Origin of the sequence: Saccharopolyspora griseoalba (genome assembly GCF_042665275.1) — a bacterium.
In the GTDB taxonomy this organism is placed as follows: Bacteria; Actinomycetota; Actinomycetes; order Mycobacteriales; family Pseudonocardiaceae; genus Saccharopolyspora; species Saccharopolyspora griseoalba.
Genome location: NZ_JBHTCJ010000004.1, coordinates 1 through 110,584, shown reverse-complemented (window position 1 = coordinate 110,584; position 110,584 = coordinate 1). Strand labels below are relative to the sequence as shown.

The window sequence follows — 110,584 nt, the reverse complement described above, 5'->3', positions numbered from 1 at the left end:
GGAGTGGTAGGCCTCGCTGACCGCCGGGTGCAGGTTGGCCACCGCGGTGCCGGAGGTGCACATCACCGGAACCGGCCTGCGGGTGCGCGCCGCGATGCCCAGCGCCAGGAATCCGGCGCTGCGTTCGTCGATGCGCACGTGCAGCCGCAGGAGCTCTCGGTGCGCGGCCCGATGCAGTGCGTAAGCGAGAGGCGCATTGCGCGACCCCGGGGCCAGCACCACGTGTTGCACGCCGTTGCGGACGAGCTCGTCGACGATGACCTCAGCCTGGGCCGTGGACGGGTTCAACCGATCACCTCTGAAATCGCCTGTCGGACCGGGGCGGAGGAGCCGCGTACTCCCTCTCCCCGATCCGGACGAGCGCCGGACGACCCGGGGGGAGGCCCCCGCGCCGAACGCTCGCTGCGCCTATTGTCCCAGGTGTGCAGAATCCCCGTGTCTCTGAGCTGTTCGAGCCGTCGTTGTGGGAGCCGGTAGCCGGCTTCGACTTCACCGACATCACCTATCACCGCTGCGTCGAGGACGGCCCCGGGAAGGGCACCGTGCGCATCGCGTTCGACCGCCCGGAGGTCCGCAACGCCTTCCGGCCGCACACCGTGGACGAGCTCTTCCGAGCGCTCGACCACGCCCGGATGACCAGCGACGTCGGCTGCGTGCTGATCACCGGCAACGGCCCGTCCGAGAAGGACGGCGGCTGGTCCTTCTGCTCCGGTGGCGACCAGCGCATCCGCGGCCGCTCCGGGTACCAGTACGCCTCCGGCGAGACCGCCGAGTCCGTCGACCCGGCGCGGGCCGGCCGGTTGCACGTCCTGGAGGTGCAGCGGCTCATCCGGTTCATGCCGAAGGTCGTCGTGGCCGTAGTCCCGGGCTGGGCCGCCGGTGGCGGGCACAGCCTGCACGTGGTGTGCGATCTCACCCTGGCCAGCGCCGAGCACGCCCGGTTCAAGCAGACCGACGCCGATGTCGGCAGCTTCGACGGCGGTTTCGGTTCGGCCTACCTCGCCAGGCAGGTCGGCCAGAAGTTCGCCAGGGAGATCTTCTTCCTCGGCCGCCCCTACTCCGCCGAGCAGGCCCACCAGATGGGCATGGTCAACGAGGTCGTCCCGCACGCCGAGCTGGAAGCCACCGCCCTGCAGTGGGCCAGGGAGATCAACGGCAAGTCCCCGACTGCGCAGCGCATGCTCAAGTACGCGTTCAACGCCATCGACGACGGGCTCGTCGGCCAGCAGCTGTTCGCCGGGGAGACCACGCGTCTCGCCTACATGACCGACGAGGCCGTCGAGGGGCGGGACTCCTTCCTGGAGAAGCGGGCACCCGACTGGTCCGCCTTCCCCTGGTACTACTGAGTCGAACCCCTCGGGGTCGAACTCCTCGGGACCGAGGTCCTCGGGCTCGAGATCGGGCAGCACGCCGGACAGGAACACCCCGGGACTGCGCGGCTCGTCCGCCGGGCCGGTTCCGGCGCCTTCCCCGGCGCCGGGCCGGCCCGCTTCCGGTCGCGACGGCCGCGGCGGCTGCCCGACGAAGATCGGGACCACCAGCACGATCACGCTCAGCATCACCTTCTCCTCTCCTCGCACCAAGAACATCGACCAACCGGTTCGAACACTTGATCGCTCGAACGCGTGATCGATGACGTGCTGCGCCCCGCCGTCCGGCGGTGGCCGACAATGGGAGCCATGCCGAACGCCCGCGAGCTGCAGCCCCTCGAAGTGCCTCCGGGGACGGGCGCGCTCGACGTCCTGCCCGAGCTGCGCCGCGCGCTCGACGGCGACGGCCCCGCGCTGCTCCCGGTGCCCGCGGGCGAGCCGACGGCCGCGGCGGGGCTGGCCGGGCCGCTGGCCCCGCCCGAGGACGACCCGGCCGACCCGACCGCGCTGGTCATCGCCACCTCGGGCTCCACCGGCGCGGCCAAGGGCGTGCTGCTGCCCGCGAGCGCGCTGCGCGCCTCGGCGGCCGCGACCCACCGCAGGCTCGGCGGACCGGGCACCTGGCTGCTGGCCATGCCCGCGCACCACGTCGCGGGCGTCCAGGTGCTGGTCCGCGCCCTGCTGGCGGGCACCGAGCCGCACGCGGTGGACATCACCGGCGGGTTCCGCCCGGAGGGGTTCACCGCGGCTGCCGGAGCGGCCCTGGCCGCCCCGGGCAGGCACTACACGGCGCTGGTGCCCACCCAGCTGTCCCGGCTGCTGGAGGCGGGCGGACCCGCCCTGACCGCGCTGGCCGGCTTCGACGCGGTGCTGCTCGGCGGCGCGGCCACCCCGCCTGCGCTGCTGCAGCGCGCGCGGGCCGCAGGGGTCCGGGTGACCACCACCTACGGGATGAGCGAGACCTCGGGCGGCTGCGTCTACGACGGCGTGCCGCTGGACATCGCCGAGGTGCGCATCGACGCCGAGGACGACACCGGCCCGATCCTGCTGGCCGGCCCGATGCGCGCCCGCGGCTACCGGCACCGGCCGGACGCCGCGGAGTTCGACGGCCGCTGGTTCCGCACCGGCGATCTCGGCAGGATGCGCGATGATCGCCTGGAGGTCCTCGGGCGGGCCGACGACGTGATCATCAGCGGTGGGGTGAACATCGCCCCGCTGCCGGTCGAGCGGGTGCTGACCGAGCAGCCCGGCGTGCGGGAGAGCTGCGTGCTGGGCGTCGAGGACCCGGAGTGGGGCCAGGTCGTGGTCGCGGCCGTCGTCCCGGACCCGGCCGAGCCCCCGCGCCCCGAGGACCTGCGCGCCGCCGTCCGCGAGCGCCTCGGCCCGGCCGCGACGCCCAAGCGCGTCGAGTTCCTCGCCGAGCTCCCGCTGCGCGGACCGGGCAAACCCGACCGCCGAGGCCTGGCGGAGCGGTTCGGCGGCCGCTCGACCTGAGCGGGCCCCGGACCCCAACCACCGGACCTCCCGCTCGGAGCGCCGCGGCGTGCGCGAAGATGTCCCCCATGGCGACTGTCGCGCAGTGGATCGAGGGCGCTCGGATCCGCACCTTCCCGAATGCGATCGCACCCGTGCTCGCCGGCAGCGGCGCGGCCGCGGGCATCGACTCGTTCGACCCGGTGATCGCCCTGCTGGCGCTCCTGGTGTCGTTGCTGCTGATCATCGGCGTCAACTTCGCCAACGACTACTCCGACGGCATCCGCGGCACCGATGACGACCGCGTCGGCCCGTTCCGGCTGGTCGGCTCGGGATCGGTCGAACCGCGGGCGGTCCGGGCCGCGGCCTTCGGGTGCTTCGGCGCCGCCGCGCTGGCCGGCATCGGGGTGGTCGTGCTCAGCGAGCACTGGTGGATGCTGGCCATCGGCGCGCTGTGCATCGCGGGCGCGTGGTTCTACACCGGCGGCAGCAAGCCCTACGGCTACGCGGGCCTTGGCGAGGTCGCGGTGTTCGTCTTCTTCGGCCTGATCGCGGTGCTGGGCACCATGTACGCCCAGGCGGACACGATCTCCGGCTTCGGCATCGGCGCGGCGGTCGGCGTCGGCGCGCTGTCCACCGGCGTGCTGGTGGCCAACAACCTCCGGGACATCCCCTCCGACCGGGTGACCGGCAAGAACACGCTCGCGGTGATGCTCGGCGACCGGGACACCCGCACGCTCTACATCGCGCTGGCGCTGGTGCCGTTCCTGATCACGATCATGATCGGGCTGCGCAACTCCTGGGCGCTGCTCGGGTTCCTGGCGCTCCCGCTGCTGCTGGTGCCGCTGCGCGCGGTGACCGGCGGGGCGACCGGCAAGCACCTGATCCCCGCGGTCCGCGACACCGGCTTCGCGATGCTGGCCTGGGGCGCGCTGACCGGCGGCGCGCTCGCCTTCGGCTGAGGCTCAGGCCTCGGTCCCGGCTTCCTTCTTCCGCCGCGCGCCGAAGCCGAAGATCGCCACCAGCAGGAAGGGCAGCACCGCGATGGCGACCACGGCGATCTGCACCAGCCGGTCCTTGGTCGCCAGCTCGTAGCTGGTGACCTCGCCCCCGGTGCGGATCTTGACGGCCTGGTTGCAGGTCATCTGGGCCTTGCCGGAGAACCACGGCTCGATCGCGTTGACCCCGGTCGCCGTCTCGGCCTTGTAGTTGGTGATGTCCCTGGGCGCGCCCTGCTCGGGAACCACCCGGCACACCGCGGTCTGGCCGGGGGTGGTCGGGCTGATCAGCATCTGCTCGCCGGTCCACTCGTACTTCGGCCCGGTGGAGGCGGCGGCCACGTCCGAGGACTTGGCGAGCTCGGTACCGCTGTTGGAGGCCATCGCGTAGAAGCCCGCGGCCAGCGCCGCGATCAGGACCGCCCACGCGATCGTGATGCCCAGCAGTGTCTTGCGCCCCATGTCGATCACACCCCGGTTTCGTCGCCGATCACCGTGCTCGCGCTCCGGTCAGCGTATTCCGAAGTGGACGAACCGACCCGGTCGAGCGGCTCCCCGGACCGGATTTCGCTCCGATCAGGTGACCAGGCCGGACAGCACGTACTCGGCGATGCCCGAGGCGTTCTGGCAGGTCTCCTCGTCGGCCTCGCCGGTGGTCACCGACACCTGCAGGGTGGCCCCGCGCACCGGGGCGTAGACGGTGCAGTCGCCCGCGCGCAGCTCCTGGGTGCCCCGGACCCGGCCGAGCTCGACCTCGGTGGTGCCCAGCCCGTCGAAGCCCGCGGGCTGCGCGCCGAGGACGATCGAGCGCCTGCCGGAGCGACCGGGGAACTCGCATCCCTGCACCGGCGGCTCGCCCGCCTGGCGAGGGCGTCCGGGCTCGACCTCGAAGGCCAGCTTCTCCAGGTCGGCGGGCGCGATCAGCGCGCAGATCCGGTCCGCGGGCATCCCGGCGAGCTGCTGGCGCTGCTCGGGCGGGACCTCGCGGGTCAGCGACGGAGTCGCGCTGGCGGTGGTGGTGCCGTCCTCCGCGGTCGTCGTGCCCGACGGCGCCGTTCCGGTGCCGGACTCCTGGGCGGTGCAGCCGCTCACCGCGAGCCCGGCGAGCAGCAGGGCCACACCCACACGACGCAAGGTTCCTCCTCCGCGCGACACGCGGCCTAGTCTGCCCGGAAGCTTCCGGTGGCGTGGAACCGGTCCAGCACTTCGCCCGGACCGGCGAGCTCCATGCCCTGCTCGGCCACCCACGCGTCGTCGTAGTAGGTGTTGGTGTAGCGCTCGCCGCCGTCGCAGAGCAGCGTGACGATGCTGCCGCGCTGACCCTGCTCGAGCATCTCCGAGATCAGCGCGCACACGCCCCACAGGTTCGTCCCGGTGGAACCGCCGACGCGCCGGCCGAGCACCTGCTCGACGTAGCGGATGGTGGCGATCGAGGCCGCGTCCGGGACCTTGATCATCCGGTCGATGGCCTGCCCGATGAACGAGGGCTCCACGCGGGGGCGCCCGATGCCCTCGATCCGCGAGCCCGCGTCGCCCACCAGGCTCGGGTCGGAGTTGCGCCACGCGTCGAAGAACACCGAGCGCTCCGGGTCGACCACGGCCAGCCGGGTGTTGTGCCTGCGGTAGCGCAGGTAGCGGCCGATGGTCGCGCTGGTGCCGCCGGTGCCCGCGCCGACCACGACCCAGGCCGGTTCCGGGTGCGGTTCCATGCGCAGCTGCTCGAAGATCGACTCGGCGATGTTGTTGTTGCCCCGCCAGTCGGTGGCGCGCTCGGCGTGGGTGAACTGGTCCATGAAGTGGCCGCCGAGCTCGGTGGCCAGCCGCCGGGACTCGGCGTAGATCGCGCCGGGCTCGTCCACGAAGTGGCACTTGCCGCCCTGCCACTCGATCAGCGAGACCTTCTCCTGGCTCGTCGAGCGGGGCATCACCGCGATGAACGGCAGCCCGAGCAGCCGGGCGAAGTAGGCCTCGGAGACGGCCGTGGAGCCCGAGGAGGCCTCGATCACGGGCGTGTTCTCGGTCACCCAACCGTTGCAGATGGCGTACAGGAACAGCGATCGGGCCAAGCGGTGCTTGAGCGAACCGGTCGGATGAGTTGACTCGTCCTTGAGGTAAAGATCGATGCCCCACGCGTCCGGCAGCGGGTAGCGCAGGAGGTGAGTATCCGCGCTCCGGTTCGCGTCCGCCTCGATGACCCGGACGGCCTCGCTGGTCCAGCCGCGGGTGCGGGCGCACGCCCGGTCGATGTCGGTGCTCGCGACGTCCCGGGTCATCCGGCGTCCGGGGCTCGCTCGCCGCGCAGCTGGGCCCGCAGCTGCTCACGCCGGGCGCTGCGCTCCGCGTTGCGCTCGGCCAGGCCGGCGGCCACCCGGTGCCGCAGCTTGCGGAAGACCAGCAGCGACAGCGGCATCATCACCACCACGGACACGGCCAGCGCGACCAGCGCGGGCACCTTGGCCAGCATCAGCAGGGCGGTGACGATGGCCACCATCCCGAACCTGGCGAGCGTGTAAAGGGTCAGGTCCCAGGCCAGACTCGACGCGGCACCGCCGGATGTGTCCGCCTTGGGGGCTTCTGTCTCCTGCTGTTCGCGCACGTCATCCAGGGTAGAGCAAGCCCTCCGCCGGCCCCGCCGGGCTCCGCCCGAAGCGCCGCATTTGCCCCTTACCTTCCCTTTACCTGGAGCCAAACGTTCGAGTACCTGGACCTCCTAGTGCCAGGATGCGACCGGATTGCCCGAATGCCCGTCCGCACAAGTGGAGGTCACCTGTGACCGCGTCGACGTCGACTCAGCAGCCCCGCCAGAACGGCCAGGAGCAGCTCCTCACCCCCGGTGAGGTCGCGGCGCTCTTCCGGGTCGACCCCAAGACCGTGACCCGCTGGGCCACCGCGGGTCGGATCGGTTCGATCCGCACGCCCGGTGGGCACCGCCGGTTCCGCGAGTCCGAGGTCCGCACCCTGCTGGCCGAGCTGACCAACGACATCCCGGCCAGCTGAAGCGAGCCCGACAACGATGACGTCCGGCTGCGAGCCGGACCTCCGTCACCGGGCTCACCGCGCAGCGGCGCGGACGTTCGCGCAGCGACTCGCCCCCGATGAGGCGCTGCGGCCGGGGTTCCCGGCAGCCACGAGGCGTCCGCCGGCTCAGGGTGGGAGCTCGCCCGCGCGGCGAGGTGTCACCTGGGTCCGCCGCTCGCGGTGGAAATCGGACACTTCCGGCTTGGGAACCGCGCCCAGAATTTGGCTAGGCTCGGTGGGGAACCTTGGAGGTGGCCCGATGATCTACGTTCTCGCCGCGGTGGGTGCGATTACCGTTGCCGTCCTGCTGTGGAAGGCCTTCGGCGCCGAGGCGATCTCGGCCGCCCGCGGCTCGCAGCAGCGCTCCGCACCACCCGTCGCCCCGGATGACGACCCGGAATTCCTCCGCCGCCTCGACGAGCAGCGCAAGGCCGAGGAGGAGTAGAACCCTCCCGTTCCACGCCGAAGCGGCACGCCCTCGGGCGTGCCGCTTCGCGTTCGCTGCGGGATCAGGCGGGGTTGCGGCCCGGCGCCTGCGGGAAGTCGTCGGCGACCACCGCCGCCAGCTCCAGCAGCGCCATCCGGGTCGGGGCGGCCAGCTGCTCCAGCTCGACCTCGGCGCCCTCCTCCAGGTGCGGGTCGAACGGGATCCGGGAGACCGCGCGGCAGCGCGCGGCGAAGTGCGCGGCCAGCTTGTCCACGTCGACCTTGCCCGAGGCGGGGCGCACCGAGTTGATCACCGCCACCGAGCGGGCCACCAGCTGGCCGTAGCCGTGCGCGTCGAGCCAGTCCAGCGTGGCCGAGGCGCTGCGCGCCCCGTCGATCGAGCTGGACGAGACGATCACCAGCGAGTCGGCGACGTCGAGCACGCCCTTCATGGCCGAGTGCATCAGGCCGGTGCCGCAGTCGGTGAGCACCACGTTGTAGAAGTGCTCCAGCAGCGTCACGGTGCGCCGGTAGTCGTCCTCGCTGAAGGCCTCGGAGACCGCCGGGTCCTGCTCGCTGGCGAGGATCTCCAGCCTGCTCGGGCCCTGCGAGGTGTAGGAGCGCACGTCGCTGTAGCGGCTGATCCGGTGCGCGTCGCGCAGCAGGTGCCGGACGGTGGCCGTGGTCTCCAGCGGGATCTTCTGGCTGAGCGTGCCGCGGTCCGGGTTGGCGTCCACCGCGATCACGCGGTCCCCGCGCAGCGAGGCGAAGGTGGCGCCCAGCGTGGCGGTCGCGGTGGTCTTGCCGACGCCGCCCTTGAGGCTGAGCATCGCGATCTTGTAGCAGCCCTGCAGCGGCTGGTTCACCCGCGCGATCAGCTCGCGCCGCTTGCGATCGGCCGGCCCCTCGCCGGGGTTCACGGTCTTGCCGCTGGCCAGGTAGACGGCCTTGCGCCAGCCGGACTGCGGGGCGCGCTTGGCCTGCCGCAGCAGCTGCGCCGAGGAGAGGTCCTGGCCGAAGTGCTGCGGCTGGTCGGCGGGTGCGCCCTGCGCCTGCGGCGGGAACGGCGGCTGCGGCTGGGGCTGCTGCGGGTGCGGTTGCGAGGGCTGGGCCTGCGGCTGCGGGGGCTGCGGGTACGGCTGGACCGGGTTCGGCCCGGACTGGGCGCCGGTGGCCGGAACGCCCTGCCAGCCCTGCGCCTCCGGGGCCGGCGGATATCCGCCCGGCCAGGGGTGCGGGCCGGACTGCGCCGGTCCCGGCTGCGGGTAGTACGGCGGCTGGGGCTCGCCGACCGGGTAGGGGCCGGAGGTCTCCGGCTGCGAGGGATCCACGTACTGCGGCTCCGGGTGCACCGCGACCGGGTTCGGCCTGCCCGGAGTGGTCTCCGGCTCCTGGTAGCCCCCGCTGGAACCGGCCGAGTCGGTCTTGCCCGTGGTATCGGCGAGCGCACCGTCGGCCTGCGCCGCGCGGCCGTCCCGCTGCTCCGGCTCTTCGTACTGTCCGGTCACCGTTGCCGTCCCTCCCAGAATCGAGTCGAACCCGCGCGGGGCACGCTAGTGCCAGGTATACCGGCAAGTCACGCGGGCTGGCGGGTAGCCGCCGTCACGATCGCTGGAACGCGCGAGCCGCTCTCGCGCGAGGAGCCCCGGCCGCGGCGCGGGCGGGGCTCCTCGACCGGGGACCGGCGTCAGCTGCCCGGCAGGCCCGCGTAGGAGTGCAGGCCGGCGATCACGATGTTGATGAAGAACAGGTTGAAGATCATCACCGCCAGGCCCAGGATGTTCAGCCAGGCCGCGCGCACGCCGCGGAAACCGGCGGTCGCCCGGGCGTGCAGGTAGGCCGCGTAGACCACCCAGGCCACGAACGAGCAGGTCTCCTTGGGGTCCCAGCCCCAGAACCGGCCCCAGGCGGCCTCGGCCCAGATCGCCCCCGCGACGATCGCGAAGGTCCACACCGGGAAGATGATCACGGTCGCGCGGTAGGCCATCCGGTCCAGCGCCTGGCTGGTGGGCAGCCGGGAACCGACCTTGGTCATCTTCAGCGGGTTGTTCTCGTAGCGGCAGCGGACCAGGTAGAGCAGGCTGGCCACACCGCCGAACAGCAGCACGCCGCTGGAGATGATCGCGGCGCTGACGTGGATCACGATCCAGTACGACTGCAGGGCGGGCTGCAGCGGACCGGCCTTGGCGTAGAGCAGCGTTCCGGACAGGAACAGCAGCACGACCACCGGCAGGAACAGGAACCCGCCGAGCCCGCGCAGCTGCGCCGGGCTGGAGTCGCGGCGGGTGGCGCGGGTCTGCCGGAACAGCACGACCAGCCAGGCGACCACCGCGGCGAGGGTGATCGAGGAGCCGAACTCGTACATGTTGCCCCACGGCACGCGGCCGGTGGACAGGCCGCGGAACAGCAGCGAGGAGCCGTGCACCAGCGCGCCGAGCACGGTCAGCGCCACGGCCATGCCGCCGAGGCGCTCGGACAGCGGGCGCGCGGGCGCCTTCGGCACGTGCCCGACCACCGGCGCGGCGGGCTCGGCGTCCTTCGACGCGCCCGCGCCGACGAGCTCGGCCTCGCGCTCCGGGGTCGCCGCGGCGACCCGACCGAAGGCGAACTCGCCGAAGTACAGCAGCATCGCCGCGATGTAGATGACCACCGAGGTCGCGTAGGCCATGTCGCTGAAGTTCGCCAGCGTCGTGTTGACCATCGTCAGCTCTTCCTTTCACGCGCGGTGCCAGCCGCCGCGCGGGATGTGGGCTCGGCGTGCGAGCCGAGCAGGTCCGCGGCGAGCCTGGTGAACTCCTCGCCGTAGCCGGCCTGGTCGGTGCGGGCGAGACCGCCGATCTCGACAACGGTACGAGCGGAACCGGCTTCGCCCGACCGCGGGTCCGGCGTGGCGCGCACCCAGATGCGGCGCCGCTTGATGATCAGCGAGCAGCTGATCCCGAAGATCACGGCGAGCGCGAAGCCCAGCACCATCTTCTGGAAGGGGTCGTGCGAGACCTGCAGGTTCGCCCAGCGCTCGACGCCGTCGAACCGGATCTGCGTGCCGTCGTCGAGCGTGACGCTCTGCCCCATGCGCAGGTTCTCGCGGGCCACCCGGTTGAGCCTGCCCTGCTCCACCATGGACTGGTCGACGCCGAAGATCGACTGCCCGCGCCCGGAGTCCAGGCCGAGGTCGCCCTTGAGCACGTCCACGGCGACCGTCGGGTCCAGCAGGTCCGGGAACCCGGAGCTGAGGACCTTGCCGTCGAAGGCCGCGGTCGGGGCGAACAGGCCCGTGACGGCCAGCTGGTTCTTCCGGCGCAGCGCCTCGTCGGTGATGCCCGGCGGGTCGAACTTGGTGGCGCCCTGGGAGAGCATCGTCTGCGGCGACATCGGCTGCCACTGCACCAGGCCGGTGCGCTTCTCGCCGTCCGGCCAGGTCACGGTGAACTTCGGCGCGTAGCCGTTGCCGGTCAGGTAGATGCGGTCGCCCGCGATCCGCAGCGGGTCGTTGACCTGCAGCGTGTAGGGCTTCCAGGTGTTGTTCTCCAGGCTCTCGTCGGCCTGGTAGTGCATGCCCACCTTGTAGTGGTCGACCTGGCCGTTGTCCTGGTACTTGACGTCGAAGTCGTCCACCCGCACGCAGAACGGGCTCAGGTTCGTCCCGTCGACCGACAGACCGGCGCGGAAGGTGTCGTAGTTGTAGGTGCCGGAGTTGCAGAACGCCGAGCCGTTGGCCATCACGATGACCTGGCCCTCGTAGCCGTAGAGCTTGCCGCCCGCGATGCCCACCAGGAGCCCGACCAGCGCGAAGTGGAACACCAGGTTGCCGACCTCGCGCAGGAAGCCGCGCTCGGCGCTGATCGACTTCCCGCCGTCGGCGTCCTCGCGCTCGACCATCCGCCAGCTCTTGAGCCGCTTGCGGGTGGCGGCCATCGCGTCGTCCACCGAGCCGTCCAAGGTGGCCTCGGCGTGGTGCGGCAGCCGCGCGAGGTTGCGCGGGGTGCGGACCGGCTTCTGCCGGAACTGCTTGTAGTAGTCCCAGGTCCGCGGCAGCAGGCAGCCGATCAGCGAGATGAACAGCAGCACGTAGATCGAGGCGAACCAGACCGAGCCGAACACGTCGAAGGCCTGGACCTTGTCCAGCAGCGGCGCCAGCTCCGGGTACTCCTGGAAGTACCTGTCGACCTCCGGCTGGTTGGTCGAGCGCTGCGGGATCAGAGCACCCGGCAGCGCCGCCATGGCCAGCATGAACAGCAGCACCAGCGCGGTGCGCATCGACGTCAGCCCGCGCCACATGTTGCGCAGGAACGCCCAGGCGGGAAGCAGGTGGGCGCGCATCAGATCGGCGTCTCGAAACCGGCGATCGGGCCGCGCAGCATGGTGATCATCTCTCCCCACAAACCGGTGACGAGCAGCAGGCCCACCACCACGAGCAGGACTCCACCCGCGATCTGGATCGCGCGGCCGCGGGAACGCAGCCAGCCCGCGCTGCGCACCGCCCAGCGCGCTCCGAGCGCGAGCAGCACGAACGGCACTCCCAGGCCCACGCAGTAGGCCAGCACCAGCAGGATTCCGCGGGTGGCCGCACCGGTGCCCACGTCGGTGCCCGCGGCCACCGAGATCACGCCGACCAGCGTCGGGCCGAGGCACGGCGTCCAACCGAGACCGAAGACCGCGCCGAGCAGCGGCGCGCCCCACACCCCGGCGCGGGGCACCCGGTGCACGCGCACGTCGCGCTGCAGCGCGGGGATCATGCCGAGGAAGACCAGTCCCATCGCCACGGTGACCACGCCGCCGATGCGCTGCAGCAGCAGTTCGTTGGCCAGCAGCGCGTCGGAGAGCCCGAGCAGCAGCACGGCACCCGCGGCGAAGACCGCGCTGAACCCGCCGACGAACAGGAGCGCCGCGCCGGCGACGCGCCAGCGCCCGCGCCGGGGCTCATCGGCCTCGGCCGCGTCCACCGCGGGGGCCTCGGCGCCGACGACGCCGGCCAGGTAGGCGAGGTAGCCGGGGACCAGGGGCACCACGCACGGCGACGCGAAGCTGACCACCCCGGCGAGCACCGCGATCGCCGCTGCGAGGAACAGCGGTCCGGATGCGGCGAGCTCGGTGGGATTCACGCTTCGAGGGTAGGAAAGTCAAGACCGCGACCGGTCACCGGGCTCGGTGAACGGCGCCACGTACTCCCAGGTGAACGCGACTTCGACGCAGGAACCGGGCCGCTGCGGGACCTTGGTCCCGCGGATTTCGGGACCGACAGCACACCCCGAGGAGACAAGGGTCACAACAGCGCGTCGCGGTCGGGCCCGGAATCGGCCGGCGGAGCGGATTCCGGGCCGTCCCGGATCAGCGCTTCTCGTCGAGGACCTTCTGGACCTGCGGCATGAGCTCGTCCTGGAGCATCTCGGTCAGGAAGATCGCGGCGACCCGGTGCTGGCGGTCCAGGACGATCGTGGCCGGGACCGTGGCGCGCGGGAAGTTCTTCAGCTGCAGCAGCGTGCGGCCGGACGGGTCGAAGATCGACGGGTAGGTCAGCCCGCGGTCGCGGTGGAAGTCCTGCGCCGCGCTCCGGCTGTCCCGCACGTCGATGCCCAGCACCTGCGCGCCCTGCGGGCCGAGCTTGTCCTGCACGGCCTGCAGGTCGTCGGCCTCCGCGCGGCACGGGCCGCACCAGGAACCCCAGATGTTGAGCACCACGACCTTGCCCTTGAAGTCGTCCAGGCCGATCTGCTCGCCCTCCTTGAGCAGGTCCGGGCCGGACAGGCCGCGCACCGTGCCGCGCTCGTCCTGCGGGTAGAAGATCCGCGTCTGCCCGCCGGGCGAGACGAACGTGAAGTCGCCGCCGACGTCGTTCTCCTCGCCGCTCTTGCCCGCGCACCCGCCGACGAGCGCGAGGACGGCCGCGATCAGGCCGAGGCGTACCAGCAGTTTCCTCAAGTCAGGCTCCAGTCACCGTCGGATCGGTGCCCCCGGCGGGCTCCACGTAGGCCACTCGGACGAGTTCTTCGCCGCGGAACACCAGCGAGGTCAGCGAGGCCAGCGAGCACTGCCGCCTGCGCGGGTCGTGCCACATCGGCTTGCCGGTGGCGTAGCGCCGCAGCGTCCAGATCGGCAGCTGGTGCGACACGCACACCGCCTCGCGGCCGGCGGCCGCGGCGCGCGCCCGGTGCGCGGCGCCGAACATCCGGTGCGCGATCTCCAGGTACGGCTCGCCCCAGGAGGGGCGGAACGGGTTCCACAGCTTCGGCCAGTGCTCCGGCGAGCGCAGCGCGCCGTCGCCGACCGAGACCTTCAGCCCCTCGAAGCGGTTGTCCGCCTCGATCAACCGGTCGTCGGTGCCCACGTCGAGCTGGAACATCGAGCTGATGGGCTGCGCGGTCTCCTGAGCGCGCTGCAGCGGCGAGGCCACCACGTGCGCGACGTCGCGGTCGGCGAGGAACTCGGCGACGACCTTGGCCTGCTGCTCGCCCTTGTCGGACAACCGGTAGCCGGGCAGCCTGCCGTAGAGGACGCCTTCCGGGTTGTGCACCTCGCCGTGCCGCAGGAAGTGCACGACGGTCCGCTCGCCGCTCGGCTCGCTCATGCCGGGGCCTCCGCCGCCGCGGCGGCCCTGGCCGCGTGCGGGAGGGCATCGGCGATCTGCTCGAACGCGGCGTCGTCCATCGCCGCGTTGACGAACCAGGTCTCGAAGGCGCTCGGCGGCGGGTAGACGCCGCGCGCGAGCAGCTCGTGGAAGAACGCCGGGAAGCGCCAGCCCTGCTGGCCCCGCGCCTGCTCGTAGTCGCGCACCGGCTGCTCGCTGAAGAACACGCTGAGCATGTTGCTCGCGTAGGAGACCTGGTGCGGCACGCCCTCGGCGGTCAGCGCCTCGCCGATCAGGTCGCCGAGCCGCTCGCTGTTGCGGTCCAGCGCGGCGTAGACGGTCTCGTCCGCGGCGCGCAGGTTGGCCAGGCCGGAGGCGACCGCGATCGGGTTCCCGGCCAGGGTGCCCGCCTGGTAGACGGGGCCGGAGGGGGCGAGGTAGTTCATCACGTCGGCGCGACCGCCGAATGCCGCCGCGGGCAGCCCGCCGGACATGACCTTGCCGTAGGTGTAGAGGTCACCGGCCACGCCGTCGACGCCGTACCAGCCCGAAGCCGAGGTCCGGAAGCCGGTCATCACCTCGTCCATCACGAGCAGCGCGCCGTTGCTGCTGGTCAGCTCCTTGAGGCCGGCGTTGAAGCCGGGCAGCGGGGCGATCGTGCCCATGTTGCCCGCGGCGGCCTCGGTGATCACGCAGGCGATCTCGTCGCCCTGCTCGGCGAAGACCTGCCGCACCGCGTCGAGGTCGTTGTAGGGCAGCACGAGGGTGTCCGCGGCCTGGGCGCCGGTGACGCCCGGCGACGTCGGCAGCCCGAGGGTCGCGACGCCGGAACCGGCGCTGGCCAGCAGCGCGTCGACGTGCCCGTGGTAGCAGCCCGCGAACTTGACGACCTTGCGCTTGCCGGTGAACGCGCGGGCCAGGCGCACCGCGGTCATCGTCGCCTCGGTGCCCGAGTTGACCAGCCGCACCTGCTCGACGGGCTCGACCCGATCGATGATCTCCTGCGCGAGGTCGATCTCGCCGACGCCGGGGGTGCCGAAGGACAGGCCGTCGAGGGCCACCTCGCGCACCGCGGCGACCACGTCGGGGTGCGCGTGCCCGTTGATCATCGGGCCCCAGGAGGAGACCAGGTCCACGTAGCGGTTCCCGTCGGCGTCCCACAGGTAGGCGCCCTCGCCGCGCACCATGAAGCGCGGGGTGCCGCCGACCGACTGGAAGGCCCGGACCGGGGAGTTGACACCGCCCGGGGTCACCGCCTGCGCGCGCTCGAACAGCTGCCGCGACCGCGGAGCCGGATCGTCGTGCGGATTCGATGCGGGGTTCGCAGAAGCTGTCACACCACCAGTTTGACACCCGGCGGGTTGTGACCCGTCATGCCCCGGTGGTCAGCCCTCGTCAGCGCGCCCGCGCGCCCGGAACGCCAGCACCAGCTGGCGGATGGCGTCGATCACCAGCAGTCCGCCCAGGGTGACCGCGCCCACCGCGCCGGTCAGCCAGCTGCCCACCGAGCGGGTCACGACCTCCCGCGAGCCGTCGGGCCCGGGCAGGTGAATGGTGACCACTCCGCGCTGCCACGCCCAGAGCGCGAACAGCACCAGGGCGATCGCGGCGATCAGCTCCAGGCCGGCGAGCGCGGCGCGCCACGGCTGGTTCAGCCGGGCGCCCGAGCGCGGTTCCGGCTCGTCGGGGTTCAGCTTCGGCCCATCCGCCGGCCACGGTTCCGCACCAGTCGTCACGCGCAAAGCGTCTCACAACCGCGGCTGCTCCCGTAGCCCTGGCAGTTCGGCCCGCGCCTACTCCTCCACCAGCCGGGAGAGCGCCGCGCGGAGCGGTTCGGGGTGCTTGGCCCAGGCGAGGACGACTTCGTCGTCGGTGAGCCGGATCGGCAGTTCGCCGGTGCCCTTGGGAGCCGTCCAGCTGCCGCCGAGGACCCGAGCGCCCACCGGCGCACCGACCTCGGCGACCGCCGAGATCCGGTCCACGTCGAGGTGCTCCCGGCCGAGCACCAGCTCGGACGGGGTCAGGCGCACCGAGACCAGGCGGCGCCGCCCGTGCACCCAGACCGCGGCGGCCGCGGCCAGGGCACCGCCGACCAGCGCCCACATCACCGGGTGCGCGGGTCCCGGCGAGACCAGCTCGACGAGCAGGCCCGCCGCGGCGAACGCCGGACCCCACAGCACCGGCCACCAGCTGCTGCCCGGCTCGGAGTACAGCACCGGATCGGTCATCGCTCTCCCGTCAGCCACTCGCCGCTGGTCCCGCGCCACATCAGCACCGCCGCCACGACCCCCAGCACCAGCAGCACCGCCTGCGGGCCGAGCACCGCACCGGTGCCCAGCAGCATCACCAGGTGCACCACGGCGAACCCGGTCAGCGCGATCCGCGCCCAGGCCCGGCGGCGCTGGACGAACGCGCCGAGCACCAGGTACCCGGCGGCCAGCACCAGGCCGAACGCGGTCTGGCTGACCAGCAGCCTGCTCGCGCGCCGCGCGGCGTCCGCGGCCGGGAGCCCCTCCGCGCGCATCAGCTGCTCGACCAGGCCGCCCCGGTCGAACCACATCGCGGCGATCTCCAGCAGCAGCAACAGCGCCACGACCCACCAGAGGACGACGGCGAAGCGGAGGGGTTTGGGCATCAGAACCTACGTCTCGCGCGGAAGAACTCGTTCGAGGAGGGACGGTAGACCAGAACGACGAACGCCACGGCGGCGACCAGGTAGGTGGCGTTCTGCCCGGCGGTCAGCGCGGCGAGGCCGCCCGCCGGGGCGGACTCCGGCGCCACCGACCGCGCGAGCGGCATCTCCACCAGGCTCATCAGGGCCAGCACCGCCCAGATCGAGGCGAAGGCGGTCAGCACGACCCGCGCCCAGTGCTTGCCCGCCCGCAGCTGGAACCCGAACGCGATCCACAACGCGGTCAGCGCCAGGTCGAACAGCGTCACCAGCACGACCAGGAACGCCGCGACGGCCCGCGCGGCCCGGTCCTCCGGCGGGGCCGCGCCGACGAGCATCTCCTGCACGTCCTGGCGCTCGGCGAACCACATGACCACGTCCAGCAGGGTCGCCAGCACCGGCAGCGCCAGCGCGATCCAGAAGGCCGCCAGCACCGGCCGGGGAGGCGGCGGCAGCCGCAGCTCGTGCTCCGGGATCGGCGGCGCGGCGAACGGATCGGGTAAGCCCGCCCGGCCGGCGGAGTTCGGATCGGTCACGTTCCGAGCCTAGGGAAACCGCAGTTCCGAGGTCCACTTCCGCCGGTCGCGGCCCGAGCCCGGTCAGTACCGGCGGGCGAAGGCCTGGAAGTAGTCGTTGGAGGGCCGGACGAAGACCAGCACCACGAACGCGACCGCGCCGGCCAGCCCGAGCCCGCTCTGCGCGTAGCTCAGCGCGTAGTAGGAGCCGGGCAGGTGGGCGTCCGGGCCGAGCGCGCCGGCCAGCCCGCCCGAGGCGAGACCGCTGAGGCTGGTCATCGCCCACAGGCCGGCGAACACCGTGAGCGTGACCCGCGCCCAGTTCCGGCCGGCCCGCAGCTTGAAGCCGAACGCGATCCACAGCCCGGTCAGGATCATGTAGAAGACGGTGACCACCGCGAAGACCGCGAGCATCACGCTGTTGACCGTCCGGGTCACCTGCTGCGCGATCTCGTCGTCGTAGCCGCCCGCGTTGCCGATCTCGGTGGTCATCCAGCCCTGCAGCAGCAGGTAGCTGACCGCCGCCAGAACCGTGACCAGCAGCGGCAGCACCACCGCGAGCCAGAACGCGGCTTCCACCGCGCCGGGCCGCCGCGGCGGGACGAACTGGTGGCCGGGGACCGGCGGTGCGCTGAACGGGTTGGGCGGTTGCTGGGCCGGATATCCGGCCACCGGCGACTGCGGGCCTTGCTGCCACGGGTGCTGCGGGTTGGTCACCGCACGACAGTATGAATTCCGGCGAACCCGTGTCCACTTTTCGGCAGTTCTGCCCAGTCCCGCGTTCCCGGGGGCGCGGGATTAGGCGTAACCGCCGCGCCGCCGGGCGGCGACGGCCTGGAAGTACTGGTTGGACGGGGTCAGGTAGGCGAAGGCGATGGTGGCGGCGATCGCCGCGAGCTGCAGCACGGCGAGCAGGTCGAGCACCACGACCGGCCCGAAGACCTGCGGGAGGGTGAACAGCAGCCAGATCGCGCCGACCACGGTGATCACCACCCGCGCCCAGTTCCGGCCACCGCGCATGAAGAGCAGGAACATGATCCACAGCCCGGCCAGCACCAGCAGGAACACCGCGGCCACGACCATGCCGATCCGGTAGACCGCCTCCATCTGCTCGGGCGTGAACGCCTGGCCGCCCGGCTGCCCGGCCATCTGCTCGCGCATCTGGGCCATGAACGCCTCGTCGCCCGACGGCCCGAACGCGCCGAACAGCTCCAGGGCCGCCGCGATCAGCCCGATCACCGGGCTGGCCACCCCCGCCCAGAAGGAGTTGTCCACGCTGCTCGGCCGCGCGACGGCGGCGGAGCCCTCCGGAGGCTGGGGCGCGCCAGGCGGCCCGGGCAGATCGGTCACGCTCCCGAGGCTAGGAAACCTCCGGCCCGCTGTCCAAATAAGCGGACGAACCGTTATCCACCGGGACGCATCCGGCGGTAGCGGACATCGCGGAAGAACCGGTTGGCCTCCGGCCGGAACATGAACGCGATCGCGGCGACCTCCACGGCGGCCACCAGCACTCCGAACAGCGCGTCGGTCCAGCTCACCGACACCGGCATGACCTGCTGCAGCGGCCCGGTCCCGACCGCGGCGACCAGCGCCAGGGTCAGCACCCCGGAGAGCACGCCCCACCCGCCGAACACGGTGAGCACCACCCGCGACCAGTTGGCGCCTTCGAGCATCCGCCGGGAGAGCATCACGTAGACCAGCAGCGTCAGCAGCTTGATGGTGAAGGTGAACGAGATCGTGCTGTTGGCCAGCTCGTCGAGCTGCATCTGGTCCAGGTCGGGCTGCACCGCGCGCAGCTGGTCGATCAAGCCGGCCCGGTCGAACAGCTCCACGAACGCCTGCACCGCGCCGACCAGCACCGAGCCGATCCACAGCCAGCGCGCGACGTGCAGCGCCCGCGGCGCCTCGGGCCGCTCGGGCTCGGCCTGAACGGGCCTGCCGAACGCGTCCACCTTCGGCTCCGTCATGCGCGGGCTTCCTGCAACCAGCGGGCGGCCTCGGCGGCGTAGTAGGTCAGCACGGTGTCCGCGCCGGCCCGCCGCATCGCGGTCAGCGCCTCCAGCACGGTGCGCTGCCGCTCCAGCCAGCCGTTGGCCACCGCGGCCTCGATCATCGAGTACTCGCCGGAGACCTGGTAGGTCGCCACCGGCACGTCGGCCACTCCCGCGATGTCGCGCAGCACGTCCAGGTAGGCCATGGCCGGCTTGACCATCACCATGTCGGCGCCCTCGGCGAGGTCGAGGTCGGCCTCGCGCAGCGCCTCCCGGCCGTTGCCCGGGTCCTGCTGGTAGGTCTTGCGGTCACCCTGCAGCTGGGAGTCCACCGCCTCGCGGAACGGGCCGTAGAACGCCGAGGCGTACTTGGCCGAGTAGGCCAGGATCGAGGTGTCGGCGTGACCGGTGGCGTCCAGCGAATCCCGGATGACGCCGACCTGGCCGTCCATCATGCCGCTGGGGCTGACCACGTGCGCCCCGGACTCGGCCTGCACGACCGCCATCTCGCCGTAGACCTGCAGCGTGCGGTCGTTGTCGACGTTGCCGTCCTCGTCCAGCACGCCGCAGTGGCCGTGGTCGGTGAACTCGTCGAGGCACAGGTCGGCCATCAGCACGGTGTCGTCGCCGAGCTCGGCCGACAGGTCGCGCAGCGCGACGTTGAGGATGCCCTCCGGGTCGGTGGCCCCGGACCCGCTGGCGTCGTGCTCCGCCGGCACGCCGAAGAGCATCAGGCCGCCCACGCCCGCTTCCACCGCGTCGACCGCGGCCTTCTTCAGCGACTCGCGGGTGTGCTGCACGACGCCCGGCATCGACGCGATCGGGGCCGGTTCGGACAGGCCCTCGCGGACGAACATCGGCAGCACCAGGTGCCGCGGCTCGACGGAGGTTTCGGAAACCAGCCGACGCAGCGCCGGGTTGCGGCGAAGACGGCGGGGACGGCTCGTCGGATACATACAGCGGCTCCCCATAACAGCCTCGACGGGGTGACTCCCCGAGCGTAGCCACCCAACCCGTGCGCACGGCGCGGGGTATGACCCGGGGTGACCGAATGCTCAGGCGAGCCGGGAATAGCGAGAGGGCGCCCCGGAAGCCCGGGGCGCCCTCTGGGTCAGCTGCGGCGCGTGCGCTTGGCCTTGCGCGGGGGCGGCAGCGCGCCCTCCGCCCGGAGGCGGGCGGCGTGCGAGGCCAGCGCGTCGACCAGCTCCTCGATCCGCGGGGCCTCGGGCTGGACGTCGACCCGCAGGCCGAACTCCTTGGCCGTCTCCGCGGTGTTCGGGCCGATGCAGGCGACCAGGGTCCGCGCGTGCGGCTTGCCCGCGATGCCGACCAGGTTCCGGACGGTCGACGAGGAGGTGAAGCACACCGCGTCGAAGCCGCCGGTCTTGATCATCTCGCGGGTCTCGGCCGGCGGCGGCGCAGCGCGCACCGTGCGGTAGGCCGTGACGTCGTCGACCTCCCAGCCGGTCTCCTGCAGCCCGGCCGACAGCGTCTCGGTGGCGATGTCGGCGCGCGGCAGCAGCACGCGGTTGACCGGGTCCAGGATGTCGTCGAACGGCGGGAAGTCCTGCAGCAGGCCCTCCGAGGACTGGTCGCCCGAGGGCAGCAGCTCGGGGATGATGCCGAAGGAGCGCACCTTCTCGGCGGTGGCCTCGCCCACGCAGGCGATCTTCACGCCGGAGAACGCGCGGGCGTCCAGGCCGAACTCGGCGAACTTCTCCCAGACCGCGCGCACCGCGTTGGCCGAGGTGAACACGACCCACTGGTAGCGGCCGTCGACCAGGCCCTTGACCGCGCGCTCCATCTGCGCCGGGCTGCGCGGAGGTTCCACCGAGATGGTCGGGACCTCGTGCGAGACCGCGCCGTGCGACCACAGCCGCTCGCTCATCACGCCGGCCTGCTCCTTGGTGCGCGGCACCAGGATCTTCCAGCCGTACAGCGCGCGGGACTCCCACCAGGACAGCTTGCTGCGATCGGAGACGACGTCCCCGATGGTCACCACCAGGTGACCCTGCAGCTCGCCCGCGTCCGCGGCCAGCGAGGCCAGGGTGGTGTCGATGGTGCGCTGCTGCACCGTGGTGCCGGAGGCGGTCACCGCGACCGGCGTGGTCGCCGGACGGCCGTGCTCGACCAGGCGGGACGCCGCCTCGGCGAGGTGGGTTCCCGCGGTGTGCAGCACCAGCGATCCGGGAACCTGCGCCAGGGACGCCCAGTCCGCGTCGCCGCGCACGTCGACCTCGGTGTGCACCGCGCCCAGCGCGATGCCGGCGTAGGCCGGGACCGCGCTGCCGCCGGACACACCGGGGATCACGTCGAAGGCGACTTCGGTCTTGGCGACCTCCTGCGACTCGCGGACCACCGCGTCGGCGGTCAGCGGGTCACCGGCGACCAGGCGCACCACGTTGCGACCGGTCTCGGCCTCGTTGGCCAGGTCCTTGGCGACATCGGCCGGCTCGCCGACGGCCGGGCGCACCTCCGCGCCATCGGCGGCCATCCCGACGATGTCGGAGGGTACGTCCGGGTCGGTCACCAGCAGCGAAGCGCGGGTGATCACATCCCGTCCCCGAACGGTGAGCAGTCCCGCGTCACCGGGACCGGAGCCCACGAAAGCAATCCGTCCGGGGGTCTTACGTGCTCGGGTCATCAGGGCACTCCCCATCAACTACTGCCCGGACCGCTGAGCAGGGCGGTCCTGGCTTCGAGCAGTTCGTCGGCCAGCTCTCGGCCGAGCTGCTCGGCGGCGGTCGTCTCACCAGTGGCGGAGGCGCGGACCATCTGGTCATCGTCGGTCGCGACAACTCCACGGAGGGAGAGGCGCAGCGCCACGCGCCCCTCCTCGTCGAGGTCCTCCACCACGTCGGCCAGCGCACCGACCGGTGCGTGGCATCCGGCTTCGAGCCGGGCCAGCACGGCGCGTTCGGCGGCCACCGCGGCGCGGCTGGCCTGATCGTCCAAAACGGACTGCAGCAAGTGCTCGGTGTCCACGTCATCGACGCGGCATTCCACTGCCAGCGCGCCCTGGGCGGGCGCGGGCAGCATCTGCAGTGGATCGAGCGTTTCCGTGATCACCTCGAGCCGGCCCACCCGGGCCAGCCCGGCGCGGGCGAGCACGACGGCGTCCAGCTCGCCGTCGGTCACCTTGCGCGTGCGGGTGTCCACATTGCCGCGGATGTCGCGCACTTCCAGACCCAGGCCCAGGGCCCGGAGCTGGCTGGCGCGGCGCGGCGAACCGGTGCCCACGACGGACCCCGGAGGTAGTTCACCGAGCGTCAGACCGTCCCGCGCCACCAGCACGTCCCTGGGGTCCTCCCGGACCGGGACGGCGGCCAGCGACAACCGGGGGTCCGGTTCGGTCGGCAGGTCCTTGTAGGAGTGCACGGCGACGTCGACCTCGTCGGCCGCCAGCGCCTCCCGCAAGGCGGAGGTGAAGACGCCCACGCCGATCTCGGCGATCGGCGCCATCGACTGGTCGCCGGGGGTCTTCACCGCGACCAGCTCGGTCGGATGACCGGCCTGCTCCAGCGCCTCGGCGACCCGGGAGCTCTGCGCCATGGCCAGCGCGCTTCCCCGGGTGCCGATCCGGAGGGTCTTGTTCAACGGTCCTCACCGTCCTGTTCTGCTCGTCCGCGCAGCAGCGCCTGGGCGACCGTGACCCCGCCGGGCACGTTCTCCTCGGCCAGCGGGGTGCCGATCACCGCAGCGGCCTGCGGGTCGAGCTCGAAGAGTTCGCGGAGCGCGTCGGCGTAGCCGGAGCCACCCGGCTGCGACGCGAGTTGCTTGACGCGCACGGTCGGCGCGTGCAGCAGCTTGTCCACCACGCGGCGCACCGTGCGGGTCAGCTCCTCGCGCGTCGACTCGTCGATGTCGGGCACGCGCGAGTCCAGCCGCAGCAGCTCGCTGTCGACGACCTCGGCGGCGCGCTTGCGCAGCGCGGTGACCGTCGGGGTCACCTCCGCCGAGCGCTGCGCGGCCAGGAAGCCGCGCACCTCCTCGGCGACGATCTCGCCCGCCCGCTCGGACTCGTTGCCGCCCCGCTTGGCCGACAGCCGCCGCTGCAGGCTCGCCAGGTCGACCACGGTCACGCCGGGCAGCTCGCCGACCTCGGCGGCGATGTCGCGGGGCAGGCCGAGGTCGCAGGCCAGCAGCGGCCGGTCGTCCCGGACCGTCAGCGCGGCCGCGACCACGTCCTCGGTGACCACCGCGCCGACCGCACCGGTGCAGGCCACCACCAGGTCGGCGGCGGCGACCGCGCCTGAGAGGTCGGACAGGTCGGCGGTGTCGGCGTCCACCCCGTCGGCGCGCAGCGACTCGGCGAGCCGCTCGCCGTTGGCCGCGGTGCGGTTGGCGATCACGATCCGGCCGATGCCCGCGCGCTTGAGCTGCGCGGCGGCCAGCCCGCCCATCGAACCGGCCCCGACCAGCAGCGCGTGCTTGCCCGCCAGGCCGTCCAGCGCGACCTCGGCGTCGGCCAGCGCCTCGGAGACCACCGAAGCGCCCTCGTCGTCGATGCCGGTCTCGGCGTGCACCCGCTTGCCGACGCGCAGCGCCTGCTGGGCGAGCTCGTGCAGCGTCTTGCCCACGGTGCCGCGCTCGTCGGCGCTGCCGTAGGCCTGGCGCAGCTGGCCGAGGATCTGGGCCTCGCCGACGACCATCGAGTCCAGCCCGGCCGAGACCGAGAACAGGTGCTCGACGGCGGCACCGGCGTAGTAGACGTAGAGGTGGTCGGCCAGCTCGGAGACCTCGGTTCCCGCGTGCCTGGCGAGCACCGCGGTGACGTCGTCCAGGCCGCCGTGGAAGGTCTCGGCCACCACGTAGATCTCCACGCGGTTGCAGGTCGAGATGACGAACGCCTCGGCGACGTGATCGCGCCCGAGCAGCTCGTCGAGGATCTTGCCGCTTTCCCCGCCGCTGATGGAGACTCGCTCCAGCACCCGGACCGGGGCGCTGTGGTGGGAAATCCCGACGGTGAGCAGGTTCACAGCCGTTCCACCATCCTGTTCGCCGATTCCGTCTCGTCGCCCGTCTGCTGACCGCCCCCGTCCGGGCCGCGGCCGTTGGGCCCCGGCGGGCCGACGTCCGCGCCGTCCACGTCCGGCGGTGCGGTCGCGTCCTGCTGCCTGCGGGCCACGTGGAACGACAGGATCTGCATCTCCACGGCCAGGTCCACCTTGCGCACCTCGACGCCGTCGGGGACCTGCAGCGCGACCGGGGCGAAGTTCAGGATGCACTGGACGCCGCCCGCGACCAAACGATCACAGATCTCCTGGGCGCCCTTGGCCGGGGTGGCGATCACGCCGATGGTGACCTCGCGGTCCGTGCAGACCTCGACGATGTCGTCGACGTGGCTGACCGGGATGCCGCCGACCGGCACGCCCACCAGGTCCTCGTCCAGGTCGAACAGGGCGGAGACCGGGAACCCGCGGCTGGGGAAGCCGCCGTAGTTGGCCAGCGCGTGGCCGAGGTTGCCGATGCCGACCACGGCGACGCTGTGCTTGCGGGTCAGGCCGAGCGTGCGCTCGATCTGGCCGATGAGGACCTCGACCTCGTAGCCGACGCCGCGGGTGCCGTAGGAGCCGATGTAGGACAGGTCCTTGCGCAGCTTCGCGGAGTTCACCCCCGCGGCGTTGGCCAGCTCCTCGCTGGAGACCGTGCTCACGCCCTGATCGGCCAGCGAGGTCAGCGCGCGCAGGTAGACCGCGAGCCGGGCCACCGCGGCCTCGGGGATGGCGCGAGCGCGATCGCGCGCCGCCGGCACCTCGATCGCCTGGTCGCCGCTGGGCGCCTCCGCTTCGGACGCAGCGCCCTGGCCGGCTGCCGCCTGCCCGTCTCCGTCCGGCACGTCCGCTCCGTGGGCCGTCACGCTGGATCTCCCTCGCCCTGCTCATCGGCTGTCGTGGTCGTCGTTCCCGTCATCGCGCAGGCGGGAGTCAGCGACACCGACCGGTTCACCCACCCGGCGGCGCGGATCATCCGATCCGCTGATCCATTCCGGGAATTCCGGCTGACCGGCCCCGCATACCGTAGCTATTTGTGAACGCATGCACAAAGTCGGCGGAGCCGGGCTGACCGAAGGAGCAAACCCTGCCGGACCATCATTGCCGATGGCCCCTTGAAGTGCCAAAACGCGTGGTCCAGGGCACGTGACGCAGCTCGCCCGGCTCAGCGGGCCAGCGCGGCGCGCAGCCGCTGCTCCTCGACGCGCCAGAAGCCGTGCTCGACTCCATCGATCAAGATCACCGGGACCTGGTCGCCGAACTCGGCGCGCAGCTCCGGATCGGTGTCGACGTCGGTCACCGACCAGGGCACGCCCAGCTCACCGCAGATGCGGCGCACGTCGGAGATCGCGTCCTCGCAGGCGTGACACCCCTCGCGGGACATCACCGTCACCTCGTGCACTTACTCGCTCCAGTAAATCGTCCTCGGCCGTCCTGGCATTCCAAGCTACCGAGCCCGCGCGACGGCGATCCCCCTGCTCACGTGTGGAAAATCACCGAGAGATGTGGATCTTGGGTGAGGTTCCCGACACGCAGCGCGACCACGTCGTCACCGCATTGACCTACCTACTTCCGAGTAACAACACGTATGCTTCAGCTCCAACGCCCGCTCCGGCGGGCATTGGCCAGGTCGAGTGAAGGCCCGATCGAGCGGTACCGGCGCCACCTGTTCGTTCGGATCGGCGCCGGATCAGGTGTCCCGACACCGCGACATGGTTGCCGCCCCGGTGCGTCCCCCCGGCACCGGTGCGGTCCGCCAACGAAGGCAGGAGGTCGCCGACGATGAGCAGCCCGAACACGCTCGCACCCCCCGCCCCCGAACCCGTGCACGCGGCAACGGCCGGTCCCCCGGCCGACGGTCCCGGCCTGCGGGACAACTGGGTCTACGTCGACGCCGCCCAGCGGGGCGACGCCGACGCCTTCGGCAGGCTCTACGACGAGTACTCGCAGACCGTCTACCGATACGTGCTCTTCCGGGTCAGCGACCACTGCCTGGCCGAGGACATCACCAGCGAGACGTTCCTGCGCGGACTGCGGCGGATCGCCTCGATCAGCTACCAGGGCCGCGACGTCGCCGCGTGGTTCATCACCATCGCCAAGAACCTGATCCTCGACCACATCAAGTCCAGCCGGAACCGGCTGGAGATCCCCACCTGCGAGATCACCGACCACGTGCCCGGCAAGGGCCCGCAGGTCGGGCCGGAGCAGCACGTGCTCACCCACGCGGTCAACGGCCAGCTCGCCGAGTGCATCCGCCAGCTCAACCCCGACCAGCGCGAGTGCATCCGGCTCCGCTTCCTGATGGACCTGTCGGTCACCGAGACCGCGGTCGCGATGGACCGCAACGAGGGCGCCGTCAAGGCGCTGCAGCACCGGGCGATCCGCAGGTTGGCCCAATTGTTGCCCGATGATCTCCGCTGAAGGTTGCCCGGTCCGGGCGAGGTGCGCAACTGTGACCATCGGGAGGTCTTAAGCTGGGGGCTGCTGAATCATCAGCCGTAACCAGCGACGACCCACACGCACATCACGACCGGAGGACCCCGGGAGGCGCGGCGGTGCCGACACGTCAGGGCTCAGCCGATGGCGCGGACCACAACGGCATGCGCACGTCAGAGCCGATCGACAGCGCGAAGGTGGCCGGACGCGCGTCCGCCGAAGCGGCGGTCGCGGCCGCCCCGGGACCGGACGGCTCGCTGGCCACCCCGCCGGATCTCACCGCCGCCGCGTTCTTCGACGTCGACAACACGATGATGATGGGAGCCTCGCTGTTCCACTTCGCGCGCGGGCTCGCCGCGCGCAAGTTCTTCACCGCCGCCGACCTGGCGGGCTTCGCCTGGCAGCAGATGAAGTTCCGGCTGGGCGGCCAGGAGAACGCCGAGGACATCCAGGCCAGCCGCGAGCTGGCGCTGTCGTTCGTGGCCGGGCGCAAGGTCTCCGAGCTCGTCGAGCTCAGCGAGGAGATCTACGACGAGCTGATGGCCGACCGGATCTGGGCGGGCACCCGCGCGCTGGCGCAGATGCACCTCGACGCGGGGCAGCGCGTCTGGCTGGTCACCGCCACCCCGGTGGAGCTCGCGCAGATCATCGCGCGGCGGCTCGGCCTGACCGGGGCGCTGGGGACGGTCGCCGAGCACGCCGATGGCTCCTACACCGGCCGGCTGATGGGCGAGATGCTGCACGGGCGCGCCAAGGCGCACGCGGTGCGGGCGCTGGCCGCCAGCGAGGGCCTCGACCTGCGCCGCTGCACCGCCTACTCGGACTCGGCCAACGACATCCCGATGCTCTCCGCGGTGGGCACCGCGGTGGCGGTGAACCCGGACCAGCGGCTGCGCGACATCGCCCGCGCCAGGGACTGGGAGGTCCGCGACTTCCGCACCGGCCGCAAGGCCGCCCGGATCGGGTTCAACTCCGCGCTCGGCGCCTCGGCCGTGGCGGGCGCGGTGGCCGCAGGCATGGCCTACCGGCGCCGCGACCGCAGCTGACCGGTCGAGCCCGGTCAGACGCCGGAGATGTCGATCATCCAGCTGATGCCGTGCTTGTCGGTGAGCATGCCGAACTCGTCGCCCCACATCTGCTTCTCCATCGGCACCTGGACCTGGCCGCCCTCGGCGAGGGCGGACCAGTAGCCGCGCAGGGCCTCGGCGTCCTCGGCCTCGCCGCTGATGCTGATCGCGAAGTTGGTGCCCGGGCGGAACTCGGTCTCCGGTGGCGCGTCCGAAGCCATCAGGGCGAAGCCGCGATCGGTGGTGAGCATTGCGTGCATGATCTTCTCGGCCAGCGGGCCCGACACGTCACCGGCCTCGCCGTAGGTGTTGAGCTCCAGCTCGCCGCCCAGGACCGAGCGGTAGAACTCCATCGCCTGCTTCGCGTCGCCTGCGAAGCTGAGGTACGGGTTGAGCTTGGCGGTCATCGCGGACTCCTTCGCGCACGAGTCACCGGGTCGACGGGATCGGGCTGGTGCGGTGTCATCCCCGACCACCGCACCAGCCCGCGGGACGCCGGCGGAGGACGTCGCGGCGATCACCCGCGGACCGGCGTCCGATCCATCCTCCGCTCGCGCGCCGGGTTCCCGCACGCTCGACGGGCCCGCATCATCACACCGGGTGGCCCCGGTCGGCCTCACCCCAGGAAGACGTTGGTCCGCTGGGCGAGCAGCCGGTAGAGCGCCTGCTGGATGTTCTCCCGGACCTGGTCGGAGAGGCTGAACACGACCATCGGGTCGTCCGCGGCGCCCTCCGGGTAGCCGGAGGTCTCGATCGGCTCGCCGAACTCGATGTACCACTTCGACGGCAGCGGGACCGCGCCCAGCGGCCCGAAGTGCGGGAACAGCGGCGTCACCGGGAAGTACGGCAGCCCGAGCAACCGGGCCAGCGGCTTGATGTCGGCCAGCTTCGGGTAGATCTCCTCGGCCCCGACGATCGCGCACGGCACGATCGGCGCACCGGTGCGCAGCGCGGCCGAGACGAACCCGCCGCGGCCGAAGCGCTGCAGCTTGTAGCGGTCCTTGAACGGCTTGCCGATGCCCTTGAAGCCCTCCGGCCAGACCGCGGCCACCTCGCCGTTGTTCAGCAACCGCTCGGCGTCCGGGTTGCAGGCCAGGGTGTGCCCGGCCTTGCGCACCAGCGGGCCGAGCATCGGCATCCGGAACACCAGGTCGGCGGCCAGCATCCGCAGGTGCCGGTTGGCCGGGTGGTCGTCGTGCAGCGCGACGGTCGTCATCAGCGCGTCCCACGGCAGCGTTCCGGAGTGGTTGGCCACCACCAGCGCTCCGCTGTCGCCGGGGACGTTGTGCACCCCGGAGGTCTCCACCCGGAACCACTTCTCGTAGAAGGGGCGCACCATGCGCAGGAAGACCTCGTCGGTCAGCTCCTCGTCGAAGCCGAACTCGTCGACCTGGTAGTCGCCGAGCAACCGCCTGCGCGCGAAGGCGAGCACGTCGACGACCGCGTCCTCCCAGCCGGGCTCGTCGGCGCCCGGCCGCGCGGTCTCCTCGCGGTCCTCCGCTCGCAGCGGGATCACCTGCGCGTCCGCCATCGCACCGTCCGTTCCTTCACCGCGGCCTCGACAGTAGGTCTCCGGCGCGTCGTTCCAGCGCCATGATGCTCTCCGGGTCGACCACCGGGCGCAGGCCGCGGCCGGCGACGTAGTCGTCGAAGGCCTGCTGGGTCGTCCAGCGCGGGGTGAACCCGAAGCTCTCGCGGAGCCGGGTGGTGTCCAGCACCCGGCCGAAGTTGAGGAAGCGCAGCTGCTCCGGGGAGAAGTCCACCAGCCGCGCGCCGCGGAACAGCCGCGTCATGGGCCCCAGCGTCGGGCTGGGCAGCGGCATCGCGACCCGCCCGGCGCGCCGGATCGCCTGGGAGAGCATCAGCACCCCGTCGCCCGCGACGTTGAACACGCCGGGCTTGTCCGTCGTCGTGGCGCGCTCCAGCACCGCCAGCGCGTCCTCGGAGTGCAGCATCTGCAGGCGGGCGTCGAAGCCGAGCGCGGTGGGCACCACCGGCATCGCGAAGTAGCGGGTCAGCACCGCGTCGATGCGCGGGCCGATCAGGTTGGAGAACCGCAGCGTCGTGACGTCCACGTCCGGCCTGCGCCTGCCGAAGCCGCGCACGTAGCCCTCGATGTCCACCGCGTCCTTGGCGTAGCCGGAGGAGGGCAGGTCCTTGGGCTCGAACTCCTCGCTGAACACCGCCGGGTCCCGCGAGCTGGAGCCGTAGACCGCGCAGGTGGAGCGCACCACGACCTTGCGCACCAGCGGCGACTGCTGGCAGGCCGCCAGCAGCTGCATGGTGCCGATGACGTTCATCTCCTTGAGCGTGGCGCGACCGGCCGGCCCGGTGTGGGTGTTGATCGCCGCGTGCACCACCGTGTCCACGCCGGCGTTGCTGATGACCTTGCTGATCAGCGGGTTGCGGATGTCGGCGCGGACGAACTCGGTGCGCCCCATCCGGCGCAGCAGATCGCGCCCGGGCTGCACGGTGTCGACGCCCAGCACGCGCTCGACGGAGGGGTTGGCGGCCAGCCGGGCGGCCAGGTGCCCGCCCAGGAACCTGCTCACGCCGGTGACCAGCACGACCTTGGGTGCCAATCTGCCTCCCCCGCTCTCGGCGCCTGGGCCGCTTGCGATGCTACCGCCGAACCCGCCGGTCACCGGGCTGATCACGGGTTACCGGAACGGGTCCACCCGGTGTCGGGGGTGAACGCGGCGAGCTCGTTCCCAGTGAACAACGCGCGATCGGTCGGGCACGCTCCGGGGTCGGTCACGCACCGGGGTGGTTCGCGGAACAAAAAACCGCCGCCGACTCGAAGGGTCGGCGGCGGTCATCGCAAGGACTCACTTGCCCAACTTGCGACGCTGGACGCGCGTCTTGCGGAGCAGCTTGCGGTGCTTCTTCTTGGACATGCGCTTGCGGCGCTTCTTGATGACCGAGCCCATGCGGACTCCTTCACTCTTGACGGCGGTTCGAACGTCTTCCGTGCCGACGCAGCCGCTGGGGCGCACCAGGCACGACCATCTCAAAACTTTACCCGCCCTGGTCCGAGCACTACCGCCGTGGTCCGCAAAGCGCGCCGCGAGCCGCCCCCGAGCGGTGGTCCGATCGATCGGGGGAGCTCCCGGGCCGGGATCATCCGGCGTCGTGGTAGGCGTGCTGCAAGTAGTTGTGCACGTCCTTCTCGGCAACGCGGAACGACCGCCCCACGCGGGCGGCGGGCAGCTCGCCGGCGTGCACCAACCGGTAGACCGTCATCTTCGACACGCGCATCAGCTTGGCCACCTCGGCGACGGTGAGAAACCGCACCTGACCCATGTTCTGAGGTGCCGGTTGGCCGGGTTCGGAGTTCGCAGACATGCTTCACCGTGCCCTTCAGCACGTTCGCCCCCGGCGGCTTCCCCATCCGCCGGAAACCTCACGCACGTGCTCTGAAAAGAGTAACGGGACACACGATGATTTTTGAGTTGACTTCCGGCCCCGGAGTCCCACCAGCCCCAGAAGAGGGCACGTGAACTGGGGAAATGCGAATTCGGTCGAGTCAGTCCTCGTCGATCTCGTGAGCCTTGCCGAGCTCGACCGAGCGGTCCCTGGCGGCCTCGATGGCGTCGATGAGCGCCGCGCGCACGCCGTGCTTCTCCAGCTCGCGCAGACCGGAGATGGTGGTGCCCGCCGGGGAGGTGACGGCCTCCCGCAGCATCACCGGGTGCCCGCCGCCCTCGCGCAGCATCGCCGCGGCCCCGACCGCGGACTGCACGATCAGGTCTGCGGCCTTGTCCCGCGGGATGCCCAGCAGGATCCCGGCGTCGATCATGGCCTCGACCAGGAAGTAGAAGTAGGCGGGGCCGGAGCCGGACAGCGCGGTGACCGCGTCCTGCTGGCCCTCCGGGACCCTGGCGACCTTCCCGACGCTGCTCAGCAGCTCCTCGACCAGGTCCAGGTGGTGCGCCTCGGCGTGCGCGCCGCCGGAGATGGCGCTCATGGCCTCGCCGACCAGCATCGGGGTGTTCGGCATGACCCGGACGACCGCGGTGCCCTCGGGCAGCCTGCGCTCGTACAGCTTGGTGGGCAGGCCCGCGCACAGCGAGACGACCAGCTTGCCGCCGGGGATCTTCGGCGCGATCTCGTCCAGCAGCGGTTCGATGTCCTGCGGCTTGACCGCGACCACGAGCACGTCCGCGCGCTGCACCGCCGCGGCGACCTCGACGTGCTCGATCCCGTAGGTCTTGGCCAGCTCCTCGGCGCGGGTCGGGAAGCGCTCGGTGAACATCAGCTCGGCCGGCGCCCGACCCGCCTTGAGCAGGCCCGAGAGCAGGGCCTCTCCCATCTTCCCGGCACCCAGCACGGCGATGTTCGTCATGCGCTCAAGGGTGCCAGAACACGGTGCGTAGGCGTCCGGGCGCTGCTCGCCCTCACGGCGAGAGCGCGAGCTGGCGCGCTTGGCAGATGACCCGCCCGACGGAGTCGACGACCAGCACGTCCTCGTCGAACCACGGTCCGTGCACCGCGCGGCAGTCCACCGCCAGGCGCAGCCAGCCGTTGGCCGGGTGGGCCCGCAGCAGGGCGGTGAGCTGGACCGTCGGCGCCCAGCCGAACCGGCCCATGTTCATCGTCACCGGCAGCGCCAGATCGCCGGCGACCAGTCCGAACAGCAGGTCCGGCCTGCTGTCCCTCGGCTTGGCCCACATCCGGTAGCGCGGTTCACCGGTGCCGCCGTTGATGAACGCGGCGGTCCGGGCGTCCATCCGCAGGTCGCACGCCCTGGTGAGGTCGGCGAACTTCGGCCAGGCGCTCAGGTCGATCGCGTCGGCCGGCGGGTTGACCGGGATGTCCGGCACGTCGGACCACTCCGGTTCGGCGGCGGGCATCGTGCCCGCGGTCAGCGTGGCGTCCACGCACACCTGCCCGCGCTGCTCCAGCACGGCGCGCAGCACCGCGACGGTCCGGCCCCGCTTGAGCTCGGCGACCCGGATCAGCACCGGGCCCACCCGCGGCGGCCGCAGGTACTGCGCGCTCACCCCCAGCGGTTCCAGGCCGTCGTCGCAGGCCGCCTGGGTGAGCAGGGCCAGCAGGTAGCCCCCGTGCGGGTTCTCGCCGACGGCCCACTCCGGTCGCAGGTGCGCGGCGTACGCGCCGTCGCCGAGCGGGCGGACGGCGGTCACCGCGGAGAACGGATCCAGCACCTCGGTCACGCGAGAACCACCCCTCGGACGCCCGCGGCGCACATCAAGATCATTAGTCCATTCTAGTGATCCCCGCAGAAGTTGATCATGGGAGGTGCCTCCCCGGCGTTCCGCGCCGTCCGGCGGACCCGACGCCGAAAACCGCCGACTCAGGACGAGATTCGCAACTGGCCGCCACCCGCGAGGTGGTGCCGGGTGAAGCTCAGCGCCTCGCCCAGCAGGTGGGCGCGCTGACCGGGCGTGCGCGCCTTGCGCGTGTTGACCTCCAGGACCACCGAACCCGAGTAGCCCTCGGCGCCCAGCGCCGCGCAGACCTCGGCGCACGGCTGGTTCCCCTGACCGGGCAGCAGGTGCTCGTCGCGGGACGCGCCGGTGCCGTCGGCCAGGTGCACGTGGGCCAACCCGCCCCGCATGCGCTCCAGCAGCTCGACCGGGTCGGTTTGCGCGGCGGCCGCGTGCGAGATGTCCAGGGTGTAGTTGCGGTACCCCACCTCGGTGGGGTCCGGCGAGGGCTTGAACGCCGACAGGCCGTTGGAGCGCGGCCCGGACCGACCGCCGCGCAACTTGTTGATCGAGCTCGGCGGGCGCAACGGGAACATGTTCTCCACCGCGACGGCGATCCCGCTGGTCTCCTCCAGCTCGTCGACCAGCTCCGAGAAGCCGTCGGCGTAGCGGCGCTGCCAGCGGAACGGCGGGTGCACGACCACCGTGGAGGCGCCGAGCTCGCTGGCGGCCACCACGGCCTTGCGCAACCGCTCCTCGGGCTCCGGCGACCAGACCCGCTGGGTGATCAGCAGGCAGGGCGCGTGCACCGCCAGGATCGGCACGTCGTGGCGCTCGGAGAGCCGCTGCAGCGCGCCGACGTCCTGGCTGACCGCGTCCGCCCAGACCATCACCTCGACCCCGTCGAATCCCAGCTCAGCGGCCATCTCGAAGGCAGCGCGGGCGGGCTGCGGCCACACCGATGCGCTGGACAGCCCCACCGGGATCCGCTCGGCGGCGTCCTGGTCGGGAGGAGGCGGTTGTTCTGTCATCGCCTGCCCAGGATGGACCACGCCCCGGTAGCCGCTGCGCGGCGGTCGGCCCGCGCGCCGCGTGTCGCGCGGGATTCAGCTGTCCGAGCCACGCCGGGACCCTTCAATGGCCGATCAGCAGCAGCACCGCGGGCGAGACCGTGCAGAACAGCCCGACCAGCACCGAAAGCAGGATGGTCTGCAGATCGTTGGTGCGGAAGAACTTCCAGGCGACGAGCACCAGCAAGCCGGTGAACACCAGCGCGGCGGCGAAGGCGGCGATGGTCGCGTTGATCCACAGCCAGCGGAAGCCGACCCACACCAGCCCGCCGCCGACCAGCCCGCAGATGCCCTGCAGGGCGACCGTGCCCCACTCCTTGCCCGGGGAGACGGGCGCGTCCGGTTCCGCGGCCTGGTCCGCGTCGAGCCCGGCCGGGGCGCTGCGGTCGTAGTCGTCGTCCTCGGCGTAGTCGTCGGCGTAGTCCTGCCCGCCGAGCTCCTCGTAGCCGCCGGAGTGCTCCTCGGCGTAACCCCCGGACGGGTAGTCGCGGGCGAGGCTGTCGTCGAAGTCGTACGGGTCGTCGGCGACCGGTTGCTGCGGGTACCCGGCCGGCTCCGGCAGCCGGGGGATCTGCTGGGTCGCGTTCTCCGGGGGCTGCGCGGGCGCCGCGGGCAGCGGCGGCGCGGCAGGCGGCGGTGGCTGCACCGGCTGCTGCTTGACCGTGGCCTCGGCGTCGACGACCGGCGCCGAGGGGGATGCCGGCGGGGCCTTCTTGGTCCCGAAGCGGCGCGCCCAGTAGCCACCGCCCTGCTTCTCGGCTGGCGGCTGCGGCGCGGCCGGGGCCTGGGCCGCCGGCGCCTGCGCCGGTGCCTGCGCCGGCTCGGGTGCCGAGGGCACCTGCTGAGTTTGCTGGGCCGGCGCGGCCGGTGGCTGCGGGGCGGGCGGCTGCTGCGCGGCGGCCGGTGGCTGGGCCGGTGCTTGAGCCGGGGGTTGGGCGGCCGGAGGCTGCGCGGCAGGCGGCTGGGCGGGGGCCTGCTGCGCGGACGGCTGCTGGCCCTGCTTGCGGCTCGCCGGCGGCTCGGCGTCCGGGTCGACCGGGCGCATCTTGCCGCTGTCCGACAGCACCCGCTCGATGATCGCCTGGGGCGCGGTCTCGGTCGGGTCCTCGGCTCGTCTGCGCCTGCGCCGGGAGCTCTGCTGCTGCGAGCCCTTGTCGCCGCCGTACTCGGCCAGCAGCTCAGCAACCGTGCGCTGGGTGGGCTGATCAGCCCCGCTGTCCCGACTCATCGCTCCCACCGTGCCCCGTGCTGCGTCCGCAGTCCAGCATCCTCCGCCGGCCCCGCCACGAGAGGCCGCTCGTGACCCAACGTCGCGCGGGCCTGCAACGCAGTGTGACTGTCGCCGTTGGTGTGGTCCAGCCGCCGCAGGATCACGCCCTCCCGCAGCGCCCAGGGGCAGATGTCGAGCTCCTTGACGCCCAGCGCCTTCATCGCGGCCTCGGCGACCAGCGCGCCGCCCACCAGCTGGTGCGCCCTGGCGGAGCTGACGCCGTCGAGCTCGGAGAGATCGTTCGCCGACATCCGGGTGATGAAGGCCAGCAGCTGCTTGAGGCCGGTCTCGGTGAGCGCGCGCTGCGCTCGCGGACCGGCCGAGGCCGGGGCGGCACCGGTCAACCGGGCGAGCGAGCGGAAGGTCTTGGAGGTGGCCACCACGCGGTCCGGCTTGGTGAGCTTCTTGAACCGCTTGGCCGTCGGGGCGAGCTGACCGGCCAGCCACTCCCGCGCGTCCTTGATCTCGTCGCGGGTGGGCGGGTCGTTCGGCATCGCCCGGCCGACCCGGCCCGCGCCCAGCGGCACCGAGGTGGCGATGTCCGGCTGCTCGTCGATGCCCTGCGCGAGCTCCAGCGAGCCCCCGCCGATGTCGAGCAGCAGCAGGTTGCCCGCGGACCAACCGTACCAGCGGCGGGCGGCCAGGAAGGTGAACCGGGCCTCGTCCTCGCCCGGCAGCACCACCAGCTCTATCCCGGTCTCGGCCCGCACCCGGTCGAGGGCTTCGGCGGCGTTCTCCGCGTCGCGGATCGCCGAGGTGGCGAAGCTCATCAGCTCGTCGCAGCCCGCCGCCACCGCGGCCTTCTGCGCCTCCGAGATGGTGCGGACGAGCTCGTCCTCGTCCTCCTCGGCGAGCCTGCCGCCGTTGGCGCCGATCCGCTCGGCCAGCCGCAGCACTGTCTTGTCCGATGTCATCGGGGTCGGATGGGCACCATGGTGCGCGTCCACCACGAGCAGGTGGACGGTGTTGGATCCGACGTCGAGCACCCCTAGGCGCATGACCGACAAGTTACCGGCCGCGCACACCCGCTGGAGGCGGGTGGGCGGCAAAAGACCGCCGGAACCGCTCGGAACCCCGGCGCGACCAGGTCCTGCCGCGCCGGGGTGGGACCGATCACGTGTCGCTCGATTCAGGCCTCGAACTTGTAGCCGAGACCACGCACGGTGATCAAGTACTTCGGTTCGGCCGGGTCCGGTTCGAGCTTGGAGCGCAGCCGCTTGACGTGCACGTCCAGGGTCTTGGTGTCCCCGACGTAGTCGGCGCCCCACACCCGATCGATGAGCTGCCCGCGGGTGAGCACCCGGCCGACGTTGCGCAGCAGGTACTCCAGCAGGTCGAACTCCTTGAGCGGCAGGCTGATGTCCTCGCCGTCGACGGTCACCACGTGCCGCTCGATGTCCATCCGCACCGGCCCGGCGGCCAGCGCCTGCGGCTGCAGCTCCTCGGCCTCGCCGCGGCGGCGCAGCACCGCGCGCACCCGGGCGATGAGCTCCCGCGCCGAGTACGGCTTGGTGACGTAGTCGTCGGCGCCCAGCTCAAGGCCCACGACCTTGTCGATCTCGCTGTCGCGGGCGGTCACCATGATCACCGGCACCGCGGACCGCTGCCGCAGCTGCTTGCACACGTCGGTACCGCTCATCCCGGGCAGCATCAGGTCCAGCAGCACGATGTCGGCGCCGTTGCGGTCGAACTCGTCCAACGCCTCCGAGCCGTCGGTGGCCACCGCGGCCGTGAAGCCCTCCTTGCGGAGCATGTACGCGAGCGGGTCGGCGAAGGACTCCTCGTCCTCCACGATCAACACCCTGGTCACCGGACTCCTCCCGTTTCGACGGTTGTCACGCCGTCCGCACTTTCGGTGTTGGACGCGGCGTCCTGGTCGGCCGCCGCCTCCGGCTCGGCGACGAGGTCCTCGTCCTCGCCGGCACTGCGCCTGGGCACGTGCAACGTGAAGGTGGAACCGGTGCCCGGGCGGCTCCAGAGCTTGACCTCGCCGCCGTGGTTGGCCGCGACGTGCTTGACGATCGCCAGCCCCAGCCCGGTCCCCCCGGTGGCGCGCGAGCGGGCGGGATCCACCCGGAAGAATCGTTCGAAGACCCGTTCGTGGTGCTCGGGATCGATGCCGATGCCACGATCGGTGACCGAGATCTCCACGTAGTCGCCGTTCAGGCGACGGCTGATGGACACCGAGCTGTTCTGCGGCGAGTAGGAGATCGCGTTGTTGATCAGATTGCTCAGCGCCGTGACCAGCAGCGCCCGGTCGCCCTCCAGCAGCTGGCCGGACGGTTCGTCCACGGTGATCTCGATGCTCGCCGACTCGGCGGTGATGCGGCAGCGGCCGAGCGCCTCGGAGACCACCTCGTCGACCGCGACGGTGGTCAGCTCGGGAAGCCGCTCGGCGCCCTGCAGCCGGGAGAGCGCGATCAGCTCGGAGACCAGCGTCCCCAGCCGGGTGGACTCGTGCAGGATCTTGTCGGCGAACCGGCGCACCTCGTCGGCGTCGTCCGCGGTGTCGATGACCGCCTCGGCCAGCAGCGCGAGCGCGCCGACCGGGGTCTTGAGCTCGTGGCTGACGTTGGCGACGAAGTCGCGCCGGGTGGCCTCCAGGCGCACCGAGTCGGACTGGTCGGCGGCGTCGACCACCACGAAGCCGTCGCCCAGCGGGCGGACCACGCCGTGCACCGCCGCGGGCCCGCGACCGCGCAACGTCACCCGGCCGTCCATCGGGCAGAGGTCGACCTCCAGCTGCTCGCCGGAGGCCAGGGCGCGCTCGGCGGCCTCGATGGCGCGCGGATCGGCCCGGTGCTGGCGGACCACCCCGAGCTCATCGGCGCGCGGGTTGTGCAGCACGACGTCGCCGAAGCGGTTGAGCAGCACGACGCCGTTGGCGCTGGTGTGCACCTGTCGTTGGAGGAGTTCGGCGACGGTCGGCCCCTTGGGCTTGCTCCTCCCGCGGCTCGCGGCCCGGGGAAGCAAGAATCCGCCGACCGCGCCCAGCAGGAGCGCGGCGATGATCAGGGCGGTGATGCCCAATGCGGTCACGGGTTCATCGTAAGCAAGCCCGGGTGGGCAACGGCCAGCCCACGAGGGCATTCCGTGACGCCCGTGACACGAAAAGGGCCCTTCTTCACCTCCGGTTCACCCCATGATCGGAGGTGGTTCAACTCGCGCAGGCCGACCGGTAGCGCTCCGTTCGCCGCTCGGGCGAATCCTCGCCATCCCTCACCCGCGTGAGCGATAGATGGAGGGCACCTCCCCGTCGGAGGTGCCCTCCATCGCCCGGTGACGTGCGCTCAGCGGCCCTGGTTGGCCACCGCGGCCGCGGCCTGCTCGGCGGCCTGCGGGTCGAGGTAGGTGCCGCCCGGGTTGGTGGGCTTGAAGTCCGCGTCGAGGTCGTAGCGCAGCGGGATGCCGGTGGGGATGTTCAGCCCCGCGATGTCGTCGTCCGAGATGCCGTCGAGGTGCTTGACCAGCGCGCGCAGCGAGTTGCCGTGCGCGGCGACCAGGACGGTGCGGCCGGCCTCCAGGTCCGGCACGATCGCCGACTCCCAGTAGGGCAGCAGCCGGGCGACCACGTCCTTGAGGCACTCGGTGCGCGGCAGGTCCGAGCCCAGGTCGGCGTAGCGCGGGTCGGCGTCCTGGCTGAACTCGTCGCCGAGCTCGATCTCCGGCGGCGGCGTGTCGTAGGAGCGGCGCCAGAGCATGAACTGCTCCTCGCCGTAGGCCTCCAGGGTCTGCTTCTTGTTCTTGCCCTGCAGCGCCCCGTAGTGGCGCTCGTTGAGGCGCCAGTCGCGGCGCACCGGGATCCAGTGCCGGTCGGCCCCGTCGAGGGCGATGTTCGCGGTGGAGATCGCGCGCCGCAGCAGCGAGGTGTGCAGCACGTCGGGCAGCGCGCCCGCCTCGCGGAGCAGCTCACCGCCGCGCTGGGCCTCGCGCTCGCCCTTCTCCGACAGCGGAACGTCCACCCAGCCGGTGAACAGGTTCTCGGCGTTCCACGTGCTCTCACCGTGCCGCAGCAGCACCAGAGTCGAAGTCATGCGTCCAGGCTATAGAGGGCCCGCCGTCGGCACGCCCCCGGAGGCCCGCCGCCGATAGTTTCGAAGCGCGGGCAATTCGCGTCCTCACCCTTTCCGGCAACGGCCTCCCCGACGGGGGCGAGGGCTCTGCGCGGGGAGTGCTCAGCGCGGATGCGGCTTTCACTCGACGGTTATGTGATCAACACAGCGCCGTGACACGAAAGTGGCGATACTCACTTTCGAAGGAGAATTGAAGGGCAACGCGTTCCCCTGCGTGAACGTTTTTGCCTAACATCACACTAATGGAGCAATGTGGCGGCCTTGTGGCGGCTACGTAACTCTGCGAAGTTGACAGCGCTCTCCTTGATCGGCTCCCACGCACTCCCCGATCTCGCGAGAGCGCGAGCGCGGTTCAGCTCCCCCAACGAACCGCGCCCCGCCGGGCCCCGGGTGCCCCCGCCCACCGGCCCGTCAGGCGGGACCACCGTGTGTGGGGCGGCTCGAGCTCGTGACTCCCCCTCTCTCCCGAGCCGCCCCCACGCGCTCTTCAGGTGCGGGTCCCCGGCGGTGCCGGTAGCGGAACCTCAGCGCCTCTCCGGCTCCGGGAGCCGCTCCTTGGGTATGCCGATGCGCGGCGTCGCGGCTGTCCTCGCCGGAGAAGCGCTGAGAGACCGCGCGCGGTGCCGGTTGCTCGGGTGGGAGGAACGGCTTCGCCGTTGCCTGGCGTTGGGGGCTTGACCGCTTCAGCTTCGGCTTCTCCGAAACTCCTGCGTTCCTTTTTCGGAGTTCAGTCCTCGCGGTCGATGAGGGATTTGAAGGGTTGGAGGTTGGCGAGGGATTCGCCTCGGGATTCGCGCCAGGCCCACTCGCGGCGGATGGCGGTTGCGAAGCCCAGCTCCAGGAGGGTGTTGAAGTCCCCGTCGGCGGCTTCCAGGACCTGGCCGAGGACCCGGTCCAGCTCGTCCTCGGTGATCGCGTGGTGCGGGAGGCGGCCGACCAGGTAGATGTCGCCGTTGCCGTCGATCGTGTAGTGCACGCCGTAGAGCTTGGCGTTGCGCCGCAGCAGGAAGCGGTAGACGTCCTCGTGGGACTCGTCGACCTGGCGGCACACGAAGGCCTCGACCAGCAGGGCGTGCTCGGCGACGATCAACCAGCAGTTGGTCTGCAGCTTCTTGGTCCCCGGCAGGGTCACGAAGAACCTGCCGTCGCCCTTGTCCTGGTGATCGAGCTCGTTGGCCGCCAGTGCCGACCGGATGACCTGCTCCAAGCTCACGCCGTGACCTCCTCGGTGCGCAGCCGCGCGTTGAACATCAGTTTCGCCCGCGCGTAGGCGTCCAGCAGCATTTCGGTGGTGCGCGCCCAGGAGAACCGCGCCGCGTGCCCGGCCGCGTTGGACGCCAGCCGCTCCCGCAGGCCGGGGTCGCGCACCAGCGCGTCCAGCGCGTCGGCCCACTGCCCGGTCCGGTGCCCGTCGACCAGCAGCCCGGACATGTCGTGCGAGACCGCCACCGGCAGCCCGCCGACCGAGGCGGCCACCACCGGCGTCCCGCAGGCCTGCGCCTCCAGCGCCACCAGCCCGAAGGACTCGTTGTAGCTGGGCACCGCGACCACGTCCGCGGCCCGGTAGACCTGCGCCAGCTCCGCGCCGCCCCGCGGCGGCAGGAAGCGCACCACGTCGTCGATGCCCAAGCTCGTCGCCAGCTGCTGCAGCGCCTCCGGCCGCTCCAGCCCGCTGCCCGAAGGACCGCCGACGACCAGCACGACGAGCCTGCTGCGCAGCTCGGGCTTGCGCCGCAGCAGCTCCGCGGCGGCACGCAGCAGCACGTCCGGGGCCTTCAGCGGCTGGATGCGGCCCACGAAGGCCAGCACCAGGGCATCGGCGGGCACGTCCAACCGGGCCCGGGCGGTCCGCGTGTCGCCGGGGGTGAACACGTCCAGGTCCACGCCGGGCGGGATGGTGGCCACCTGCTCCGGGTCGGCGTCGTAGCGCTGGACCAGGTCGTCGGCCTCGAACGCGGTGTTGGCCACCAGCATGTCCGCCTCGCCGACGACCTGCTCCTCGCCGAGCACACGCACCCGCGGTTCCGGCGAGTCGCCCTCGGCGAGGTTGGCGTTCTTCACCTTGGCCAGGGTGTGCGCGGTGTGCACCAGCGGCACTCCCCAGCGCTCCCTGGCCAGCCAGCCCACCTGCCCGGACAACCAGTAGTGCGAGTGCACGAGGTCGTAGTGGCCGGGCTCGTGCCGCGCCTCCACTCGCAGCGCGCCCGCGGCGAACGCGCACAGCTGCGAGGGCAGCTCGTTCTTGTCCAGGCCCTCGAACGGCCCCGCGACGACGTTGCGGACCAGCACGCCCGGCGCGAGCTCGGCGATCGGCGGCACGTCGGAGGAGGTCGCCCTGGTGAAGATCTCGACCTCGGTGCCCATCTCGGCCAGCCTGCGGGCGGTCTGGGCGATGTAGACGTTCATCCCCCCGGCGTCACCGGTGCCGGGCTGCTCCAGCGGGGAGGTGTGCAACGAGAGGACGGCGGCGCGGCGCGGCCGCATGCGTAACGTTCTGGAGGTCATCTGCTGCCCATCGCAAGCCCGTCGGCCCGAACCCTTCGGACGCCTTCCATGCCGACACCGCCGGCGGCGGAAACATTCCCGCCGCTTCGGCGGAGCTCGTCGGCGACGGTCGACGCTACCGCCACCGGGCGCCGGCCTCGGACGTTCCGCCGCCCGGCGGTGATCGCGCTCACAGCGCGGACTTGCCCTGCCACTGGTCCCAGGTCAGCAGCCAGTCGTAGACGTCGAAGCGCGGCGGCATCGACGCGGCCGATCCGGTGATCTCCACCGGGTCGCCGATCAGCGCGCTGTCGAAGTACGCCTTGGCGTCGGCGGCCGAGAGGTTGATGCAGCCGTGGGTGTTGTTCACCGCGCCCAGCGCCGCGGCGTTGTCCTGGTTCTCGTGGATGAACTCGCCGTGGTTGGAGAACCGCGCCGCCCAGGTCTTGCGGACGTTGCGGTAGTGGTACTCCGGGTTGTCCATGATCTCGACCGGGTGCTTGGCCATGATCATGTAGGTGCCGTTGGGCGTGTTGCGGCCCGGGTCGTCCTCCTTGCCGTAGCTGGCCGCGTAGCTGGCGACCTGCTCGCCGTCCCGGACGACCACCATGCGGTGCGTGCGCACGTCGCCCTTGACGATCTGCGAGCGCCCGATGTCGAAGCCGGTGCTCAGGTCCGCCTGCCCGTAGGCCCCGCCGCCGAGCGCCAGCCCGTGGAGATCGGCCTCGACGGTCACGTGGGTGCGGGCCGGCCAGTACTCCTTGGGCCGGTAGTCGACCTGCCGGTCGTTCAGCCAGGCCCAGGAGCCCTCGACGGGCGCGTCCGCCCGCACGTGCAGCGCTCGCTGGACCGCGGCCCTGTCCTCGACCGGCTCGTCGAACTTGATGCTGATCGGCATCGCCACGCCGACCACGGCGTCGTCGGTCGGGTTGATCGTCGCGTGGATGGTCCGGTCCGGTTCGACGGTGCGGAACGAGCCGCGCACCTCGACCGGCTTGCCGTCCTCGCCGGTGGCCCGCCCGGACCAGCTGTAGGTCTTGCCGTAGCCGAGCGCCTCGGTGGCGCGCCAGCTCTTGCCGTCGGCGGCGAGCTGACCCTCCACCGCCTCGCCGTCCGGGTTGCGCAGCTCGATCGAGTCGAACGCGCCTCGCTGCACCGACGCGCCGATCCGCGCGGTCGGGCTGACCTCCTTCGCACCGGTTCCCGGCTGGAAGGAGACCTTGGCGACCGCTTCGGCCGGTTCGTCCCGCGGCCGCTCGGACGACGAGGAGCAGCCCGAGATCAGCAGCACGGCCGCCAGCGCTGCGATCAGGGCGCGCAGCGGAAGCCGGAGCTTGGCACCAGACACTTGTGAGATCCCCTTTGAAAATGTACGCAAAAGCCCCGAAGCGGGCCTTCCGCCCGCCGTGGGCCGCCGAAAATGCTTCCCCCACCCCTAAAGACGTTTCGCGAGGCTAAAAGATGTCACTCGATGGTATGCAACCGATCACAGTCGTCCGCGCTCCCCGACACCTCGCGCCGGAGCGAGCCGCCCGGCGTGGTCCGATGGGATCGAAGCGCTTCTAGGAGGTCCCAATGACTACGTCTTCAGGACGCGTGGCGGTCGTCACCGGCGCGAGCTCGGGCATCGGCGCGGCCACCGCCCGCGAGCTCGCCGAGGCCGGCTTCGAGGTCGTGGTGGGCGCCCGGCGCGTGGAACGGCTCGAAGAGCTGGCCACCGAGATCGGCGGCACCGCGCTGCCGCTGGACGTCACCGACCAGGCGTCGGTGGACGCGTTCGTCGCGCAGGTGCCGCGCTGCGACGTGCTGGTCAACAACGCGGGCGGCGCCAAGGGCATGGCCCCGATCTCCGACGCGGTCGAGGACGACTGGCGCTGGATGTGGGAGACCAACGTGATCGGCACGCTGCGGATGACCAAGGCGCTGCTGCCCGCGCTGGTCGCCTCCGGCGACGGGCACGTGCTGACCGTGACCTCGGTGGCGGCCTCCGCGGTCTACGACAACGGCGGGGGCTACACATCGGCCAAGCACGCGCAGGGCGCCCTGCACCGCACGCTGCGGGGCGAGCTGCTCGGACGACCGGTGCGGTTCACCGAGATCGCCCCGGGCGCGGTGGAGACCGAGTTCTCCGAGGTCCGGTTCGGCGGCGACAAGGACCGCGCGGCGAAGGTCTACGAGGGCATGACGCCGCTGTCCGGCGCGGACGTCGCCGAGGTCATCGCCTTCGCGGTCACCCGCCCCAGCCACGTCAACCTGGACTTCATCGAGATCAAGCCCCGCGACCAGCACTCCGCCACCCGGATGCACCGCCACCAGTAGCGCCCGCGGCGCGCCTCGTCGCCCCGGGCGACCCGCGCGGGGAGGCGCTCACACCGATGCCGAGTGCTCGCTCGGATCCAGGCGGAGGTCGAGCTCGGCCAGGACGTCGTTGATCGGGGTCGCGTAGCCGACCGCCCCGTCGGCGGTGCCCGCCACGTGCAGGCCGACCACCCGTCCGGCGTCGTCGAGCACCGCCGCGCCGGAATCACCCGGCCCGCAGTACCCGGCTCCGGTGATGCGCAGCTGCTCGCGCAGCACCCGAACGCCCAGCGCGGTCCCGTGGTCGAGCCGCACGGTGGCGTCCAGCGAGGCCACCGTCGCGCGGGCGAGCCCGGTGCCGAACCCGCGCTTGCGCACCCGCGCGCCGGGGTAGGCGCGGCCGCGCCCGGCGACCGGACCCAGCTCGGCGATCTCCGGGGTCGTGGGCACGTCGGCCACGATCCGCACCGCCGCCGCGTCCACCCGCCCGGAGAGCGCGGCGCGGGCCAGCTCGGCGTGCTCCAGCCCGCGGACGGGGTCGACCATCCGGTCGCCGACCGACCAGGCGTCGTCCAGGCAGCCGACGTCGAAGGTGGTCAGCCCCATCGGCTCGGCCAGGTCGCCGGTGACCAGCACGCCCAGCGTGCCGACGCGGCGGAACTCGCCCGCCTCCAGCCGAACCGGCCTGCGCGGCGCGATTCCGGTCCCGCCGCGCAGCACCCCGGCGGCGCAGCACCCGCCGCCGACCGGCGGTTCGTCCGGCGCGCGGTGGATGTGCTGCAGCAGCGGCCGCTCCTCGACGACGTCGGTCGGGATGCCCAGGACCTCGTCGGGCACGCAGCCGCCGCGGGGCAGCCGGTCGAGCGGCAGCTTGCGCGCCACCTGCACCACGATGCCCTGCTCACCGGCTCGCCCCGCGCGGCGCTTCGGGCCGATGTCCACCCCGGTGACCTCGGGCAGGTCGAGGAGCTCGTCCTCGACCGCTCGCTTGACCGGACGGATCACGGCCCGATCGCGCAGTTCGCGCATGCTCGGTTTCGCGGCCACCCACCCCATTCAACACTCAGTGTTAGGGGTTAGTCACCAAGAGTCACACCAACGGCCGCACCGGGCTCACGTTTCCAGGGCGCAGTCCACCAGCACCGGTTCGGGCACGAGCGTCACGCCGAAGGCCGCGCGCACCCCGTCGCGCACCTCCCGGGCGAGTTCCAGCAGGTCACGAGTGCTCGCACCACCGCGGTTGGTGAGCGCGAGGGTGTGCTTGGCCGACAGCCCCACGCGCCCGCCCGGGCCCGCGTGCCCCTTGCCGAACCCGGCGCGCTCGATCAGCCAGGCGGCCGAGAGCTTGGTGCCGCCGTCGGCGGGGTACTGCGGGATCCGCGCGTCCGCGCCCACCCGCGCGGTCAGCCTCTCCAGGACTCCGGGCAGCTCGTCGGCGGGCACGATCGGGTTGGTGAAGAACGAGCCCGCGCTCCAGGTGTCGTGGTCGGCCGGGTCCAGCACCATGCCCTTGCCCCGCCGCAGCTCCAGCACCGCCTCGCGCGCGGCCGCGGCGTCCACCCGCTCGCCCGGCTCGGCGCCCAGCGCGCGGGCCAGCTCGGCGTAGCGGATCGGTGCGGAGGCGCCCCCGTCGCGCAGCACGAAGCGGGCGCGCAGCACCACCGCGGCGTCGCTGTGCTTGAGGACGCTGCTGCGGTAGGTCAGGCCCAGGTCTGCGGCGCGCACGGTGCGCACCCGGCCGGTGCGGCGGTCCAGCAGGTCCACCGAGTCCAGCAGCTCGGAGATCTCCACGCCGTAGGCGCCGACGTTCTGCACCGGGGTCGCCCCGGCCAGGCCGGGGATGCCGGAGAGGCACTCCAACCCGCCGAGCCCCTGGGCGACCGCGTCGGCGACCACGTCGTCCCAGTTCTCCCCGGCCTCGGCGGTCAGCTGCACCAGCCCGTCGCCGACGCTGTCGTACTCGCGCCCCCGCGTGGCGATGCGCACCACGTGCCCGTCGAAGCCGTCGTCGCCGACGACCAGGTTCGAGCCACCGCCGAGCACCAGCAGCCTGCGGCCCCGGTCATCGGCCGCGCGGACCGCGTCGACGAGCTCGTCGTCGCTGGTCGCGGTCACCAGTCCGGTCGCCGGACCACCGAGCCGCAGGGTGGTGAAATCGGCCAGCGGCAGGTCGCCGCCGGGCTGTTCGCCGGGCAGCGAGGTGTCGTCGCGCACTTCTTCGGCACCGGACGTAGAGGCACTCACGACTGCCAAAGGTAACCTCCGCACCATGGCACGCCGCATCGAGCACCGAAGCACCTCCGAACGGCCCGCGGTCGAGGTGTACCGGACGCTGATCGATCCCGCCTTCCTGGAGGCCCGGCTGGCCGAGCTCGGCGGGTCGAGCGCCGTGCTGGTCAACCACGCCAAGACCGACGAGGACGCCGCCCAGTTCCAGCTGCGGCACGGCGTGTCGGCCGACTCGCTGCCCGCGGTGGCCCGCTCCGTGGTGGGCGGCGACCTGACCATCGACCGCAGCGAGTCCTGGCGCCGCGAGGAGGACGGTCACTTCACCGGCGAGATCGCCGCCGAGATCGCCGGCGCGCCGTGCTCGATCACCGGCTCGATGTGGCTGCGCGACCTCGCCGAACCGCACGGCGCGGCGGTCAGCGAGCTGGTCGTCTCCGGCGGCGTGAAGGTCAACCTGCCCTTCGTCGGCGGCAAGATGGAGGACCTGGTCGTCGACCAGATCGAGAAGCTGCTGGCCGACGAGGAGCGCTTCCTCACCGAGTGGCTGGCCCGCCGGGCGTAGCTGCATGAGCAGCACGCCCAAGAAGAAGAACCCGCGGCTGGCGGCGGGCCGCGCCCGCGCCCTCGGCGTGCCGACCAGGGGAACCACCAACCCGAACCGGCTGCGCCGCGTCGACCGGTGGATCGCGGGCACCCCGTGGGTGGCGCGCGCGATCTCCCGGGCCACCGATCCGGTGGTCATCGACCTCGGCTACGGCGCCGCCCCGGTGACCACCGTGGAGCTGGCCGACCGGCTCGCCCCGGTGCGCAGCGGGCTGCGGGTGATCGGCCTGGAGCTGGACGCCGAGCGGGTGGCCGCGGGCAAGGCCGTCGCCGAACCTCCGCGGCTGGAGTTCCGGCGGGGCGGGTTCGAGCTGGCCGGGCTGGCCGCGGGCATCCGCGGCTTCGAGGGCCCCGCGCTGATCCGGGCGCTCAACGTGCTGCGGCAGTACACCGAGCCGGAGGCCTGGAAGGCCTGGGACGAGGTCTGCGGCAGGCTGGCCCCGGACGGGCTGCTGGTGGAGGGCACCTGCGACGAGATCGGCCGCCGCTGCTGCTGGGTGGCGCTGGACCGCGCGGGCCCGCGGACCCTGACCCTGGCCTGCCTGCCCTCGGGCATCGACAAGCCCTCCGACCTCGCCGAGCGGCTGCCCAAGACGCTCATCCACCGCAACGTGCCCGGCGAGAAGATCCACGCGCTGCTGGCCGACCTGGACTCGTGCTGGGACAACGCCGCACCGATGGCGACCTTCGGCCCCCGCGCGCGCTGGGCGCAGGCCGCGCGGCTGTTCGCCGAGCGGGGCTGGCCGGTGCGGGACAACCACCGCCGCTGGCGCCTCGGCGAGCTCACCGTCGCCTGGTCGGCGGTCGCCCCCTGAGGGCCCGCGGCTCGCACCGCCGGGCGACGGCGGCCCGGCGCGGACGCTCCGGTGGTTCCGTTGAACCGCTCCCGGACCGTTTAATGGGGACCATGGGTAGCGAGTTCCACCTGAAGGCGTTCCAGGGGCAGGCAGCGGCCTTCCGCGCCGCCGCGTTGCAAGCGGGTCCGGACGCGCCGGTGTCGACCTGCAGCGGCTGGGACGTGCGCCGCATGGTGCAGCACCTGGCCCGCGTGTACGCCAGCGTCCGCCTCGCGCTCGAGACCGAACCGGACGGCGAGCGACCCGAAGTCCCCCGCCCGCCAACGGACTTCGACGAGGCCGTGGCGTGGTGGGACGACCGCTGCGCGGAGCTCGTCACCGCCCTGTCCACTATGGAACCCGATCGTCCGGTGTGGTCGTTCTTCGCCGGCGGCACCCCGGCCAGCTGGACGCGGCGGATGGCCCACGAGACCGCGATCCACCGGCTCGACGCCGAGCACGCGCTGGCCGGGCTGGGCCCGGACCTCGTGCACGAGCTGATCTTCGACCCGGAGCTGGCCGCCGACGGGATCGACGAGATGCTCGACAAGATCCTGCCGCTGGGCGACTGGTCGCAGACCCAGCACGAGGGCACCGTGCTCTACCACGCTCCGGACGCCGGGAAGGCCTGGCTGGTGACCTACCGGCCGGGCGAGCGCCCGGTCACCGAGTCCCCGCACGGCGCCGCGCTCGAAGTGGACGCCACGGTGGCGGGCACCGCCGACGCGGTGTACCGGCGGGTGTGGGGCCGGCCGAGCACCGCGATGGTCACCGGCGACGCCGCGCTCGCCTCGGTCGCTGCCGGAAGGTGAGCGAGCGCACCGCGAACCACCTGCAATAATCACCTGCCGTGAGCTCCACCGAACGCCGCTTCGTCATCAGCCTCGGCTGCCCCGACCGCACCGGGATCGTCTCCCGCGTGTCCGGCTTCCTGGCCGAGCACGGCGGTTGGATCCTGGAGGCCGGTCACCACACCGACCCGACCACCGGCTGGTTCTTCACCCGCCAGGAGGTCCGGGCGGACTCGCTGCCGTTCGGCCTCGCCGAGCTGCGCGAGCGGTTCGCCGAGGTCGCCGCCGAGCTCGGCGACGAGGCGGAGTGGCAGATCCACGACACGGCCGAGAAGCGCCGCGCGGTGATCCTGGTCTCCCGCGAGGGCCACTGCCTGCACGACCTGCTCGGCCGGATCGGCTCCGGGGAGCTGGACGTGGACCTGCGCGCGGTCATCGGCAACCACCCCGAGCTGGGACCGATCACCGAAGCGCACGGCATCCCGTTCCACCACGTGCCCTTCGGCTCGGCCCCGGAGGCCAAGGCCGAGGCCTTCGAGCAGGTCCGCGAGCTGGTCGAAGCGCACGACCCGCAGGCCATCGTGCTCGCCCGCTTCATGCAGGTGCTGCCCGCGGAGCTGTGCCAGCGGTGGTCCGGGCGCGCGATCAACATCCACCACAGCTTCCTGCCGTCCTTCGCGGGCGCGCGGCCGTACCACCAGGCCTACGAGCGCGGCGTGAAGCTGATCGGCGCCACCTGCCACTACGTCACGGCCGAGCTCGACGCGGGACCGATCATCGAGCAGGACGTGATCCGGGTGGATCACACCGACGACGTGCCGGACATGGTCCGCAAGGGCCGCGACATCGAGAAGCTGGTCCTCGCCCGCGGCCTCCGCTCGCACCTGGAGCACCGCGTCCTGGTCCACGGCAAGCGAACCGTGGTCTTCTGACCGCGGTTGCCTTTTTCATCAAGAGCCCCCCTGGCGTTCCGCGCTCGGGGGGCTCTTGATGAAAAACGGCTCGCAACCAGTGCCTTAGCGCCCGAGCCCCTCCAAGACCTCGGCGCCGGGCAGGCGGGTCAGCGCCTCGCCCGGGGCGATGAGCTTGCTGCGGCGCACGCCGCTGCCCACGACCACCGCAGCGGCTTCGGCGACGGCCGCGTCGATCAGGACCGGCCAGCCCTCGGGCAGGCCGAAGGGCGTGATGCCGCCGTACTCCATGCCCGTCAGCTCGACCGCGTCGTCCATCGAGGCGAAGGAGGCCTTGCGCACGTCGAGGCGCCGCTTCACCACGCCGTTGACGTCGGCTCGGGTGGTGGCCAGCACCAGGCAGGCCGCGTGGCGGACCTCGCCCGCGCGCTTGCCCGCGACCACGACGCAGTTCGCCGAGAGCTCCAGCGGCGAACCGTACTCCGCGCAGAAGGCGGACGTGTCGGCCAGCTCCGGGTCGATCTCGGCGACCCCGATCCGCTCGTCACCGAGCTCGCGCACGGACCTCGCGACCGGCTCGGCCAGCAACCCCGCCCGCTCCAGCGCCGGGCTGACCTCCAGCGTCCCGGCCGCTTCCGACCAATCGAATCCCATGCCTCGACGATACGAACCGCGCCGGCCCGGGCGCGCCGGGGTGCCCAGCGCTCCGCACCGCGCGGGGGCCGTCCTCAGGACAGGAAGTCGACGAGCTGACCGCGGACCGCGCGGCGGTGGGTGAGCATCGGCGCGCGCGAGGGCAGCAGCTCGAGCCGGGAGCGCGGGAACGCCGCCGCGGTCGCCTTCGCCACCTCGGCGGGGTGCAGCGGATCGTCGGTGGCACCGATGACCAGCACTTCCGCCGCGACCTCCGCCAGGGCGCCGGCGTCCTGCACGGGCACCGCACCGGGCAGCTCGCGCAGCGCGTCCCCCAGGCGCGACAGCGCCGAGGCCCGCTGGCCGACGTAACCGCCCACGTCCACGCCTTCCGGGATGTCCTCGGCGAGGATCGACCGCAGCCGGGCACCTCCGTCGTCGGCGACCACCGCCTCGGCCAGCCGCCGGTACACCTCGGCCTGCGCCGCCTCGCGCGGGCGGTCCAGGGCCGCGGGCAGCATCAGGGCGAGGCGCTCGAACCGACCCGGGTGCTCGGCCGCGATTCGGGTGAGCGCGCCGGCGCCGAGCGAGGTCCCGATCGCCCTGGTCGCGCCGACCTCGCGGGCGACCTCCAGCACGTCGGCGGCGATCGAGCCGTAGTTCCAGTAGCCGGGCGGGGCGTCCGGGGCCGAGCCGTGGCCGGGCAGCGTGATCACGACCCGCGTTCCCGGGAGCCCCGACGAGGGCAGGCGGGCCTCCCCCTCGGTGGCGCCCAGGCCGTGCACGACCAGGGTCACCGGATCGCCGCGGCCGCGCGAGGTCCAGCGAGCGGTCACTACCAGGACTTCCCCTGGATCTCCCGGACCTTCGGCCGGACGTCGACGATGTAGACCAGCGCGGCGATGATCCCGGCGATCCAGATGATCCCGTACGGACCGCGGGAGTCGAGGATCAGCAGCAGCGCGGCCGCGCCGGTGATCCCCATCCAAGCCGGCTTGGTCAGCTTGCCGACGGCCGTGAACGCATCCGCGCGCTGCAGTGCCGCGTGCACGAACGCGAAAACACCGACGGGGATCCCCACGACCCAGATCACGGTGAGGATCCACCAGTACAGCGGCATTCCGCTCGAAAAACCCACGTTCCCACCTTACGTGCTCGACACCGCGCGAGGCACCCACCCGACGCGAGAGCCCCGGCGACGCGAACGTCGCCGGGGCCTTCCCTCCCCCGTCAGGTCAGCTGTCGGACTTGGCGGTGGTCTTCTTCGCGGTGGTGCTCGTCTGCTTGCCGGCGGCCGGCTTGGTGGTCGCGGTGCTCTTGCCGGCCGTGGTCTTGGTCGCGGTGGAGGTCTTCGCCTCGGCGGGCTTGGCCTCGGCCTGCTCGCCCTCGGACTTCGACTCCTCGGCCTTCGGCTCCTCGGTCCGGGAGGCCTCGGACTGGGAGGTCTCGGCGGACTCCTCGGACTTGAACGGGCCGCCGACCTTGCCGAGCACCTCGTCGGCCAGCTCGCTGACCTGGCCCACGGTCTCCTCGACCTTGCCCTGCGCGGTGTCGACGCCCTCGCGGACCTTCTTGGCCTGCGGGCTCTCCTGCAGCTTCTGGAAGGTCTCCTCGCCGTGCTCGGCCAGGTAGGTGTAGAACTTCCGGGCCGACTGGCCGTAGTCGTCGAGCCGCTTGCGCAGCTCGGCCGGGTCGGCCTTCTGGCGCAGCTCGCCGAAGTCGGCCGGGAGGTCCTTGCGCGCGGACTCGACCCGCTCGGTGAGCTGGCTGCGGACCTTGGTCACCGCGTCGACCAGCGCCTGGTTGGCCAGGTCACCGGCGCCGAGGACGGCGAGCAGCGGCGTGCGGGCCTGCTCGACGGCGCCGCCGAAGACCTGGGTGGCCTGCTCGCGGACCTTGGTGATGTCTTGGGTCTTGGGGAAAGCCGGCATGGCGGTTCACTCCTCGGATTGCTGGGTGTCGTCCCCGTCTTCCGCGGTGTCTTGCTCCCGCCGGAACGAGGCGTAGATGTCCAGAAGCACTTGTTTTTGCCGTTCGCTGAGCTCGGGATCGGCCTGGATCGCCTCGACCACGGGCCCCCCTTCGGGGCGCTCCAGGATCCCCGCCTGCACGTAGAGCGCCTCGGCCGAGATCCGGAGCCCCTTGGCGATCTGCTGGAGGATCTCCGCGCTCGGCTTGCGCAGGCCGCGCTCGACCTGGCTCAGGTACGGGTTGGACACACCGGCGAGCTTCGCCAGCTGCCGCAACGAGATCTGGGCGTTGTTCCGTTGCGTCCGGATGTAGCCACCGAGGTCGCTCACCGCCTGGTTCACGGCCTTGTTGACGGCTTTGTCCATGCGTTCCATCGGTGCGCCTCTCCGGTTCGACATCCAGCATAGCCAGGAGTGCTAGCTATTGCAAGCACCCTGCTAGCGCCCTGCAAGCACGCCTACTGACCTGCGCACATGCAGAACGGGTGGCCGTCCGGGTCGGCGTAGACGCGGAAGTCCGCGTCCGCGCGGTCGGCGGGCTGCGGCAGCTGCGTCGCCCCCGCGGCGAGCGCCAGCCGGTGCCCCTCGTCGAGCGTCGCCACCCGGACGTCCAGGTGCATCATCTGCGGAACGTCCCGAGAAGGCCAGGACGGCGGGCGGTATCCGGGGTCGCGCTGGAAGGCCAGCGGGGCGCCGCCGGACGGGTCGGCCAGCTCGACCCAGTCGTCACCGGAGGCGGGTTCGTCGATCTCCCAGCCGAGCAGCTGCCCGTAGAACTCGGCGAGGCGCCGGGGGTCCGGGCAGTCGATGGCGAACGCGGCGAGCTGCAGCGCGGTCATGGCTTCCTCCTAGCTCGGGCACCCTCGGCCGGCTCGGGCCGTCGGCGCCGGATTCCTAACCACCATTGATGTGTTGATGGTTACTAACCATCGAAAGGAGTATGCGAGTTACGCGCACCCGCCGCAACCTCCTATTGACTTACGATGGTGTTCGTGAACAGCAAAGCTGTCGCTCCGGATCTGGACCGGCCGTCCGCGCTGGAGACGGTCGGGCTCGATTTCGACCACGACATCGAGCTAGTCCTGGCCTTCCTGAACACCTGCGACGCGGAGAAGGGCACCGAACTCCTCGACGACCAGGCGCAATGGCGGCAGTGGTGCGTCGACCGAGGACTGGACGCGGCTCCCGACGTGGCCGCGGCGCGGGAGATCCGCGACACGATGCGGGCGTCGATCGCCTGCGGCAGCGTCCCGGTCGCCATCGCGGACACCACCTGGCCGGTCCAGGTCCGGCTGCGCAACGGAATACCGACGCTGACCGGCGCGGACGCCCTGGGCGCGGTGCTGGTCTCGGCGACCCGGCTGGTGCACACCGAGCACTGGGACCGGATCAAGATCTGCCCGGCCGAAGCGTGCCTGTGGGCGTTCTACGACCGCTCCCGCAACCGCTCGCGGACCTGGTGCTCGATGCGCGTCTGCGGCAACCGGGAGAAGGCCCGATCGTGGCGCGAACGCCACACGAGCTGATCGGGGCGTCGCCGCTCGCGCTGCGCGGCGGTGCGGGTCCTCGGGCGGTCGGCTTCGCGGGCTCCGGCCCCGCACCGGGGAGCCGACCTCAGATGAGCAGCTCGGAGACGGTGTAGATCGCCAGGCCGGCCAGCGAGCCGACCACGGTGCCGTTGATGCGGATGAACTGCAGGTCGCGACCGACCTGCAGCTCGATCTTGCGCGAGGTCTCCTGGGCGTCCCAGCGCTCCACGGTGTCGGTGATCAGCGTGGTCAGCTCGTCGCGGTAGTTCGTCACGACGTGGACCACGGCGCCCTCCAGCCAGCCGTCGACCTTGCCGCGCAGCTCGTCCTCGGCGCTCAGCCGCTTGCCCAGCGAGCGCAGCCCGTCCCTGACCCGCTGGCGCAGCTCGCTGGAGGGGTCCTCGGCGGCGTCCAGGATCATCTTCTTGGCGGTGCTCCAGGCCGAGGAGACCAGGTTCTGCACCTCGGGGTGCTCCAGCACCTGGTGCTTGATCTGCTCGGCCTTGGCCATGGTGCGCTCGTCGTGCTGCAGGTCGTGGGCGAACTCGACGAGGAAGCGGTCCACGGCCTTGCGCATCTGGTGGTCCGGGTCGGTCTTGACCGCCCAGGCGAAGGACAGCACCTCGGCGTAGATCTTGTCGGCGACGATCTCGTCGAAGAACTTCGGCGACCACGACGGCGCGCGCTGGCTGACCACCCGCAGCACCAGGTCGTGGTTGTCGCGCACCCAGTCGTAGGCGCGGTCGCAGACCAGGTCGACCAGCTTGTGGTGCGAACCGTCGGCGAAGACCTGCCCGAGGATGCGCCCCAGCGGCGGGCCCCACGGCTGGGCGATCACCTTGCGGACCAGGGCGTGCTCGACCACCTCCTGCACGTCCTCGTCGCGCAGCACCTGCACCGCCCCGCGCACGGCGGTCGCCAGCTCCGAGGTGACCCGCTCGGCGTGGTCGGGATCGTCGAGCCAGGTGCCGATGCGCCTGGGGACCTCGGCGCGCTGCAGCTTGTCCCGCACCACGGCCTCGGACAGGAAGTTCGTGCCCACGAAGTCGCCGAGGCTGCGCCCGATGACGTCCTTGCGGGTCGGGATGATCGCCGTGTGCGGGATCGGCAGCCCCAGCGGCCGCTTGAACAGCGCGGTCACCGCGAACCAGTCGGCCAGCGCACCGACCATGCCCGCCTCGGAGGCAGCCCGCACGTAGCCCGCCCAGGCACCCGCGCCGGAGGCCTCCTGCCAGCGGGCGAAGAAGTAGACCGCCGTGGCGAACAGCAGCAGCGCCGTCGCCACTGCCTTCATCCGCCGGAGGCTGCGGCGCTTGTCGGTGTCGGTGGCCGTCGTGGTGTTCACGACTTCGATTGTGGCAGCGCTTTCGCTCGAACCGCGCGAATCGGCTCATGAGGGCGAGCACGTCCCGCGCCGCGAAACGAGCGGTCCCCGGTGCGCTGTCGATGCACTACCCTGCGCCACGTGCGTACTCCTGCTCTCACCACCCGACTGCAGCCGTTCACGTCGACGATCTTCGCCGAGATCACCGAGCTCGCCCGGCGGACCGGCGCGGTCAACCTCGGCCAGGGCTTCCCGGACACCGACGGGCCGGAGGGCATGCTGCGCGTGGCGCAGGAGGCCATCGCGAGCGGCGTGAACCAGTACCCGCCGGGGGCCGGCGAGCCGGAGCTCCGCGCGGCCATCTCGGAGCACCGCGCGGCCCGCTACGGAAGCCAGTACGACCCCGACTCGCAGGTGCTGGTGACCGTCGGCGCCACCGAGGCGCTCACGGCGACGATGCTGGCCCTCGTCGAGCCCGGCGACGAGGTCGTGCTCGTCGAGCCCTACTACGACTCCTACCCGGTGGCCGTGGCGATGGCCGGCGGGGTGCGCCGGACCGTCGCGCTCAAGCAGGGCTCCGAGCACCGCTTCGAGCTGGACGTCGACGCGCTGCGCGCCGCGGTCGGCCCGAACACGCGCGCGCTGGTGCTCAACTCGCCGCACAACCCGACCGGCACCGTGTTCACCGATGCCGAGCTGGCCGCCATCGCCGAGGTGTGCCGGGACAACGACCTCATCGCGATCACCGACGAGGTCTACGAGCACCTCCTCTACAACGGTCGGCAGCACCACCCGCTGGCGACCCTGCCGGGCATGGCCGAGCGGACGCTGTCGATCTCCAGCGTGGGCAAGAGCTTCAGCGCCACCGGCTGGAAGATCGGCTGGGTGTGCGGACCCGCCGAGCTGGTCGCCGCGGTGCGGGCCGCCAAGCAGTTCATGACCTTCGTCGGCGGCGCCCCCTTCCAACCCGCCGTGGCGCACGCGCTGCGCAACGAGATCCCCTGGGTCGAACAGCTGCGCGCAGACCTGCAGCGCAAGCGGGACAAACTCGCCGAAGGGCTGGATTCGGCCGGGTTCGACGTGCTGGCCAGCGAGGGCACCTACTTCATCTGCGCCGACGTGCGCCCGCTGGGCTTCACCGACGGCGCCGAGCTCTGCCGCTCGTTGCCCGAGCGCATCGGTCTGGCCGCGATCCCGGTGCAGGTCTTCTGCGACAACCCGGACGACACCAGGCACCTGGTCCGCTTCGCCTTCTGCAAGCGCGACGAGGTGCTGGACGAAGGCCTCCGCCGCCTGGAGAAGCTCGAGTGACGACCCGCCGCGCAGCGGTCAGCGACCACCTCCGTAACCGACGCAGATGAACCCGGACTCGCCGTGCGCCGCCTGGGCGCGCGCGAGCGCGGCGGCCGGCGGGCGCCCGGCGGCCAGGGCGTCGTGCAACGCGCACATGACCTCGGCCGTCCGCTCGTCGGGGACCGGGACGACGCTGGCGATCACCGTGGCGGCCCCGCGATCCAGCAGCGTGGTGGTCAGCCCGCGGAGCTGATCGCCCCTGCTGACCGCGGACTTGCCCACGTCGCAGGCCGAGAGCACCACGGTCGTCGGGCTGCGGTGCAACCGGTCCAGGTCGTGCGCGAACATCGGGCCGTCGGCCAGGTCCACGCAGGACATCAACGGCTGGTCGGACCGGAAGTGACCGTGCGCGGCCAGGTGCACGGTGCCCGCTCCGTCCAACGTGGACAGAACCTGCTCGCAGGTCGCCTCGGAGCCCCGCAGCAGTCGTCCGCCGTGCCGCTCGTGCAGCGCGCGGACCTCGCGCTCGGCGTGCTCCAGACCTGGCCCGGCGATCCACGCGCCCGGTCCGGCCGGAGCGCCGCGGCGGACCCGCTCGGCACCGCCGCGCCAGCAGCGGATCGACGGGGCGACGGTGACGCTGCGGCCGCGGCAGGTGGGGAGCGCGGACCAGGGCAGCAGGTGCAGCGCCCCGGTCGGCACGACCACCAGCGGCCTGCCGCGCTCCAGCTCGGGCAGCACCGGCCCGAGCAGCCGCGCCTGCAGGTCGGCGGCGGTGACCTCGGTGCCGTGCTGGAACATCGGCGCGGCGCGCGCGGCCACCCCGGTGGCCTGCCGCGCGAGCAGGTGCCGCAACCTGCCCACCTGCTGCTCGACCTCGCGCACCGCGCCGAGCGCGTGCAACCGCGTGACACCGTCCATGATGGACGCGGCGAGCACCGAACCGTCGTGCGCGAAGAAGCTCAGCAGCGCGGAATCGCCTAGTTCGGCGGATATTTCGGCGAGACCACCGGGGTCCGGGAGCTTGCGCGTGCCGCCCTGCGCGAGCATCGCGCGCTGCCGCACCCGCCGCTCGCGCCGCGCTACCTCGTCCCGGCCCCGCTCCGGGCGGGCACCGCGCGACACGTCCTGCACCGCTGCTCGCAGCTCCACCAGCTCGACGCCCAACCGCCGGTCGCTCGGCGGCCGCAGCGCCCGCCGCTGCAGCGCCGCCGCGCGGGACCGCTCGGTCCAGCGCAGCACCAATCGCGGATCGCCCACCCGCAACGCGGCCCGCACCGCCACCTCGCCGAGCTCGTCGGCGACGCCCAGCGCGTGCACGCGCAGCTCGAACGCGGCCATGCCCGCCGCCTGCTCGTCGACCTGCCGCAGCCCGTCCCGGCAAGCGCGGAACAGCCGCGCCGCATCGCCGTCCTGCTCGGCCAGCAGCGCCTCGGCCAGGTGTCCGAGCGCGCGTTCCTGCGGTGGCGCACCGGTTCTCGGCGTCGCGCAGCCGCCCAGCAGCGCCCGCGCGGTGCCGCCCAACCCGGCGCGCTGGGCGCAGCGAGCCGCGGTGATGCGCAGCTCGGCCGCGGGAACCGCCCAGCCGAACCGCTCGCACTCCGCTGCCACCCGGCGCGCCGCGGCAAGGGTGAACCTGGAGTACCGCCCGGCGCGCAGCTTGGCCTGCCAGGCCACCGCGCAGGCCAGCGCCGCCCACGCGGGCCGCCGCTGGCCGCGGAACGATCGCCGCGCCGCGCTCGCCTCGGTCGCGGCCGCCACCGGATCGCCGGCGCGCAGCGCGCAACCGGCCAGCGCCAGCCTGGTCTCGGCCAGCCGCCCGGAACGACCGCAGGCCTCCAGCCGCTCGGCGGCCCGCTCCATGATCACCCGCGCCTGCTCGGTGAGACCCGCCGCGGCGAGCGCCTCGCCGCGATCGACCATCGCCTCCGGCAAGACCGACTCGTCGAGACCGATGGCCTGCGCCTGCTCGAAGAGCCGCAGCGCGCGGGGGAGATCACCGGCCCGGTGGGCCACGCAGCCCCGGTTGTGCCGGCACCCGCCGGCCCGCAGGCTCCGCCCCTCGGCCGCGAAGATCTCCTCGGCGGCGGCCAGGTCTTCCTCGGCATCGGCGAGGCGGTTGTCGTAGAGGTTGGCCAAACCCCGACCGAGCAGCGCGTTGGCCCTCCACCGCCGATCGCCCGCGCCGAGCCGGTCCAGCGCCGCGGTGAACCGCTCGCGCGCCTTGCGGTGGCGCCCGGTCTGCACGTGCAGCAGACCGCGCAGGCAGCAGGCCCTCGCCCGTCCCGCGGCGTCGAGCTGCGGCTCGGCCTCGGCCAACCGCACCCGGCAAGCCGCGGTCGCCCCGCGCTCCAGCTCGATCCAGGCCAGGGTCAGCCGCAGCTGCGCGGCGGGCTCCGGCTCACCGCGGCGCAGCGCGTCCGCCAGGCCCAGCTCGGCATGGCGTCGCGCCTGCTCGGCCCGGCCCAGCTCCACGCAGGCCAGCGCGGCGACGTGCCGGGCGAGCACTCGCCGCTGGTCCGCGGACCCGCGCGCGGCGAGCAGGTCCTCGGCCTCGGCGAGCGCGGAAACCGGTTCCGCGCAGGCCTTCTCGCGCCAGCCGACGGCCAGCTCGTCCGAGCTCGGCGGGGCCACCGCCGCCCCGGCGCTCAACAGACCAGCCAATCGGCGAAGGCGGGCTCGGCCCGCTCCGGGCGGTAGACCACGCTCACCGGCCCGCGCGGCACGTCGGGCACCTCGAAGGCGCCTTGCTCGTCGAGCACCCCTCGGTGCTCGCCGTCCGGGCGGCGCAGCACGACCTCACCGGACGGGGGAGCGTGGCCCGCCCGGCTCAGCACCATCCCGGAAACCCGGTAGAGCCCGCAGGTCATCGGCACCAGGTCGAGTTCGAGCACCCGGCCGGGCATCGCGAAGGTCAGCACCCGGGGCCGCGCCCCGGAGCGGACGCCGACCGGCTCCTCCGCCGAATCGCCGACCAAGCTGAGCGATCCGGACTCGCGCTCCCGCGCGCGCCGCGCGATCGCCGCGTAGGAGGCGGTCAGCACCGACTCCGGAACCGGGTCCTCGGTGGTGAACAGCTCCCGCAGGCTGCGGATCTCGGCTGGGGTGCGCTGCCTCATCCCGCCACCTCCTCGGGCATCCCGGCGCCGAGCAGACGTCGGCGCAGCTCGGTCAGGCAGCGGCCCTTCTTCGGCCCGATGGTGCCCACCGGGATCCCCAGCGCCTCGCTGACCTGCGCGTAGCTGGTCTCCGGCGCGACCGCGAGCACCCGCAGCAACTGCTGGCAGCGCTGGGGCAGCTGCCCGAACACCTGACCCAGCCGCGATCCGGTCAGCAGCCGCAGCGCTTGGTGCTCGGCGGCCTCGACGTGCTCCGGCGGGGCGTAGTCCCCGGCGTCCAAGCCGATGGGCGCCTCCCGCTGCCGCGCCCGGGACAACCGGATCGCCTCCCGCCGCGCCGTGGTCACCAGCCAACCCGACAACCGCTTCGGGTCCCGCAGCTCGTGCAGGTTCTCGGCCAGCGACAGCCAGGTCAGCTGGCACACGTCCTCGGCGTCGGCGGGCGTCCGGGTGAACGCGCGGGACACGCCCCACACCACCGGCGCGTAGGTGTCCACCACGACGCGCCACGCCCGTTCGTCCCCTTCCGCCGCCCTGCGCAGCTGCAGGCCCGCTTCCCCCAGTTCGATCACGACCACACCTCCGACGTCCACTTCCTTGTCGACCCCCCGTGAAATAAGAGGAGCCGGGAGCGCCGTGAGATTCAGCTCGCGCCGATTACCCCTCGAACGGGTAACAGTGGCGCACGAATTCGCGCGCCGCGTCCGGGTCCCGGTCGGCCTGCAGCGAGGTCGCCACCGCCGCGGCGACCCGCGGAGCGGCGAACGAGGTCCCGCTCCAGCTGGCGTACCCGAACCGCCGCCCGCCGCCCGGCTCCAGCAGGACGTAGCTGCTGCGCACGTCCACCCCCGGTGCCTGGGCGTCGACCCAGTCGCCGCGCGCGGAGAAGTCGGCGAGCCGCCCGTCGCACCCGGTGGCCGCCACCGCGAGGACCTCGGGCAGCGCCGCGGGCCAGAACGGCCTGGAGCTGCCGTGGTTGCCCGCCGCGGCCACCACGACCGCGTCGGACCAGCGGGCGAGCTCGGCGGCCAGGATCGGCGGGCAGCGGCCGTCAGCGGTCAAGCAGCCCGCGGTCAGCACCAGCACGTCGATGCCCTCACCGGACAGCGCGGCCGACCGGCGCAGCGCGCGGAGCTCGGCGGCCACCGCGAAGTCGTCGGTGATGCCCATCGAGGACAGCGCGCGGCGGGTGCGGATCACCGCGCCGGGCGCGCGCTGCAGCAGCACGCCGCTGACGAAGGTGCCGTGCCCGGCCTGCCGGTCCTGGTCGGCGTCGCCGTCGGCGTCCAGGCGCTCGGGGACAGGTTCGAACCACTCGCGGTCGCGGAACCACGGGTGCGGGTCGCAGCCGGTGTCGAGCACGCCGATGACCACCGGCGGGTCCCAGCGCACCTCGGGCGGCGGGGGCACCGGCGGGGCCGCGTCCGGTCGGGCTCCGGTACCGAACATCACCGGGGTGCCGAACATGACCGGACTGCCGAAGTGGACGTGGTTGGGCCGCAGGCCGACCTCCCTGGCGATCTCGACGCACCGGGAGCGCTCGGCCTCGCGCAGCCTGATCCGCGCCATCAGCAGCCCCTCGTCGTGGTGCACGTGGTCGATCCGGCTGCGGTGCCGTTCGACCACCGGCTCCAGCTCGTCGGCGGAAGCGATCAGCTCGCCGCCGCGCACCAGGCACTCCTCGCCACCGCCGGGGTCGTGCAGCACCAGATCGTGCCCCCGGTTCACCCAGGCTCGGTGAAGTTCGTCAACATCGAGCGAAATGTCGCGCTGATCCACAGCGGACACTGTGCCCGCACTCGGGTCGCGAGTCCCGCCGCGAAACGCCCCCGGAGGCGCTGCCTCACCCGTTCCGGACACTGTTTGGACCCCTCCCGGCTAGGCCGAATGCATGGAGAACGCTGGCCCGACCGTCGGGTTCGTCGTCGCGGGGCCCCCGAAAACACCTCCCCGAGTGGTTGAATGTGCACCGGCGGCGCCGGCACCGGCGCTCGTGCCCCGAAGCCGGTCCCGCGCGCATGCCGCGGACCCGACCAACAGGCGGTGATCACCGTGCAGGGAATCCGCGCGCAGCGCGTTCCCCGTTCGCGGGTCGTGCCGTTCCTGCTGCGGGTCGCGGTGTTCAGCGGCGCGTGCGCGGGCGCGCTGCTCGGGGGCACCGCGGTCGCCTCCGCCGGCCAGCACGGCACCGGGCCGCCGTCGAGCTCCCCGGCCGCCGTCGAGCAGGTCGTCGACGCCCCGGCGGCCTCGGCGCCGCCCGCGAAGGCCGAGCCCGCCGGGCGGGCCCCCGCCGAGGCCGACCCCGAGCCCGCCGCGCAGCCGTCGCGGGCCGAACCCGCCGTGCCCGCGCAGGTCGAGCGCGTCGAACCCGCCGAGCCGGCGAAGGCCGAGCCCGCGGAGCCCGCGCGGGCGAAGGCCCCCGCCGCGTCCGCGAGCGCGGAGCCGACCAGCGCGACGGGCACCGGCGCGGACGAGATCACCTCGGCCGGCGCGAAGGCCGGCGCGCAGGAACCCACCGCCGAGAACGACAAGGCGCGGAAGGCCAGGAAGCAGCCCGGCTGGGACGCGGCGGGAGCAGGACCGCTCCGAGCCGCGCCGCTCGAGGCCGCCGACCTGCCGGACTCGCCCGCACCGACCACGGCCTCGGCGGACACCGAGGCCGAGCCGCGCGCCCCGACGAAGTCGAAGCAGCCTCCGCTGCGGCCGCTGGACGACCAGCGCGATCCGACGCCGCCCGCGCAGCCCGCACCGACGTTCAACTCGGCCTCCGGCACGACGTTCAACGGGCTGCGCCTCGTGCACTACATCCTGCCCACCGCGCCCAACCCACCACCGCGCGGTGCGGGGGCGCTGGTGGCGCAGCGCAACATCGATCCGGACATCGACACCCGATCGACCGAACCTGCGGCCTCGCCCGACTAACGGTCGCCGCATCGGCCTGCAGCGTCCCGCTGCGGCAGCGAACCTGGTGCCAACACCTGAGGACTCCGATCCGGACGCCTGCGCCCGGCCGGATCGGACCGGGGCGCCACCAGCCTGCCCGGCAACGTCACCGCACTGCTGGAACTGATCCGGGCTGGGCCCCATCCCCGGTGCCGCACATGCCCCTGCGGCACCGGGGCGGCGCCCCGCAGTCGGACCTTCGCCCATCGGCACGTCGAGGGGCCGTGCCGAAGGGCGAAGGCGACGAGGAGGAACGGCGGTTCCGGGCGGAGCAGCACGGGCTCCGCCCGGAACCGCCTCTCCGCGAAGCGCTCCTCCCTCACACCACCGGCGCGGTGAGCGCCCCGTCCGCCGGGCCCGGCCGCACTCCGGCCGCCGCCGCGGCCAGCCGCCGGATCGCCTCCCGCAGCTGCTCGCCCGGCAGCGTGTACGGGATCCGGATCCAGCGCTCCAGCGAGCCGTTCACCGAGAACCGCGCTCCGGGAGCCAGCCGCACCCCGCGCTGCTCGGCGGCCACCGCCAACCGGCTGCTGACCGGCGAGCCGATGTCGCACCACAGGGCGAGCCCGCCGTCGGGAACCCGGAACCGCCACTCCGGCAGCTGCTCGCGCAGCGCCCCGGCCAGCGTCGCCCTCCGCTCGAGCAGCTCCTCGCGCCTGCGTTCGAGGATCTCGTCGGCGTCGTCGAGGAGTTCGGAGAGCAGCAGCTGCTCGAACACCGGCGTCCCCAGGTCCACCGCCGCCCGGCCCAGCACCGCGCGCTGCACGAACTCGGTTCCGGCGCGGATCCAGCCCAGCCGCAGGCCGCCCCAGAAGGACTTGCTCGCCGAGCCGATGGTGATCGCCCGCTCGGTGAAGGCCGCCATCGGCGGCGGGGGCGCGTCCCCGCTGAGCCCGATGTCCACCATCGTCTCGTCGACGACGGCGTGCGTGCAGGTCCGGCCCAGCGCGGCGGCGAGCTTCGCGCGCCCGTCGGCGTCCAGGAGCACGCCGGTGGGGTTGTGGAAGTCCGGGATCAGGTAGGCCAGCCGGGGCGCGGTCTGGCGCAGGTTCGCCGCGAGCAGGTCCAGGTCCCAGCCGTCGGCCACCATCGGGACCGCGACCGGTGCGGCACCGAGCCCCCGCACCGCCTCGATGGCGTTCGGGTAGGTCGGGTGCTCGGTGAGCACCCGCTCTCCCGGGGCCACCAGCATCCGCATGACCAGCGCGAAAGCGTGCTGAGCCCCGTTGGTGACCATGATCTGCTCCGGCTCGGTGGGCAGACCCCGCCGGGTGAAGCGCTCGGCGATCTGCGCGCGCAGCTCGGGCAGCCCCTGCGGCTGGTAACCGTGCTCGCCCAGGTGCCTGGTCAGCCGCGTCCGGGCGCGCTCGGCGGCCGCGCCCAGCTCCGGCGGCGCCACCGGCGTGGCCTGGGCGAGGCTGAGCACCTCCGGGTCGTCGGTCGGGAACCAGCCGCCCACCCCGCTGCGCCGCTCCGAGTCGGGCAGCTTGACCCACGATCCGGCGCCCCGTCTGCTGGCCGCGAACCCCTCGTCGCGCAACCGGTCCAGCGTGCGGGCCACCAGGGTGCGGCTCACGCCGAGCGCACCGGCCAGCTCGCGCTCGGCGGGCAGCCGGGTGCCGGGCGGCAACCTGCCGTCCAGCACGAGCTGGCGCACCGACTCGGCCAGCAGGCGGGAGGCGGGGCGGCCGCCGTGCCACTCGCCGAGCAGCTCACCGAGCTTGTGGCCGTAGATGTGCGCAGCTGAAGCAGGTGACATGGATCCAATGTATGCCGATTGGCTCTCGCGATAAAGGCCAATCTGCACGTACAACGGGAGGCATGGCATCTCCCGCAGCTCCCGTGGACCTCAGCCCGCTACCCGTGCGGGATCGCCCGCTGTCCCGCTTCGCCCAGCTCATCGGCGGCCTGGCGCTCTACGGGACGAGCCTGGCCCTGATGGTGCGCGCCGAGCTCGGGCTGTCCCCGTGGTCGGTGCTGGACCAGGGCATCGCGCTGCGGGCCGGCTGGAGCCTCGGCACGGCCAGCGCGATCACCGGCGTCGGCGTGCTGCTGGCCTGGCTGCCGCTGCGGCAGCGCCCCGGGATCGGCACGGTCGCCAACGTGGTGCTCATCGCGATCTCGCTGGACGCCGTGCTCGCGGTGCTGCCCGAAGCGCGCGGACCGGCCTCGCAGGTGCTGTTCTGCGTGGCCGGTGTCGTCCTCAACGGACTGGCCACGGCGAGCTACGTCGGCGCTCGGCTCGGCCCCGGCCCGCGCGACGGTCTGATGACCGGGCTGCACGCGCGCACCGGCAAGTCGGTTCGCGCGTGCCGCACGACGATCGAAATCGGCGTGTTGGCCTCCGGTTGGCTGCTCGGCGGCACCGTCGGAGTCGGAACGGTGCTCTACGCTGCGACGATCGGCCCCATCACACAAGCCTGCCTGAGGTTCACCGCCGTCCGGGTGAAAAAAGATCTCCGCCCCTAGAGACATGTCAGTTACTACGAAGTAGTATGTAAGCCAGTCCACCTGACCCCCAGGGGTGGACCTCGACGCCCCCGCACTCCCGGTAACCCCCAGGCCGGTCGAGCGCGGGGGCGCTCTACGTTCCGGGCGCGGCAGTCCGGCCCGTCCGGTCGGGGGTGCGGTTTAGCTTCCGCCGCATGGACCTCCACGCCGAGCTGCGCGCTCGCCTCGACGCCTTCCACGACCTGCTCGACGCCGACCTGACCGCACCGGTCGCGGCCTGTCCGGGCTGGACGCTGCACGAGCTGGCCGACCACCTCGGCAACGAGAACATGTGGGTCACCACGGCCGTCCGCGAGGGACACCCGAACCACGAGCGGAGCCCGGCGCCGCGCGAGGGGCTGGCCGAGTGGTTCGCGAGCACCAGCGCGAGCGTCCTCGACGCCCTCGCGGCCGATCGGGACGCTCCCGCGTGGACCTTCTCCCCGTCGCGCACGGTCGGTTTCTGGCTGCGCAGGCGAACGCAGGAGACGATGGTGCACCTCTGGGACGCGGAGAACGCGCTCGGCGAGACCACGCCGCTGGACGTCGAGCTCGCCGCCGACGGGGTCGCCGAGGTCTTCGACACCTTCGCCCCGCGGCAGATCGACCTCGGCCGGATCTCGCGCCCCGGGGCGGCGTTCCGGCTCCGCGCTTCGGACAGCGGGCACACCTGGAGCTGGGGTCCTGGCGAACCGGTCGCGGAGATCACCGGGCCGGTGGCAGACCTGCTGCTCCTGCTCTGGAAGCGGATCCCCGCCGAACACCCGACCCTCACCTGGACCGGCGACCGCAGCCGGGGCGAGGCCCTGCTCGGCGCGGCGCTGGTGCCCTAGCAGCTGGTCGAGGATGCGTCGGAGCCGCGGTCTTCGGTGAGCTCGCACCGCGAGTAGCCCCCGAACGGCTACTGCGCACAAGCGGCTCACGCCGATGTCCGCCCTCGGGTACGCGGACCGCATCGGGAGCAGCGCGCGGAGCCGCTCAGCGCACCGCGGCGGCCGCCGCTCGCCCGGCCTGGCGACCGGAGAACAGGCAACCGCCGAGGAAGGTGCCCTCCAGCGCGTTGTACCCGTGCACGCCGCCACCACCGAAGCCGGCCACCTCGCCGGCCGCGTAGAGCCCGTCGACCGGTTCCCCGTCCAGGCCGATCGCGCGGGAGTCCAGGTCGGTCTGGATGCCGCCGAGGGTCTTGCGGGTCAGCACGTGCAGCTTCACCCCGATCAGCGGCCCGGCCGAGGGGTCGAGCAGCCGGTGCGGGGGGGCGGTGCGGCTGAGCCGGTCGCCGAGGTAGCGGCGGGAGTTCCGGATGCCCTGCACCTGCGCGTCCTTGCCGTAGGGGTTGGTGATCTGCAGGTCGCGGGCCTCGATCTGCGCGCGCAGCTCGGCGGCGTCGAGCAGCGGTTCGTCGGTGAGCCCGTTCATCTTCGACACCAGCGAGTCCAGGTCGTCGGCGACCACGAAGTCGTCCCCGTGCCGCTTGAACGCCTCGACCGGGCCGGTCGCCCCCTTGCTGAGCACCCGCTCCTTGAGCAGCGCCTTGCGGTCGCGCCCGGTGATGTCCGGGTTCTGCTCGGAACCGGACAGCGCGAACTCCTTCTCGATCACCTTCTGGGTGAGCACGAACCAGGAGTGGTCGTAGCCGGCGATCTCCGGCTGGGTGCGCAGGTGCTGCAGCGTGCCGAGCGTGTCGTAGCCGGGCAGGCAGGGGCTGGGGAGCCGCCTGCCCAGCGCGTCGAACCACATCGACGACGGGCCCGGCAGGATCCGGATGCCGTGCCCCGGCCAGATCGGGTCCCAGTTGCGCACCCCCTCGGTGTAGTGCCACATCCGGTCGCGGTTGACCAGCCGCGCGCCCGCGCGGTCGCTGATGTCCAGCATCCGACCGTCCACGTAGGCCGGAACTCCGGTGACCATCGAGCGCGGCGGGCTGCCCATCCGCTCCGGCCAGTACCGGCGCACCAGGTCGTGATCGGCGCCGATGCCGCCGCTGGCCACGACGACCGCCTGCGCGGAGAGCTCGAACTCGCCGACCTCCTCGCGACTGGAGGCCGCTCCGCGCGGCGAGTCGTCCTCGGCCAGCAGCGTTCCGCGCACGCCGGTCACCGCGCCGTCGTGCACCACCAGCTCGTCGACCCGGTGACGGTGGTGGAAGGTCAGCAGCCCGCTCTCGGCCGCCGCCTGAGCGCTGCGGATGAACGGCCCGACCACGCCGGTCCCCGTTCCCCAGGCGATGTGGAAGCGCGGCACCGAGTTGCCGTGCCCGTCGGCGCGCAGGTCGCCGCGCTCGGCCCAGCCGACCATCGGGGTCAGCTCGATCCCCTGCTGCTGGATCCAGGAGCGCTTCTCGCCCGCCGCGAAGTCGACGTAGGCGCGCGCCCAGCGCACCGCCCAGGAGTCCTCGTCGTCGAGCCGGTCGAACTGCGCGCTCCCCCGCCAGTCGGACCAGGCGAGCTCGCGGGAGTCCTTGACCCCCATGCGCTTCTGCTCGGGCGAGCCGACCAGGAACAGGCCGCCGAAGGACCACCAGGCCTGGCCGCCGAGGTCGTTGGCGTTCTCCTGGTCGACCAGCGCGACCTTGCGCCCCCGGCCGGTGAGCTCCTGCGCGGCGACCAGCCCGGCGAGGCCACCACCGACGACGATGACATCCGCGTCCACCACTGCGCCCCTCTCGTCAGCCAGCGGCTGGACTGTATCCGCGGTCCGGAACATGCGGAAGCCGCAGCGACCACTTCGAAACCGTTCGGGGTGCCATGCTGCTCGCGGCCACGGCCCATTCGACGAGGAGCGTGTTCGGCATGCGCGAGTTCACCGACCGGATCCGGAACCGGCAGCGGGCGATCGGCTACTGGATCATGCTGGACGCGCCACCGGCGACCGAGCGGATCGCGCGGCTCGGCTACGACTACGTCGTGGTGGATGCGCAGCACGGTCTGCTCGGCTCCACCGGAACCCGCAACGCGCTGCTGGCCATCGACGCGGGCGCGGTGTCGGCACCGCTGGTCCGGGTGCAGCAGAACGATCCCTTCGCCATCGGGCAGGCGCTCGACGCGGGCGCCTGCGGGGTCGTCGTGCCGCTGGTCGACACCCCGGAGGACGCGGCGGCGGCGGTCCGCGCCGCGAAGTACCCGCCGGAGGGCGGGCGCTCCTTCGGCCCGATGCGCTCGGCGCTGCGCATCGGGCCGGCGCCCGCAGAGGCCAACGAGACCGTCGTGGTGCTCGTGATGATCGAAACGCCGCAGGGCCTGGACAACGTCGAGGCGATCTGCGCGACCCCGGGGATCGACGGCGTGTACGTCGGGCCCGCGGACCTGCGCCTGGCCGTCGGCGGCAGTTCGCCCTCCGACCCGTCGGTGGACGGGGAGTTCGAGGCCGCCGCGGCGCGGATCGCCGCGGCGGCCGAGGCCGCGGGGATCTCGGCGGGCTTCCACACCCGCGACGGCGAGGAGGCCGAGCGGCGGCTCGGCCAGGGCTACACCTACGCCACGGTCGCCGGCGACCTGGTGCACCTGGAGCAGGCGGCGAAGGCGCACCTGTCCCGGGCGCGCGGCGCGTGAACCCGCCCGGTCACACCTGCTCGGGCGGGATGTCGGCGTAGCGGCGGCGGAGCTCGTCGAACACCTCGTGCTCGGCGGGAAACCGCTCGTCGTCGACGCCGGACACCGCGCGGATCCCGGTCGCGGCGTTGGTCGCGAAGACCGCCTCCACCTCGCCGAGGTCGGCCGGGCCCACCGGTTCGGTGCTCGACTCGTCGAGGACGCCGTCGAGCAGCGACATCGTGATGCCGGTCAGCACCTCCGAGCGCGGCCACACGATCCGCCCGCCCCGGACGAAGCCGATGTTGGAGGTCGAGAGCTCCGAGAACCCGCCGCCCGGGTCGCGGAAGACCACGTCGTCGAAGCCGTCGCGCCGCGCCTCGCGGCGGTGCCGCAAGGCGCCGTAGAGCCCGACGTGCTTGATCGGCGGATCGTCCCGCCGGTAGGCGACGGAGCGAACCCGCAGCGGGGGAGCGCCACCGGAGCTCGCCGCCCTGGTGGTCACCAGCACGTGCGGCTCGGCGTCCGATCCGATCGAGCCGAGATCGAGCGCCGGGTCGTAGATCGTCACCCGCGCGATCGCCGGACCGGATGCCCCGGCCACGGCCAGGCGGAGGAAGTACCGCACGCGCTCCACGTCGAGCTCGACGCCGAACAACGCGCGGCAGTCCCGCGCCAGCCGCGCCACGTGCAACGGCAAGCCGCGCACCGCGCCGTCCTCGACCAGCATCGAGGTGAAGTGCCCGTAGTCGGTCAAGGCCAGGGCCGCGATCTCGTCCAGCTCCGGCGCCCGCCCGTTCAGCTCCATGGCCCAACACTGGCACCCCGGCGCCGGGCCGCCCGCGGCGGGCGCTCTCCCCAGGCGATCGCGGTCAGGGCGCGTGGTGGGACAGCGCGGCGTGCGCGTCGTGCTCGGTGGCCGGGTCGGTGTGGACGGTGGCCCGGGTCAGCCGGGGCACCGCGTGCAGCAGCCGGTGCTCGGCGTCGACGGCGATGGCGTGCGCCTCGACCACGGTCAGGTGCGGATCGACGACGAGGTCGGTCTCGGCGCGCAGCCGGTGACCCACCCAGCGCATCCGCAGCGCGTCGACCTCCCGCACGCCGGGCGCCGCCCGCAGCGCGGCCTCCGCGCGAGCGACCAGCTCGGGGTCGACCGCGTCGAGCATCCTCCCGAAGACCTCCTTGGCCGCGCCGACGAGCACCGACAGGATCGCCGCGGTGATCAGCAGACCGATCACCGGGTCGGCCCAGCCCCAGCCCAGCGCGGTTCCGCCCGCCGCCAGCAGCACGCCCAGCGAGGTGAATCCGTCGGTGCGGGCGTGCAGCCCGTCCGCGACCAGCGCGGCCGAACCGATCCGGCGCCCCACGACGATGCGGTAGCGCGCCACCAGCTCGTTGCCCGCGAATCCGACGAGCCCGGCCGCCGCCACCCAGGCGATCTGGCTCATCTGCTGCGGGTGCAGCAGCCGGTCGATCGCCGTCCAGGCCGCCAGCACCGCCGAAGCCGACATGACCAGCAGGATCACCAGGCCGGCCAGGTCCTCGCTGCGCCCGAGCCCGTAGGTGAACCGGCGCGTGGCGGCCCGCCTGCCCAGGACGAAGGCCACCGCCAGCGGGACCGCGGTGAGCGCGTCGGCGAAGTTGTGCAGGGTGTCGCCCAGCAGCGCGACCGAGCCGGTCATCGACACCAGCGCGGCTTGGGCCAGGGCCGTCACCATCAGCCCGGCGAAGGAGATCCACAGCGCCCGCATGCCCGCGCGGCTGGCCTGCAGGGTCTCGTCGACGACGTCGGCGGTGTCGTGGCCGTGCGGACGCACCGCGTGCGCGATCCGCGCAGACCAGCTCTTCGCCGTGCCGTGGCCGTGGCCGTGGCCGTGGCCGTGGCCGTGGCCGTGGCCGTGGCCGTGGCCGTGGCCGTGATGATCGTGGTGGTCCGCCGGTCCGCGCTGCGGAGGTGTGGTCTCGTCGGTCACCGCGACATCAGCTCCCCGCCTGGACATCGGAACCGGACAGCCGCACGGTATGCGCCGGGCCACCCCCGCGACAACGGTGCAAATACCAGGTCAGGGCAACAACGAGCGCTTCACCGGCACCCCGGGGCGCCGCTCGACGAACCAGGACTTCCGACCTGTTGTGCTCCGCACCACACGCTGGCATCGTAGGAGTTGCCGGGGTAATGCCCGGGGATCAACCCGAGGAGCGCAGTGGCCTGGGACGCAACGGCCGCCCGACCTAGTGGCCTGGACGACCCAAGGACCGCCCTAGACCTAGCGATCGCTAGATCGCGAAACGCTTCTCGGGTCGATCTGCGTCTGCGGTCCCCTTCGTCGAGCCTCCGCTCCGATCCGGGACGCTCCCTCGAACGCCGCGCCGACCCGTTCGCGGCTGAGCGCACTGCCCGTTCGCCTCGCTGAAGTCAGCTCACCGGACCAGCGCGTCGCTGCCTCGGAGCGCGTCGCCCGGGCCTGCGCGCGTGGCGCGATCTCCGCCAATCGACTCGTTCGACCAGGTCAGCAGCCCGGCCATCGCTCATCCGCCGAGATAGGTTGACCAACTGGTAGATGAACCATATGGTTAGCCTTGCTACCGATTCGGGCGTGACGGCGTCTGCGGCGCGCGAGGACGTTCTCACCCCGCCGGGGCCACTGCTCCGAGCCGAGCCGAAGTGCCCGGAGAGCGAGAAGCCGTACGTCACTGCCCAACCAGGCGCCTTCGCGACCGGCTGCCGACCGCAGACGTGGACGCGGGCGTCTCCAACCGAGGACGGTTCCATGGCCGCAACGCGTCCTGCCGCACGTCCCTCCCGGATACATAGCGCGCTGGTCACCACGACGGCGGTGCTCGGACTGCTCGCGGGCACCGCCCCGCTGGCGCAGTCCGCCGAAGCCGCGACCCAGCACGGGCCCGACCCGACCGAGGAGAGCATCACCGCCCCGACCGGGCCGTTCCAGATCGACCAGAAGTCCGTGCCGCGCTCCGGCGTCCGGGGCTTCGGCGGCGGAACGATCTACTACCCGACCGACACCTCGGAGGGCACCTTCGGCGCGGTCTCCATCGCGCCGGGCTACACCGCTTCCCAGGAGAGCCTGTCCTGGCTCGGCCCGCGACTGGCATCGCAGGGCTTCGTGGTGTTCACCATCGACACGATCACCACCGACGACCAGCCGAACGCCCGCGCCGACCAGCTGATGGCCTCGCTGGACTACCTCACCGGCGACAGCGAGGTGAAGGACCGGATCGACCCGGCGCGGCTGGGCGTGATGGGCCACTCGATGGGCGGCGGGGGCACCCTGGAAGCCGCGCGGAGATGAGCAGGACCTCAAGGCCGCGATCCCGATGACGCCGTGGGACACCGTCAAGGACTTCTCCGGCGTGCGGACCCCGACGCTGATCATCGGCGCGCAGAACGACGACGTCGCACCCGTCGCGCGGCACGCAGAGCCGTTCTACGAGAGCCTGCCCGACGACCCCGGCAAGGCCTACCTGGAACTGGCCGGCGCGAGCCACTTCGCCCCGAACCGGGACAACACCGCGATCGCCAAGTCCAGCATCGCCTGGCTCAAGCGGTTCCTCGACGACGACACCCGCTACGACCAGTTCCTGTGCCCGCCCCCGCAGGACCCGGAGATCTCCGACTACCAGGCCACCTGCCCCTACTGACCCGCGCAGCACCTCCCGGCACCCCCACAGCAGCTCGGGAGCGCTGCAACGGGAAGGATCGAGGCCCCGCCGACTCCGGCGGGGCCTCGATGCGTCCCACCCCACCCGAACCCCACCAACCGGTCCCCACCGAAAACCCTCCGAAACGCACCCCCGAATAGCAGGCCATTCGGGGTGCGGATTGGGAGGTGATTCGGAGTGGGGGGCAATTCGCGCCCGGTCGTCTCCTTCGGGGAACGGAGCGCACCGAGGTGGCGGGAGCGGTGGACGGGTCGCGTCGGTTCTCCGGACGCCGTGCTCGGGTTGCGCGGGGATACTGTTCGGATGATCTACGAACACGAGGGCAGGCGACCGCGGATCGCGGATTCGGCGTACGTGGCGCCCAACGCCGTGGTGTGCGGTGACGTCACGATCGGCGAAGACGCGCGGGTGCTGTTCGGCGCGGTGCTCACGTCGGATGGCGGTGGCCCCGTCGAGGTCGGTGCGACCTCGGTCGTCATGGAGCAGGCCGTGGTTCGGGGCCGTGCCGAGCACCCGACCCGGATCGGCGCCAACGTGCTCGTCGGCCCGCACGCGCACCTCAACGGCGCGCAGATCGACGACGGCGCCTTCCTGGCGACGGGCGTGTCGGTGTTCCCGGGTGCTCATGTCGGCGGCGGCAGCGAGGTGCGCATCAACGGCGTGGTCCACGTCAACGCCGACCTCCCCGCCGGCACGACGGTTCCGATCGGCTGGGTCGCGGTCGGGAACCCGGCGCAACTGTTCCCGCCTGACCAGCACGAAGAGCTCTGGGAGATCCAGCGGCAGGGCGATTTCCCGGGCACGGTGTTCGGGCTGCCCCGCGAAGAGGCTTCGATGGAGCGCATCGCCGCCCGCTACTCCGACCTGTTCGGCGAGCACCGCCGAGATCGGCGACTCGACTGACGCGCGCGAAGCCCGGAAGGGAAGGACTCGCCACCGGGGCTCCGGAGCGCAGCCAGTGATCGGGGAGCTCAACACGACCACCTGGCTCGCCCAGCAGCTCGGGCGGTCCGCGGAAGCGGACCATGAGACCCACGAGAGCTCGGCAGACCTCGGCGACGCTGGACGTCCGCGACAGGGGCGAGCCTCGTCGCTCGACCGCTGTCAGCGCCGATGGCTGAACAACGAGTTGAGACCAATCAAGTCGTTCTGCACCTGCGCTGTTGTGGCCGGCGCCCCGACACCGCTGGTGCCCCCACCCAGATCGGCATCGGGGTGAGGGCACCGGCTTTCGCGACTTCTCCGGGAAGTTCCTCAGCCGATCGTGACTCCGACGGCGTCGAGGATCGTGTAGACGGCCAGCGAACCGATGGCGATGCTGCTGATGATCAGGAGGGTGTTGAACGTGGTGCCGCCGTGCAGGCGCCGGTCGACCTCGGTGCGGCGCAAGTACCACACCGCCACCACCACGGCCATCAAGAAGAGACCGTTCACGATGCCGCCGATCACGATCATGGCAACCGGACTGGTGAAGAACAGGTACGACGCTCCCCAGATGATCGGTAGGGCGACCGTGAAGATCCGGATCCAGCGCATGCGCTTCTGCGCGTCGTCCCAGTCCAGGACGCCGAAGGCGCCCAGCAGGTTGGTGAAGATTCGGGCAAACCCCGGCAGAGCCGCCCACAAGGTCGAACCGAGCACTCCAACGGCACCGACGAGGAAGACGGCACCAGCCCATTCGCCGAGGGTGTCGGTGTAGATGTGCGACAGGGTCGAGATCATCTCGTTGCCTTCAGGCACGAGGCCCTGCGGGTGCAGAACGGCCGCACCCATGAGGAAGAACGCCAACGTGCTGATGGTGTAGACGCCCCAGGCGAGATAGGCGTCCCGGTACATCACCTTGATCCAGCCGTTGGCCCGTCGCACCCACTCGTCGCTGCCGTCGGGCGGTCCCGACCAGCGGGCGTAGCCCTTTTCGGCGCACCAGTAGGTGTACGCCATGATCTCGTTCGCGCCCACGCCGGTGAGCCCGAACATGGCGATGGCGATGCCCAGAGCTCCCGCTGGGATGTGCAACCCGAATCCGCTGAGGAGGTCTTCGGTTCCGTAGGCGAACGGGGTGAACGGCAGGCCGACCGCGATACCGATGGTGAGCAGCGTGAAGATCATGACCAGGAGGACGGCCCCGCGCTCGACCAACGAGTACCGGTTGGAGTAGATCAGGACGATGCTCACCCCGGTCACGACGGTGGTCCAGAGCACGAGGGAGGTGAATCCCAGCGGCGCACCACCCACCGGCATCAGGAAGCTCAGGGCGGCCGCTACGCCCCCGATGATTCCGCCGAACTGAAGCATCTTCGCCAAGAACAGCAGGACCAGGAGGAAGTTGATCCAACCGGTTCGGCCCAACCTGGGCGGCACCTTGTCGAAGCCCGTGATCGCGGGTTGGCCGGTGGAGATGGTCCAGCGGGCGAACTCGACCTGAATCGCCACCTTGACGAAGGTGCTCACGAGCACCATCCACAGCAGGGCGAATCCTGCTTGAGCGCCCAGGGCGGTCGTGGCGATCAGCTCGCCCGAGCCCACGATCTCCGCGCTGATGATGAGGCCGGGGCCGATCTGGCGCAGAGTGGCACGCCAGGTCGTGGGAGGTTCCCGGATTCCTTCCGGAGTGAGCTGGTACGGGTCGTCCCGCTGGACGACCTGCGGCTGCTCGTCCGGCAACTTGTTCGAGGCCATCATCGGAACACCGGTCCTCTCCTGTGGAACCGGAGTTCGCGGGTCGGCTTGCGGTAGCGGGATCTCTGCGGGTGATCCGGGACGATCGTGGACGGCACGTTGCTACTCCCTTGCACGACGTTGTGGTCGGGTGAAAGCCGGACGCCGGCTTTCGGCGGGGTCGGGTTGGTGATCGGGCCTGCGCAACGGGGGCGGGCTCGCCCGCGTGGCCGAGCGAGCGACCCCCGCGAGCGGTTCAGCTGTGCAGCTCGCGCAGGACCTCGTAGAAGGCGGCCTTGCTCTCGAACCCGATGCCGGGGCTCTCCGTCAATCCGACGTAGCTGTTCTCGACCACGGCGCCGTCGGCGAACCCGCCGGTCGGCTGGAACTCTCCCGGGTAGGACTCGTTGCCGCCGAGCTTGAGGGCCGCGGCGATGTGCAGGGAGAACTGGTGCCCGCCGTGCGGAACGCAGCGCCGCGAGGACCAGCCGTGCTGCTCGAGCATGTCCTGCACGCGCAGGTATTCGGTCAGCCCGTAGCTCAGCGCGGGGTCGATCTGGATGTAGTCGCGATCCGGGCGCAGGCCTCCGTAGCGGATCAGATTGCGCGCGTCCTGCAAGGAGAACAGGTTCTCGCCGGTCGCGATCGGACCGCGGTAGTGCTCGCAGAGCGTGGCGTTGAGCTGGTAGTCCAGCGGGTCACCGACCTCCTCGTACCAGAACAGGCCGTAGGGCTCGATGGCCTCGCCGTACTCGAGCGCGGTGGCGAGGTCGAAGCGGCCGTTGACGTCGACGGCCAGGCGGGAGCCATCGCCTCCGAGGACGTCGAGCACGGCTTCGATGCGTTCGAGGTCGTCGGCGAGGTCGGTTCCACCGATCTTCATCTTGACCACGCGGTAGCCCTGGTCGAGGAAGCTCTTCATCTCGTCCTGCAGATCGCGCAGGGTCTTGCCGGGGGCGTAGTAGCCGCCCGCGGCGTAGACGAAGACCTCCTCGTCGGGCTGGCCGTCGCCGTAGCGGTTCGACAGCCACCGGTAGAGCGGCTGTCCGGCGATCTTGGAGGCGAGGTCGAACAACGCCATGTCCACCACTCCGACCGCGACCGAACGCTCGCCGTGCCCGCCGGGCTTCTCGTTGCGCATCATGAAATCCCACGCCCGTGCGGGGTCGAGCTGGTCGTCCTCGGCGAGCAGCGCCTCCGGGTCCGCTTCCAGCAGGCGCGGGATGATCCGGCGGCGCAGGATCTCCCCGGCGCTGTAGCGGCCGTTGGAGTTGAACCCGTAGCCCACGATCGGCTCGCCATCGCGCACGACGTCCGAGACGATCGCCACGATCGAGCAGTCCATCGAGCTGAAGTCGATCCAAGCGTTGCGGATCGACGAGCTGATCGGGACGACTCCCTCGTGCACAGCGGTGATCTTCATGCACAACTCCCGTTGTAATTTATAAATTGTAACCCGATGCTAGGGTGGGTCGAGCCTCAGCACAAGCCTGGTTCGACGGGGAGTTGGCGACGTGAACGTGTTCTCGAGCAAGGGCGACGTCGCCTACGTCGAACTCCGCGAGCGCGTCCTCTCCGGGAGCCTGCTCCCCGGATCCCGCCTCGCCCAGCACGAACTGGCTGCCGAGTTGGGCATGAGCCTCACCCCGCTGCGCGAAGCGGTCCGCCGGCTCAGCAGCGAAGGCCTGATCGATCTCGACACCCAGCGGGACGCCCGCGTGGCGAACATGAGCGCCAGCGAGGCTCGACAGCTCTTCGAGGTCCGCCTCTCCCTCGACCCCACGGCTGCCGAGCTCGCCGCGGAACGCCGCACCGACGACGACATCGCCGCGCTGCGCGCTGCATCCGCTCGACTGCTCCCGGTGACCCGCGCCTGGGGCGAGGAAGCGTTGACCGCGCACCGGGCCTTCCACCGGGCGCTGTACCTGGCCTCGCACAACGATGTCCTGATCAGGATGCTCGACGACGTCTGGGACAAGTCCGACCGCTACCGGCGCATCGGCTTGGAGCTCCCACCCGGGGAAGAGCCGCGCACCCGCGATCACCGAGAGCACCACGAGCTCTTCGACCTCATCGCGGCCGGCGACGCCGGCGGAGCACGTGCGCTCATGCACTCGCACATCGAGCGCAGCCTCACGGGCTCCGCCATCGACGCGCTCGAGCAGAAGGAACGCCGGAGCTCCGCGGATGCGGCGGCGTCCGAGGCAAGCTGATCATTCGCCGCCGTCGACGCATGGCGCTCCGCACACCGCAGCCACGCGCACCCCTGATGCTGGGGCCGGGCGGTGATGGACCTCGTGGGCTGGTCGAACAACTCGATGAAGCAGCGCTGCGCACGTCACGGACGGACTCCGGCGCGCGTCAACACCTACTTCCGGGGCGCGAACTGAGACCCAAAAGAGCCCCTCCGGGATCCGGAGGGGCTTCTTCGCAGCTCTGAGCGGTGGCCAGGGGCGGGGTCGAACCGCCGACCTTCCGCTTTTCAGGCGGACGCTCGTACCAACTGAGCTACCTGGCCGATAGCGTCCGGCTCGTAGCCGTTCGCCTTGGCGACCCAGACGGGACTCGAACCCGCGACCTCCGCCGTGACAGGGCGGCGCGCTAACCAACTGCGCCACTGGGCCATGCTTCGTTCTTCAGTTGTCCGTACCCCCAACGGGATTCGAACCCGCGCTACCGCCTTGAAAGGGCGGCGTCCTAGGCCGCTAGACGATGGGGGCTTGGCCGATCCGGAACCGACCTCGGCCTTGCCTCCAACCGGCTTTCCCCTTTCGGGAGCGCCCCGTTGGCAGTGATTAAAGCTTACGACATGCCCATCGGGCGCCCAAACAGGGGGGTCCCCAAGGCGCGCCAACCCCCTCGCGGACGGGCCTCGGCGTCCACGCGGGAGCCCGAGTCTAGCCACTTGAACTGGGCAAACGCCAGGGGCGACCGAAGGGCGCCCGGAGGCGACCCCGCACCCCCGACCGACTCGCCATCCGGACGAATCGAACAAAGCGGACTCATGGTCATTTTTGTGACCTGCACCTCAAGGTTCGCGCGCCGCGCGCCCTCGAGCCCGGCGCCCGCGCCGCGACGAGCGACCGCTCGCACGGGAACGAGCCACTCGGACGACTGACGGCATCGCAACCCGACGTCACCGACGGCGCGCAGCCCTCGCTCGACAGCGGCCGCGGCCGTCACGCGTTCGGCGACACCGGCGCACTCGGCCCCGTCACCGCCCGCTCGACGGTCAGCGGCTGACCGGAGGCTCGCCGTCCTCGTCCGGGACCAGGCCCAGCATGTCCAGCAGCAGCTTGCAGTCCTCGGCGCTGTGCGCACTGCGGGCGACCGCGACTCTCGCGCGGTGCACCTGCTCTTCGGAGACGCGCGAGGGCTCACCGGCGCGCTGCCCGGGCACCGCGGACGACCCCCACACCTGCCCGTCTTCCTGCTGCCACAAGAACTTTCGTACGTCCAGCGACCCGTACATTGCGCCTCCCAGGCTCGGGTTCCGGCCGCAGGTTATCCACAGGTTCTCAACAACCGCAGCCCCCCAGAGAGTGATTCGGGTTCAACGCTGAGTAATCGCGTGCCTGCACATGATCCACTTCGGACATCGCGCGGCTCACACCGCCCGCGGAGGGATCACCAGCCGCGCCCCGCGAGGTCTACCGCCCTCCTCCCGCGAGGCTTCGCGGGAGGAGGAAGGGCTCTATCGGACAAATGCGACGTTCACGGTCTGCTGAGCACTAATCGTGAACAGACACTCCCCAAAAGAGTGGGACGCGTGCCACAATCAAAGCCGCTGACACACCCCCGGTCAGCACCTGTGGAGATCCCCTCCGGCCCCCGCGTCCTTCCCCCTGGCGCGGGGGCTTTCCGCACATCAGGGCGTTTTCGCAGCGCATCCTCGCCCCGCCCCGCCGGGCGTCGCGGCGCGAACCCGGCAAAAACCCACGCGGACAATCCGGGCGCTGGCGATGGGCAGGCCGCAACACAACCGTTATCGTGGCCGCGTGGCTCTAGGACGCATCAAGGCGACTCGGCAGCGCAAGCCTGCCGAGGAAGCCGAACCCGACCCCGAGTTCGAGTCGTACCTGGCTGCGCTGGAGCCGGAGGACGACGTCGAATCCACCGGATCCGGACGTCGCTTTGGCAATGCCGAGGTCCACCAGCTGCGGCTTCCGCTGCTGGCCAACGAGCGGCTCAAGGAGCTCGCCTTCAAGCAGGGCACGTCCCCGGCCGCGCTGGCGCGCGACTGGGTGATGCAACACCTCGAGGTGGCCGAGAAGGAGCCGGCCCCGGCGCCCGAACCCGCACCGCAGCCGCCGCAGCACCCGCCGCAGTGGCCCGGTGAGGAGACCGCGCAGCACGACATCACCCCCGACCCCGACCCCTACGCTGGAGCCGGCGACCCGTTCCAGCCCAACCCCGACAACGCGCACCCCGGCCTGCAGGCCGGCCCCGCGCCGGCGGCACCCGCGCCACCGGCACCTCCCGGACCGGCGGGACAGGCGCAGTACCCCGACGTCGAACGGACCGAGGAGATCACCGTTCCGCACGGGCGCTTCCAGTAAGCACGCGCGAAGACCGCGGCCGCGACACCCCGAATCGCGGCCGCGGTCTTCGTCGTGAGAGGCCCTCAGCGCGACATGCCCCCGCTCCGAACGTCGAGCGGCATGTCGCGGCTCAGGCCGGCAGGCCCAGTTCCCTGGCGATGAGCATCAGCTGGACTTCGCTGGTGCCCTCGCCGATCTCGAGGATCTTGGCGTCCCGGTAGAACCGCCCCACCGGGGTCTCGTTCATGAAGCCGTAGCCGCCGAAGATCTGAGTGGCATCGCGGGCGTTGTCCATCGCCGCGTTCGACGAGGCCAGCTTGGCGATGGCGGCCTGCTTCTTGTACGGCTCACCGCGCAGCATCCGGGACGCTGCGTCGTGGTAGGCCAGCCGGGCGGTGTGCGCGCGCAGGTCCATCTCGGCGATCTTGAACTGCATCGCCTGGTACTCGCCGATCTTTCGGCCGAAGGCCTCCCGCTCGCCCAGGTAGCGCAGGCACTCGTCCACGCAGCCCTGCGCCAGCCCCACGCCCACCGCGGCGATGGCGACCCGGCCCTCGGTGAGCGTGGCGAGGAACTGAGCGTAGCCGCGGCCCCGCTCGCCGACCAGGTTGGCCGCCGGCACCCGGCAGTCGTCGAAGGACAGCGCGTGGGTGTCCGAGGCGTTCCAGCCGACCTTCGAGTACTTCTTGGCGACCTGGAATCCGGGCGTGCCCGAGGGCACCAGGATCGTGGAGATCTCCTTGCCCCCGTCCGGGCGCTCACCCGTGACCGCCGTGACCGTGACGAAACCGGTCATGTCCGTGCCGGAGTTGGTGATGAACGCCTTGGTCCCGTTGATCACCCAGTGGTCCCCGTCCAGGACCGCGGTGGTCCGGGTCGCGCCCGCGTCCGATCCCCCGCCGGGCTCGGTGAGCCCGAACGCGCCCAGCACCCGGCCGGAGGCCAGCTCCGGCAACCAGGTGCTCCGCTGCTCCGCGGTTCCGAACCGGAGGATCGGCATCACGCCCAGCGAGACCCCGGCCTCGAGGGTGATGGCCACCGAGGAGTCGACCCTGGCCAGTTCCTCCAGGGCCAGGCACAGGGCGAAGTAGTCGCCGCCCATGCCCCCGTGCTCCTCGGGCACGGGCAGGCCGAACAGCCCCATCTCCCCCATCTTGCGCACCAGCGGGTAGGGGAACTCCTCCCGCTCGTAGTAGTCGCCGATGACCGGTGCCACTTCCTTGCGGGCGAAGGCCTGCACGCTCTCGCGCAGCGCCTCGTGCTCCTCGTTGAGCCGGTGGTCCACCATCGTCAGGCCTCCTGTCGCGGTTCCAGGACAGCCAGCGGCTGGTCGAGCCCGACCGGCTGCCCCTGCGTGGCGTGCACTTCGGTGACGACGCCGTCGAGGGGCGCGGTGATGGTGTGCTCCATCTTCATCGCCTCGACGACGAACAACTTCTGCCCGGCCGCGACCCGCTGGCCCTCGGCCACCTCGGCGGCCAGCACGGTTCCGGGCATCGGGCTGGAGACCACGCCGTCGGAGCGGCCGCCGCTGCCACCGCGCTCGGCGAGCAGCCGGTGCTCGGCCAGCGCCCAGGTGTGCCCGTCGGCGGCCAGCCAGGTGGTGTCGTCGACGTGCGCGCAGCGGTAGCGGCGGGTGCGGCCCCGGTAGGTCGTGGTCAGCTCGTCGCCGCGCCTGCTCGCCGAGGCGCGGTGCACGCCGGACTCCGCGGACACCTCGGCGTCCTCGGGAGTGCCGCGCAGCCGGACCTCGTGCTCGCCGTCGGGGGTGGCGAAGCGCCAGGTGCTCCAGGCGGCCTCGCCGAGCCGCCAGCCGTCCGGGACCTCCCACGGGTCCACCACCTGCCCGCGGGGCTGCGCGGCGAGCAGCCGCTCCAGGGCCGCGGCCACCGGCACGTCCTCGCCCGGGGTCTCGGCGGTGAGCTCGTCGAGGTCGCGCTCGACCAGGCCGGTGTCCAGCCGCCCGTCGCGGACCTCGGGGTGCTGCAGCAGGGCGCGCAGGAAGGCGATGTTGGTGCGCAGGCCGAGCACGACGGTGTCGGCCAGCGCCGCGTCGAGCCTGCGCAGCGCGTCCCCGCGGTCACCGGCCCAGGCGATCACCTTGGCCAGCATCGGGTCGTAGTCCGAGCCGACGCGGTCACCGGTCCGGATCCCGGAGTCGACGCGCACGCCGGTCGGTTCGCGCACGGCCAGCAGCTCGCCGCCGGTGGGCAGGAAGCCGCGCGCCGGGTCCTCGGCGTAGACCCGGGCCTCCACCGCGTGGCCCTGGATGCCGAGGTCCTGCTGGCTCCAGGGCAGCGGCTCGCCCGCGGCGATGCGCACCTGCTGCTCGACCAGGTCGACGCCGCGCTGCCCGCGGGCGGTGGTGACCAGCTCGGTGACCGGGTGCTCGACCTGCAGGCGGGTGTTCATCTCCATGAAGAAGAACTCGTCCGGCGCGTCGGCGGAGACGATGAACTCGACCGTCCCGGCGCCGATGTAGCCGACCGATTTCGCCGCGTCGACCGCCGAGGCCCCGATGCGCTCGCGGGTGGCCGCGTCCAGCAGCGCCGACGGGGCCTCCTCGATGATCTTCTGGTGCCTGCGCTGCAGGCTGCACTCGCGCTCGCCGAGGTGCACGACGTTGCCGCGCCCGTCGGCCAGCACCTGGACCTCGATGTGCCGGGGCCGGGTGACGAACCGCTCCAGGAACAGGGTGTCGTCGCCGAACGCGGCGGCGGCCTCCCGCCGCGCGGAGGAGATCTGCGCGGTGAGCTCGGACTCCTCGTGCACCAGGCGCATGCCCTTGCCGCCACCGCCGGCCGAGGGCTTGATCAGCACCGGGAAGCCGACCTCCAGCGCGGCCGCGCGCAGGTCGGCGTCGGTGAGCCCGGGGTCGCTGCGCCCGGGCACCACCGGCACGCCCGCCGAGGTGACCGCCTGCTTGGCGCGGATCTTGTCGCCCATGGACTCGATCGCCGCAGCGGGCGGGCCGATGAAGGCGATGTCGTGCTGCGCGCAGTCGCGGGCGAACTGCGCGTTCTCCGCGAGGAAGCCGTAGCCGGGGTGGATCGCCCGGGCCCCGGTCTCCCGCGCGGCGTCCAGGATCCGCTTGCCGTTGAGGTAGCTCTCCGCGGCCAGGCTGGGTCCGATGTGGACCGCCGTGTCCGCCTCGGCCACGTGCCGGGCGTCGCGGTCGGCGTCGCTGAACACCGCGACCGACCTGATGCCCAGGCCGCGCAGCGTGCGGATCACCCGGACCGCGATCTCACCGCGGTTGGCCACCAGAACCGTGTCGAACATGCCCATCCCTCACATCCGGAAGACGCCGTAGGAGACCGGTTCCAGCGGTGCGTTGCCCGCCGCCGAGATGGCCAGGCCCAGCACGCCGCGGGTCTGCAGCGGGTCGATCACGCCGTCGTCCCAGAGCCGCGCGGTCGCGTAGTACGGGTGCCCCTGGGTCTCGTACTGCTCGCGGATCGGCTCCTTGAAGGCCTCCTCCTCGGCCTCCGGCCACTGCTCGCCGCGAGCCTCGACCTGATCGCGGCGGACCGTGGCCAGCACCGAGGCGGCCTGCTCGCCGCCCATCACCGAGATCCGCGCGTTGGGCCACATCCACAGGAACCGGGGCGAGTACGCCCGGCCGCACATCGAGTAGTTGCCCGCGCCGAAGGACCCGCCGATGACCACCGTGAACTTGGGTACCCGCGCGCAGGCGACGGCGGTGACCATCTTCGCGCCGTGCTTGGCGATCCCGCCCGCCTCGTACTCCTTGCCGACCATGAACCCGGAGATGTTCTGCAGGAACACCAGCGGGATGGAGCGCTTGTCGCACAGCTCGACGAAGTGGGCGCCCTTGAGCGCCGACTCGGCGAACAGGATGCCGTTGTTGGCCACGATGCCCACGGGGTTGCCGTGGATCCGGGCGAACCCGGTGACCAGCGTCTGGCCGTACTCCTGCTTGAACTCGGCGAACCGGCTGCCGTCGACGATCCGCGCGATCACCTCGCGCACGTCGTAGGGGGTGCGCGAGTCGGTGGGCACCGCGCCGTAGAGCCCGGCCGGGTCCACCGCCGGCTCCTCGCTCGGCGCCACCTCCCACGGCTTGGGCTCGCGCGGGCCCAGGGTGCTCACGATGGAGCGCACCCGGCGCAGCGCGTCGGCGTCGTCGACGGCCAGGTGGTCGGTGACTCCGGAGGTGCGGGAGTGCAGCTCGCCGCCGCCGAGCTCCTCGGCGGTGACCTCGGCACCGGTCGCGGCCTTCACCAGCGGCGGGCCGCCCAGGAAGATGGTGCCCTGCTCGCGCACGATGACCGCTTCGTCGCTCATCGCCGGGACGTAGGCACCGCCGGCGGTGCACGAGCCGAGCACCGCGGCGATCTGCGGGATGCCGCGCGCGGACATGGTGGCCTGGTTGTAGAAGATCCGCCCGAAGTGCTCCCGGTCCGGGAACACCTCGTCCTGCCTGGGCAGGAACGCCCCGCCGGAGTCCACCAGGTACAGGCACGGCAGGTTGTTGTGCAGCGCGACCTCCTGGGCGCGCAGGTGCTTCTTGACCGTCACCGGGTAGTAGGTGCCGCCCTTGACGGTCGCGTCGTTGGCCACCACCACGCACTCGCGCCCGGCGACGCGACCGATGCCGGTGATGATGCCCGCCGACGGGGCCTCGTCGTCGTAGAGGCCGTGCGCTGCCATCGGGGACAGCTCCAGGAACGGCGAGCCGCGGTCCAGCAGCGCGTCGACCCGGTCGCGGGGCAGCAGCTTGCCGCGCTCGACGTGCCGGATCCGCGCCTTCTCCGGTCCGCCGAGGCGGACGCGGTCCAGCTGCGCGTTGAGATCGGCGACGAGCTCGGCGTGCTGCTCGGCGTTGCGCGCGTACTCGGGCGCGGCCGGGTCCACGGCCGTGCGCAGGGTGGGCGCATCCATGAGCACACCTTCCAAGCGGTGTTAGTCAGCGTTAACCTGGTCTCGATGTTAACGAGCACTAACCGCTTCGTCTAGGATTCGTCCCGATGTCAACCGATGGAGCCACCCCGACCCGCCGCGAGCAGATCCTGGCCGCCGCGGCGGAGCGGTTCGCGCGCGCCGGGTTCCACGGCGTCGGCATCGACGACATCGGCAAGGCCGTCGGCGTGTCGGGCCCCGCGCTCTACCGGCACTTCCGCAGCAAGGACGCGATGCTCGCCGAGCTGCTGACCGGCATCAGCGACCGGCTGCTGCGCGGCGGGCGCGAGCGGGTCGGCTCCGCGTCGGACCCCGAGGACGCGCTGCGCGGCCTGGTGCGCTGGCACGTCGACTTCGCGCTGCGCAACCCGTCGCTGATCACGCTGCACATGCGCGACCTGGACAGCCTCACCGAGCACGACCGGCACCGGGTGCGCGAGTCGCAGCGCAGCTACGTCGAGGTGTGGGTCGAGGCGCTGTGCCGCGCGCGCCCGGAGCTCGAACCGGCCACCGCCAGGGCCACCGCGCACGCGGTGTTCGGCCTGATCAACTCCACGCCGTTCAGCGCCCACCTGGACCAGGCGCAGATGGCCGAGCTGCTCGGCCACATGGCGCACGGCGCCATCGCCGCGGCCTGATCGGCCGCGTCACCCCTACGTGGCCCCCGCGGTCGATTGCGGCACCCCTCGCGCGGGTAAAGACTGAGGTGGCACAGCGCAGGGGCGCGTCTGGAGGCGCGAATGGCGACCACCGGGATCAGTCCGACCGCAGTACCCACGCGTGCTCGAACGGGCTGGCGACCGCGCAAGGGCCGGAAGCTGATCCCCTGGCTGCGCACCACCGACCCGAAGGACATCGGGGTGCTCTACCTGATCACCTCGTTCGCGTTCTTCCTGCTCGGCGGGGCGATGGCGCTGCTCATCCGGGGCGAGCTCGCGCAGCCGGGCATGCAGTTCCTCTCCCAGGAGCAGTACAACCAGCTGTTCACCATGCACGGCACGATCATGCTGCTGCTGTTCGCCACCCCGATCGTGTTCGGCTTCGCCAACATCATCCTGCCGCTGCAGATCGGCGCCCCGGACGTGGCGTTCCCCCGGCTGAACGCGCTCTCCTACTGGCTGTTCCTGTTCGGCGGGCTGCTCGTGGTCAGCGGGCTGCTGATGCCCGGCGGAGCGGCGGAGTTCGGGTGGACGGCCTACGCGCCGCTGTCCCGCGGGATGTACAGCGCGGGCCTGGGCGGGGACGTGTGGGCCTCCGGGCTGATCGTCAGCGGCCTGGGCACCATCCTCGGCGCGGTCAACATGATCACCACGCTGATCTGCCTGCGCTGCCCGGGCATGACGATGTGGCGGATGCCGATCTTCTGCTGGAACATCCTGGCCACCAGCCTGCTGGTGCTGATGGCCTTCCCGATCCTGACCGCGGCCCTGTTCGGGCTGCTGGCCGACCGGCACCTCGGCGCGCACGTGTTCGACCCGGCGCACGGCGGCTCGGTCCTCTACCAGCACCTGTTCTGGTTCTTCGGCCATCCCGAGGTCTACATCGTGGCCCTGCCGTTCTTCGGCATCGTCACCGAGATCCTGCCGGTGTTCAGCCGCAAGCCGCTGTTCGGCTACACCGGGCTGGTCTTCGCCACCCTGGTGATCATGGGCCTGTCGGTGGTGGTGTGGGCGCACCACATGTTCGCCACCGGCGCGGTGCTGCTGCCGTTCTTCGCCTTCACCACGTTCCTGATCGCGGTGCCCACCGGGATCAAGTTCTTCAACTGGATCGGCACCATGTGGCGCGGCAAGCTCACCTTCGAGTCGCCGATGCTGTTCTCGGTCGGGTTCCTGGTGACCTTCCTGCTCGGCGGGTTGACCGGGATCCTGCTGGCCGCCCCGCCGCTGGACTTCCACATCACCGACACCTACTTCGTGGTGGCGCACTTCCACTACGTGCTGTTCGGCACGATCGTGTTCGCGGTGTTCGCCGGGGTGTACTACTGGTTCCCGAAGATCACCGGGCGGATGATGGACGAGCGGCTGGCCAAGATGCACTTCTGGCTGACCTTCGTGGGCTTCCACCTGACCTTCCTGGTGCAGCACTGGCTCGGCTCGGAGGGCATGCCGCGGCGCTACGCCGACTACCTGGTCACCGACGGGTTCACCACGCTGAACCTGATCTCCACCATCGGCGCGTTCGTGCTGGGCGCCTCGATGCTGCCGTTCCTGTACAACGTGTTCGTCAGCTACCGCTTCGGCGAGGTCGTCGACGTCGACGACCCGTGGGGCCACGGGAACTCGCTGGAGTGGGCGACCAGCTGCCCGCCGCCGCGGCACAACTTCACCGAGCTGCCGCGCATCCGGTCGATCCGCCCGGCCTTCGAGCTGCACTACCCGCACATGGCCGAGCGGTTGGAGGCCGAAGCGCACGTCGGCCTGCGCCGGAACCGCTAGGCACCGGCGCGGTCCACACCTCCCGGCGAAGCAGCCGGGGACTTTTTCAACGAAGGCCTCCCGGCGACTTACGTTGGAAGAAGTCCTCCGGCCTGGCGCTAGCGCGCGGGTTCGATCACCGGGCTGCGGCCGATGACCCGCCCGTCGGCGTCCAGGGCCTCGACCGCCGCGAAGGGCTCCGGGGAGGGCAGCACGGCCCGGGTCTCGAAGCCCGCGCGCGGCACGTCCTGCACGACCGGCCGCAGCTGGTCCGGGTTCGACCCGGCCAGGACCCGCCAGGAGCGGACCTCCGTGGCGCCGTTCCAGCTCGCGTAGATGGCGCGCACGCCGGTCTCGTCGCGCATCACCGCCGCCGGCGCGTCGGCGGGGGCGCCGGTCCAGTCCAGCTTGTAGGCGCGGTAGGACTCCATGCCGTCGCCGAGCGAGCCGTGCAGCCGCACCGACCCGTCCGGGCCGAACTCGGTGAACTCCGGGACCGATCCCCAGCCGACGAAGTGGTTGCCGCCGGGCAGCACCTGGTGGCTGCCCTGGCTGACGCTGGTGGCCCCGGAGGGCTGGTCGAAGTGCTGCGCCAGGCCGACGGTGCGGGCCTGCTGGTCGACGTCGAGCACCACGCCGCGGGAGGCGGGCCCGGGTTCGCTGGCGGCGTTGTCGAACAGGCTCAGCTGACCGCCGGGCAGCCACCGCGCGTCGTGCTGGCGGGCGAAGCGCGCCTCCGGGTCGACCGCGAAGTCGCTGCGCGTGCCGCCCATCCGCCACAGCACGTCACCGGTGTCGCGGTCGACCTGGTAGAGCGCGTCGGTGTGCCGCGCGGAGATGAGCAGGTCGCCCGCCGCGTCCTCGGTGATCGAGTTGAGGTGGATGTAGTCGTGCGGCGCTGCCGGGTCCTCCGGCGCGGGAACGGTGGACTCCTCCGGCGCGACGTGGTCGAGGCTGCGCCAGTCGAGCAGCACGTCGCCGGTGGCGATGTCGATCTCCTGCACCACGCCTTCCACGACTGGCCGGTCCAGCTGCACCGTGCGGTAGGCGATGATCAGCGCGGTGCCGCGCGGCGTGATCTGCATCTCGTGCAGGTCGGCCTGCAGGCCGTTGCCCGCGCGCACGGTCGCGATCTGGCGGTAGGACCGGTCCAGGATCACGTACTCGCCGGAGCCGTAGCCCGGGTGCGGAGCGCCCTGCCACCAGGTCAGCACGGGTTCGCCGCGGTAGGTCTGGGCCTTGAAGTCCATGGTGAACCGCTGATCGCCGTCGCCGACCGGCTGGAACCAGACGGGCTGACCGGTGTCGTCGACGATCATCGGCCCGCTCTGCGCGTCGGTGCCGTGCGGCGCGACGAAGACGTAGCCGGGTTCGGTGCCCTGCGGCCCCTGGTCGATCGTCACCACCGGCGGGCTCAGGTCCGGCCTGCTGACGAACTCGCTGGGTCGCGGCGGCGCCGCCGCGGCCGGGAGCGCGCCCGCGATCAGCGTCGTCAGGGCGAGCAGCAGGGCGGCCAACACGCGCAGAGCTGGACTTCGCATGGGATTCTCCGTCCACCGAGGTGCTCTCGGATCGAGAACTAAGCGGCTCGTGCGGCGTCGGGCCAGCGAGTTGCGAGAAGTTTCCACCCTTCCCATTTGCCGTTCCGCCCAACCGGACCGCCGCCGAGCTGTGCGCAGCGCACTGGTCAATTCCACAGTGGACCGATCATCCGCGCACCTTATTGGCCCGAACGGGCGATCTGGGCAGTGGCCCGGTTCATAACCGGGCGAGGAATGGGTCGCACCTCTTGTAACGTTGCAATCGCTGGGATCGACATTGACGACGGCGGAGCTGAATCGATTCCGCCGCCCCGCGAGAGACCTCACCGCTCGCCGCACCGCAGCGCGCAGCGACCACCCACTTTCCACAACGGGAGACTTCGTTGCCCATTGCCCTGCTGGCACTGGCCATCGCCGCATTCGGGATCGGAACGACCGAGTTCGTGATGATGGGGCTGCTGCCCGAAGCAGCCTCCGACCTGCACGTGTCCATCCCCGACGCGGGCGGGTACATCTCGCTCTACGCGCTCGGCGTGGTCATCGGCGCCCCGCTGCTGACCATGGCCGGCATGCGCGCGCACCGCAAGACCATGCTGCTGAGCATGCTCGTGCTGTTCACCGTCGGGAACCTGTTCTCGGCGTTCTCCTACAGCCACGAGCTGCTGCTGGCCGCGCGGTTCGTCTCCGGCCTGCCGCACGGCGCGTTCTTCGGCGTCGGCGCGGTCGTGGCCGCCAGCCTGGTCTCCGCGGACAAGCGCGGCCGGGCCATCTCGATGATGTTCCTCGGCCTGACCGTTGCCAACATCGTCGGCGTTCCGGTCGGCACCCAGCTCGGGCACGCGCTCGGCTGGCGCTGGGCCTTCGGCCTGGTCGCGGTGATCGGCGTGCTCGCCCTGGCCGCGGTGGCCGCGCTGGTGCCCAAGCAGCCCAAGCCCACCGAGGCCAGCCTGCGCGGCGAGCTGCGCGCCTTCCGCCACCCGCAGGTGTGGATGGCCTTCGGCGTGGTGGTCTTCGGCTTCGCGGCGATCTTCTCCTTCTACAGCTACATCAAGCCGGTGCTCACCGAGGTCACCCACTACAGCCCCACCGCGGTCACCCCGCTGCTGGCCGTCTTCGGCGTGGGCATGACCGTCGGCACCGCGCTGGGCGGCAGGCTGGCCGACAAGTCGCCGCTGAAGACCCTCTACGCGGGCCTGTCCTCGCTGGCCGTCTCGCTGGTCGTGTTCGCGCTGACCGCGAGCAGCCCGGTGCTGGCCCCGATCATGGTCTTCCTGATCGGCGCGACCGGCTTCACCGCGATCCCCAGCATCCAGGCGCGGATCCTGGACAAGGCCAAGGAGGCTCCCGCGCTGGGCTCGGCGAGCATCCAGTCCACGTTCAACATCGCCAACTCGCTGGGCGCCTACCTGGGCGGCCTGGTGATCGCCGCCGGGTTCGGACTGGTCTCGCCGAGCTGGGTCGGCGCGCTGCTGGCCGTGGTGGGCCTGGGCTTCGCGCTGGCCTCGGGCCGGATGGACCGGGGCCCGCGGGCGGGCAAGCTGGTCGCCTCGCACCAGGCCTCGCGCAACGAGGAGTCGGTGGCCAGCCTCGGCTAGCACCCCGGGCGCCGGGCCAATACCGTTGTCGCGCGGTTGCCTCGGTCACACGGCGGTCTAGGAATGCCGGCGCCGCTGAATCGGTTCCAGCCGGACGTGGGGCCCGTGTGGCCAGACATTTTCCGAAATCGGCGGAGGAAACACCCACATGACACAGGTTCCGAACATCACGCTGAACACCGGCGCGTCGATCCCGCAGCTCGGTTACGGCGTCTTCCAGGTCCCCGCGGACGAGGTCGTCGACCCGGTCCGCAGCGCCCTGGACGCCGGCTACCGGAGCATCGACACGGCGAAGGTGTACGGCAACGAGGAGGGCGTGGGCAAGGCGATCGCCGAATCGGGGATCAGCCGCGAGGACCTGTTCATCACCACCAAGCTGTGGAACGACGACCAGGGCTACGACAGCACCCTCAAGGCCTTCGACGACAGCCTGGCCCGGCTGGGCCTGGACTACGTGGACCTGTACCTGATCCACTGGCCGGTCCCGGGCAAGGACCTCTACGTCGACACCTGGAAGGCCTTCCAGGAGATCCACAAGAGCGGCCGCGCCAAGGCCATCGGCGTCTCGAACTTCCAGATCCACCACCTGCGTCGGCTGTTCGAGGAGACCGACGTGGTGCCCGCGCTGAACCAGATCGAGCTGCACCCGAACCTGCCGCAGGCCGAGCTGCGCGCGTTCCACGCCGAGCACGACATCGCGACCGAGGCGTGGAGCCCGCTGGGCCGCAACAACGGCCTGCTGGACAGCGAGACGATCACCAACCTGTCCGAGAAGTACGGCAAGACGCCGGCTCAGATCGTGCTGCGCTGGCACATCCAGCTGGGCAACGTCACGATCCCGAAGTCGGTGACCCCGTCGCGGATCGAGGACAACATCTCGATCTTCGACTTCGAGCTGGCCGAGGACGACATGGCGGCCATCACCGCCCTGGAGACCGGCGAGCGCGTCGGCCCGCACCCGGACGAGCTGGGCGCCTGAGCACCTGCGACACGTCGAAACCCCCGGTCAGCTGGCCGGGGGTTTCGTCGTTCCGGGACCGTCAGGCCATCGAGATGCCGGGGCGCGGCGGGGTCAGCGCCCGCAGCACGTTGCTGCCCGCCCGCAGGGTGGCGACCTGGCTTCGGGTGGCCAGCCACTTAGGGAACACCGCGAGGCGCTGGATCGGCGTGCGGCGCTGGGCCGAGGTGAACAGCGCGGTGCGGGAGACCTTCAGCGCGCGCGGGCGGCGCTCGCGCTCGTAGGCGCGCAGCAGGTCGGCCGGGGCGCCCTCGACGTCACCGAGGTACTGGGTGAGCAGCCAGGCGTCCTCCATGGTCTGGTTGGCGGCCTGCGCCACCGCGGGCGGCATCGCGTGCACCGCGTCGCCCAGCAGGGTGCTGCGCGCACCGCCCCACACCTGCGGGACCTTGTGCCGGATGTGCGGGAAGAAGCCCAGGTCGTCGTCGGTGACCGAGGCCAGCAGCCGGTCCACCGGATCCGGCCAGCCGCGGAAGTGCTCGCGCAGCTCGGCCACGCCCAGCACCGGGTCGCCCTCCTGCCAGGGCATGTCGAACCACCAGTGCAGCAGGCCGTCGCCGGTCGGGATCAGCCCGCAGTGCGCGTTGCGGCCCGCGATGTTGAGCGTCTGGTGGCCGTAGGCCACGGGCAGCTCGCTGCGGGTCAGGCCCTGCCAGCTGGCCCAGCCGGTGAGCTTGGCGGGGTCGCCGCCCAGCACCTCCTTGCGCACCACCGAGCGCTGGCCGTCGGCGCCGATCAGCAGGTCGCCCGTGGCGACGCCGCCGTCGGCGAAGGTGACCTCGACGTGATCGGGGTGCTCGGCGACCGCCACGCAGCGGCGGTCGAAGTGCAGGCGCTCGGCGGGCAGCGCCGCGGCCATCGCCGAGATCAGCGTGCGCCGGGGGATCTGCACGGTGGGCGAGCCCAGCTTCTCGGTGACCTCGTCGAGGTCGGCCTCCCACAGCAGGCGCCCCGAGTCGGCCAGCGAGCGCAGGCTGCGCAGCGGTCTGCCGAGCTGCTCGATGTCCACGCCGAGCTCGCGCAGCGCGGCGGTGCCGTTGCTCCAGACCGTGATGCCCGCACCCGTGGTGCGCAGCGCCTCGGCGTGCTCGTACACGTGCACGTCATGGCCCTTGCCTAGCAGGCCGTTGGCGATGGCGAGCCCTCCGACTCCGGCCCCGACTACGAGAACCCGCATCGTCTCCATCCGTCATCCCGGCGCTGCTGCCCACGCAATTTTATCCACTCGACCGGATGTACCGAATTGTCGTTGGTCACACGACGTGCATGACCAGCGCGAACCCGGTTTCGCGAACCCCGCGCAAGGCCCTTTCCGAATGTTGAAAAGCGACCTATGCACGCCCGTGCACGCGAACTATGTTGCCTGCCATGAGCCCACGAGTCGCACCACCGTTCCGCGCCGACCACGTCGGCAGCCTGCTCCGCCCGGAGCGCCTCCTGCAGGCCCGGGAGGACCACGCGGCAGGCCGCATCGACGACGCCGAGCTGCATCGTATCGAGGACGAGTCGATCACCTCCGTGGTCAAGGCCCAGGAGGAGATCGGGCTGCAGAGCGCCACCGACGGCGAGTTCCGCCGGTCGTCCTGGCACATGGACTTCCTCTACCAGCTCGACGGCGTCGAGCGGGTCGACGACGCCGACCTGAAGGTCCAGTTCCACAACGCCGAGGGCGACATCGAGTTCGTCACGCCGGACCTGCGGGTCAACGACAAGATCAAGCTCAACGGCACGATCTTCGCCGACGCGTTCACCTACCTGAGCAAGCAGACCACCACCGCCACCCCGAAGCTGACCATCCCCTCGCCGGGGATGCTGCACTACCGGGGCGGGCGCGCGGCCATCGACACCGAGGTCTACCCGGACCTGGCGGAGTTCCGCGCCGACCTGGCCGCGGCCTACCGGGCCGAGGTGCGCGCGCTGGCCGACCTGGGCTGCCACTACCTGCAGCTCGACGACACCAGCCTGGCCTACCTCAACGACCCCAAGCAGCGGGAGATGCTGCGCGACCGGGGGGATGACGCCGAGCACGCGCACCTGCAGACGATCCAGCTGATCAACGAATCGCTCAAGGAGCGGCCGGACACGCTGTCGGTGACCACGCACATGTGCCGCGGCAACTTCCGCTCGTCCTGGGCGGCCGAGGGCGGTTACGACTTCGTGGCCGAGGCCCTGTTCAACGAGCTGCAGGTGGACGGCTTCTTCCTGGAGTTCGACGACGAGCGCTCGGGGACCTTCGCCCCGCTGCGCTACGTGCCCGAGGGCAAGCAGGTGGTGCTCGGGCTGGTGACCACCAAGCGCGGCGAGCTGGAGTCCAAGGACGACCTCAAGCGCAAGATCGACGAGGCCGCCAAGTACGTCGACCTGGACCAGCTCTGCCTGTCGCCGCAGTGCGGGTTCGCCTCCACCAAGGACGGGAACTCGCTGACCTTCGACGACGAGGTGGCCAAGCTGCGGCTGATCGTGGAGACCGCCGCGGAGGTCTGGGGCTGATCATCGTCCGGGTGGTTGTGGCTGCGCGCGGTCACAACCACCCGCGATCGCCAGGACGTCTACGCCGCCTGTTCGAGGAAGCGGCCGGCGACCAGTCCCGGCTCCTCCGCGTCGTCGAAGCGGACCCACAGGCAGGGGCCTTCGAACACCTCGGGCAGGCCGGTGGCCGTTTCCACCACCGTGCCCACCTGATCACGGAACCGGCCGAACGTGGCACGCACCCGCACGCCTGGTTCAAACGGGCTCGATGATTGCTCCATGAGGGTGGACGGTACGTGCCCGGACTTCCGGGAGGGAACTCGCCTTCCCCTTCTATGCAAATCACCACATCGACGTGCGGTTTCCGCTCGATGGGAAGATGCCCGCGGGGAGAGGGGACCGATTGCGCACCATCGAGCGGGACGGCGAGCACGAGATCGAGATCAAGCGCTCCCGGTTCATCTGCGCGCTGGCGCGGGTGACCGACGAGGAGCGGGCTCGCGAGTTCGTCCAGCAGCGCCGCAAGGCCTTCCACGACGCCCGGCACAACTGCTCGGCGTTCGTGCTCGGCGACTCCGGTGAGATCCAGAAGTCCAGCGACGACGGCGAACCCGCGGGGACCGCGGGCGTGCCGATGCTGGAGGTGCTCAAGCGCAACGAGCTGACCAACGTGGCCGCGGTGGTCACCCGGTACTTCGGCGGCGTCAAGCTCGGCGCGGGCGGGCTGGTCCGCGCCTACGGCGGGGCGGTCTCCGAGGCGCTGGAGCAGGTGGGAACCCTGGTGCGCAGGCCGGTGCGGGTGATGTCGGTGGAAGCCGACTACGTGCTGGCGGGCAGCCTGGACAACGAGCTGCGCTCGGCCGGCTACCAGGTCGCCGACACCTCCTACGAGGCCGCGGTGACCTTCCGGGTCAACGTGCCGCTGGACGCGCTCGCCGAGTTCGACGCCTGGCTGGCCGAGACCACCGGCGGCGCCGCCTCCGCGGTCGAGGGCCCGCTGATCTACGCCGAGCTGCCCGATCCCGAATCGCCGAAGAGCCGACCGAGGTAGTGATCGACCGCGGCCACCGCCCGCTCCGGGGACCGGTGGCCCAGCAGCAGCCCGAACGACAACCCGTCCGGGACGGTGACCAGCAGTTCCGCCTCCAGCTGCAGATCGCGGTCGGCGGCCAGCTCGCCGGCCTCCTGGGCGCGGCGCAGCTCGGCGGCCACCCACTGCTCCAGCTGCGGCCAGTCCCGGCGGTAGATCTCGGCCAGCCGGGGCGAGACCGAGGCGCGCACGAAGAAGGACACCGCGGTGAGGAACTCGGTGCGGCTCTCCTCGGACAGCGCCAGCATCTCCAGCATCAGGGTCCGGATGACCTCGCGCGGGCGCGGGACGCGGTCGGCGACGTCGAAGCGCGACCTGATGCGCTGCTCGGCGCGGGAGTTGACGTGCTCCATCGCGTGCTCGAGCATCTCGTCCTTGCTCTTGAAGTAGTGCTGCACCGCGCCCATCGACACGCCGGCCTCGGCGGCGACGTCGCGCAAGCTCACCGCTTCCAGCCCGCCCCTGCTGGCCAGGCGCATCAGCGCCTCGGAGATCTGGTTCCGCCTCGCCTCGTGGTCCACCTTCTTGGGCAACTCTCAACCTTTCCAATGCGGTCGCATTGCAAAGCTGCTCGACCGCTGTTTACCATGCGTCTGCATCGTAACCGAACGTGACGTAGTCCTGGGGGTCACCGATGACGCGGGTGCAGGCACCGCCTTCCCGGATAACCGCCGTCGACGTGGTGCGCGGCGTGGCCATCTTCGGCACGCTCGGCACCAACATCTGGATGTTCACCGATCCGAACGGCCCGGCGGCCCTGCTGCCGGCCGCCGACCCGTCGACCTTCGCGGGCGCGGTGGAAACCGCGCTGCGCACCCTGGCCAACGGCAAGTTCCTGGCGCTGCTGACCCTGCTGTTCGGCGTCGGCCTGGAGCTGCAGTACCGCTCGGCGCTGCGGCGCGGCGCGCGGTGGCCCGGCCGGTACCTGTGGCGCGCCGCGCTGCTGTTCGTCGAGGGGCTGCTGCACTACCTGCTGATCTTCGAGTTCGACGTGCTGATGAGCTACGCGGTCACCTCGGTGCTGGTGGCCCACCTGATCGGCCGCAGCGAGCGGGCGGTGAACCGGTGGATCGGCGCGATGACCGCGCTGCACCTGGCCTTCATCGGCCTGGTCACCGCAGCGCTGCTCGGCCGGAGCGCAGCGCTGCGCACCGAGCCCACCGACCTCTACTCGCACGGCAGCTGGCCGGCGCAGGTCGCCGCGCGGGCCGACCAGTGGCTCGCCTACCGGCTGGAGGCGATCTTCATCGTGCCGATGTCGATCGCGCTGTTCCTGCTCGGGGCGAAGCTGCACCGCGCCGGGGTGTTCGCCGCCGGCGGGCAGCGGCTGCGCAACCGGTTGATGCTCGTGGGCTTCGGCGTCGGAGCGCCGCTGAACCTGCTCACCGCCGTCGCCGGGCCGGGCTGGTTCATGGTCGACCGCTACGTGCTGCCGCCCCTGGTCGCGCTCGGCCTGCTCGGGCTGATCCCGAGCCTGGTGCGCGGCACCGGACCGCTGCACCGCGGCGTCACCTCGGTCGGGCGCACCGCGCTGAGCTGCTACGTGTTCCAGAACCTGGTCGCCGCGACGCTCTGCTACGGCTGGGGGCTGGGGCTCGCGGTGCGGCTGGAGGCATGGCGGCCGTGGTGGACCATCACCGCGTGGGCGCTGATCTGCACAGCGCTCATGCTCCTGTCGACGTGGTGGTTGCGCCACCACCGGCGCGGACCGCTGGAGGCCGCCTGGCACTGGGCTTACCAGCTGCCGCGGCGAGCAGGCCGATGAGGCCGCCGAACAGCAGCCCGATCAGCACGTCGTGCGGGTAGTGCACGCCGATGAACACCCGCAGGAACGCCTCCAGCAGCGCGAGCACGGCCAGCAGCCACACCGCGCGCCGCCAGAACACCGCGATGGCCACCGCGAAACCACCGGCGGTCGCGGCGTGGCCGCTGGGGAACGACCAGTGGCTCACGTCGGCGCAGCGCTCGACGGTCTGCACGAGGTAGGCGCGGCAGGGCCGTTCCGCCTGGAAGAACCCCTTGACCAGGTCGACGGCGAACCACGACGCGACACCGCCGAGCAGCATCGCGGCCAGCGCCCGCGCGCGCCGGTCCGCTCGCCACCAGGCGAGCCCGGCGAGCACGACGAAGGCGACCAGGATCCCCTGCGTCGCAACCAGCGCCGACCACTGCACCCAGTCGGGCGCCATCGCGCCCCACCCGGCGATCACCAGGTACACCCCACCGCTGAACTCCATGCCTCCCCAGAGTACGGAAGTGCGCGGCGAGTCGTCCGGTTCACACGAGAAGTCCCCGATCGCGCGAACGCCCGCTCGCTACCGGCCCCGGAACTCCCGGCGCCCCGAGCGCGCGCCCGCGGAGAGCGACCGCAACTCCGCCCACTGGGCCTCCTGGTGCACCCGCGACGCGAGAGCCCTCTGGGCGAACCCGCGTCCCAGCTGTCGCCCGAGGACAGGATCGCGTCGCCGCTGGCGCATCAGCACCGCGGGGTCGACCCTGCAGCACAACCCGCTGTCCACGATCGCGCGGTACCCCTCGCGCAGCACCTCGGCCAGCGCGAAGACGCACTCCTCCTCGGTGGCGTAGTGCTCGTCGGACGACCAGTAGGCGTTGGCGGACGCCACCACCGCGGTCGCCTCGCGGAGGGCGGAACGGAACACCCGTCCCGGACAAGGGGTTCGGAAACCGCTTTGTCGAGTTCCGCATTGGGGCAAGAGTTCTCGGCAAAAAGGTGGCCGACGAAATCGAACGTCCACTAGCGTCGGACCGTGCTCGAACCCGCATGCCCCGCCGACGTTCGCCCCCTGCACCGCCTGCGCCGCCAGCTCGAGAACTGGCTGCACGGCAGGGGAATCGACCAGTGGCGCCCCGGCGAGGTCCCCGAGCAGGAGATCGCCGAGCAGGTGGCCCGCGGCGACTGGCACGTCCTGCGCCGCGGCGGAACCATCGACGCCGCGCTCCGCCACCTGCGCACCGACCCGCAGATCTGGGGCGAGGACCCCGCCCCGGCCGCCTACGTCCACGGCCTCATGGTCGACCGCGCCGCCGCGGGCCGAGGCCTCGGCGACACCCTGCTGCGCTGGGCGGCCGAGCGCGGCCGGGCCGGAGGCGCCGAGCTCCTGCGCCTGGACTGCGCGGAATCCAACACCGCCCTCCGCGCCTACTACCGCGCCCGCGGCTTCACCGAGGTGGGCCGAAAGGACTTCGAGCACGGCTGGTTCAGCGCGACCCTGCTCGAAAAGCGGCTCTAGCTGGGAAGATCAGCGACCACCTGGACATCAGCACCCAGGATGTGTACAATTGTACAACTATGTCTAGACATCCCCGGACGAGGACTCGACCCATGCCCGCGACCGGCAAGGTCATCGCTGGCCTGGCCAGCATCGGCCTTCTCGTGACCGGCCTCGCGGCCAGCACCGGCAACGCGCCGGCCGCCGCGGACGAGTCGGCCGGTCAGACAACCACCGCGAACGCGGCCGGGAACCGGACCGAGGACTGCCCGATCAAGGAGTACTCGATGGGTCTGCGCTACCAGCAGTCACCCACCGTCGACGCGATGCAGCGCCAGGCCTGGCTGCTCGCCCAGGACCGGCTGTCCGCGAAGGCCGGGCCTCCGCAGCAGAACGCGAAGAAGGCGGTCGTCGTCGACCTCGACGAAACCGTGCTCGACAACACCGCCCTGCTCGCTCGCGACCTCCAGGCCTGCCACGACTACACGTCGTGGGACACCTGGAAGCACTGGGAGCGGGAGGGCGACCCAGCGCTCATCCCGGGCGCAGCCGAGTTCTTCGACTACGCCGACGAGCGCGGTTTCGCGATCTACTACATCTCGGACCGCTACGAGGAGAACAAGAAGCACACGATCGACACCCTCACCCGGCTCGGCCTGCCGCAGGTGAGCGAGGACAACGTCCTGCTCCACTCGGACCAGACCCCCGGCAAGGACGAGCGGCGCGCCGTGGTCAGCGAGACCCACGAGATCACCCTGCTGGTCGGCGACAGCCTGCACGACTTCCGGGACGCCTTCGGCGAGAGTAAGAGCAGCGACGCCGAGCTGCTGGCCGACAACATCGAGCACATCGGGCGCGACTGGATCGTCCTGCCCAACTCCAGCTACGGCGACTGGGACGAAGGCGACCTCGAGGCGTGGGACGCGCCGCTGCGCACCGAGAACTAACCACCGCCCGAGCACGCTCCGGCGAACCACGGCCGAAGGGCGAAGATCGCCGGTGGCGAGACCCGCGAGCGAAGACCTCGCCACCGGCGATCCCCCGCACGCACCACCCGGCGCCCCTCGTCACGACGACCGCGCACCGGCCCGAACGAGCGACAACCACTAGGCACCCACCCGGTGTGACACGCGCCCGACTTGGCCCAGCCTTGCCGACGAAGATCATCCGGACCTTGTAACCTTGGGCACGCGGGGCGTTAGCTCAACTGGCAGAGCAGCGGACTTTTAATCCGCGGGTTCAGGGTTCGATCCCCTGGCGCCCCACCAAAACCCCAGGTCAAAGGCCTGGGGTTGTTTCTTTTCGGTGGCTGCTCCCACCTTTCCTATTCGAGACCGTTCTGAGTTCCGCGCCCGGTGCTCGTCTCGCGAGCGCCGGGTGCTCGCCTGGCGGCTACGGGTTGCCAGCGGCTCCCCGCTCGGCTGGTGCGGCGGCGTTCGGCGGTGGGCCCAGGAGCTCGATGTGGTGGGCCGCGGCGGCGTGACCGAGGGCTGCCGGGTCGATCGGGGCGGGGTCGGGGAGCCTGCGCTCCAGGGCCGGGGTGCTGACCTCGGTGGCGAAGTCCTCGAAGCCGGACGGGGTGGTGAGCTGCAGGCAGCGCATCGGCTCCTCCGAGCCGACGACGAAGGTGTGCGGCAGGCCGACCGGGAGCAGCACGAAGTCCCCCGGGCCCGCTGCGAGCTCCTCCCCCTCGCACAGGAAGCGGGCGGTGCCCGAAAGGAGGTAGAAGACCTCGTCCTCCACCAGGTGCCGGTGCAGCGGCGGGGCGAAGCCGGGTGCGTTGACGAACTCCGCGGCCGTGAGCCGGCCCCCGGTCTGCGCACCACCCGCCTTGACGGTCACGAGGTTGCCGAGGAACCACAGCGCCTCGCCCTCAGCGGGGCCGAGCAGGTAAGGACGGTTGAGCGACATGACTGCCTCCTCCCGCGCGGCGCGGTCGACGCCATGCGTCGATTGGAATGCAGTCCACGCGCGACGGGCAGGGCCTTAGGACCCGAGTCGCGCTATTGCCGTCGGCCGGCGTTGACCTCCAGTCGGCTCGAAGTCCTACCGTTCTGCTCGCTCGACACCGGGAGGACTCATGCAGCAGGACACCGCGCTGATCGTGGTCGACATGCAGAACCTGTTCGTGGACATCGGCGGTGAAGGAGTCATCGACGCGGTGAACGACCAGATCGCGACAGCTCACGAGCGGGGATGGCCCGTGTACTTCACGCGCGACGTCGCACCCGACGATTCACCGACCGACGCTCCGGCGCTTGACCTGCACCCGGAGCTCGACGTGCGGGGAACGGTCGTGCCGAAAGGCCCCGGGAGGAGCGGCGGCTTCTCGGGTTTCGTGCTCGATTCCGGGCGCGGACCGGGCGCGGGCGGGTTGAGCCCGCTGGCCGGGCTGCTCCGCGAGTCCGGGGTTCGCTCCATAGTCGTCGTCGGCATCGCTGCCGACGTCTGCGTCGCCGCCACGGCGCGGGACGCGCTCCGGCTCGGCTATTCCGCCACCGTCGTCCGCGGCGCTACCGCGTTCGTCGGGGCGCACCCCGGCGGCGACGAAGCGGCCGTGTCCGAGCTCCGTGCCGCGGGCGTCGCGGTCGGCTGAGCGGCCAACGCGGGACCTCCGCGCGGGATCCCGCGGTTTGGCCTGAAGCTTCACCCCTCGTGGGGTGAAGTTTCAGGCCGAACTGCGAGGTCCGGGTGGTGCGGGAGGTGGGCTCGGACCTGGTAGCCGCCTTCCGGGGTTCTGGTGGTGTGGAGCTTGCCGCCGGTGAGGACGACTCGTTCGCGCATGCCGACCAGGCCGAAGCCGGAGGTGGGGAGGGCCGTGGGCCGGGTCTTGGGGCTGCGGCGGTTGGTGACCGTGATCGTGAGGCTGTGCTCGTCGGTGGTCAGCTCGGCGTGGACCGCCGCGTGCGGGGCGTGCTTGGCGGCGTTGGTGAGGGATTCCTGGACCACGCGGTAGGCGGCCCTGGCCACCTCCGGGGACACCTCCGGCAGCTGGTCGGGCGTGGTCAGCTGGACGTTCTCACCGGCGCGCTTCGCGTCCTCGACCAGGTCGGCGATGCCGGTGAGGTCGCCGGCCGCCGGGTCGGTCCCGGTGTCGTCGCGCAGGGCGCGGAGCATGTCGTGGAGCTCGGTCATGGCCGTCTCGCCGGTGCTTCGGATGATCTCGGCGAGCTCGGCGCTGCGCTCGTCCGGGGCGTTGGCCGCCAGCGCCTCCGCGCGCCGCGAGACCACGCCGATGCGGTGCGCGACGACGTCGTGCATCTCCCTGGCGATCTCGCGGCGCTCGGCGACGACCGCGCGTTCGGCGAGCAGCTCCCGCTCCCGCTCGACCTGCTCGGCGCGCTCGTCGTAGTCGGCCAGCACCCGCTGGCGGCCGTACACCCACAGGCCGAGCAGCACCGGGACGCCCACGAACAGCAGCCCGCTGACCACCGACGCCAGGTGCCAGTTCATCACGAAGGCGCTGGCCAGCGCGTTCACCGCGGCCGCCGTCCAGGTCGCCGCGCCGGGCCCGCGCCGGCCGGCCACCGTGTACAGGGCGATCTGGGCGACCCCGACGACGTTCCCGGCGGGCAGGTTCACCAGCGCGGCGACCACGGCCACCGGGAGCGGGAAGCGGCGCCGCACCAGCAGCGCGCAGAAGCTCGCGACGAGCGCGGCCAGCGCCTGCGGCGAGGAGTCGGGCAGCCGCCCGCCGTGCGAGTAGAGCTCGCCGGCGATCGGGCCCAGCGCCACCAGGACGTCGAACAGCAGCGACCGCGGGGAACCGCCCCACCACGCCAGCCACCGCCGTTCGCTCACCCCGCGCACGGTACTCAAGCGTCCCGGCGGCTCAGGACCAAGGCGGTCGCGCCGAGCAGCACCGCCGCCAGCACCAGCATCGGCAGCACCATCGGCCAGTCCGGGTCCGGGGCGATGAGGCTGCGCGCCGAGTAGAAGGGCTCCAGCGCGGTCAGCAGCGGCCGCGGCAGGTCCAGCCGGTTGATCAGGAACATCTCCACCTCCGGCCACACCACCAGCAGGCCGATCGGCAGCACCGAGCCGCGCACCAGCCCGGCCAGCGCGAGGCCGATCAGCGTGACCAGCGCGATGTAGCAGAGCATCCCGGTGCCGAGCGCCAGCGAGGTGGGCACCGTCGGCGCCGCGCCCAGGAGCACGGCGAGCACCAGCCAGGACGCAGCGAGCGCGACAGCCTGGGCGACCACCGCTGCGACCACCACCGTGATCGCCTTCGCCAGCAGCACGTGCGCCCGCGAGCGCACGGTGAGCGCGGTCGTGATGATCGTGCGGTACCGGTACTCGGTGCCGAAGGCGTTGACCCCCAGCGCGGCGATCAGCGCGCTGAACACCCACGCCACCGAGAGGGTCTTCTCGAAGGTGATGTCGCCGTGGTCCCGCGAATCGTGCGCGAACGCGGTGAGCAGGACCTGGATCACCAGCGCCGCGGCCATCAGCGCCCAGTTGGCGCGCACGGTCCGGAAGGCGGCCAGCTCGTAGGCGAGGGCGCGCCCGAAGCCCGGTGCGCGGTCCGCGGGCGGCAGTTCCACCCGGTCGATCGTCTGCGCGGTCATGCTGCTTCTCCCCGGTAGGTCGTGGTGTCGGCGGTGGCGTGCAGGAAGGCGTCCTCCAGGCTGCTGCGGCTCGTGTGCAGCTCCCGGACCGGGACTTCGGCGAGGCGGGCGGCCTCGTTGACCTCGTCCACGTCGGCCCCCTCGACCACCAGCACGTCGGGCTCCTCGCGGCGCACCTGGAAACCGGCCCGGCCCAACCAGTCCCGGAACCGGTCGGCCTGGGCGGTGCGCACCACCACGTGGGTGCGGGTGTGCGCGTCGACGAAGTCGGCGACCGGCTCGGCCGCCAGCAGCCTGCCCTCGCCGATGACCACGAGATCGTCGGCCAGCTGGGCCATCTCGGACAGCAGGTGGGACGAGACGAACACCGTCCGGCCCTCGTCGGCCAGCTCGCGCAGCAGCGAGCGCATCCAGCGCACGCCCTCCGGGTCGAGCCCGTTGGCCGGTTCGTCGAGGATCACGTGCTCGGGGTCGCCGAGCAGCGCGGCGGCGATGCCCAGGCGCTGGTGCATGCCGAGGCTGAACCCGCCGATGCGGCGGGCGGCGGCCTCGTCGAGCCCGACCGCGCCGAGCACCTCGTCGACCCGTCGCCGGTCGATCCCGGCGCCCGCGGCGATCATCCGCAGGTGCTGCCGGGCCGTGCGCCCCGGGTGCACGGCCCGCGCGTCGAGCAGCACGCCCACGGTGCGCACCGGGTTCGGCAGCTCCCGGTAGGCCTTGCCCCCGAAGGTGACGCTGCCCAGGCCGTGGTCGAGCCCGAGCATCAGCCGCATGGTCGTGGACTTGCCCGCGCCGTTGGGCCCGAGGAATCCGGTGACCACGCCCGGCCGGACGGTGCAGCTGAGGTGGTCCACGGCGACCTCGTCGCCGTACCGCTTGGTGAGACCTTGGATGGAGATCAACGCTTCTCCCGGATGTCGGAGTGGATTTCCCGCACGGCAACGAGAATCGCGAATCCGGTGCGCTCCCGGCGTCTGACTTCCAGCTAGCGTTCGGTACGACTTTCGGTCAGCGGGAGCACCGCGGCCACCCGGAAGCCGCCGTCCCCGGCGGGCCCGGCGCGCAGCGAACCGCCCGCGAGCTCGACGCGCTCGCGCATCCCGAGCAGCCCGTAGCCGGAACCCGCCGCCTCGCCGGGTGTCCCGGGCGGTTCGTTGGTGACGGTGACCACCAGGTCCCGCTCCGCCTCCACCCCGACCCGCACCGCTGCTCCCGGCGCGTGCCGGGCCGCGTTGGTCAGCGACTCCTGCACCACCCGGTACGCCGCGCGGCCGATGGTGCCGGAGGTCTCCGGCAGCTCCTCGGGCATCCGCAGCTCGACGGTCGACCCGGCCGCGACCGCCTCGGAGACCAGCGATCCGATGTCGCGCACCGAGGGCGCAGCGGACTCGCCCTGATCGTCGGGGCCGTCGCGCAGGACCCGGAGCATGCCGCGCAGCTCGGTGAGCGCCTTCGCGCTGTTCTCCCGGATGACCTCGGCGCTCTCGGCGGTCGCGCCGTCCGGCGCGTGCACCGTGAGCGCCCCGGCCTGCAGGGTCATCACGCTGGCCCGGTGGGCGACGACGTCGTGCAGCTCGCGGGCGATCCGCCTGCGCTCGTCGGCCACCGCCCGCTCGGCGAGCAGCGCGCGCTCCCGCTCGGCCCGCTCGATGCGCTCGCGCGCCGACGCCAGCAGCACCTGCCGCTGGTGCAGCCACAGGCCGAGCATCACCGGGGCCCCGTAGGTCGCCGCCTTCACCGCGATGCCCAGCAGGATCGGGAAGCCGTGCCAGCCCGACTGCGCGATCATCTCCGCGGCGACCACGATCGCGATGCCCACCGGTGCCGCGATCCACAGCTGCCGCCCGGGGCCGCGGCGGCGGGCGAGGGTGTACAGGGCGATCGCCGCGGGCAGCGGTTGCGGCTGGATCACCGCCGCGGGCAACGACGCGACGACCGCGAGCTCGGGGAAGCGCCGGCGCACCAGCAGGCCCAGCCCGGCGACGATCGGCGCGCCGAGGGCCCACGGCGTTCCGCCGCTGTCGAGCCCGCCGACGCACACCAGCGCCACCGCGAGGTCCAGGAGCAGCGAACGCGGCTTGCCGTCCCACCAGGACAGCAGGCGTTCTCGATCGGCCAGCACCGGGCCGACTCTAGCCGCGCACCGGCCGCCGGAACTTCGCCCATCGGCCGACTGGCGTACGACCTTCGGCCAGGTTCGGTCGAGCGGGAAGGAGGACGCCCGCGACACCCGCCCCGCCATAGCTTGGAGTCGCAACGAACCTCGTGGAAGGAAGACTTCTCATGGCCCTGGCCCACGTCCTCGCCGCCGATCCGGCGCCGGTCTTCGCGTTCGGCACCTTGGCGCTGGTCGCTCTGGTGGCGCTCGGCTGGCTGGTGCTGTTCCTGGCCGCACTGGTCAGCATCCTCGGCTCACCGCACACCGGCGGGATGAAGATCGCCTGGCTGGTGTTCGCGTTCATCGCGCCGTTCCTGGGCAGCCTGCTGTGGTTCGTCGTCGGGCGGGGCGACTCGTACCGCCGGCGGCCCGCGAGCTGCTGATCGCTGGGGGTCGCGGGGGCGGGTGCGCGCACCCGCCCCCGCGCGTGCGCCTCAGGCCAATCCGGCGTCGTGGGTGATGATGGCGACCTGGGTGCGGTTGACCGCGTCCAGCTTCTGCATGATCCGTCCGATGTGGACCTTCACGGTGGACTGGCTCATGTAGAGATCGGCCGCGATCTCGGCGTTGCTGGAGCCCTGCGCGACCGCCACCGCGACCTCGCGCTCCCGCGCGGTCAGCTCGTCCACCTTGGACTTCGCGTCGCGGACCGCGGTGCCGCCCGCGGAGAACGCGGACAGCAGCTTGCGGGTGATCCGCGGTGAGAGCATCGCCTCGCCGGCCGCGAGGGTGTGCACCGCGGCGACCAGCTCGCGCGGGCGCGTGTCCTTGAGCAGGAACCCCGCCGCGCCGCCGCGCAGCGCCTCGTGCACGTACTCGTCCAGGTCGAAGGTGGTCAGCACCGCCACGGCGGGCGGGTCGGGGAGCGCGGCGACGCGCCTGGTGACCTCCAGACCGCCCACCCCCGGCATCTGGATGTCGGTGAGCAGCACGTGCGGGCGGTGCCGGGCGACGAGCTCGACGACCCCGGAGCCGTCCGCGGCCTCGGCCACGACCTCGATCTCCGGGTCCGCTTCGAGGATCATCCGGATCCCGCTGCGCACGAGGTCCTCGTCGTCGAGCAGGGCCACTTTGACGGTCACCGGTCACCACGTCCGCGAGTAGGGGAATCCGACGGGACAACGGTATACCCGCGCGGACCGCCCGATGTCGGGGCGAAGGCACCGCTCCCGCGCCGGGCCGCCTACTGCCCTGCGCCGGGCGGGCCGTCGAGAACCCGTGGCGCGTACTCGAGCAGCTGGATCTTCCCGTCGAAGGTCCGGCTCTCGAGCAGGTCGAGCGCGACGTCGGGATAGCCGTCGAAGATGCGCTCCCGCCCGGTGGCCCCGGTGATGACCGGGAAGACGACCACCCGGAAGCGGTCCACCAGCGCGGCCGACAGCAGCGACCGGCACAGCGCGAGGCTGCCGATGGTGCGCAGCGGGCGCGACCCTCTCCGCTTCAGCTCCCGCACGGCCGCCACCGCATCCCCTCCGCCGAGTTCGCTGTTCTCCCACGTCAGCGGCCCGCGCAGCGTGGAGGAGAAGACCACCTTGGGCACCGCGGTCAGCGCGGCGAGGCCGGGGTCGTCGGGCATCTCTGCGACGAACCCGGACATCAACCGGTAGGTCCTCGCCCCCATCAGGGCGGTGTGCTGCAGGCCGGAGTCCTCGCCGATCCAGGTGAGGTACTCGGGCCCCTCCATGCCCCAGAAGCCGGGCCAGCCCTCGGCCGACGCGCAACCGTCGAGCGAAACGATGAGATCCACCATGAGGTCCGGCATGGGCTTCCTCCTCGCGAGCTGGCCTCACGAGTTCGGACCGGGCGCTGCGCCGGAACTCGTCGCCGGACCGGGCGGCCGCGGGCGCGCGGGCGTGGCACGGTTGGATCATGTCCGATCCCTCGCCCGGGGAGAGCTCCCGGACCGTGCTGCTGCACATCGGCAACGAAGAGCTCGTCATCCGCCAGCGCTACGAGGTGCTGAGCATCGTCAACGACCTGCTCATCGCGGTGTGGTTCCTGATCGGCAGCGTCCTGTTCTTCTGGGAGTCCACGATCGTGGCGGGCACCTGGCTGTTCGTCCTCGGCAGCGTCCAGCTGATGATCCGGCCGCTGATCCGCCTGCACCGGCGCGTCAAGCTGCGCCGGGTGGCCTCCGGCACGCCCGCCGAGACCGCGCGGGACTTCTGAGCCGACGCACCGGGTCGCCCGAGATCTCCGCGCGAACCGGTCGAGCCGGGCAGAATCGGCGCGGTAGCAGTCGGCGAAACGCTAAGGACGGATACCCATGCAGCGGACACGCCTGCCCGGTTCGATCTTCGGCCTGTGCGCCGCGAGCGCGCTGCTGGTCGCCTGCGGAGGCGGGGGCGGCGACGCCGGTTACCAGCAGCCCGGGCAGCAGACCACCCAGCAGCAAGCGCCCCCGACGAGCCAGGCGCCGGCCCCCAAGGAGACCTCCGGGACGTTCCAGAAGTACCAGCCGACCGTCTCCGCGATCACCTACGACCCCGAGCAGGTGCCGATCGGCTCCCGGATCAAGGTCAGCTCCCAGCAGGTCGACGGCAAGACCCGGGTCGCCCTCGAAGCCCAGGGCCTGCGGCCCGACCGCGACTACGGCGCCCACGTGCACGTCAACCAGTGCGGCCAGGAGGGGGACGAAGCCGGCCCGCACTACCAGGAGAAGCCCGACCCGGTGAAGCCCTCGGTCGACCCGGCGTTCGCCAACCCGCAGAACGAGGTCTGGCTGGACTTCCGCACCGATGCCCAGGGCAACGGCAAGTCCACCGCCGAGGGCAGCTGGAGCCTCTCCTCCAGGGGCGACGCGCAGTCGGTGGTCCTGCACGCCCACCGCACGAGCTCCGCGCACGGCGAGGCGGGCGAAGCCGGCGACCGGCTGGCCTGCATCACCGCGGACTTCTGACCAGCACCCCGCCCACCCCCGGAAAACCCTCCGAAACGCCACCCCGATCGGGAGGTGAATCGGGGGGGGTGGATCGGGAGGGAATCCGGAGGGCGGGAGCGGGGTGGGGGTCGCGATGCAGGTCACGGACCAGCGCTCCGGGGAGTTGGGGATAATGGGCGCGATGACCGCTGTGGACCTGCCCGCCGGGACGGGCGCGACGACTCTGCGGATCGGGCCTCACCAGGTCGATCCGCCGGTGGTGCTCGCGCCGATGGCGGGGATCACCAACGTCGCCTTCCGCCGCCTGTGCCGCGAGTACGGGGCCGGGCTGTACGTCTGCGAGATGATCACCAGTCGGGCGCTGGTCGAACGGCACCCGAAGACCATGGAGATGATCACCTTCGACCCGGACGAGCACCCGCGGTCGATGCAGCTCTACGGCGTGGACCCGCAGACCATGGGCCAGGCCGTCCGCATGATCGTCGAGGAGGACCTCGCCGACCACGTGGACATGAACTTCGGCTGCCCCGTCCCGAAGGTCACCCGCAAGGGCGGTGGGTCGGCGCTGCCCTACAAGCGCAGGCTGTTCGCCGAGATCGTGCGGGAGGCCGTGCGGGCCGCCGAGCCCGCGGGCATCCCGGTGACCGTGAAGTTCCGCATCGGCATCGACGACGACCACATCACCTACCTCGACGCGGGGCGGCTGGCCGAGGACAACGGCGCCGCCGCGGTGGCCCTGCACGGCCGCACCGCCTCGCAGCGCTACTCCGGGACCGCCGACTGGTCGGCGATCGCGCGGCTCAAGGAGCACGTCACCTCGATCCCGGTGCTGGGCAACGGCGACATCTTCAGCGCGGCCGACGCGCAGCGGATGATGCGCGAGACCGGCTGCGACGGCGTGGTCGTCGGGCGCGGCTGCCTGGGCAGGCCCTGGCTGTTCCGCGACCTGCAGGCCGCCTTCCGCGGCGAACCGGTCCCCGAGGGCCCGAACCTGGGCGAGGTCGCGCGGGTGATGCGCAGGCACGCCGAGCTGCTCGCCGACCACATGGGCGAGGAGAAGGGCCTGCGGGACCTGCGCAAGCACATGTCGCAGTACTTGCGCGGCTTCCCGGTCGGCTCGGACCTGCGGCAGGGCTTCGGGCTGGTCTCCAGCCTCGCCCAGCTCGACGACCTGCTCGGCAAGCTGGACCACGACGTGCCGTTCCCGGCCGACGCCGAGGGACCGCGCGGCAGGCAGGGCTCGGCGGGCAAGGTCGTGCTGCCCGAAGGCTGGCTGGACGACCCGGACGACCTCGCCGTCCCGTTCAGCGCCGAGATCGACTCCAGCGGCGGCTGAGGCGTGCGGTTCCGGCCGGCGGCGCTGGCGGTCCTGCTCGCGCTGCCCGCCTGCTCGGCGCAACCCGACGACGCCGACGCGCGCGGAGCCGTGCAGCGCTACTTCGCCGAGAACAACGCGGCCGCCCGGGCGGGACCGGGCGCGCAGCAGGAGTTCTTCGCCCGCACCCAGCACCCGGACTACCCCCGGGACTGCGAGCTCGGCGACACCACGGTGCGCCTGGACCCGGCGATGTCCACGCTGCGCCCGGACCCCGGCTGGTCGCCGGACGGAACCGTCCCGCGCGGGCAGATCTGGGCGATCGGCGTGGAGGTCACCACGCGCTCCGGGGGGAGCACCACCGGTCACCAGATCGGGTCACAGCACGTGGTCCTCCTGGACGGCAGGACCTACGCCTTCGCGCCCTGCCCGACCGGTTGAGAACCGCGCCGTCCCCGCCACGTTCGCGATCACGAGCGCGCGAGTTGTTGCGCGCGCAAGGCATTCACCCGATGGCGAGCGGGAGATTGCGCTCTCGTAGCGTGAACCGGACACTGATTTGCTCCTCCGTGCGGGTGGGTCCGAACCGATTCGCTTTCGCATTCACCCCTCGGCCCGGTACACATCTGGACAGCCCGTCATCGATCCAGTCGACCCGGGGGACCGACTGCTCGAAGACGTCGGGCGGGCTCGAGCGTTCCGTCACACCCGAAGGACACCGACGACGGGAGGTGGGTGCGATGGCCGGACTGCCCAAGAGCTTCACCGGCTGGGACGTCACGCCTCCCGAGCAGCGCTCCCGCGAGGACCTGACCGGCGGCGCCGGGATGGCCGAGCTGCACGAGTCGATCGCGCGGCTGCTCGCCTCGCGCAACCAGTGGCGCCAGGCCTACCACCACCTGCGCTCCGCGCTGGACCTGATGACCTCGGGCGAGTCGGCTCCGGAACCCGAGCAGCTGCGCCACGAGGTGAACCGGCTGCGCCGCGCGCACGCCGAGGCCCGCGAGCAGAGCCTGCGCGACAGCCTCACCGCCTGCTACAACCGCCGCTACCTCGATCAGCGGCTGGAGCAGCTGCTGGCCGAGCGCTCCTCGGCCGACGGCGGGCTGGCGGTGGCGCTGGTCGACCTGGACTGGTTCAAGCGGGTCAACGACACCCACGGCCACCTGCTCGGCGACCGGGTGCTGCAGCGCGTGGTGGACCTGCTCCAGGAGGCGCTGCCCGACGGGGCGTTCTGCGCCCGCTACGGTGGGGAGGAGTTCGTCCTGGTGCTGCCGGACGTCCTGCCCAACTCCGCGGTGCAGGTCTGCGAGTCGGCGCGACAGCGGGTTGAGCAGTTCCCGTGGTCGCAGCTGGTTCCGGGGCTGGGTGTGACGATCAGCATCGGGGTGGCGCACGAACGGGGCGCCTGCGCCGGGCGGGGCTCCGCAGAACAGCAGTTGATCAGCGCCGACGCGTTGCTCTACGCGGCCAAGCGCGCGGGCCGGAACGCGGTCGCCTTCCGCAAGGGGGCCGAGGTCCGGCTGGCTGGGGCCGCGGCGGGGAGATCCCGCTCATCGGAGCGCAAGGCGGCCGGCTACTGATCGCTACCGCTCAAAGACACAGGGTAGAAGAATGGTTGCGTTCCCTAGGCTGGATGGCCTATCACGGTTGACCAGGAAAGCCTAGCCAGCCGATGGGATCGTGCACAGATTGTGAAGAAATTGTCGGTCCTATCGTCAGTTCGGGCGATCGGCCGTACTATCTCTAGGGCGCCGCGCGATACACGTCGGGGGGTATCGAGCGTCGCGGGCATTACTCGCAGAGCAGTTGTGACTTACGCAGGTGGGAGGGAAGACGCGTGCCGCAGGACCCCCGGCATGGCGAATTCGGGCACCGGCGTACCTCCGATGAGGACTCCGGCGTGACCGGCAGCGGCCGCCGTCGGCGCGCACTCTCCGAAGACGGCACCGGCGGAACCCGAGTCATAGACCTGCTGGCCAAGAACGGCAAGGCACCCGGCCAGGCGACGCCGCAGACCTCCGGTCACCGGCGCGCCGCGGCCGAACCCCCGCAAGCCGAGCCGCCCCAGGCCGCGCAGGCGACCCAGGCCGCGCCGCCGCGTTCGGCGTCCCAGCCGGCCCAGGTCGAGCAGTCCGGACGACGCACCCGGGCTCCCCAGGCACCGCCGTCCGAGGCGGCGCAACCCTGGACCACCCCCGACTCCGGGCCGCGCACCGCGCAGCCCTCGGGACGCAACCCGCGCCCCGCACCTCCCGCGGCGAGTCCGAGCTCCCCGCCGCCCGGGTGGACGCCGCCGAGCACCGGCCCGCGTCCGACCCAGCCCCCCGCCGCGGGCCAGCCGCCGACCGCCGCGCCGCCGCGCCCGGTGTCGCCGCCGTCCGGCCGCAACCCCCGACCGGCCG

General features: G+C 72.0%; 114 protein-coding genes, 4 tRNA genes and 2 pseudogenes (1 of these 120 cut by a window edge). 39 read left to right on the top strand and 81 right to left on the bottom strand.

Features of this window, described 5'->3' with window-relative positions; all coding sequences use genetic code 11:
- Nucleotides 1-288: the start of a 2-succinyl-5-enolpyruvyl-6-hydroxy-3-cyclohexene-1-carboxylic-acid synthase gene (gene menD, locus ACFQRI_RS09335; RefSeq protein WP_380666671.1), read on the bottom strand. The gene continues 1,377 nt to the left of window position 1, outside the view; the window shows 288 of its 1,665 coding nt (coding positions 1-288); its start codon is at nt 286-288; the stop codon falls past the left edge of the window.
- A 134-nt stretch (nt 289-422) separates the two neighbouring features.
- Here menD and ACFQRI_RS09330 point away from each other — a divergent pair, with 134 nt between their 5' ends.
- From ACFQRI_RS09330 to ACFQRI_RS09320, 3 genes are all read left to right on the top strand, one after another.
- Nucleotides 423-1,346, top strand: a complete 924-nt coding sequence (locus ACFQRI_RS09330) for a 1,4-dihydroxy-2-naphthoyl-CoA synthase (RefSeq protein ID WP_380666669.1) — start codon at nt 423-425, stop codon at nt 1,344-1,346.
- Between the two features lie 333 nt (nt 1,347-1,679).
- Nucleotides 1,680-2,864 (top strand): o-succinylbenzoate--CoA ligase, encoded by a 1,185-nt coding sequence (menE, locus tag ACFQRI_RS09325; RefSeq protein WP_380666667.1) that lies wholly within the window; start codon nt 1,680-1,682, stop codon nt 2,862-2,864.
- A gap of 68 nt (nt 2,865-2,932) precedes the next feature.
- Nucleotides 2,933-3,805: a 1,4-dihydroxy-2-naphthoate polyprenyltransferase gene (locus ACFQRI_RS09320; protein WP_380666665.1), complete on the top strand. Its 873-nt coding sequence runs from the start codon at nt 2,933-2,935 to the stop codon at nt 3,803-3,805.
- 3 nt (nt 3,806-3,808) lie between these two features.
- On the opposite strand, the gene ACFQRI_RS09315 is transcribed toward ACFQRI_RS09320, so the two are convergent.
- From ACFQRI_RS09315 to ACFQRI_RS09300, 4 genes are all read right to left on the bottom strand, one after another.
- Nucleotides 3,809-4,303, bottom strand: coding sequence for a hypothetical protein (locus ACFQRI_RS09315; RefSeq protein WP_380666663.1), 495 nt, complete (start codon nt 4,301-4,303; stop codon nt 3,809-3,811).
- Nucleotides 4,304-4,417: 114 nt separating this feature from the next.
- On the bottom strand, nt 4,418-4,966 hold the full coding sequence (locus ACFQRI_RS09310) for a DUF3558 family protein (protein ID WP_380667312.1): 549 nt from the start codon (nt 4,964-4,966) through the stop codon (nt 4,418-4,420).
- Nucleotides 4,967-5,001: 35 nt separating this feature from the next.
- Nucleotides 5,002-6,114 (bottom strand): L-cysteine desulfhydrase Cds1, encoded by a 1,113-nt coding sequence (cds1, locus tag ACFQRI_RS09305; protein WP_380666661.1) that lies wholly within the window; start codon nt 6,112-6,114, stop codon nt 5,002-5,004.
- A complete protein-coding gene (locus ACFQRI_RS09300) occupies nt 6,111-6,437 on the bottom strand; it encodes a DUF4229 domain-containing protein (protein ID WP_380666659.1) in 327 nt (108 codons plus the stop codon). Before ACFQRI_RS09300 ends, cds1 begins: the two co-directional genes overlap by 4 nt.
- A 173-nt stretch (nt 6,438-6,610) precedes the next feature.
- On the opposite strand from ACFQRI_RS09300, the gene ACFQRI_RS09295 reads away from it, so the two are divergent.
- Nucleotides 6,611-6,838, top strand: coding sequence for a BldC family transcriptional regulator (locus ACFQRI_RS09295; protein ID WP_380666657.1), 228 nt, complete (start codon nt 6,611-6,613; stop codon nt 6,836-6,838).
- A 280-nt stretch (nt 6,839-7,118) separates the two neighbouring features.
- Nucleotides 7,119-7,304 (top strand): hypothetical protein, encoded by a 186-nt coding sequence (locus ACFQRI_RS09290; protein ID WP_380666655.1) that lies wholly within the window; start codon nt 7,119-7,121, stop codon nt 7,302-7,304.
- A gap of 64 nt (nt 7,305-7,368) precedes the next feature.
- Here ACFQRI_RS09290 and ACFQRI_RS09285 read toward each other — a convergent pair whose 3' ends face one another.
- The 20 genes from ACFQRI_RS09285 to ACFQRI_RS09190 form a co-directional block, all read right to left on the bottom strand.
- Nucleotides 7,369-8,637, bottom strand: coding sequence for a MinD/ParA family ATP-binding protein (locus ACFQRI_RS09285; RefSeq protein WP_417750618.1), 1,269 nt, complete (start codon nt 8,635-8,637; stop codon nt 7,369-7,371).
- 335 nt (nt 8,638-8,972) lie between these two features.
- Nucleotides 8,973-9,986: a c-type cytochrome biogenesis protein CcsB gene (gene ccsB, locus ACFQRI_RS09280; protein WP_380666651.1), complete on the bottom strand. Its 1,014-nt coding sequence runs from the start codon at nt 9,984-9,986 to the stop codon at nt 8,973-8,975.
- A gap of 2 nt (nt 9,987-9,988) precedes the next feature.
- Nucleotides 9,989-11,605, bottom strand: a complete 1,617-nt coding sequence (gene resB, locus ACFQRI_RS09275) for a cytochrome c biogenesis protein ResB (RefSeq protein WP_380666649.1) — start codon at nt 11,603-11,605, stop codon at nt 9,989-9,991.
- A complete protein-coding gene (locus ACFQRI_RS09270; protein WP_380666647.1) occupies nt 11,605-12,387 on the bottom strand; it encodes a cytochrome c biogenesis CcdA family protein in 783 nt (260 codons plus the stop codon). The genes resB and ACFQRI_RS09270 overlap by 1 nt, the downstream gene beginning before the upstream one ends.
- 226 nt (nt 12,388-12,613) lie before the next feature.
- Nucleotides 12,614-13,204 (bottom strand): TlpA family protein disulfide reductase, encoded by a 591-nt coding sequence (locus ACFQRI_RS09265; protein ID WP_380666645.1) that lies wholly within the window; start codon nt 13,202-13,204, stop codon nt 12,614-12,616.
- A 1-nt stretch (nt 13,205) separates the two neighbouring features.
- Nucleotides 13,206-13,850, bottom strand: coding sequence for a histidine phosphatase family protein (locus ACFQRI_RS09260; protein ID WP_380666643.1), 645 nt, complete (start codon nt 13,848-13,850; stop codon nt 13,206-13,208).
- Nucleotides 13,847-15,187 (bottom strand): glutamate-1-semialdehyde 2,1-aminomutase, encoded by a 1,341-nt coding sequence (gene hemL, locus ACFQRI_RS09255; protein ID WP_380666641.1) that lies wholly within the window; start codon nt 15,185-15,187, stop codon nt 13,847-13,849. The genes ACFQRI_RS09260 and hemL overlap by 4 nt, the downstream gene beginning before the upstream one ends.
- 48 nt (nt 15,188-15,235) lie before the next feature.
- Nucleotides 15,236-15,586 (bottom strand): hypothetical protein, encoded by a 351-nt coding sequence (locus ACFQRI_RS09250; protein ID WP_380666639.1) that lies wholly within the window; start codon nt 15,584-15,586, stop codon nt 15,236-15,238.
- 57 nt (nt 15,587-15,643) lie between these two features.
- Nucleotides 15,644-16,078 carry a hypothetical protein gene (locus ACFQRI_RS09245; RefSeq protein WP_380666637.1) on the bottom strand — a complete coding sequence of 145 codons (435 nt, stop codon included), beginning with the start codon at nt 16,076-16,078 and terminating at the stop codon, nt 15,644-15,646.
- On the bottom strand, nt 16,075-16,485 hold the full coding sequence (locus ACFQRI_RS09240) for a hypothetical protein (RefSeq protein ID WP_380666635.1): 411 nt from the start codon (nt 16,483-16,485) through the stop codon (nt 16,075-16,077). Before ACFQRI_RS09240 ends, ACFQRI_RS09245 begins: the two co-directional genes overlap by 4 nt.
- Nucleotides 16,485-17,057 (bottom strand): hypothetical protein, encoded by a 573-nt coding sequence (locus ACFQRI_RS09235; RefSeq protein WP_380666633.1) that lies wholly within the window; start codon nt 17,055-17,057, stop codon nt 16,485-16,487. Before ACFQRI_RS09235 ends, ACFQRI_RS09240 begins: the two co-directional genes overlap by 1 nt.
- Nucleotides 17,058-17,120: 63 nt before the next feature.
- Nucleotides 17,121-17,753 carry a hypothetical protein gene (locus tag ACFQRI_RS09230; protein WP_380666631.1) on the bottom strand — a complete coding sequence of 211 codons (633 nt, stop codon included), beginning with the start codon at nt 17,751-17,753 and terminating at the stop codon, nt 17,121-17,123.
- A gap of 81 nt (nt 17,754-17,834) precedes the next feature.
- Nucleotides 17,835-18,386: a hypothetical protein gene (locus ACFQRI_RS09225; RefSeq protein WP_380666629.1), complete on the bottom strand. Its 552-nt coding sequence runs from the start codon at nt 18,384-18,386 to the stop codon at nt 17,835-17,837.
- 53 nt (nt 18,387-18,439) lie between these two features.
- Entirely contained in the window at nt 18,440-19,003 is a 564-nt protein-coding gene (locus ACFQRI_RS09220) for a hypothetical protein (RefSeq protein ID WP_380666627.1), read from the bottom strand.
- Nucleotides 19,000-19,983, bottom strand: coding sequence for a porphobilinogen synthase (gene hemB, locus ACFQRI_RS09215; protein WP_380666625.1), 984 nt, complete (start codon nt 19,981-19,983; stop codon nt 19,000-19,002). Before hemB ends, ACFQRI_RS09220 begins: the two co-directional genes overlap by 4 nt.
- A 155-nt stretch (nt 19,984-20,138) precedes the next feature.
- Nucleotides 20,139-21,671: a bifunctional uroporphyrinogen-III C-methyltransferase/uroporphyrinogen-III synthase gene (locus ACFQRI_RS09210; protein WP_380666623.1), complete on the bottom strand. Its 1,533-nt coding sequence runs from the start codon at nt 21,669-21,671 to the stop codon at nt 20,139-20,141.
- Nucleotides 21,672-21,685: 14 nt separating this feature from the next.
- Nucleotides 21,686-22,624 carry a hydroxymethylbilane synthase gene (gene hemC, locus ACFQRI_RS09205; RefSeq protein WP_380666620.1) on the bottom strand — a complete coding sequence of 313 codons (939 nt, stop codon included), beginning with the start codon at nt 22,622-22,624 and terminating at the stop codon, nt 21,686-21,688.
- A complete protein-coding gene (locus ACFQRI_RS09200) occupies nt 22,621-24,006 on the bottom strand; it encodes a glutamyl-tRNA reductase (protein WP_380666618.1) in 1,386 nt (461 codons plus the stop codon). The genes hemC and ACFQRI_RS09200 overlap by 4 nt, the downstream gene beginning before the upstream one ends.
- Entirely contained in the window at nt 24,003-24,887 is an 885-nt protein-coding gene (locus ACFQRI_RS09195; protein ID WP_380666616.1) for a redox-sensing transcriptional repressor Rex, read from the bottom strand. Before ACFQRI_RS09195 ends, ACFQRI_RS09200 begins: the two co-directional genes overlap by 4 nt.
- A 299-nt stretch (nt 24,888-25,186) precedes the next feature.
- A complete protein-coding gene (locus ACFQRI_RS09190; protein ID WP_380667310.1) occupies nt 25,187-25,405 on the bottom strand; it encodes a glutaredoxin family protein in 219 nt (72 codons plus the stop codon).
- A gap of 398 nt (nt 25,406-25,803) precedes the next feature.
- Here ACFQRI_RS09190 and ACFQRI_RS09185 point away from each other — a divergent pair, with 398 nt between their 5' ends.
- Together ACFQRI_RS09185 and ACFQRI_RS09180 are read left to right on the top strand one after the other, a co-directional pair.
- Complete coding sequence (locus tag ACFQRI_RS09185; RefSeq protein ID WP_380666614.1) at nt 25,804-26,442, top strand: sigma-70 family RNA polymerase sigma factor; 639 nt, start codon at nt 25,804-25,806, stop codon at nt 26,440-26,442.
- Between the two features lie 179 nt (nt 26,443-26,621).
- Complete coding sequence (locus ACFQRI_RS09180) at nt 26,622-27,503, top strand: HAD family hydrolase (RefSeq protein WP_380666612.1); 882 nt, start codon at nt 26,622-26,624, stop codon at nt 27,501-27,503.
- Nucleotides 27,504-27,517: 14 nt separating this feature from the next.
- Here the strand turns inward: ACFQRI_RS09180 and ACFQRI_RS09175 are convergent, their stop codons facing one another.
- From ACFQRI_RS09175 to ACFQRI_RS09100, 16 genes are all read right to left on the bottom strand, one after another.
- Nucleotides 27,518-27,931 (bottom strand): VOC family protein, encoded by a 414-nt coding sequence (locus ACFQRI_RS09175; RefSeq protein ID WP_380666610.1) that lies wholly within the window; start codon nt 27,929-27,931, stop codon nt 27,518-27,520.
- 209 nt (nt 27,932-28,140) lie between these two features.
- On the bottom strand, nt 28,141-29,055 hold the full coding sequence (locus tag ACFQRI_RS09170; protein ID WP_380666608.1) for a lysophospholipid acyltransferase family protein: 915 nt from the start codon (nt 29,053-29,055) through the stop codon (nt 28,141-28,143).
- A 16-nt stretch (nt 29,056-29,071) separates the two neighbouring features.
- Nucleotides 29,072-30,106: an NAD-dependent epimerase/dehydratase family protein gene (locus ACFQRI_RS09165; protein ID WP_380666606.1), complete on the bottom strand. Its 1,035-nt coding sequence runs from the start codon at nt 30,104-30,106 to the stop codon at nt 29,072-29,074.
- Nucleotides 30,107-30,352: 246 nt separating this feature from the next.
- Nucleotides 30,353-30,454, bottom strand: coding sequence for a 30S ribosomal protein bS22 (locus ACFQRI_RS09160; protein ID WP_010241351.1), 102 nt, complete (start codon nt 30,452-30,454; stop codon nt 30,353-30,355).
- Nucleotides 30,455-30,644: 190 nt separating this feature from the next.
- The gene (locus ACFQRI_RS09155) at nt 30,645-30,869 is read right to left on the bottom strand and encodes a helix-turn-helix domain-containing protein (protein WP_380666603.1); all 225 of its coding nucleotides are present in this window, start codon (nt 30,867-30,869) and stop codon (nt 30,645-30,647) included.
- 181 nt (nt 30,870-31,050) lie between these two features.
- A complete protein-coding gene (proC, locus tag ACFQRI_RS09150) occupies nt 31,051-31,869 on the bottom strand; it encodes a pyrroline-5-carboxylate reductase (RefSeq protein WP_380666601.1) in 819 nt (272 codons plus the stop codon).
- Nucleotides 31,870-31,921: 52 nt separating this feature from the next.
- Nucleotides 31,922-32,701 carry a thioesterase family protein gene (locus ACFQRI_RS09145; RefSeq protein WP_380666599.1) on the bottom strand — a complete coding sequence of 260 codons (780 nt, stop codon included), beginning with the start codon at nt 32,699-32,701 and terminating at the stop codon, nt 31,922-31,924.
- A 140-nt stretch (nt 32,702-32,841) separates the two neighbouring features.
- A complete protein-coding gene (locus tag ACFQRI_RS09140) occupies nt 32,842-33,726 on the bottom strand; it encodes a sugar phosphate isomerase/epimerase family protein (RefSeq protein WP_380666597.1) in 885 nt (294 codons plus the stop codon).
- 103 nt (nt 33,727-33,829) lie between these two features.
- Nucleotides 33,830-34,993: a hypothetical protein gene (locus ACFQRI_RS09135; RefSeq protein WP_380666595.1), complete on the bottom strand. Its 1,164-nt coding sequence runs from the start codon at nt 34,991-34,993 to the stop codon at nt 33,830-33,832.
- Nucleotides 34,990-36,033: a Ppx/GppA family phosphatase gene (locus tag ACFQRI_RS09130; protein ID WP_380666593.1), complete on the bottom strand. Its 1,044-nt coding sequence runs from the start codon at nt 36,031-36,033 to the stop codon at nt 34,990-34,992. The genes ACFQRI_RS09135 and ACFQRI_RS09130 overlap by 4 nt, the downstream gene beginning before the upstream one ends.
- A gap of 131 nt (nt 36,034-36,164) precedes the next feature.
- A complete protein-coding gene (locus ACFQRI_RS09125; RefSeq protein WP_380666591.1) occupies nt 36,165-36,845 on the bottom strand; it encodes a response regulator in 681 nt (226 codons plus the stop codon).
- A complete protein-coding gene (locus tag ACFQRI_RS09120) occupies nt 36,842-38,074 on the bottom strand; it encodes a sensor histidine kinase (RefSeq protein ID WP_380666589.1) in 1,233 nt (410 codons plus the stop codon). Before ACFQRI_RS09120 ends, ACFQRI_RS09125 begins: the two co-directional genes overlap by 4 nt.
- A 251-nt stretch (nt 38,075-38,325) precedes the next feature.
- Nucleotides 38,326-39,069: a phosphoglyceromutase gene (locus ACFQRI_RS09115; RefSeq protein WP_380666587.1), complete on the bottom strand. Its 744-nt coding sequence runs from the start codon at nt 39,067-39,069 to the stop codon at nt 38,326-38,328.
- 766 nt (nt 39,070-39,835) lie between these two features.
- Nucleotides 39,836-40,303 carry a type III secretion system chaperone family protein gene (locus ACFQRI_RS09110; RefSeq protein ID WP_380667308.1) on the bottom strand — a complete coding sequence of 156 codons (468 nt, stop codon included), beginning with the start codon at nt 40,301-40,303 and terminating at the stop codon, nt 39,836-39,838.
- A 14-nt stretch (nt 40,304-40,317) separates the two neighbouring features.
- Nucleotides 40,318-41,613, bottom strand: a complete 1,296-nt coding sequence (mshA, locus tag ACFQRI_RS09105) for a D-inositol-3-phosphate glycosyltransferase (protein WP_380666585.1) — start codon at nt 41,611-41,613, stop codon at nt 40,318-40,320.
- A 169-nt stretch (nt 41,614-41,782) separates the two neighbouring features.
- Complete coding sequence (locus ACFQRI_RS09100; protein ID WP_380666583.1) at nt 41,783-42,940, bottom strand: L,D-transpeptidase; 1,158 nt, start codon at nt 42,938-42,940, stop codon at nt 41,783-41,785.
- A 227-nt stretch (nt 42,941-43,167) separates the two neighbouring features.
- Between ACFQRI_RS09100 and ACFQRI_RS09095 the strand changes: the two genes are divergently transcribed.
- Nucleotides 43,168-43,911 (top strand): SDR family oxidoreductase, encoded by a 744-nt coding sequence (locus tag ACFQRI_RS09095; RefSeq protein ID WP_380666581.1) that lies wholly within the window; start codon nt 43,168-43,170, stop codon nt 43,909-43,911.
- Nucleotides 43,912-43,959: 48 nt separating this feature from the next.
- On the opposite strand, the gene ACFQRI_RS09090 is transcribed toward ACFQRI_RS09095, so the two are convergent.
- The gene (locus tag ACFQRI_RS09090; RefSeq protein ID WP_380666579.1) at nt 43,960-44,937 is read right to left on the bottom strand and encodes a chymotrypsin family serine protease; all 978 of its coding nucleotides are present in this window, start codon (nt 44,935-44,937) and stop codon (nt 43,960-43,962) included.
- A gap of 66 nt (nt 44,938-45,003) precedes the next feature.
- Nucleotides 45,004-46,143 carry a UDP-N-acetylmuramate dehydrogenase gene (locus ACFQRI_RS09085; RefSeq protein WP_380666578.1) on the bottom strand — a complete coding sequence of 380 codons (1,140 nt, stop codon included), beginning with the start codon at nt 46,141-46,143 and terminating at the stop codon, nt 45,004-45,006.
- 16 nt (nt 46,144-46,159) lie between these two features.
- Here ACFQRI_RS09085 and ACFQRI_RS09080 point away from each other — a divergent pair, with 16 nt between their 5' ends.
- The 4 genes from ACFQRI_RS09080 (at nt 46,160) to purU (ending at nt 49,281) form a co-directional block, all read left to right on the top strand.
- Nucleotides 46,160-46,681 (top strand): DUF2505 domain-containing protein, encoded by a 522-nt coding sequence (locus ACFQRI_RS09080; RefSeq protein ID WP_380666576.1) that lies wholly within the window; start codon nt 46,160-46,162, stop codon nt 46,679-46,681.
- Between the two features lie 4 nt (nt 46,682-46,685).
- On the top strand, nt 46,686-47,537 hold the full coding sequence (locus ACFQRI_RS09075) for a methyltransferase domain-containing protein (RefSeq protein ID WP_380666574.1): 852 nt from the start codon (nt 46,686-46,688) through the stop codon (nt 47,535-47,537).
- A 92-nt stretch (nt 47,538-47,629) separates the two neighbouring features.
- Nucleotides 47,630-48,370: a maleylpyruvate isomerase N-terminal domain-containing protein gene (locus ACFQRI_RS09070; protein WP_380666572.1), complete on the top strand. Its 741-nt coding sequence runs from the start codon at nt 47,630-47,632 to the stop codon at nt 48,368-48,370.
- Between the two features lie 38 nt (nt 48,371-48,408).
- The gene (gene purU / locus ACFQRI_RS09065; protein ID WP_380666570.1) at nt 48,409-49,281 is read left to right on the top strand and encodes a formyltetrahydrofolate deformylase; all 873 of its coding nucleotides are present in this window, start codon (nt 48,409-48,411) and stop codon (nt 49,279-49,281) included.
- Between the two features lie 84 nt (nt 49,282-49,365).
- Here the strand turns inward: purU and ACFQRI_RS09060 are convergent, their stop codons facing one another.
- The 6 genes from ACFQRI_RS09060 to ACFQRI_RS09035 form a co-directional block, all read right to left on the bottom strand.
- Complete coding sequence (locus ACFQRI_RS09060; RefSeq protein WP_380666568.1) at nt 49,366-49,914, bottom strand: YbaK/EbsC family protein; 549 nt, start codon at nt 49,912-49,914, stop codon at nt 49,366-49,368.
- 74 nt (nt 49,915-49,988) lie between these two features.
- Entirely contained in the window at nt 49,989-50,729 is a 741-nt protein-coding gene (locus ACFQRI_RS09055; RefSeq protein WP_380666566.1) for an alpha/beta fold hydrolase, read from the bottom strand.
- On the bottom strand, nt 50,729-51,013 hold the full coding sequence (locus ACFQRI_RS09050; RefSeq protein WP_380667306.1) for a DUF2516 family protein: 285 nt from the start codon (nt 51,011-51,013) through the stop codon (nt 50,729-50,731). Before ACFQRI_RS09050 ends, ACFQRI_RS09055 begins: the two co-directional genes overlap by 1 nt.
- A gap of 115 nt (nt 51,014-51,128) precedes the next feature.
- Entirely contained in the window at nt 51,129-51,824 is a 696-nt protein-coding gene (locus tag ACFQRI_RS09045; protein ID WP_380666564.1) for a hypothetical protein, read from the bottom strand.
- A gap of 6 nt (nt 51,825-51,830) precedes the next feature.
- Nucleotides 51,831-52,238, bottom strand: coding sequence for a helix-turn-helix domain-containing protein (locus ACFQRI_RS09040; protein WP_380666562.1), 408 nt, complete (start codon nt 52,236-52,238; stop codon nt 51,831-51,833).
- Between the two features lie 83 nt (nt 52,239-52,321).
- Nucleotides 52,322-52,702 (bottom strand): VOC family protein, encoded by a 381-nt coding sequence (locus ACFQRI_RS09035; RefSeq protein WP_380666560.1) that lies wholly within the window; start codon nt 52,700-52,702, stop codon nt 52,322-52,324.
- A gap of 144 nt (nt 52,703-52,846) precedes the next feature.
- Between ACFQRI_RS09035 and ACFQRI_RS09030 the strand changes: the two genes are divergently transcribed.
- On the top strand, nt 52,847-53,389 hold the full coding sequence (locus ACFQRI_RS09030; protein WP_380666558.1) for a CGNR zinc finger domain-containing protein: 543 nt from the start codon (nt 52,847-52,849) through the stop codon (nt 53,387-53,389).
- An 88-nt stretch (nt 53,390-53,477) separates the two neighbouring features.
- Here the strand turns inward: ACFQRI_RS09030 and ACFQRI_RS09025 are convergent, their stop codons facing one another.
- Nucleotides 53,478-54,686: a DUF445 domain-containing protein gene (locus tag ACFQRI_RS09025; protein WP_380667304.1), complete on the bottom strand. Its 1,209-nt coding sequence runs from the start codon at nt 54,684-54,686 to the stop codon at nt 53,478-53,480.
- A gap of 171 nt (nt 54,687-54,857) precedes the next feature.
- Here ACFQRI_RS09025 and ACFQRI_RS09020 point away from each other — a divergent pair, with 171 nt between their 5' ends.
- Nucleotides 54,858-56,027 (top strand): pyridoxal phosphate-dependent aminotransferase, encoded by a 1,170-nt coding sequence (locus ACFQRI_RS09020; protein ID WP_380666556.1) that lies wholly within the window; start codon nt 54,858-54,860, stop codon nt 56,025-56,027.
- Between the two features lie 18 nt (nt 56,028-56,045).
- Here ACFQRI_RS09020 and ACFQRI_RS09015 read toward each other — a convergent pair whose 3' ends face one another.
- The 4 genes from ACFQRI_RS09015 to ACFQRI_RS09000 all read right to left on the bottom strand — a co-directional run bounded on the left by ACFQRI_RS09015 (nt 56,046) and on the right by ACFQRI_RS09000 (nt 60,856).
- On the bottom strand, nt 56,046-58,661 hold the full coding sequence (locus tag ACFQRI_RS09015) for a CHAT domain-containing protein (RefSeq protein WP_380666554.1): 2,616 nt from the start codon (nt 58,659-58,661) through the stop codon (nt 56,046-56,048).
- Nucleotides 58,658-59,128, bottom strand: a complete 471-nt coding sequence (locus ACFQRI_RS09010; RefSeq protein ID WP_380666552.1) for a hypothetical protein — start codon at nt 59,126-59,128, stop codon at nt 58,658-58,660. The genes ACFQRI_RS09015 and ACFQRI_RS09010 overlap by 4 nt, the downstream gene beginning before the upstream one ends.
- Nucleotides 59,125-59,700 carry an RNA polymerase sigma factor gene (locus ACFQRI_RS09005; RefSeq protein ID WP_380666550.1) on the bottom strand — a complete coding sequence of 192 codons (576 nt, stop codon included), beginning with the start codon at nt 59,698-59,700 and terminating at the stop codon, nt 59,125-59,127. The genes ACFQRI_RS09010 and ACFQRI_RS09005 overlap by 4 nt, the downstream gene beginning before the upstream one ends.
- 85 nt (nt 59,701-59,785) lie before the next feature.
- Nucleotides 59,786-60,856, bottom strand: coding sequence for a S8 family peptidase (locus tag ACFQRI_RS09000; RefSeq protein WP_380666548.1), 1,071 nt, complete (start codon nt 60,854-60,856; stop codon nt 59,786-59,788).
- 315 nt (nt 60,857-61,171) lie between these two features.
- Between ACFQRI_RS09000 and ACFQRI_RS08995 the strand changes: the two genes are divergently transcribed.
- Entirely contained in the window at nt 61,172-62,050 is an 879-nt protein-coding gene (locus ACFQRI_RS08995) for a hypothetical protein (protein WP_380666546.1), read from the top strand.
- Nucleotides 62,051-62,390: 340 nt separating this feature from the next.
- On the opposite strand, the gene yczR is transcribed toward ACFQRI_RS08995, so the two are convergent.
- The gene (yczR, locus tag ACFQRI_RS08990; protein ID WP_380666544.1) at nt 62,391-63,830 is read right to left on the bottom strand and encodes a MocR-like transcription factor YczR; all 1,440 of its coding nucleotides are present in this window, start codon (nt 63,828-63,830) and stop codon (nt 62,391-62,393) included.
- A 62-nt stretch (nt 63,831-63,892) separates the two neighbouring features.
- Here yczR and yczE point away from each other — a divergent pair, with 62 nt between their 5' ends.
- Nucleotides 63,893-64,540 (top strand): membrane protein YczE, encoded by a 648-nt coding sequence (gene yczE, locus ACFQRI_RS08985; RefSeq protein WP_380666542.1) that lies wholly within the window; start codon nt 63,893-63,895, stop codon nt 64,538-64,540.
- Between the two features lie 176 nt (nt 64,541-64,716).
- Nucleotides 64,717-65,394, top strand: a complete 678-nt coding sequence (locus ACFQRI_RS08980) for a maleylpyruvate isomerase family mycothiol-dependent enzyme (protein ID WP_380666540.1) — start codon at nt 64,717-64,719, stop codon at nt 65,392-65,394.
- Between the two features lie 145 nt (nt 65,395-65,539).
- Here the strand turns inward: ACFQRI_RS08980 and ACFQRI_RS08975 are convergent, their stop codons facing one another.
- Nucleotides 65,540-67,213: an FAD-binding dehydrogenase gene (locus tag ACFQRI_RS08975; RefSeq protein ID WP_380666538.1), complete on the bottom strand. Its 1,674-nt coding sequence runs from the start codon at nt 67,211-67,213 to the stop codon at nt 65,540-65,542.
- Between the two features lie 140 nt (nt 67,214-67,353).
- On the opposite strand from ACFQRI_RS08975, the gene ACFQRI_RS08970 reads away from it, so the two are divergent.
- On the top strand, nt 67,354-68,112 hold the full coding sequence (locus ACFQRI_RS08970; protein ID WP_380666536.1) for an HpcH/HpaI aldolase family protein: 759 nt from the start codon (nt 67,354-67,356) through the stop codon (nt 68,110-68,112).
- Nucleotides 68,113-68,122: 10 nt separating this feature from the next.
- Here ACFQRI_RS08970 and ACFQRI_RS08965 read toward each other — a convergent pair whose 3' ends face one another.
- Both ACFQRI_RS08965 and ACFQRI_RS08960 read right to left on the bottom strand, forming a co-directional pair.
- Nucleotides 68,123-68,899 carry an aminotransferase class IV family protein gene (locus ACFQRI_RS08965; protein ID WP_380666534.1) on the bottom strand — a complete coding sequence of 259 codons (777 nt, stop codon included), beginning with the start codon at nt 68,897-68,899 and terminating at the stop codon, nt 68,123-68,125.
- A gap of 64 nt (nt 68,900-68,963) precedes the next feature.
- On the bottom strand, nt 68,964-70,064 hold the full coding sequence (locus ACFQRI_RS08960; RefSeq protein WP_380666532.1) for a cation diffusion facilitator family transporter: 1,101 nt from the start codon (nt 70,062-70,064) through the stop codon (nt 68,964-68,966).
- Between the two features lie 798 nt (nt 70,065-70,862).
- Here ACFQRI_RS08960 and ACFQRI_RS08955 point away from each other — a divergent pair.
- A pseudogene (locus tag ACFQRI_RS08955) lies at nt 70,863-71,751 on the top strand (alpha/beta hydrolase family protein).
- 324 nt (nt 71,752-72,075) lie between these two features.
- Nucleotides 72,076-72,675, top strand: a complete 600-nt coding sequence (locus tag ACFQRI_RS08950; RefSeq protein ID WP_380666530.1) for a gamma carbonic anhydrase family protein — start codon at nt 72,076-72,078, stop codon at nt 72,673-72,675.
- 351 nt (nt 72,676-73,026) lie between these two features.
- Here ACFQRI_RS08950 and ACFQRI_RS08945 read toward each other — a convergent pair whose 3' ends face one another.
- Complete coding sequence (locus ACFQRI_RS08945) at nt 73,027-74,451, bottom strand: Nramp family divalent metal transporter (RefSeq protein WP_380666528.1); 1,425 nt, start codon at nt 74,449-74,451, stop codon at nt 73,027-73,029.
- Nucleotides 74,452-74,686: 235 nt separating this feature from the next.
- A complete protein-coding gene (locus ACFQRI_RS08940) occupies nt 74,687-75,853 on the bottom strand; it encodes a mandelate racemase/muconate lactonizing enzyme family protein (RefSeq protein ID WP_380666525.1) in 1,167 nt (388 codons plus the stop codon).
- Between the two features lie 91 nt (nt 75,854-75,944).
- Between ACFQRI_RS08940 and ACFQRI_RS08935 the strand changes: the two genes are divergently transcribed.
- Nucleotides 75,945-76,643 (top strand): GntR family transcriptional regulator, encoded by a 699-nt coding sequence (locus ACFQRI_RS08935; protein ID WP_380666523.1) that lies wholly within the window; start codon nt 75,945-75,947, stop codon nt 76,641-76,643.
- Nucleotides 76,644-76,874: 231 nt separating this feature from the next.
- Here the strand turns inward: ACFQRI_RS08935 and ACFQRI_RS08930 are convergent.
- From ACFQRI_RS08930 to ACFQRI_RS08915, 4 genes are all read right to left on the bottom strand, one after another.
- A tRNA-Phe gene (locus tag ACFQRI_RS08930) sits at nt 76,875-76,948 on the bottom strand.
- Nucleotides 76,949-76,977: 29 nt separating this feature from the next.
- Nucleotides 76,978-77,054: transfer RNA gene (locus ACFQRI_RS08925), tRNA-Asp, on the bottom strand.
- 23 nt (nt 77,055-77,077) lie between these two features.
- A tRNA-Glu gene (locus ACFQRI_RS08920) sits at nt 77,078-77,150 on the bottom strand.
- 512 nt (nt 77,151-77,662) lie between these two features.
- Nucleotides 77,663-77,902: a hypothetical protein gene (locus tag ACFQRI_RS08915; RefSeq protein ID WP_380666521.1), complete on the bottom strand. Its 240-nt coding sequence runs from the start codon at nt 77,900-77,902 to the stop codon at nt 77,663-77,665.
- Between the two features lie 526 nt (nt 77,903-78,428).
- On the opposite strand from ACFQRI_RS08915, the gene ACFQRI_RS08910 reads away from it, so the two are divergent.
- Nucleotides 78,429-78,989 (top strand): hypothetical protein, encoded by a 561-nt coding sequence (locus ACFQRI_RS08910; protein WP_380666519.1) that lies wholly within the window; start codon nt 78,429-78,431, stop codon nt 78,987-78,989.
- Nucleotides 78,990-79,101: 112 nt separating this feature from the next.
- On the opposite strand, the gene ACFQRI_RS08905 is transcribed toward ACFQRI_RS08910, so the two are convergent.
- From ACFQRI_RS08905 to ACFQRI_RS08895, 3 genes are read right to left on the bottom strand one after another with little or no spacing between them, the layout of a single operon-like run.
- Entirely contained in the window at nt 79,102-80,259 is a 1,158-nt protein-coding gene (locus ACFQRI_RS08905; protein WP_380666517.1) for an acyl-CoA dehydrogenase family protein, read from the bottom strand.
- A gap of 2 nt (nt 80,260-80,261) precedes the next feature.
- Nucleotides 80,262-82,253, bottom strand: a complete 1,992-nt coding sequence (locus ACFQRI_RS08900; RefSeq protein WP_380666515.1) for an acetyl/propionyl/methylcrotonyl-CoA carboxylase subunit alpha — start codon at nt 82,251-82,253, stop codon at nt 80,262-80,264.
- A 9-nt stretch (nt 82,254-82,262) separates the two neighbouring features.
- Nucleotides 82,263-83,876 (bottom strand): carboxyl transferase domain-containing protein, encoded by a 1,614-nt coding sequence (locus tag ACFQRI_RS08895; protein WP_380666513.1) that lies wholly within the window; start codon nt 83,874-83,876, stop codon nt 82,263-82,265.
- 86 nt (nt 83,877-83,962) lie between these two features.
- On the opposite strand from ACFQRI_RS08895, the gene ACFQRI_RS08890 reads away from it, so the two are divergent.
- Together ACFQRI_RS08890 and ctaD are read left to right on the top strand one after the other, a co-directional pair.
- Entirely contained in the window at nt 83,963-84,532 is a 570-nt protein-coding gene (locus ACFQRI_RS08890; RefSeq protein WP_380666511.1) for an SACE_7040 family transcriptional regulator, read from the top strand.
- 102 nt (nt 84,533-84,634) lie between these two features.
- A complete protein-coding gene (gene ctaD / locus ACFQRI_RS08885; protein WP_380666509.1) occupies nt 84,635-86,332 on the top strand; it encodes an aa3-type cytochrome oxidase subunit I in 1,698 nt (565 codons plus the stop codon).
- Nucleotides 86,333-86,430: 98 nt separating this feature from the next.
- On the opposite strand, the gene ACFQRI_RS08880 is transcribed toward ctaD, so the two are convergent.
- Nucleotides 86,431-87,852 carry an arylsulfotransferase family protein gene (locus ACFQRI_RS08880; RefSeq protein WP_380666507.1) on the bottom strand — a complete coding sequence of 474 codons (1,422 nt, stop codon included), beginning with the start codon at nt 87,850-87,852 and terminating at the stop codon, nt 86,431-86,433.
- A gap of 383 nt (nt 87,853-88,235) precedes the next feature.
- On the opposite strand from ACFQRI_RS08880, the gene ACFQRI_RS08875 reads away from it, so the two are divergent.
- Both ACFQRI_RS08875 and ACFQRI_RS08870 read left to right on the top strand, forming a co-directional pair.
- Entirely contained in the window at nt 88,236-89,447 is a 1,212-nt protein-coding gene (locus tag ACFQRI_RS08875; protein ID WP_380666505.1) for an MFS transporter, read from the top strand.
- 148 nt (nt 89,448-89,595) lie between these two features.
- Entirely contained in the window at nt 89,596-90,426 is an 831-nt protein-coding gene (locus tag ACFQRI_RS08870; RefSeq protein WP_380666503.1) for an aldo/keto reductase, read from the top strand.
- Between the two features lie 61 nt (nt 90,427-90,487).
- Here ACFQRI_RS08870 and ACFQRI_RS08865 read toward each other — a convergent pair whose 3' ends face one another.
- On the bottom strand, nt 90,488-91,642 hold the full coding sequence (locus tag ACFQRI_RS08865) for an FAD-dependent monooxygenase (protein WP_380666501.1): 1,155 nt from the start codon (nt 91,640-91,642) through the stop codon (nt 90,488-90,490).
- 191 nt (nt 91,643-91,833) lie between these two features.
- Between ACFQRI_RS08865 and ACFQRI_RS08860 the strand changes: the two genes are divergently transcribed.
- Nucleotides 91,834-92,955 (top strand): 5-methyltetrahydropteroyltriglutamate--homocysteine S-methyltransferase, encoded by a 1,122-nt coding sequence (locus ACFQRI_RS08860; protein WP_380666499.1) that lies wholly within the window; start codon nt 91,834-91,836, stop codon nt 92,953-92,955.
- 59 nt (nt 92,956-93,014) lie between these two features.
- Here ACFQRI_RS08860 and ACFQRI_RS08855 read toward each other — a convergent pair whose 3' ends face one another.
- Entirely contained in the window at nt 93,015-93,215 is a 201-nt protein-coding gene (locus ACFQRI_RS08855) for a hypothetical protein (RefSeq protein WP_380666497.1), read from the bottom strand.
- Between the two features lie 122 nt (nt 93,216-93,337).
- On the opposite strand from ACFQRI_RS08855, the gene ACFQRI_RS08850 reads away from it, so the two are divergent.
- The gene (locus ACFQRI_RS08850) at nt 93,338-93,985 is read left to right on the top strand and encodes a YigZ family protein (protein WP_380666495.1); all 648 of its coding nucleotides are present in this window, start codon (nt 93,338-93,340) and stop codon (nt 93,983-93,985) included.
- On the opposite strand, the gene ACFQRI_RS08845 is transcribed toward ACFQRI_RS08850, so the two are convergent.
- The gene (locus tag ACFQRI_RS08845) at nt 93,937-94,557 is read right to left on the bottom strand and encodes a TetR/AcrR family transcriptional regulator (protein ID WP_380666494.1); all 621 of its coding nucleotides are present in this window, start codon (nt 94,555-94,557) and stop codon (nt 93,937-93,939) included. The genes ACFQRI_RS08850 and ACFQRI_RS08845 overlap by 49 nt on opposite strands.
- Nucleotides 94,558-94,658: 101 nt before the next feature.
- On the opposite strand from ACFQRI_RS08845, the gene ACFQRI_RS08840 reads away from it, so the two are divergent.
- Nucleotides 94,659-95,789, top strand: coding sequence for a DUF418 domain-containing protein (locus ACFQRI_RS08840; RefSeq protein WP_380666492.1), 1,131 nt, complete (start codon nt 94,659-94,661; stop codon nt 95,787-95,789).
- On the opposite strand, the gene ACFQRI_RS08835 is transcribed toward ACFQRI_RS08840, so the two are convergent.
- Together ACFQRI_RS08835 and ACFQRI_RS08830 are read right to left on the bottom strand one after the other, a co-directional pair.
- A complete protein-coding gene (locus ACFQRI_RS08835; protein WP_380666490.1) occupies nt 95,689-96,261 on the bottom strand; it encodes a phosphatase PAP2 family protein in 573 nt (190 codons plus the stop codon). The two genes, ACFQRI_RS08840 and ACFQRI_RS08835, sit on opposite strands and share 101 nt — an antisense overlap.
- A gap of 78 nt (nt 96,262-96,339) precedes the next feature.
- Nucleotides 96,340-96,651, bottom strand: coding sequence for a hypothetical protein (locus tag ACFQRI_RS08830; protein ID WP_380666488.1), 312 nt, complete (start codon nt 96,649-96,651; stop codon nt 96,340-96,342).
- Between the two features lie 141 nt (nt 96,652-96,792).
- Between ACFQRI_RS08830 and ACFQRI_RS08825 the strand changes: the two genes are divergently transcribed.
- The 3 genes from ACFQRI_RS08825 (at nt 96,793) to ACFQRI_RS08815 (ending at nt 98,522) form a co-directional block, all read left to right on the top strand.
- The gene (locus ACFQRI_RS08825; RefSeq protein ID WP_380666486.1) at nt 96,793-97,275 is read left to right on the top strand and encodes a GNAT family N-acetyltransferase; all 483 of its coding nucleotides are present in this window, start codon (nt 96,793-96,795) and stop codon (nt 97,273-97,275) included.
- Between the two features lie 92 nt (nt 97,276-97,367).
- On the top strand, nt 97,368-98,201 hold the full coding sequence (locus ACFQRI_RS08820) for a 5'-nucleotidase, lipoprotein e(P4) family (RefSeq protein WP_380666484.1): 834 nt from the start codon (nt 97,368-97,370) through the stop codon (nt 98,199-98,201).
- 245 nt (nt 98,202-98,446) lie between these two features.
- Nucleotides 98,447-98,522 (top strand) — tRNA-Lys (locus tag ACFQRI_RS08815).
- 124 nt (nt 98,523-98,646) lie between these two features.
- Here the strand turns inward: ACFQRI_RS08815 and ACFQRI_RS08810 are convergent.
- The gene (locus ACFQRI_RS08810) at nt 98,647-99,165 is read right to left on the bottom strand and encodes a cupin domain-containing protein (protein ID WP_380666482.1); all 519 of its coding nucleotides are present in this window, start codon (nt 99,163-99,165) and stop codon (nt 98,647-98,649) included.
- A gap of 169 nt (nt 99,166-99,334) precedes the next feature.
- On the opposite strand from ACFQRI_RS08810, the gene ACFQRI_RS08805 reads away from it, so the two are divergent.
- Nucleotides 99,335-99,850, top strand: a complete 516-nt coding sequence (locus tag ACFQRI_RS08805) for a cysteine hydrolase family protein (RefSeq protein ID WP_380666480.1) — start codon at nt 99,335-99,337, stop codon at nt 99,848-99,850.
- 50 nt (nt 99,851-99,900) lie between these two features.
- On the opposite strand, the gene ACFQRI_RS08800 is transcribed toward ACFQRI_RS08805, so the two are convergent.
- The 4 genes from ACFQRI_RS08800 to ACFQRI_RS08785 all read right to left on the bottom strand — a co-directional run bounded on the left by ACFQRI_RS08800 (nt 99,901) and on the right by ACFQRI_RS08785 (nt 103,947).
- Nucleotides 99,901-101,055, bottom strand: coding sequence for a sensor histidine kinase (locus ACFQRI_RS08800; protein WP_380666478.1), 1,155 nt, complete (start codon nt 101,053-101,055; stop codon nt 99,901-99,903).
- A gap of 14 nt (nt 101,056-101,069) precedes the next feature.
- Nucleotides 101,070-101,825 (bottom strand): ABC transporter permease, encoded by a 756-nt coding sequence (locus ACFQRI_RS08795; protein WP_380666476.1) that lies wholly within the window; start codon nt 101,823-101,825, stop codon nt 101,070-101,072.
- Nucleotides 101,822-102,727, bottom strand: coding sequence for an ABC transporter ATP-binding protein (locus tag ACFQRI_RS08790; protein ID WP_380666474.1), 906 nt, complete (start codon nt 102,725-102,727; stop codon nt 101,822-101,824). The genes ACFQRI_RS08795 and ACFQRI_RS08790 overlap by 4 nt, the downstream gene beginning before the upstream one ends.
- Nucleotides 102,728-102,810: 83 nt before the next feature.
- On the bottom strand, nt 102,811-103,947 hold the full coding sequence (locus ACFQRI_RS08785) for a sensor histidine kinase (RefSeq protein ID WP_380666471.1): 1,137 nt from the start codon (nt 103,945-103,947) through the stop codon (nt 102,811-102,813).
- Between the two features lie 161 nt (nt 103,948-104,108).
- On the opposite strand from ACFQRI_RS08785, the gene ACFQRI_RS08780 reads away from it, so the two are divergent.
- Complete coding sequence (locus ACFQRI_RS08780) at nt 104,109-104,366, top strand: PLD nuclease N-terminal domain-containing protein (RefSeq protein WP_380666469.1); 258 nt, start codon at nt 104,109-104,111, stop codon at nt 104,364-104,366.
- A gap of 51 nt (nt 104,367-104,417) precedes the next feature.
- Here ACFQRI_RS08780 and ACFQRI_RS08775 read toward each other — a convergent pair whose 3' ends face one another.
- Nucleotides 104,418-105,065: a response regulator gene (locus tag ACFQRI_RS08775; protein ID WP_380666467.1), complete on the bottom strand. Its 648-nt coding sequence runs from the start codon at nt 105,063-105,065 to the stop codon at nt 104,418-104,420.
- Between the two features lie 101 nt (nt 105,066-105,166).
- A complete protein-coding gene (locus ACFQRI_RS08770) occupies nt 105,167-105,745 on the bottom strand; it encodes a dihydrofolate reductase family protein (protein ID WP_380666465.1) in 579 nt (192 codons plus the stop codon).
- A 107-nt stretch (nt 105,746-105,852) separates the two neighbouring features.
- Here ACFQRI_RS08770 and ACFQRI_RS08765 point away from each other — a divergent pair, with 107 nt between their 5' ends.
- The 5 genes from ACFQRI_RS08765 (at nt 105,853) to ACFQRI_RS08745 (ending at nt 109,762) form a co-directional block, all read left to right on the top strand.
- Complete coding sequence (locus ACFQRI_RS08765; RefSeq protein ID WP_380666463.1) at nt 105,853-106,152, top strand: YrhK family protein; 300 nt, start codon at nt 105,853-105,855, stop codon at nt 106,150-106,152.
- Between the two features lie 97 nt (nt 106,153-106,249).
- The gene (locus ACFQRI_RS08760; RefSeq protein WP_380666461.1) at nt 106,250-106,882 is read left to right on the top strand and encodes a superoxide dismutase family protein; all 633 of its coding nucleotides are present in this window, start codon (nt 106,250-106,252) and stop codon (nt 106,880-106,882) included.
- 163 nt (nt 106,883-107,045) lie between these two features.
- Nucleotides 107,046-108,200, top strand: a complete 1,155-nt coding sequence (gene dusB / locus ACFQRI_RS08755) for a tRNA dihydrouridine synthase DusB (RefSeq protein ID WP_380666459.1) — start codon at nt 107,046-107,048, stop codon at nt 108,198-108,200.
- A 3-nt stretch (nt 108,201-108,203) separates the two neighbouring features.
- Complete coding sequence (locus tag ACFQRI_RS08750) at nt 108,204-108,620, top strand: hypothetical protein (protein ID WP_380666457.1); 417 nt, start codon at nt 108,204-108,206, stop codon at nt 108,618-108,620.
- 299 nt (nt 108,621-108,919) lie between these two features.
- Nucleotides 108,920-109,762 (top strand): GGDEF domain-containing protein, encoded by an 843-nt coding sequence (locus ACFQRI_RS08745; protein WP_380666455.1) that lies wholly within the window; start codon nt 108,920-108,922, stop codon nt 109,760-109,762.
- Between the two features lie 442 nt (nt 109,763-110,204).
- On the opposite strand, the pseudogene ACFQRI_RS08740 reads toward ACFQRI_RS08745, so the two are convergent.
- Nucleotides 110,205-110,584, bottom strand: a pseudogene (locus ACFQRI_RS08740) (hypothetical protein); the annotation flags it as partial.

Coding starts and splice junctions, on each gene's coding strand:
- ACFQRI_RS09210 (WP_380666623.1), bottom strand. CDS start 21,671: ATGACCCGAGCACGTAAGACCCCCGGACGGATTGCTTTCGTGGGCTCC.
- ACFQRI_RS08855 (WP_380666497.1), bottom strand. CDS start 93,215: ATGGAGCAATCATCGAGCCCGTTTGAACCAGGCGTGCGGGTGCGTGCC.
- ACFQRI_RS08745 (WP_380666455.1), top strand. CDS start 108,920: ATGGCCGGACTGCCCAAGAGCTTCACCGGCTGGGACGTCACGCCTCCC.
- ACFQRI_RS09315 (WP_380666663.1), bottom strand. CDS start 4,303: ATGGGGCGCAAGACACTGCTGGGCATCACGATCGCGTGGGCGGTCCTG.
- ACFQRI_RS09025 (WP_380667304.1), bottom strand. CDS start 54,686: ATGAAGGCAGTGGCGACGGCGCTGCTGCTGTTCGCCACGGCGGTCTAC.
- ACFQRI_RS09075 (WP_380666574.1), top strand. CDS start 46,686: ATGAGCAGCACGCCCAAGAAGAAGAACCCGCGGCTGGCGGCGGGCCGC.
- yczR (WP_380666544.1), bottom strand. CDS start 63,830: ATGTCACCTGCTTCAGCTGCGCACATCTACGGCCACAAGCTCGGTGAG.
- ACFQRI_RS08950 (WP_380666530.1), top strand. CDS start 72,076: ATGATCTACGAACACGAGGGCAGGCGACCGCGGATCGCGGATTCGGCG.
- ctaD (WP_380666509.1), top strand. CDS start 84,635: ATGGCGACCACCGGGATCAGTCCGACCGCAGTACCCACGCGTGCTCGA.
- ACFQRI_RS09290 (WP_380666655.1), top strand. CDS start 7,119: ATGATCTACGTTCTCGCCGCGGTGGGTGCGATTACCGTTGCCGTCCTG.
- ACFQRI_RS08980 (WP_380666540.1), top strand. CDS start 64,717: ATGGACCTCCACGCCGAGCTGCGCGCTCGCCTCGACGCCTTCCACGAC.
- ACFQRI_RS09060 (WP_380666568.1), bottom strand. CDS start 49,914: ATGGGATTCGATTGGTCGGAAGCGGCCGGGACGCTGGAGGTCAGCCCG.
- ACFQRI_RS09070 (WP_380666572.1), top strand. CDS start 47,630: ATGGGTAGCGAGTTCCACCTGAAGGCGTTCCAGGGGCAGGCAGCGGCC.
- resB (WP_380666649.1), bottom strand. CDS start 11,605: ATGCGCGCCCACCTGCTTCCCGCCTGGGCGTTCCTGCGCAACATGTGG.
- ACFQRI_RS09080 (WP_380666576.1), top strand. CDS start 46,160: ATGGCACGCCGCATCGAGCACCGAAGCACCTCCGAACGGCCCGCGGTC.
- ACFQRI_RS09240 (WP_380666635.1), bottom strand. CDS start 16,485: ATGCCCAAACCCCTCCGCTTCGCCGTCGTCCTCTGGTGGGTCGTGGCG.
- ACFQRI_RS08880 (WP_380666507.1), bottom strand. CDS start 87,852: ATGCGAAGTCCAGCTCTGCGCGTGTTGGCCGCCCTGCTGCTCGCCCTG.
- hemB (WP_380666625.1), bottom strand. CDS start 19,983: ATGTATCCGACGAGCCGTCCCCGCCGTCTTCGCCGCAACCCGGCGCTG.
- ACFQRI_RS08760 (WP_380666461.1), top strand. CDS start 106,250: ATGCAGCGGACACGCCTGCCCGGTTCGATCTTCGGCCTGTGCGCCGCG.
- ACFQRI_RS09320 (WP_380666665.1), top strand. CDS start 2,933: ATGGCGACTGTCGCGCAGTGGATCGAGGGCGCTCGGATCCGCACCTTC.
- ACFQRI_RS08870 (WP_380666503.1), top strand. CDS start 89,596: ATGACACAGGTTCCGAACATCACGCTGAACACCGGCGCGTCGATCCCG.
- ACFQRI_RS08810 (WP_380666482.1), bottom strand. CDS start 99,165: ATGTCGCTCAACCGTCCTTACCTGCTCGGCCCCGCTGAGGGCGAGGCG.
- ACFQRI_RS09010 (WP_380666552.1), bottom strand. CDS start 59,128: ATGAGGCAGCGCACCCCAGCCGAGATCCGCAGCCTGCGGGAGCTGTTC.
- ACFQRI_RS09115 (WP_380666587.1), bottom strand. CDS start 39,069: ATGACTTCGACTCTGGTGCTGCTGCGGCACGGTGAGAGCACGTGGAAC.
- ACFQRI_RS09130 (WP_380666593.1), bottom strand. CDS start 36,033: ATGCGCCTAGGGGTGCTCGACGTCGGATCCAACACCGTCCACCTGCTC.
- ACFQRI_RS08890 (WP_380666511.1), top strand. CDS start 83,963: ATGTCAACCGATGGAGCCACCCCGACCCGCCGCGAGCAGATCCTGGCC.
- ACFQRI_RS09185 (WP_380666614.1), top strand. CDS start 25,804: ATGAGCAGCCCGAACACGCTCGCACCCCCCGCCCCCGAACCCGTGCAC.
- ACFQRI_RS09170 (WP_380666608.1), bottom strand. CDS start 29,055: ATGGCGGACGCGCAGGTGATCCCGCTGCGAGCGGAGGACCGCGAGGAG.
- ACFQRI_RS08805 (WP_380666480.1), top strand. CDS start 99,335: ATGCAGCAGGACACCGCGCTGATCGTGGTCGACATGCAGAACCTGTTC.
- ACFQRI_RS09040 (WP_380666562.1), bottom strand. CDS start 52,238: ATGGAACGCATGGACAAAGCCGTCAACAAGGCCGTGAACCAGGCGGTG.
- ACFQRI_RS08795 (WP_380666476.1), bottom strand. CDS start 101,825: ATGACCGCGCAGACGATCGACCGGGTGGAACTGCCGCCCGCGGACCGC.
- ACFQRI_RS09035 (WP_380666560.1), bottom strand. CDS start 52,702: ATGACCGCGCTGCAGCTCGCCGCGTTCGCCATCGACTGCCCGGACCCC.
- ACFQRI_RS08915 (WP_380666521.1), bottom strand. CDS start 77,902: ATGTACGGGTCGCTGGACGTACGAAAGTTCTTGTGGCAGCAGGAAGAC.
- ACFQRI_RS09030 (WP_380666558.1), top strand. CDS start 52,847: ATGGTGTTCGTGAACAGCAAAGCTGTCGCTCCGGATCTGGACCGGCCG.
- ACFQRI_RS09245 (WP_380666637.1), bottom strand. CDS start 16,078: ATGACCGATCCGGTGCTGTACTCCGAGCCGGGCAGCAGCTGGTGGCCG.
- ACFQRI_RS09160 (WP_010241351.1), bottom strand. CDS start 30,454: ATGGGCTCGGTCATCAAGAAGCGCCGCAAGCGCATGTCCAAGAAGAAG.
- ACFQRI_RS08865 (WP_380666501.1), bottom strand. CDS start 91,642: ATGCGGGTTCTCGTAGTCGGGGCCGGAGTCGGAGGGCTCGCCATCGCC.
- ACFQRI_RS08780 (WP_380666469.1), top strand. CDS start 104,109: ATGGCCCTGGCCCACGTCCTCGCCGCCGATCCGGCGCCGGTCTTCGCG.
- ACFQRI_RS08945 (WP_380666528.1), bottom strand. CDS start 74,451: ATGGCCTCGAACAAGTTGCCGGACGAGCAGCCGCAGGTCGTCCAGCGG.
- ACFQRI_RS08835 (WP_380666490.1), bottom strand. CDS start 96,261: ATGGAGTTCAGCGGTGGGGTGTACCTGGTGATCGCCGGGTGGGGCGCG.
- proC (WP_380666601.1), bottom strand. CDS start 31,869: ATGACGAACATCGCCGTGCTGGGTGCCGGGAAGATGGGAGAGGCCCTG.
- mshA (WP_380666585.1), bottom strand. CDS start 41,613: ATGACCTCCAGAACGTTACGCATGCGGCCGCGCCGCGCCGCCGTCCTC.
- ACFQRI_RS08965 (WP_380666534.1), bottom strand. CDS start 68,899: ATGGAGCTGAACGGGCGGGCGCCGGAGCTGGACGAGATCGCGGCCCTG.
- ACFQRI_RS08765 (WP_380666463.1), top strand. CDS start 105,853: ATGTCCGATCCCTCGCCCGGGGAGAGCTCCCGGACCGTGCTGCTGCAC.
- ACFQRI_RS09155 (WP_380666603.1), bottom strand. CDS start 30,869: ATGTCTGCGAACTCCGAACCCGGCCAACCGGCACCTCAGAACATGGGT.
- ACFQRI_RS09050 (WP_380667306.1), bottom strand. CDS start 51,013: ATGCCGCTGTACTGGTGGATCCTCACCGTGATCTGGGTCGTGGGGATC.
- ACFQRI_RS08940 (WP_380666525.1), bottom strand. CDS start 75,853: ATGAAGATCACCGCTGTGCACGAGGGAGTCGTCCCGATCAGCTCGTCG.
- ccsB (WP_380666651.1), bottom strand. CDS start 9,986: ATGGTCAACACGACGCTGGCGAACTTCAGCGACATGGCCTACGCGACC.
- ACFQRI_RS09140 (WP_380666597.1), bottom strand. CDS start 33,726: ATGACAGAACAACCGCCTCCTCCCGACCAGGACGCCGCCGAGCGGATC.
- ACFQRI_RS08905 (WP_380666517.1), bottom strand. CDS start 80,259: ATGGTGGACCACCGGCTCAACGAGGAGCACGAGGCGCTGCGCGAGAGC.
- cds1 (WP_380666661.1), bottom strand. CDS start 6,114: ATGACCCGGGACGTCGCGAGCACCGACATCGACCGGGCGTGCGCCCGC.
- ACFQRI_RS09220 (WP_380666627.1), bottom strand. CDS start 19,003: ATGACGGAGCCGAAGGTGGACGCGTTCGGCAGGCCCGTTCAGGCCGAG.
- yczE (WP_380666542.1), top strand. CDS start 63,893: ATGGCATCTCCCGCAGCTCCCGTGGACCTCAGCCCGCTACCCGTGCGG.
- ACFQRI_RS09175 (WP_380666610.1), bottom strand. CDS start 27,931: ATGACCGCCAAGCTCAACCCGTACCTCAGCTTCGCAGGCGACGCGAAG.
- ACFQRI_RS08860 (WP_380666499.1), top strand. CDS start 91,834: ATGAGCCCACGAGTCGCACCACCGTTCCGCGCCGACCACGTCGGCAGC.
- menE (WP_380666667.1), top strand. CDS start 1,680: ATGCCGAACGCCCGCGAGCTGCAGCCCCTCGAAGTGCCTCCGGGGACG.
- dusB (WP_380666459.1), top strand. CDS start 107,046: ATGACCGCTGTGGACCTGCCCGCCGGGACGGGCGCGACGACTCTGCGG.
- ACFQRI_RS08770 (WP_380666465.1), bottom strand. CDS start 105,745: ATGCCGGACCTCATGGTGGATCTCATCGTTTCGCTCGACGGTTGCGCG.
- ACFQRI_RS08895 (WP_380666513.1), bottom strand. CDS start 83,876: ATGGATGCGCCCACCCTGCGCACGGCCGTGGACCCGGCCGCGCCCGAG.
- ACFQRI_RS09260 (WP_380666643.1), bottom strand. CDS start 13,850: ATGAGCGAGCCGAGCGGCGAGCGGACCGTCGTGCACTTCCTGCGGCAC.
- ACFQRI_RS09045 (WP_380666564.1), bottom strand. CDS start 51,824: ATGCCGGCTTTCCCCAAGACCCAAGACATCACCAAGGTCCGCGAGCAG.
- ACFQRI_RS08840 (WP_380666492.1), top strand. CDS start 94,659: ATGACGCGGGTGCAGGCACCGCCTTCCCGGATAACCGCCGTCGACGTG.
- ACFQRI_RS08970 (WP_380666536.1), top strand. CDS start 67,354: ATGCGCGAGTTCACCGACCGGATCCGGAACCGGCAGCGGGCGATCGGC.
- ACFQRI_RS09180 (WP_380666612.1), top strand. CDS start 26,622: ATGCGCACGTCAGAGCCGATCGACAGCGCGAAGGTGGCCGGACGCGCG.
- ACFQRI_RS09190 (WP_380667310.1), bottom strand. CDS start 25,405: ATGTCCCGCGAGGGGTGTCACGCCTGCGAGGACGCGATCTCCGACGTG.
- ACFQRI_RS08900 (WP_380666515.1), bottom strand. CDS start 82,253: ATGTTCGACACGGTTCTGGTGGCCAACCGCGGTGAGATCGCGGTCCGG.
- ACFQRI_RS08820 (WP_380666484.1), top strand. CDS start 97,368: ATGCCCGCGACCGGCAAGGTCATCGCTGGCCTGGCCAGCATCGGCCTT.
- ACFQRI_RS09135 (WP_380666595.1), bottom strand. CDS start 34,993: ATGAGTCGGGACAGCGGGGCTGATCAGCCCACCCAGCGCACGGTTGCT.
- ACFQRI_RS09095 (WP_380666581.1), top strand. CDS start 43,168: ATGACTACGTCTTCAGGACGCGTGGCGGTCGTCACCGGCGCGAGCTCG.